Source organism: Natribaculum luteum (assembly GCF_023008545.1).
GTDB lineage: Archaea > Halobacteriota > Halobacteria > Halobacteriales > Natrialbaceae > Natribaculum > Natribaculum luteum.
This window is the reverse complement of sequence record NZ_CP095397.1, coordinates 1,571,714-1,687,056: the sequence shown is the minus strand read 5'-3', so window position 1 is coordinate 1,687,056 and position 115,343 is coordinate 1,571,714. Positions and strand designations below refer to the sequence as shown.

At 65.3% G+C, this 115,343-nt stretch carries 103 protein-coding genes and 2 pseudogenes (2 of these 105 running past the window's edge); 55 read left to right on the top strand and 50 right to left on the bottom strand.

Annotated elements, in window-relative coordinates; translation table 11 throughout:
- Window positions 1–677, bottom strand: the 5' portion of a protein-coding gene (locus tag MU558_RS08645; RefSeq protein ID WP_246974334.1) for a digeranylgeranylglycerophospholipid reductase. The gene continues 553 nt to the left of window position 1, outside the view; the window shows 677 of its 1,230 coding nt (coding positions 1–677); the start codon lies at window positions 675–677; its stop codon lies beyond the left edge, outside the window.
- A 182-nt stretch (window positions 678–859) separates the two neighbouring features.
- Between MU558_RS08645 and MU558_RS08640 the strand changes: the two genes are divergently transcribed.
- The 4 genes from MU558_RS08640 (at window position 860) to MU558_RS08625 (ending at window position 5,557) form a co-directional block, all read left to right on the top strand.
- A complete protein-coding gene (locus MU558_RS08640; protein WP_246974331.1) occupies window positions 860–2,677 on the top strand; it encodes a formate/nitrite transporter family protein in 1,818 nt (605 codons plus the stop codon).
- Window positions 2,678–2,742: 65 nt separating this feature from the next.
- Window positions 2,743–4,524 (top strand): excinuclease ABC subunit C, encoded by a 1,782-nt coding sequence (locus MU558_RS08635; protein ID WP_246974328.1) that lies wholly within the window; start codon window positions 2,743–2,745, stop codon window positions 4,522–4,524.
- Between the two features lie 96 nt (window positions 4,525–4,620).
- The gene (locus MU558_RS08630) at window positions 4,621–4,917 is read left to right on the top strand and encodes an SUI1 family translation initiation factor (protein WP_246974325.1); all 297 of its coding nucleotides are present in this window, start codon (window positions 4,621–4,623) and stop codon (window positions 4,915–4,917) included.
- Window positions 4,918–5,074: 157 nt separating this feature from the next.
- The gene (locus MU558_RS08625; protein WP_246974902.1) at window positions 5,075–5,557 is read left to right on the top strand and encodes a GNAT family N-acetyltransferase; all 483 of its coding nucleotides are present in this window, start codon (window positions 5,075–5,077) and stop codon (window positions 5,555–5,557) included.
- Between the two features lie 106 nt (window positions 5,558–5,663).
- Here the strand turns inward: MU558_RS08625 and priL are convergent, their stop codons facing one another.
- Window positions 5,664–6,743 carry a DNA primase regulatory subunit PriL gene (priL, locus tag MU558_RS08620; RefSeq protein ID WP_246974320.1) on the bottom strand — a complete coding sequence of 360 codons (1,080 nt, stop codon included), beginning with the start codon at window positions 6,741–6,743 and terminating at the stop codon, window positions 5,664–5,666.
- A 168-nt stretch (window positions 6,744–6,911) separates the two neighbouring features.
- On the opposite strand from priL, the gene MU558_RS08615 reads away from it, so the two are divergent.
- On the top strand, window positions 6,912–7,772 hold the full coding sequence (locus tag MU558_RS08615; RefSeq protein WP_246974318.1) for an alpha/beta fold hydrolase: 861 nt from the start codon (window positions 6,912–6,914) through the stop codon (window positions 7,770–7,772).
- Between the two features lie 20 nt (window positions 7,773–7,792).
- On the top strand, window positions 7,793–9,103 hold the full coding sequence (locus MU558_RS08610; RefSeq protein WP_246974316.1) for an MFS transporter: 1,311 nt from the start codon (window positions 7,793–7,795) through the stop codon (window positions 9,101–9,103).
- A 74-nt stretch (window positions 9,104–9,177) separates the two neighbouring features.
- Here the strand turns inward: MU558_RS08610 and MU558_RS08605 are convergent, their stop codons facing one another.
- On the bottom strand, window positions 9,178–9,921 hold the full coding sequence (locus tag MU558_RS08605) for a DNA polymerase sliding clamp (RefSeq protein ID WP_246974899.1): 744 nt from the start codon (window positions 9,919–9,921) through the stop codon (window positions 9,178–9,180).
- A gap of 145 nt (window positions 9,922–10,066) precedes the next feature.
- Here MU558_RS08605 and MU558_RS08600 point away from each other — a divergent pair, with 145 nt between their 5' ends.
- Window positions 10,067–10,846: a 23S rRNA (uridine(2552)-2'-O)-methyltransferase gene (locus MU558_RS08600; protein WP_246974314.1), complete on the top strand. Its 780-nt coding sequence runs from the start codon at window positions 10,067–10,069 to the stop codon at window positions 10,844–10,846.
- Between the two features lie 151 nt (window positions 10,847–10,997).
- On the opposite strand, the gene MU558_RS08595 is transcribed toward MU558_RS08600, so the two are convergent.
- Both MU558_RS08595 and MU558_RS08590 read right to left on the bottom strand, forming a co-directional pair.
- On the bottom strand, window positions 10,998–11,174 hold the full coding sequence (locus tag MU558_RS08595) for a ribbon-helix-helix protein, CopG family (RefSeq protein ID WP_246974310.1): 177 nt from the start codon (window positions 11,172–11,174) through the stop codon (window positions 10,998–11,000).
- Window positions 11,175–11,365: 191 nt separating this feature from the next.
- Window positions 11,366–13,693: a twin-arginine translocase subunit TatC gene (locus MU558_RS08590; RefSeq protein WP_246974299.1), complete on the bottom strand. Its 2,328-nt coding sequence runs from the start codon at window positions 13,691–13,693 to the stop codon at window positions 11,366–11,368.
- Between the two features lie 140 nt (window positions 13,694–13,833).
- Between MU558_RS08590 and tatC the strand changes: the two genes are divergently transcribed.
- On the top strand, window positions 13,834–14,907 hold the full coding sequence (gene tatC, locus MU558_RS08585; protein ID WP_246974297.1) for a twin-arginine translocase subunit TatC: 1,074 nt from the start codon (window positions 13,834–13,836) through the stop codon (window positions 14,905–14,907).
- Window positions 14,908–15,017: 110 nt separating this feature from the next.
- On the opposite strand, the gene MU558_RS08580 is transcribed toward tatC, so the two are convergent.
- Window positions 15,018–15,398 carry a hypothetical protein gene (locus tag MU558_RS08580; protein ID WP_246974294.1) on the bottom strand — a complete coding sequence of 127 codons (381 nt, stop codon included), beginning with the start codon at window positions 15,396–15,398 and terminating at the stop codon, window positions 15,018–15,020.
- Between the two features lie 158 nt (window positions 15,399–15,556).
- On the bottom strand, window positions 15,557–16,420 hold the full coding sequence (gene larE / locus MU558_RS08575) for an ATP-dependent sacrificial sulfur transferase LarE (RefSeq protein WP_246974291.1): 864 nt from the start codon (window positions 16,418–16,420) through the stop codon (window positions 15,557–15,559).
- Window positions 16,421–16,545: 125 nt separating this feature from the next.
- Between larE and MU558_RS08570 the strand changes: the two genes are divergently transcribed.
- Together MU558_RS08570 and MU558_RS08565 are read left to right on the top strand one after the other, a co-directional pair.
- On the top strand, window positions 16,546–17,103 hold the full coding sequence (locus MU558_RS08570; RefSeq protein WP_246974281.1) for a DUF6789 family protein: 558 nt from the start codon (window positions 16,546–16,548) through the stop codon (window positions 17,101–17,103).
- 224 nt (window positions 17,104–17,327) lie between these two features.
- Complete coding sequence (locus MU558_RS08565; RefSeq protein WP_246974278.1) at window positions 17,328–17,669, top strand: hypothetical protein; 342 nt, start codon at window positions 17,328–17,330, stop codon at window positions 17,667–17,669.
- Between the two features lie 130 nt (window positions 17,670–17,799).
- Here the strand turns inward: MU558_RS08565 and MU558_RS08560 are convergent, their stop codons facing one another.
- The 5 genes from MU558_RS08560 to MU558_RS08540 all read right to left on the bottom strand — a co-directional run bounded on the left by MU558_RS08560 (window position 17,800) and on the right by MU558_RS08540 (window position 21,456).
- Window positions 17,800–18,015 carry a DUF8149 family protein gene (locus MU558_RS08560; RefSeq protein WP_246974276.1) on the bottom strand — a complete coding sequence of 72 codons (216 nt, stop codon included), beginning with the start codon at window positions 18,013–18,015 and terminating at the stop codon, window positions 17,800–17,802.
- 76 nt (window positions 18,016–18,091) lie between these two features.
- Window positions 18,092–18,295: a hypothetical protein gene (locus MU558_RS08555; protein ID WP_246974274.1), complete on the bottom strand. Its 204-nt coding sequence runs from the start codon at window positions 18,293–18,295 to the stop codon at window positions 18,092–18,094.
- An 83-nt stretch (window positions 18,296–18,378) separates the two neighbouring features.
- On the bottom strand, window positions 18,379–19,140 hold the full coding sequence (locus MU558_RS08550) for a DUF7260 family protein (RefSeq protein WP_246974271.1): 762 nt from the start codon (window positions 19,138–19,140) through the stop codon (window positions 18,379–18,381).
- 133 nt (window positions 19,141–19,273) lie between these two features.
- A complete protein-coding gene (locus tag MU558_RS08545; protein ID WP_246974269.1) occupies window positions 19,274–20,887 on the bottom strand; it encodes a SagB/ThcOx family dehydrogenase in 1,614 nt (537 codons plus the stop codon).
- Window positions 20,888–20,928: 41 nt separating this feature from the next.
- Entirely contained in the window at window positions 20,929–21,456 is a 528-nt protein-coding gene (locus tag MU558_RS08540; protein ID WP_246974267.1) for a DUF192 domain-containing protein, read from the bottom strand.
- Between the two features lie 136 nt (window positions 21,457–21,592).
- Between MU558_RS08540 and MU558_RS08535 the strand changes: the two genes are divergently transcribed.
- The 4 genes from MU558_RS08535 (at window position 21,593) to MU558_RS08520 (ending at window position 28,230) form a co-directional block, all read left to right on the top strand.
- Window positions 21,593–23,578 (top strand): MutS-related protein, encoded by a 1,986-nt coding sequence (locus MU558_RS08535; protein ID WP_246974265.1) that lies wholly within the window; start codon window positions 21,593–21,595, stop codon window positions 23,576–23,578.
- A gap of 231 nt (window positions 23,579–23,809) precedes the next feature.
- Complete coding sequence (locus tag MU558_RS08530; RefSeq protein ID WP_246974264.1) at window positions 23,810–24,469, top strand: helix-turn-helix domain-containing protein; 660 nt, start codon at window positions 23,810–23,812, stop codon at window positions 24,467–24,469.
- 317 nt (window positions 24,470–24,786) lie between these two features.
- Window positions 24,787–26,430: a twin-arginine translocation signal domain-containing protein gene (locus MU558_RS08525; protein WP_246974262.1), complete on the top strand. Its 1,644-nt coding sequence runs from the start codon at window positions 24,787–24,789 to the stop codon at window positions 26,428–26,430.
- A 177-nt stretch (window positions 26,431–26,607) separates the two neighbouring features.
- The gene (locus tag MU558_RS08520; RefSeq protein WP_246974260.1) at window positions 26,608–28,230 is read left to right on the top strand and encodes a flippase; all 1,623 of its coding nucleotides are present in this window, start codon (window positions 26,608–26,610) and stop codon (window positions 28,228–28,230) included.
- 94 nt (window positions 28,231–28,324) lie between these two features.
- Here MU558_RS08520 and MU558_RS08515 read toward each other — a convergent pair whose 3' ends face one another.
- The gene (locus MU558_RS08515; RefSeq protein ID WP_246974258.1) at window positions 28,325–28,582 is read right to left on the bottom strand and encodes a DUF1269 domain-containing protein; all 258 of its coding nucleotides are present in this window, start codon (window positions 28,580–28,582) and stop codon (window positions 28,325–28,327) included.
- Between the two features lie 207 nt (window positions 28,583–28,789).
- Window positions 28,790–30,004 (bottom strand): AI-2E family transporter, encoded by a 1,215-nt coding sequence (locus MU558_RS08510; RefSeq protein ID WP_246974255.1) that lies wholly within the window; start codon window positions 30,002–30,004, stop codon window positions 28,790–28,792.
- A gap of 241 nt (window positions 30,005–30,245) precedes the next feature.
- Between MU558_RS08510 and MU558_RS08505 the strand changes: the two genes are divergently transcribed.
- Entirely contained in the window at window positions 30,246–30,650 is a 405-nt protein-coding gene (locus tag MU558_RS08505; RefSeq protein ID WP_246974252.1) for a DUF5518 domain-containing protein, read from the top strand.
- A 48-nt stretch (window positions 30,651–30,698) separates the two neighbouring features.
- A pseudogene (locus MU558_RS08500) lies at window positions 30,699–30,923 on the top strand (IS6 family transposase); the annotation flags it as partial.
- A 203-nt stretch (window positions 30,924–31,126) separates the two neighbouring features.
- Here the strand turns inward: MU558_RS08500 and MU558_RS08495 are convergent.
- A complete protein-coding gene (locus MU558_RS08495; protein WP_246974249.1) occupies window positions 31,127–32,386 on the bottom strand; it encodes a polysaccharide deacetylase family protein in 1,260 nt (419 codons plus the stop codon).
- Window positions 32,387–32,647: 261 nt separating this feature from the next.
- Here MU558_RS08495 and MU558_RS08490 point away from each other — a divergent pair, with 261 nt between their 5' ends.
- Together MU558_RS08490 and MU558_RS08485 are read left to right on the top strand one after the other, a co-directional pair.
- Window positions 32,648–34,144: a hypothetical protein gene (locus MU558_RS08490; protein WP_377070922.1), complete on the top strand. Its 1,497-nt coding sequence runs from the start codon at window positions 32,648–32,650 to the stop codon at window positions 34,142–34,144.
- 71 nt (window positions 34,145–34,215) lie between these two features.
- Window positions 34,216–35,184, top strand: a complete 969-nt coding sequence (locus MU558_RS08485; protein WP_246974247.1) for a glycosyltransferase family 2 protein — start codon at window positions 34,216–34,218, stop codon at window positions 35,182–35,184.
- Between the two features lie 40 nt (window positions 35,185–35,224).
- Here MU558_RS08485 and MU558_RS08480 read toward each other — a convergent pair whose 3' ends face one another.
- Window positions 35,225–36,529 carry a polysaccharide deacetylase family protein gene (locus MU558_RS08480; protein ID WP_246974244.1) on the bottom strand — a complete coding sequence of 435 codons (1,305 nt, stop codon included), beginning with the start codon at window positions 36,527–36,529 and terminating at the stop codon, window positions 35,225–35,227.
- Window positions 36,530–36,805: 276 nt separating this feature from the next.
- Between MU558_RS08480 and MU558_RS08475 the strand changes: the two genes are divergently transcribed.
- Together MU558_RS08475 and MU558_RS08470 are read left to right on the top strand one after the other, a co-directional pair.
- On the top strand, window positions 36,806–38,527 hold the full coding sequence (locus MU558_RS08475; protein WP_246974240.1) for an asparagine synthetase B family protein: 1,722 nt from the start codon (window positions 36,806–36,808) through the stop codon (window positions 38,525–38,527).
- A gap of 117 nt (window positions 38,528–38,644) precedes the next feature.
- Window positions 38,645–39,199, top strand: a complete 555-nt coding sequence (locus MU558_RS08470; protein ID WP_246974237.1) for a DUF7344 domain-containing protein — start codon at window positions 38,645–38,647, stop codon at window positions 39,197–39,199.
- Between the two features lie 25 nt (window positions 39,200–39,224).
- On the opposite strand, the gene MU558_RS08465 is transcribed toward MU558_RS08470, so the two are convergent.
- On the bottom strand, window positions 39,225–39,803 hold the full coding sequence (locus MU558_RS08465; protein WP_246974234.1) for a DUF7344 domain-containing protein: 579 nt from the start codon (window positions 39,801–39,803) through the stop codon (window positions 39,225–39,227).
- 407 nt (window positions 39,804–40,210) lie between these two features.
- On the opposite strand from MU558_RS08465, the gene MU558_RS08460 reads away from it, so the two are divergent.
- A complete protein-coding gene (locus tag MU558_RS08460; protein ID WP_246974231.1) occupies window positions 40,211–41,191 on the top strand; it encodes a DUF1616 domain-containing protein in 981 nt (326 codons plus the stop codon).
- Window positions 41,192–41,767 (top strand): metal-dependent hydrolase, encoded by a 576-nt coding sequence (locus MU558_RS08455; protein WP_246974229.1) that lies wholly within the window; start codon window positions 41,192–41,194, stop codon window positions 41,765–41,767.
- 717 nt (window positions 41,768–42,484) lie between these two features.
- On the opposite strand, the gene MU558_RS08450 is transcribed toward MU558_RS08455, so the two are convergent.
- Genes MU558_RS08450 through MU558_RS08430 form a run of 5 tightly spaced genes read right to left on the bottom strand, consistent with a single transcriptional unit; the run spans window position 42,485 to window position 48,922 of the window.
- Complete coding sequence (locus MU558_RS08450) at window positions 42,485–44,458, bottom strand: glycosyltransferase family protein (protein ID WP_246974226.1); 1,974 nt, start codon at window positions 44,456–44,458, stop codon at window positions 42,485–42,487.
- Window positions 44,448–45,416, bottom strand: coding sequence for a glycosyltransferase family 4 protein (locus tag MU558_RS08445; RefSeq protein WP_246974223.1), 969 nt, complete (start codon window positions 45,414–45,416; stop codon window positions 44,448–44,450). The genes MU558_RS08450 and MU558_RS08445 overlap by 11 nt, the downstream gene beginning before the upstream one ends.
- 4 nt (window positions 45,417–45,420) lie before the next feature.
- The gene (locus MU558_RS08440; protein WP_246974220.1) at window positions 45,421–46,491 is read right to left on the bottom strand and encodes a DUF354 domain-containing protein; all 1,071 of its coding nucleotides are present in this window, start codon (window positions 46,489–46,491) and stop codon (window positions 45,421–45,423) included.
- On the bottom strand, window positions 46,491–47,525 hold the full coding sequence (locus tag MU558_RS08435) for a glycosyltransferase family 2 protein (RefSeq protein WP_246974211.1): 1,035 nt from the start codon (window positions 47,523–47,525) through the stop codon (window positions 46,491–46,493). Before MU558_RS08435 ends, MU558_RS08440 begins: the two co-directional genes overlap by 1 nt.
- Window positions 47,525–48,922 carry a nucleotide sugar dehydrogenase gene (locus MU558_RS08430; RefSeq protein WP_246974202.1) on the bottom strand — a complete coding sequence of 466 codons (1,398 nt, stop codon included), beginning with the start codon at window positions 48,920–48,922 and terminating at the stop codon, window positions 47,525–47,527. Before MU558_RS08430 ends, MU558_RS08435 begins: the two co-directional genes overlap by 1 nt.
- A gap of 366 nt (window positions 48,923–49,288) precedes the next feature.
- Here MU558_RS08430 and MU558_RS08425 point away from each other — a divergent pair, with 366 nt between their 5' ends.
- From MU558_RS08425 to uvrB, 6 genes are all read left to right on the top strand, one after another.
- Window positions 49,289–49,924: a helix-turn-helix transcriptional regulator gene (locus tag MU558_RS08425; RefSeq protein ID WP_246974192.1), complete on the top strand. Its 636-nt coding sequence runs from the start codon at window positions 49,289–49,291 to the stop codon at window positions 49,922–49,924.
- Window positions 49,925–50,579: 655 nt separating this feature from the next.
- A complete protein-coding gene (gene glmS, locus MU558_RS08420) occupies window positions 50,580–52,388 on the top strand; it encodes a glutamine--fructose-6-phosphate transaminase (isomerizing) (RefSeq protein ID WP_246974190.1) in 1,809 nt (602 codons plus the stop codon).
- A gap of 690 nt (window positions 52,389–53,078) precedes the next feature.
- On the top strand, window positions 53,079–53,915 hold the full coding sequence (locus MU558_RS08415) for a hypothetical protein (protein ID WP_246974187.1): 837 nt from the start codon (window positions 53,079–53,081) through the stop codon (window positions 53,913–53,915).
- Between the two features lie 240 nt (window positions 53,916–54,155).
- The gene (locus tag MU558_RS08410) at window positions 54,156–55,286 is read left to right on the top strand and encodes an ORC1-type DNA replication protein (protein ID WP_246974185.1); all 1,131 of its coding nucleotides are present in this window, start codon (window positions 54,156–54,158) and stop codon (window positions 55,284–55,286) included.
- A gap of 709 nt (window positions 55,287–55,995) precedes the next feature.
- Entirely contained in the window at window positions 55,996–56,724 is a 729-nt protein-coding gene (locus MU558_RS08405; protein ID WP_246974893.1) for a DUF4397 domain-containing protein, read from the top strand.
- A 201-nt stretch (window positions 56,725–56,925) separates the two neighbouring features.
- The gene (uvrB, locus tag MU558_RS08400) at window positions 56,926–58,980 is read left to right on the top strand and encodes an excinuclease ABC subunit UvrB (protein WP_246974181.1); all 2,055 of its coding nucleotides are present in this window, start codon (window positions 56,926–56,928) and stop codon (window positions 58,978–58,980) included.
- Window positions 58,981–59,089: 109 nt separating this feature from the next.
- Here uvrB and MU558_RS08395 read toward each other — a convergent pair whose 3' ends face one another.
- Entirely contained in the window at window positions 59,090–59,335 is a 246-nt protein-coding gene (locus tag MU558_RS08395; protein ID WP_246974171.1) for a DUF7472 family protein, read from the bottom strand.
- A 181-nt stretch (window positions 59,336–59,516) separates the two neighbouring features.
- Between MU558_RS08395 and MU558_RS08390 the strand changes: the two genes are divergently transcribed.
- Complete coding sequence (locus MU558_RS08390; RefSeq protein WP_246974165.1) at window positions 59,517–60,149, top strand: SWIM zinc finger family protein; 633 nt, start codon at window positions 59,517–59,519, stop codon at window positions 60,147–60,149.
- Window positions 60,150–60,263: 114 nt separating this feature from the next.
- Window positions 60,264–62,036, top strand: coding sequence for an acyl-CoA dehydrogenase family protein (locus MU558_RS08385; RefSeq protein WP_246974163.1), 1,773 nt, complete (start codon window positions 60,264–60,266; stop codon window positions 62,034–62,036).
- Here MU558_RS08385 and MU558_RS08380 read toward each other — a convergent pair.
- From MU558_RS08380 to MU558_RS08355, 6 genes are all read right to left on the bottom strand, one after another.
- Window positions 62,033–63,370, bottom strand: coding sequence for a cytochrome P450 (locus MU558_RS08380; RefSeq protein ID WP_246974161.1), 1,338 nt, complete (start codon window positions 63,368–63,370; stop codon window positions 62,033–62,035). The genes MU558_RS08385 and MU558_RS08380 overlap by 4 nt on opposite strands.
- 138 nt (window positions 63,371–63,508) lie before the next feature.
- Window positions 63,509–64,030 (bottom strand): Holliday junction resolvase Hjc, encoded by a 522-nt coding sequence (hjc, locus tag MU558_RS08375; protein ID WP_246974159.1) that lies wholly within the window; start codon window positions 64,028–64,030, stop codon window positions 63,509–63,511.
- A gap of 69 nt (window positions 64,031–64,099) precedes the next feature.
- A complete protein-coding gene (locus MU558_RS08370; protein WP_246974157.1) occupies window positions 64,100–64,897 on the bottom strand; it encodes a CPBP family intramembrane glutamic endopeptidase in 798 nt (265 codons plus the stop codon).
- A gap of 126 nt (window positions 64,898–65,023) precedes the next feature.
- Window positions 65,024–66,307, bottom strand: a complete 1,284-nt coding sequence (locus tag MU558_RS08365; protein WP_246974155.1) for an adenosylhomocysteinase — start codon at window positions 66,305–66,307, stop codon at window positions 65,024–65,026.
- Window positions 66,308–66,657: 350 nt separating this feature from the next.
- Window positions 66,658–67,764 carry a collagen-like protein gene (locus MU558_RS08360; RefSeq protein ID WP_246974152.1) on the bottom strand — a complete coding sequence of 369 codons (1,107 nt, stop codon included), beginning with the start codon at window positions 67,762–67,764 and terminating at the stop codon, window positions 66,658–66,660.
- Window positions 67,765–67,895: 131 nt separating this feature from the next.
- Window positions 67,896–69,188, bottom strand: a complete 1,293-nt coding sequence (locus MU558_RS08355) for an amidohydrolase (protein ID WP_246974149.1) — start codon at window positions 69,186–69,188, stop codon at window positions 67,896–67,898.
- A gap of 296 nt (window positions 69,189–69,484) precedes the next feature.
- Between MU558_RS08355 and MU558_RS08350 the strand changes: the two genes are divergently transcribed.
- Entirely contained in the window at window positions 69,485–70,645 is a 1,161-nt protein-coding gene (locus tag MU558_RS08350; RefSeq protein WP_246974146.1) for a DUF4382 domain-containing protein, read from the top strand.
- A 133-nt stretch (window positions 70,646–70,778) separates the two neighbouring features.
- Here MU558_RS08350 and MU558_RS08345 read toward each other — a convergent pair whose 3' ends face one another.
- Window positions 70,779–73,439, bottom strand: a complete 2,661-nt coding sequence (locus tag MU558_RS08345; protein WP_246974144.1) for a heavy metal translocating P-type ATPase — start codon at window positions 73,437–73,439, stop codon at window positions 70,779–70,781.
- A 330-nt stretch (window positions 73,440–73,769) separates the two neighbouring features.
- Here MU558_RS08345 and MU558_RS08340 point away from each other — a divergent pair, with 330 nt between their 5' ends.
- Window positions 73,770–74,441 carry an AIM24 family protein gene (locus MU558_RS08340; RefSeq protein ID WP_246974142.1) on the top strand — a complete coding sequence of 224 codons (672 nt, stop codon included), beginning with the start codon at window positions 73,770–73,772 and terminating at the stop codon, window positions 74,439–74,441.
- Between the two features lie 89 nt (window positions 74,442–74,530).
- Entirely contained in the window at window positions 74,531–75,385 is an 855-nt protein-coding gene (hisG, locus tag MU558_RS08335) for an ATP phosphoribosyltransferase (protein ID WP_246974140.1), read from the top strand.
- A 35-nt stretch (window positions 75,386–75,420) separates the two neighbouring features.
- On the opposite strand, the gene MU558_RS08330 is transcribed toward hisG, so the two are convergent.
- Window positions 75,421–75,804 (bottom strand): DUF7473 family protein, encoded by a 384-nt coding sequence (locus MU558_RS08330; RefSeq protein WP_246974138.1) that lies wholly within the window; start codon window positions 75,802–75,804, stop codon window positions 75,421–75,423.
- A 102-nt stretch (window positions 75,805–75,906) separates the two neighbouring features.
- Window positions 75,907–76,467 (bottom strand): TATA-box-binding protein, encoded by a 561-nt coding sequence (locus MU558_RS08325; RefSeq protein WP_006671604.1) that lies wholly within the window; start codon window positions 76,465–76,467, stop codon window positions 75,907–75,909.
- 189 nt (window positions 76,468–76,656) lie between these two features.
- Between MU558_RS08325 and MU558_RS08320 the strand changes: the two genes are divergently transcribed.
- Window positions 76,657–77,718, top strand: a complete 1,062-nt coding sequence (locus MU558_RS08320; RefSeq protein ID WP_246974136.1) for a methyltransferase domain-containing protein — start codon at window positions 76,657–76,659, stop codon at window positions 77,716–77,718.
- A gap of 16 nt (window positions 77,719–77,734) precedes the next feature.
- Here the strand turns inward: MU558_RS08320 and MU558_RS08315 are convergent, their stop codons facing one another.
- From MU558_RS08315 to MU558_RS08305, 3 genes are all read right to left on the bottom strand, one after another.
- Window positions 77,735–78,172: an acyl-CoA thioesterase gene (locus MU558_RS08315; protein WP_246974128.1), complete on the bottom strand. Its 438-nt coding sequence runs from the start codon at window positions 78,170–78,172 to the stop codon at window positions 77,735–77,737.
- Between the two features lie 101 nt (window positions 78,173–78,273).
- Entirely contained in the window at window positions 78,274–79,275 is a 1,002-nt protein-coding gene (locus MU558_RS08310; protein WP_246974890.1) for an AAA family ATPase, read from the bottom strand.
- Between the two features lie 148 nt (window positions 79,276–79,423).
- On the bottom strand, window positions 79,424–80,206 hold the full coding sequence (locus MU558_RS08305; protein WP_246974126.1) for a DUF7282 domain-containing protein: 783 nt from the start codon (window positions 80,204–80,206) through the stop codon (window positions 79,424–79,426).
- A gap of 193 nt (window positions 80,207–80,399) precedes the next feature.
- Here MU558_RS08305 and rnz point away from each other — a divergent pair, with 193 nt between their 5' ends.
- Both rnz and MU558_RS08295 read left to right on the top strand, forming a co-directional pair.
- On the top strand, window positions 80,400–81,332 hold the full coding sequence (gene rnz, locus MU558_RS08300; RefSeq protein WP_246974123.1) for a ribonuclease Z: 933 nt from the start codon (window positions 80,400–80,402) through the stop codon (window positions 81,330–81,332).
- Between the two features lie 87 nt (window positions 81,333–81,419).
- Window positions 81,420–83,393, top strand: coding sequence for a DUF460 domain-containing protein (locus tag MU558_RS08295; protein ID WP_246974120.1), 1,974 nt, complete (start codon window positions 81,420–81,422; stop codon window positions 83,391–83,393).
- Window positions 83,394–83,416: 23 nt separating this feature from the next.
- Here MU558_RS08295 and MU558_RS08290 read toward each other — a convergent pair whose 3' ends face one another.
- Both MU558_RS08290 and MU558_RS08285 read right to left on the bottom strand, forming a co-directional pair.
- Window positions 83,417–83,674, bottom strand: coding sequence for a DUF8015 family protein (locus tag MU558_RS08290; RefSeq protein WP_246974117.1), 258 nt, complete (start codon window positions 83,672–83,674; stop codon window positions 83,417–83,419).
- A 78-nt stretch (window positions 83,675–83,752) separates the two neighbouring features.
- Complete coding sequence (locus MU558_RS08285; protein ID WP_246974115.1) at window positions 83,753–83,932, bottom strand: DUF7470 family protein; 180 nt, start codon at window positions 83,930–83,932, stop codon at window positions 83,753–83,755.
- Window positions 83,933–84,104: 172 nt separating this feature from the next.
- Between MU558_RS08285 and eif1A the strand changes: the two genes are divergently transcribed.
- The 3 genes from eif1A (at window position 84,105) to MU558_RS08270 (ending at window position 85,621) form a co-directional block, all read left to right on the top strand.
- Window positions 84,105–84,392, top strand: coding sequence for a translation initiation factor eIF-1A (gene eif1A, locus MU558_RS08280; RefSeq protein WP_246974113.1), 288 nt, complete (start codon window positions 84,105–84,107; stop codon window positions 84,390–84,392).
- Window positions 84,393–84,489: 97 nt separating this feature from the next.
- The gene (locus MU558_RS08275; protein ID WP_246971134.1) at window positions 84,490–84,942 is read left to right on the top strand and encodes a helix-turn-helix domain-containing protein; all 453 of its coding nucleotides are present in this window, start codon (window positions 84,490–84,492) and stop codon (window positions 84,940–84,942) included.
- On the top strand, window positions 84,923–85,621 hold the full coding sequence (locus MU558_RS08270) for an IS630 family transposase (RefSeq protein ID WP_322987048.1): 699 nt from the start codon (window positions 84,923–84,925) through the stop codon (window positions 85,619–85,621). Before MU558_RS08275 ends, MU558_RS08270 begins: the two co-directional genes overlap by 20 nt.
- Here MU558_RS08270 and MU558_RS08265 read toward each other — a convergent pair whose 3' ends face one another.
- Window positions 85,622–86,794, bottom strand: coding sequence for a transposase (locus MU558_RS08265; RefSeq protein WP_246974110.1), 1,173 nt, complete (start codon window positions 86,792–86,794; stop codon window positions 85,622–85,624). It abuts the gene before it with no gap.
- Between the two features lie 2 nt (window positions 86,795–86,796).
- Window positions 86,797–87,186, bottom strand: coding sequence for an IS200/IS605 family transposase (tnpA, locus tag MU558_RS08260; RefSeq protein WP_246974107.1), 390 nt, complete (start codon window positions 87,184–87,186; stop codon window positions 86,797–86,799).
- Window positions 87,187–87,351: 165 nt separating this feature from the next.
- On the opposite strand from tnpA, the gene MU558_RS08255 reads away from it, so the two are divergent.
- Complete coding sequence (locus MU558_RS08255) at window positions 87,352–88,776, top strand: IS4 family transposase (RefSeq protein ID WP_092930581.1); 1,425 nt, start codon at window positions 87,352–87,354, stop codon at window positions 88,774–88,776.
- 341 nt (window positions 88,777–89,117) lie between these two features.
- Here MU558_RS08255 and mdh read toward each other — a convergent pair whose 3' ends face one another.
- The gene (gene mdh, locus MU558_RS08250; RefSeq protein WP_246974105.1) at window positions 89,118–90,035 is read right to left on the bottom strand and encodes a malate dehydrogenase; all 918 of its coding nucleotides are present in this window, start codon (window positions 90,033–90,035) and stop codon (window positions 89,118–89,120) included.
- A 177-nt stretch (window positions 90,036–90,212) separates the two neighbouring features.
- On the opposite strand from mdh, the gene MU558_RS08245 reads away from it, so the two are divergent.
- Genes MU558_RS08245 through MU558_RS08235 form a run of 3 tightly spaced genes read left to right on the top strand, consistent with a single transcriptional unit; the run spans window position 90,213 to window position 91,900 of the window.
- On the top strand, window positions 90,213–90,656 hold the full coding sequence (locus tag MU558_RS08245) for a TIGR00725 family protein (RefSeq protein ID WP_246974103.1): 444 nt from the start codon (window positions 90,213–90,215) through the stop codon (window positions 90,654–90,656).
- A gap of 60 nt (window positions 90,657–90,716) precedes the next feature.
- A complete protein-coding gene (locus MU558_RS08240) occupies window positions 90,717–91,169 on the top strand; it encodes a DUF8147 domain-containing protein (protein ID WP_246974101.1) in 453 nt (150 codons plus the stop codon).
- A 59-nt stretch (window positions 91,170–91,228) separates the two neighbouring features.
- Window positions 91,229–91,900 carry an Sjogren's syndrome/scleroderma autoantigen 1 family protein gene (locus tag MU558_RS08235; RefSeq protein ID WP_246974098.1) on the top strand — a complete coding sequence of 224 codons (672 nt, stop codon included), beginning with the start codon at window positions 91,229–91,231 and terminating at the stop codon, window positions 91,898–91,900.
- 12 nt (window positions 91,901–91,912) lie between these two features.
- Here MU558_RS08235 and MU558_RS08230 read toward each other — a convergent pair whose 3' ends face one another.
- Window positions 91,913–94,354 (bottom strand): DEAD/DEAH box helicase, encoded by a 2,442-nt coding sequence (locus MU558_RS08230; protein WP_246974096.1) that lies wholly within the window; start codon window positions 94,352–94,354, stop codon window positions 91,913–91,915.
- Window positions 94,355–94,492: 138 nt separating this feature from the next.
- Here MU558_RS08230 and MU558_RS08225 point away from each other — a divergent pair, with 138 nt between their 5' ends.
- Window positions 94,493–95,401, top strand: coding sequence for an AEC family transporter (locus MU558_RS08225; protein ID WP_246974884.1), 909 nt, complete (start codon window positions 94,493–94,495; stop codon window positions 95,399–95,401).
- A gap of 34 nt (window positions 95,402–95,435) precedes the next feature.
- Here the strand turns inward: MU558_RS08225 and MU558_RS08220 are convergent, their stop codons facing one another.
- The 4 genes and pseudogenes from MU558_RS08220 to MU558_RS08205 form a co-directional block, all read right to left on the bottom strand.
- On the bottom strand, window positions 95,436–96,026 hold the full coding sequence (locus MU558_RS08220; RefSeq protein WP_246974094.1) for a diacylglycerol/polyprenol kinase family protein: 591 nt from the start codon (window positions 96,024–96,026) through the stop codon (window positions 95,436–95,438).
- On the bottom strand, window positions 96,026–97,780 hold the full coding sequence (gene glyS / locus MU558_RS08215; RefSeq protein ID WP_246974092.1) for a glycine--tRNA ligase: 1,755 nt from the start codon (window positions 97,778–97,780) through the stop codon (window positions 96,026–96,028). Before glyS ends, MU558_RS08220 begins: the two co-directional genes overlap by 1 nt.
- Before the next feature lie 186 nt (window positions 97,781–97,966).
- Window positions 97,967–98,218: pseudogene (locus MU558_RS08210) on the bottom strand (hypothetical protein); the annotation flags it as partial.
- A 195-nt stretch (window positions 98,219–98,413) separates the two neighbouring features.
- Window positions 98,414–99,556, bottom strand: a complete 1,143-nt coding sequence (locus MU558_RS08205; RefSeq protein WP_246974090.1) for a thiolase family protein — start codon at window positions 99,554–99,556, stop codon at window positions 98,414–98,416.
- A 29-nt stretch (window positions 99,557–99,585) separates the two neighbouring features.
- Between MU558_RS08205 and MU558_RS23160 the strand changes: the two genes are divergently transcribed.
- The 3 genes from MU558_RS23160 (at window position 99,586) to MU558_RS08195 (ending at window position 102,441) form a co-directional block, all read left to right on the top strand.
- Entirely contained in the window at window positions 99,586–99,711 is a 126-nt protein-coding gene (locus MU558_RS23160; RefSeq protein WP_265781579.1) for a hypothetical protein, read from the top strand.
- Window positions 99,712–99,754: 43 nt separating this feature from the next.
- The gene (locus MU558_RS08200) at window positions 99,755–101,686 is read left to right on the top strand and encodes a beta-propeller domain-containing protein (protein ID WP_246974087.1); all 1,932 of its coding nucleotides are present in this window, start codon (window positions 99,755–99,757) and stop codon (window positions 101,684–101,686) included.
- 77 nt (window positions 101,687–101,763) lie between these two features.
- On the top strand, window positions 101,764–102,441 hold the full coding sequence (locus MU558_RS08195) for a DUF5806 family protein (RefSeq protein ID WP_246974084.1): 678 nt from the start codon (window positions 101,764–101,766) through the stop codon (window positions 102,439–102,441).
- Between the two features lie 83 nt (window positions 102,442–102,524).
- On the opposite strand, the gene MU558_RS08190 is transcribed toward MU558_RS08195, so the two are convergent.
- Window positions 102,525–103,070: a DUF7529 family protein gene (locus MU558_RS08190; RefSeq protein WP_246974079.1), complete on the bottom strand. Its 546-nt coding sequence runs from the start codon at window positions 103,068–103,070 to the stop codon at window positions 102,525–102,527.
- Window positions 103,071–103,159: 89 nt separating this feature from the next.
- On the opposite strand from MU558_RS08190, the gene MU558_RS23315 reads away from it, so the two are divergent.
- The 5 genes from MU558_RS23315 (at window position 103,160) to MU558_RS08160 (ending at window position 109,829) form a co-directional block, all read left to right on the top strand.
- The gene (locus tag MU558_RS23315) at window positions 103,160–105,622 is read left to right on the top strand and encodes an ABC transporter ATP-binding protein (protein ID WP_345781510.1); all 2,463 of its coding nucleotides are present in this window, start codon (window positions 103,160–103,162) and stop codon (window positions 105,620–105,622) included.
- 138 nt (window positions 105,623–105,760) lie between these two features.
- The gene (locus MU558_RS08175) at window positions 105,761–107,440 is read left to right on the top strand and encodes an ABC transporter substrate-binding protein (RefSeq protein ID WP_246974076.1); all 1,680 of its coding nucleotides are present in this window, start codon (window positions 105,761–105,763) and stop codon (window positions 107,438–107,440) included.
- A gap of 59 nt (window positions 107,441–107,499) precedes the next feature.
- A complete protein-coding gene (locus MU558_RS08170) occupies window positions 107,500–108,513 on the top strand; it encodes an ABC transporter permease (protein WP_246974074.1) in 1,014 nt (337 codons plus the stop codon).
- Window positions 108,510–109,472 (top strand): ABC transporter permease, encoded by a 963-nt coding sequence (locus tag MU558_RS08165; protein WP_246974072.1) that lies wholly within the window; start codon window positions 108,510–108,512, stop codon window positions 109,470–109,472. Before MU558_RS08170 ends, MU558_RS08165 begins: the two co-directional genes overlap by 4 nt.
- Before the next feature lie 3 nt (window positions 109,473–109,475).
- Window positions 109,476–109,829 (top strand): DUF7268 family protein, encoded by a 354-nt coding sequence (locus tag MU558_RS08160; protein WP_246974070.1) that lies wholly within the window; start codon window positions 109,476–109,478, stop codon window positions 109,827–109,829.
- Between the two features lie 25 nt (window positions 109,830–109,854).
- Here MU558_RS08160 and MU558_RS08155 read toward each other — a convergent pair whose 3' ends face one another.
- Window positions 109,855–110,316 carry a DUF7529 family protein gene (locus tag MU558_RS08155; RefSeq protein WP_246974060.1) on the bottom strand — a complete coding sequence of 154 codons (462 nt, stop codon included), beginning with the start codon at window positions 110,314–110,316 and terminating at the stop codon, window positions 109,855–109,857.
- 72 nt (window positions 110,317–110,388) lie between these two features.
- Window positions 110,389–111,096, bottom strand: a complete 708-nt coding sequence (locus tag MU558_RS08150) for a lipoyl protein ligase domain-containing protein (protein ID WP_246974057.1) — start codon at window positions 111,094–111,096, stop codon at window positions 110,389–110,391.
- 137 nt (window positions 111,097–111,233) lie between these two features.
- Between MU558_RS08150 and MU558_RS08145 the strand changes: the two genes are divergently transcribed.
- On the top strand, window positions 111,234–112,091 hold the full coding sequence (locus tag MU558_RS08145; RefSeq protein ID WP_246974053.1) for a DUF8155 domain-containing protein: 858 nt from the start codon (window positions 111,234–111,236) through the stop codon (window positions 112,089–112,091).
- A gap of 16 nt (window positions 112,092–112,107) precedes the next feature.
- Here MU558_RS08145 and MU558_RS08140 read toward each other — a convergent pair whose 3' ends face one another.
- Window positions 112,108–113,526, bottom strand: a complete 1,419-nt coding sequence (locus tag MU558_RS08140; protein WP_246974050.1) for a serpin family protein — start codon at window positions 113,524–113,526, stop codon at window positions 112,108–112,110.
- 166 nt (window positions 113,527–113,692) lie between these two features.
- On the opposite strand from MU558_RS08140, the gene MU558_RS08135 reads away from it, so the two are divergent.
- Complete coding sequence (locus MU558_RS08135) at window positions 113,693–114,151, top strand: PaaI family thioesterase (RefSeq protein ID WP_246974047.1); 459 nt, start codon at window positions 113,693–113,695, stop codon at window positions 114,149–114,151.
- A gap of 29 nt (window positions 114,152–114,180) precedes the next feature.
- On the opposite strand, the gene MU558_RS08130 is transcribed toward MU558_RS08135, so the two are convergent.
- Window positions 114,181–114,753: a cysteine hydrolase family protein gene (locus MU558_RS08130; RefSeq protein WP_246974044.1), complete on the bottom strand. Its 573-nt coding sequence runs from the start codon at window positions 114,751–114,753 to the stop codon at window positions 114,181–114,183.
- Window positions 114,754–114,844: 91 nt separating this feature from the next.
- Here MU558_RS08130 and MU558_RS08125 point away from each other — a divergent pair, with 91 nt between their 5' ends.
- On the top strand, window positions 114,845–115,343 hold the beginning of the coding sequence (locus MU558_RS08125) for an Hvo_1808 family surface protein (protein WP_246974041.1). Its footprint extends 1,139 nt past the window's final position; the window shows 499 of its 1,638 coding nt (coding positions 1–499); the start codon lies at window positions 114,845–114,847; its stop codon lies off the right edge, out of view.

Genomic DNA, 115,343 nt, shown 5'->3' with positions numbered 1-115,343 from the left:
TTCTGGATGTAGCAGACGCCGACTTTCGCCGTGTCGTCGCCAGTGTGGAAGATCCAGGAGTAGCCGCCGGGCGCGAGGTCGTGGTCCAGTCGAAGCATCATCGCGTCCGTCAGGTCCGCATACCCCTGCTGGTCGACCGTCACCCCCTCGAGTTCGTACTCGAGACCGATCGCCTGTTTCTCGCGTGTCAGGTCACTCACGCCGAGGGCTTTCGCGAGCGGGGCGGCCGGACCGGTCGCGTCGATGACGACGTCGGCGTAGACCTCTTCGGACCCGTCGTACTGCACTCCGACGAGATCGCCGCCTTCCATCACGGGACTCGAGACGCGGGCATCGAACCGGTACTCGGCACCGTGTTTCCGGCCCTCCTCGACCAGGAAGTTCTTGAAGTCGGCGAACTCGAGGACGGCACCGGCCTGCTCCTGGACGAAGTACTCGTTGGGAGATTCGATCACGACGCTGTCGGTGAAGTTCATCACGACGTCGTCCGGAATCCCGAAGGCAGCCATCATCGATGGGAACGTCCCGGCAGTCGACTTGTTGCTCTGACGTGGGAACTCGTCTTCCGGCTCTGTCTCTAGGACGGCGACGTCGTAGCCCCTCGCAGCAAGATCGCGTGCACACTGTGCGCCGGCGGGGCCGGCACCAGCGATGACCACGTCAAAACTGTCGCGCATAAATTGTGATACGTCGTGACCGTTATGAAGCTTGCTGAGTCGTCCAGCGCTGACCGTCACGTCGTCGACATCGTCCGGTCTTTCGGAACTGCCGTCGCCTCGAGCAGGCGGCCGACTCCCCGTACGACCGACGTGACGACGAGATGCCAAACGATTAGTCATCCTAGAGACTAGCGGCGACGATGGACGACTCTGACCGGCAAGATCCGGAGGAGACGGTACGCGAAGCGGTCGAACGGTCGAGAAGCGGTGCGCCGGCAGTCGGCGCGGTCGTCCGCGACCGCTTCTCGTCCGACGAGGTGTTCCAGCGGATCGTGGCGGCCGCCGACGAGGAGATCACCTCGGGGAGTCGCGAACTGTTCTTCAGCGGCCTCGCGGCCGGCTTCGCGATCACGATCACGGTCTTGCTGTACGTCTCGATGGAGGCGTCGACGAACGGTGACCCGGTGTTGAGCGCCCTGCTGTATCCGCTCGGGTTCATCTACATCATCATCGGTGGCTACCAGCTGTACACGGAAAATACGCTCCCACCCGTCGCGCTCACCCTGGAGCGACTGGCCAGTATTCCGGCGTTGCTTCGCAACTGGACGGTCGTGCTGGCCGGAAACTTCGTCGGTGGTGCCGCCGGAGCGGCCGCCCTCGCGTGGGGCGGCGTGTTCTCCCCGGACGCAGCGGCGGTCGCGATCGAGGTCGCCGAGAAGGGGGTCGCGACGGACGGCTGGACGCTGTTTTTCAAGGCCGCGTTCGCCGGCCTGATCGTCGCGAGCGTGGTCTGGGTCGATTACGCCGCTCGAGACACCATCTCGCGGCTCGTGGTCGTCTACCTCGCTTTCCTCGCGATCCCGCTTGGGGGGCTGTTCCACGTCGTCGTCTCTTTCTCGGAGATGCTGTACCTCGTCTTCCAGACCGACTTCTCGTTTGTCACCGGACTGACGGGCTTTGTCCTGCCAGTGTTACTCGGGAACACCATCGGCGGCGTCTTGCTCCTGACGGTCGTCAACTACTTTCAGACCACGGAACGTCGACTCGAGTCCGCCCGGTTCGGGGGGACGGAGCGACAGCTCTCGATCCGCGAGTGGCTGTTCGGCGGGCTGGTTGGCCGGTCCTACGTGCCGTTGATCGATACCGCCGAGATGCCCGCAACTGACGGCGAGCAGTATCGCATTCTGGTCCCGATCGCGAATCCGCGAACCGAATCGCACCTGGTCGACCTCGCCTGCACGCTCGCGACGGGGAGAGACGACGCCGTCGTCCACGTCGTCCACATCGTCCAGGTGCCAGACCGGATGTCTCGTGGGTACGGCGTCGGTCAGAGCACGCAGATCGTCGCCGAGTCCGACGAACTGCTCGAGACAGCCCGCGAGATGGCGAACGCACACGGCGTCGAGTGTGAGACCTCGACCGTTGTCTCTCACCGCTCGTTCGAGGAGATCTTCGACGTCGCCGAACGCAAGCGCGCGGATCTCGTGGTGCTCAGCTGGGACGACGACCGACTGTGGGCTGCCGGGCGAACCGACCGCTCGTTGAGCGACCTGGCCCGCCACCTTCCATCCGACTTCCTCGTGCTCAACGACGGCGAACTCGACGTCTCGCGGATCCTCCTGCCGACCGCGTGCGACGGGCACTCGGAGCTGAGCGCCGAGGTCGGACGGGCGCTGCGCTCGAGCGTCGGTGCCGAAATCACGCTCTTGCACGTCGTCGACGACCCCGACGAGCGCGAGGAAGCCGAAGTCGCCCTCGCCGACTGGGCCGACGAGTACGGCTTCGACGACGGCGTCGACCGCGTGGTCGACACCTCCGGCGACGTCGAGGGGGCGATCGCCCGCGAGGCGGCCGATCACAGCATGATCCTGATCGGGGCGACCGAGCGGGGGCTGCTCTCGCGACTCGCGACCGAGTCGCTGCACCTCGACGTCGTCAACGAGGTCGACTGCCCGGTGTTGCTCGCCGAGCGCGAGACGGATCGGAGCCTTCGCGAGCGGCTCCTGGGCCGACCGTAGGCGACGCAGCAACGCACGGTCCGCCGACGTCAGGCTGAAATCCGTCGGGTGGCTATGGGCTGGCGATGAACGCCGACGCGGTGCGCGAGCGCGCGGGCGGACTGCCGCGAGAGCCGGGGGTCTACCAGTTTCGAGCCGAAGGGACGACCCTCTACGTCGGCAAGGCGGTCGACCTCCGCTCGCGAGTGCGCTCGTACGCCGACCCGCGAAGCGCGCGCATTCGCCGGATGGTCGAGCGCGCAGACGACCTCGAGATCGCCGTCACCGACACCGAGACGCAGGCGCTGTTGCTCGAGGCGAATCTGATAAAGCGCCACCAGCCCCGGTACAACGTCCGGCTAAAAGACGACAAGTCGTACCCGATGGTCCAGCTCACGGACCACGACGCGCCGCGGATCGAGATTACTCGCGATCCGGACGGCGAGACGCGGAGCGCCTCGAATACGAGCGGTGGAACCGCGAGCGAGGCCGCGACGGTCTACGGCCCGTTCACGAACAAAGGACGGGTCGAGACGATCGTGAAAGCCCTCCGTGAGATCTACGGCGTCCGTGGCTGTTCAGACCACAAGTACGCCGGTCGCGATCGGCCGTGTCTCGACTACGAGATGGGGCTGTGTACCGCGCCCTGTACCGGCGAGATCGACCCCGAGAGCTACCGCGAGGACGTCGAGAGCGTCCGGCGGTTCTTCGAGGGTGAGACGGGCATCCTCGCGGACCCGCTGCGCCGGGAGATGGAGGCCGCAGCACAGGATCGAAACTTCGAACGCGCCGCGAACCGCCGGGATCGACTCGAGGCTGTCGAGGCCTTCCACGGTGAGGGCGGCGAGGCGGTCCAGTCGCGAAGCGACGAACGGACCGTCGACGTCCTCGGTGTGGCGATCGAAGGCGACGAGGCGACGGTCGCCCGCCTGCGGGCCGAGGACGGCAAACTCGTCGAACGCGACCGCCACGGCCTCGGCGCGCCCGCCGGCGAGAACGAGGGTGTCCCCGCGGTGCTCGCGGCGTTCGTCGTGCAGTACTACGCCGAACGCGACCTCCCCGACGCCCTCTTGCTTCCCGAACGCCACGACGACGAGGAGCTCGCGGCCTGGCTCGAGGCCGAAGGCGTCGCCGTCCGGGTGCCCGGTGCGGGTCGGGAGGCGAAACTCGTCGACCTCGCGCTGAAGAACGCCCGGCGGAACGTCGGTCGTCGCGACGAGTGTGGGATGTTGGCTGACGCCCTCGGACTCGAAACCGTCCGGCGGATCGAGGGCTTCGACGTGAGCCACGCCCAGGGGAAATCGGCGGTCGGGAGCGACGTCGCCTTCGTCGACGGCAGCGCCGAGAAAGGCGACTACCGACGGAAGAAACTGACCGACCAGAACGACGACTACGACAACATGCGCGCCCTGCTCGAGTGGCGCGCGCGCCGCGCCGTCGAGGGCCGCGACGACCGACCCGACCCCGATCTGCTGTTGATCGACGGCGGCGAGGGGCAACTCGAGGCGGCCCGGGAGGCCCTCGCGGACGTCGGCTGGGACGTCCCGGCCGTCGCGCTCGCGAAGGCCGAAGAGCGCGTGATCGCCCCCGACCGCGAGTACGCCTGGCCGAGCGACGCGCCGCACCTGCACCTCCTGCAACGCGCTCGAGACGAGGCCCACCGCTTTGCGGTCCAGTACCACCAGACGGTCCGCGACGAGGTGAAGACGGTCTTAGACGACGTGCCCGGGATCGGGCCCGAAACGCGAAAGCGACTGCTCGGTCGCTTCGGCAGCGTCGAGAACGTCCGCGAGGCGAGCCTCGAGGACCTCCAGAGCGTCGCGGGCGTCGGGGAGAAGACGGCTCGAACCGTCAAGGATCGGCTGTAGCAGAGCCGCTCGTCCCGAAAGACCGACAACCGATAGATGTTATCAAACCACCAACGGTTGGATAGGGCTTTGCTCTTGCAGCACCTCTGTTAGCACGTGTCCAACGACGACCCACTCGACGACCTGCTCGACGAACTCGACAGTCACGGCGACCTCGAGACCGCAGAACAGATCCTGTCGATCCGCACGGAGACGCGGCGGTACGGAAAGCCGGTGACGATAGTCGAGGGCTTCGACCTCCCGAAAGCCGAGATCGAGTCGGTCGCCTCGGAGCTGAAATCATCGATTGGGACCGGCGGAACGGTCGACGAGGGACGGATCGAACTCCAGGGCGACCACCGCGACAGGGTTCCGGACCTGCTGCGCAAACGCGGGTTCGAAGTCAGGGAGTGACCGACGGCTGACCCCACCTCGGTTCCCCCAGCCTCGGTGCCCCCACCCGGTCGTGGGCGCCGGAACTGGCAGACAGCCGGCGGTGTGACGGTCGAATCGTCCCCCTCGAGTCGGTACCATAACTTTGTCAACCGGCCCCGTAGCACACGCTATGAGTATCGAGATCAGACCGGCCACCACAGCCGACCGCGAGGCGATCCGCGAGGTCGCCCGCGAGGCCTGGCACGACACTTACGACGAACTCGACGAGGAGACGATCGACGAGACCGTCGACGAGTGGTACGCCGACGACGAACTCGAGCGTGCCCTCTCGGAACCCGGGACTGCCGTGCTCGTCGCCGAGAGCGACGACGAGGTCGTCGGCTTCACCCACGGCGTCGTCCAGGGAGACGAGGGCGACGTCTTGCGGATGTACGTCCGTCCCGACAACCAGCGAGCGGGGATCGGCACCGCCCTCCACGAGCGCCTGCGCGAGGACCTGGAAGACTTCAATATGGAGCGGATGCGAGCGATCGACCTCGCGTCGAACGACGGCGGCCGCGCCTTCTACGAGGAACTGGGGTTCGAAGCGAGCGGCGAGGGAACGGTCGAGATCGGCGACGAAGAACGAACGGAGGTGGTGTACACACTGGACCTGTAGGCATACTGCCGGACAACAGTCACTGACCGCTCGATCGCGTCTCACGGCCCGTCGACGCTGGCGATAGCCGTTCGAGTGCGATCGATGTGTGACTCTGTCAGTAGTATCAGTCCGCCTCGGCTTCCCCGTCGGCCCGCGCCTCGCGCCAGTCCTCGAGGTCGTCGTCGTCGGTGTCGTCGATGCGCCGCTCGTAGTAGGCCATCGGGTGGGCGATCCGCTCACAGAGATCGTCCTTGTTGACGCAGTCGCCGTAGGACTGCATCGTCGCACACGACGGCGGCGAGTACTCCGTCGGCGACGTCTCCCCGCTTATGTGGTCGGTCTGGTAGCGGGTCATTTCCTCGCCAAAGGAGGAGTTGACCCGGTAGAGTTCGACGATCTCGTCCGTGCTCATTCCGATGCTCGTGAGAAACGACGTGATCGCGAATCGGGAGTGGTGGGGCAGATGTTCGCCCTTCTGGATGTCGTCGAGCAGGGCCTTCATACAGGGTGGGAACAACTCGGGGACGACCGTGTCGATCTCGCGAGTGAGGTCGAGATCCGAGAGGACCTCCCGGACCGCAGCGGCCTCGGACTCGAGTGCGCTCGCGATCGCGTCGGGAACGTCGAACGGCAACCCTTCTTCGACGCGCTCGCGGACGGCCTCCCGGCAGAGCGTCAGCAGTTCGGCCTCCGAGACGGGCACCTCGCCGTCCGCCAGTGCCCGGTTGACGAGTCGCCACTCGTCGCCCCACAGGTCCGCCGCCAGCGGCAGGTACGCACCGACGTCGATCCGGTAGCCCTCGCCCGTCTCGGAGACCGCGCCCTCGAGGTCGAACTCGGCCAGCAGGGTCTCGAGGTCGACGCCGGTGTTCTCGACGCTCTTGAGTTCGGTCGTGTCCTCGAAATCGGCGGTGAACCGATCGTAGGCCGTCGCGGCCTCCGCACGGGCGTACTTGCGGACGAGGACCGGCTGGTCGACGAGCGAGACGAGGACCCGCGCGACGGGGTAAGAGAGTAACTCGGTGCGGACGTCCCGGCGCGGTTCGCCCGTCTCCCCCTCCTCGACGGCGGCGACAACCCGTTCGCGGGCGCGGTCGACGACTGCGTCGTCGGTCTCGACGACCGTCGCGAGGTCGACCGCCTCCGTCGCCACCGACTCGCGGGCAGCCTGGAGGAACGGGTATCGGGCGTGCAGTCGCTGCATCGATCCTAGGATTTCGCTCGGACGGGTTAAACGCGATGATTGTCGGTCGCTCCGGAAAATAGACGGGATCGACAGCCACGCGGACATCGATCGGCCGACGACCGCCAGCCGCGAGCGGTTCCCGTCGCAACGGGCGATTTCAAGAACCCCCGACACGTCAGTCGAGATATGCCACGGGCGACCAGAGACGGCGTGTCGATCTACTACGAGCGCGACGAGTCCGACGGCGACCCGGTCGTCTTCGTCCAGGGGCTGGGCTACGGGCGCTGGATGTGGCGCTGGCAGCGTGAGGCCGTCGACGACGAGTACGACGTCGTCGCACCCGACAACCGGGGAACTGGCCGCTCGGACGACGGCCTGAACGTCGTCGTCCGCAAACTCCCCGGACGGCTCCGCAGGCTCGTCCTCGCCACGCTCGCCGGCTACTCGATCGAGGGGCTCGCCGCCGACCTCGAGACCATCCTCGCCGACGCCGGCGTCTTCGACGCCCACGTCGTGGGCGCGAGCATGGGCGGGATGATCGCCCAGCAGTACGCCCTCGAGTACGATCGAGCGAAGACGCTGACGCTGTGTTGTACGAACCACGGCGGCCCTGACGCGGTACCGGTCCCCGACGAGACCCAGGAACAGATCTTCGACGTTCCAGCGGGGGCGAACGAACGCGAGACGCTCCGTCACCGGATGCGACCCGCGTTCACCGAGCGGTTCACGAACCGGAACCCGCACCTGATGGACCGGATCATCGAGTGGCGACTCGAGCAGGACGCAGACGATCCGGCTCGGGAGGCACAGGCTGTTGCAGTGGCCGACTTCGACGTCAGCGAGCGGCTCCGGCGCATTCGCGTGCCGACACTCGTGCTCCACGGGACCGACGACCGCGTCGTCCCCGTCGAGAACGGGCGGTTACTCCACGAGAAGCTTCCGGACAGCCGCCTCGAGACGTTCGCGGGTGGGTCGCACCTGTTCTTCATCGAGCAGGCAGACCGGGTCAACGAGACGTTCCGCTCGTTTCTCGACGAACACGCGTGACTCGCGGGTGAGCGCAACCGATGTCGACGCCCAGGGCGGGAACAGCGACGGTCGGCCGTCCGCGGCGAGCGGTCGCGACGGTCGTGCTCGTCGTCTTCGTCGACCTGCTGGGCTTTGGCGTCATCATCCCGATCCTGCCCTACTACGTACGGAGTTTCGGCGTCAGCGACGTCTACATCGGATTGCTCGCGGCGTCGTACTCGCTCATGCAGTTCGTCTTCGCGCCGCTGCTCGGTCGCCTGTCGGACCGTCACGGCCGACGGCCGGTGATCATGCTGTCGCTCACGGGCAGCGCTGTCGCGTGGACAGTCTTCGGCCTGGCGAGTGCGGTCTGGATGTTGTTCGTCTCGCGACTGCTCGCAGGGGCGATGGGCGGCAACATCGCCGCCGCACAGGCGTACGTCGCGGACGTCACGCCGGAAGCACGCCGCGCGGAGTCGCTCGGCCTCGTCGGCGCGGCCTTCGGTCTGGGGTTCGTCTTCGGGCCCGCGATCGGCGGCTTCTTCGCCAGCGATACCGTCGTCACGACCGCCGACGGTCTGTTGCCCGACGTCGTTCCGACGACGCGGTTCTCGGTGCCGAGTTTCGCCGCTGCCGCGCTCTCGCTTTGCAGTTTCGGGCTCGCAGCGACGTTCCTCGAGGAACCCGACCGGGTTCGGTCGCGGGGCCCGCGCGAGACGGTCGTCGGCCAGTTCGCGACCGCGCTGGGCGACGACCGACTCCGGGGACTCGTCGTCGCCTTCTTCCTGCTCTCGCTTGCGTTCTCCGGCGTCCAGGTGATGTTCATCCCGTTCGTCGCCGACGCCTACGGCTACGACGCGAGCCAGGCGGCGTTGCTCCTGACGTACGTCGGCGTCTGGGGCGTCTTCGTCCAGGGCGTGCTCGTCGGCAGGCTCACGCGGCGCGTGCCGATTCCGTGGATCGCCCTCGGGGGAAGCGTCGCCCTCACCGCGGCGCTCGCGCTGTTGCCGTTCTCGCCGCTCGTCGGTGACCTTCTCCCGATCAGACCCGTCTCGTTTCTGACGCCGCCGCTTCTCGTCTTGCTGCTCGCGCTTCCGCTGCTCTCGCTCGGCAACGGCCTGTTGAGCGTCGGCCTCACGACGCTCGTCTCGACGGCGGCCAGCGCGGAGACCCAGGGACGGGCGTTCGGCGTCACCCAGGGTGCGGGCAGTCTCGGTCGCACCGTCGGTCCGCCGATCATGGCGGCGCTGTACGCGGCGGCCGTCTACTGGTCGCCGTTCGTCGTCGGCGCGCTGTTGGTCCTGCCCGTCTTCGCGATTCTCGTCGGAATGATCCGCCGTGCCGCCGTCGCGACGGTCTCGAGTCGGTAATCGGAACTGAGGGTTCGAAACGAACGCGACAGCAGAACGTCGAAAAGAGAGGATCGTCCGACCGAATCGAGCGATCAGTCGCTCTGGATCCGCGGAGCGAGCATGTACGTGACCTGGCCCTGGCCCTCGGCGAAGCCGAAGTGCATCTTGATCGGGAACTCCTCGCCGAGTTCAAGCGTGACCTCGGTATCCGAGGGGATGGCCTTGTTCATGTCCTTCAGGTAGTCGAGGCTGAAAAGCGAGTGAGCGGGACCGACCTGCAGCGAGATCAGGTCCGCCTCGGTGAGTTCGAGGTGGACGTCGTCGGTGTCGCCTTCCGCGTCGACGTAGAAGTACTCCTCGGTGTCGTCGACGCCGAGGGCGATGTGGTCGGAGACCATGTCGGCGGCTTTCACCGACCGGTTGACGTCCTTCCCCTCGAGGACGACCTCTGCGGGCAGATCGAGGTCCGGAATGTCCGGTTCCTGTCGGATCGAGTCCGGATCGATGAGCGCGAGCGTGTACTCGAGACCGTCGATCTGGATCTGCAGCTTGCGGGTCTCTTCGTCGAGTTCGAGCTGGATGAGCTGGCCCGATTCCGCCATGCCGGCGATGTCCTCGAGTCGGGAGAGGTCGACGCCGATGAGCCCGCCGTCGGCCTCGTAGGATTCGAAGGCAGCCGCGTCGAGCGAGAGGTCGACCATCCCGACGTTCGCGGGGTCGACGGCGCGAATGGCGAGGCCCTCTTCCTCGAGGTGGATCTTGCACTCGTCGACCAGCACGCTGACGGAATCGAGCGCACTGGAGAGCGTTTCCGCGCTCACGATGGCCTTGAACATATGGATCGGGATACGAACGGTCGGCATAAAAAGCCACCCTTTACGGAGAGTCATGAGAAGACACCGCTCTCGATGTCGCCCGGTCTGCGCTGTCGGTCGACGAACGACACGCGTATCCGACTCGACCGGCTACTCGAGACACCGAATGAGCCGAAAGGACCACTACTACAACAAGGCCAAACAGGAGGGGTACCGCTCCCGGGCGGCCTACAAACTGAAGCAACTCGACGACCTCGAGAACGTCGTCTCTCGTGGCGACACCGTCGTCGACCTCGGGGCCGCCCCCGGCGGGTGGCTCCAGGTCGCCGCCGAGAAGGTCGGTCCACAGGGGAAAGTGATCGGTGTCGACCTCCAGCGGATCAAGCCACTCCCCGAGCACGACGACCGGGTCGAGACGATCCGCGGCGACATGACCCAGGAACGGACCAGGGATCGCGTCGTCGACGCCGCGGGCGGCGAGGTCGACTGCGTCGTCTCGGACATGGCCCCGAACATGTCCGGCGAGTACTCCCTCGACCAGGCCCGGTCGCTGCACCTCGCCCGCCAGGCCTTCGAGACCGCACTCGAGTTACTCGACAGCGACGGCGACTTCGTCGTGAAGGTCTTCGAGGGGCCAGACGTCGACGACTTCCGGGCGGACGTCGAAGAGGAGTTCCAGTACGTCCGCGCGACCAGTCCGAAAGCCTCGCGCCAGGAGTCGTCCGAAATCTACCTCATCGGCAAGGGCCGACTCACCGCGCCCGTCCAGGAGGGCGACGAACTCGAGGTCGAGATCGTCGACGTCGGGAGCGAAGGCGACGGCATCGCCTCGGTCGACGGCTTCCGGCTGTTCGTGCCGGCGACCGAGGAAGGCGACGTCGTGACCGTCCGCGTCGAGGACGTCAAGCCGAACTTCGGGTTCGCCCAGCGGCTCGACCGATCGTAGGCGCTTCTGCCGGACGGCAATCTGATTCTGCCGGAGGGGCTCATACTGCCGGACAAAAGTCAATAAACACTCGATCGCGTCTCACGGCTCGTCGCCGCTGGCGACAGCCGTTCGAGTGCAATCGATATGTGAATCGTTTTGTCCAGTAGTATCACTCCTCCTCGTCGAGGCGACCGTGACGGTCGTCGATCTCGTCTAACATGTCGAGCGTCTTTCTGATCGAGGCGCGGATCGCGTCACTTCTGTTGACGAACTTGCCGTCGTCACCGACGTGGTCGTCCAGGTCGTCGAGCAGTTCCTGTGGAATTTCGACGCTAATCTTTGGCATGGTCGGTTCGTTCGCATGCAGCGTCGTTAAGCCGTCGGTCCATACCACGTCGAGACGGTACAATCGAGCGACGGAGGCGACCGTCCTCGCGCCTCGAGTCTCGAAGCCTCGTAACGATAGCTGTGAGCCGTTACCGCCGCAACCGCGACCCGTCGTGCGGTTGCGTCGGTACCCAGTCACAGCCGTCGTTATCACTCTGCGACGGACCCTGCGTCCGAGTCGGGCTCGGGTTCGGCGCTGCTGCCGCCACCGCCGCCAAAGAGCCGACCGCCGCCGGTGAGCACGTAGAGGACGACGAGTCCGATAAGGTACGCGACGGCGATCGGGAGCGCGAAGACGAGCATCGTCAGGACGCCTTTCGGGCTGGCAAACGCCGCGACGACGAAGATGGCGAGGACGACGGGCCGCCACCGCTCGAGCATCGACCGGTAGGAGACGATGCCGCCGACGTGGAACAGCGCCATCGTGACGACGATGTTCATGAGGAAGCCGATGCCGACGGTGGTGAAGATCACGAGCCAGAAGAAGCTCTTGATCTGGTAGGAGACGACCATCCCGTTGCTGATCGCGTCGGAGACCAGATACGAGATGACCGCCGGTGCGATCCAGAAGAAGCCGAGGTACGTGCCGACGGCGAAGCCGGCGAGCAACGAGCCACCCCAGACGACGAACGTGCGACGGTCGCCGTAAACGAGTCCGCGCTCTTTGGCGGCGGGCCATGCGTAGTACAGCACCATCGGTAACACGGCGACGACGGCGGCGAGCGTGCTCACCTTCACCTCGAAGATCAGCACCTCGACCGGGTGGAGCGCGATGACGATGTCGAGCTGGTCGATGAGCTGGTCGAGGGTCATCGCCGCGGGATCGATGTCGTTGCGGACGGCCACCTCGTCGAGGACGCTATCGGGGACCCGGTCGAGGAACAATATGAGGATCGATCCCAGTCCGCCGGAGTACAGCCAGAAGAACGTCCCCCCCATGACGACCATGAACAGGCCCACGAGGCGGAACATCTTCGACGTGAGGCTGTTGAAGATGAACGCGAGGTCGTAGGCGTAGCCACCGATGTCCTCCTCGGTCGTCTCGTCTTCGGTGAACGGGTCGATCATCCCGGCGGCGGTACTCGAGAGTAGACTTTCCTCCTCTTCGTCCGCCGCATCGGCCGCCGGGGACCCGCCCGCGGAGGCCGCACGCTCACTGTCCTCGTCGCCGTCGGTCTGGCCCTGGAGCGTGTCGAACCGGTCGAGGATCGCCTGGGCTTTCTCCCGGTCGTCGTCGTACATCGCCTGCCGGGCGTGTTCTAGGGCCTGCTCTTCGCTCATCTCGAGGAAGACCTGCGGCGGGGCGACCCGGATGCCGTCGGCGTCGAGGACGTCGAGGTCGATCTCGGCCGGATCGCCGGTGCGAATCGCGGCCTCGCGGGGATAGACCGGCTGCTGGAGGACCCGAATGGTGTAGGCGAGCAAGACGAGAAAGCCAACACCCAGCGCGAAGAGGAGGCCGGCCGCGAGGTCACCGAGCAGCCCGTACTGGGCGGAGAGCGCCTCGAAGGTCGTCGGACCGCCGGGCCGGAGGAACTCGGGAAGGACGGGGTAGAGGTCGTCCTCGAGGAGGTCGAAGCCGCCCTGGTTGACGAAGGCCGACGCGGCGGCGAACGTGACGCCGACGGCGGCGGCGAACTGGAGGATGCGCCGTTTCACGAACGCGGTTCCCCGGCCGGCAGACTGGGCGGCACCGCGACGGCGCATATCGGTCACCAGTTTCGCGAGGCCGAGACTGAAGACGTAGAGGATGGCCATCGGCATCGCCCACATGACCTGCGTGAACGGATCCGGTGGGGAAAACAGCGCGCCGAAGATGGCGATAGCGACGAACGCGTGGCGCCACTTGTCACGGAACACCTCGTAGGGGACGATCTCGGTGTACGAGAGTGCACCCATGAAAAGTGGCAGCTGAGCGGCAAGGCCGAAGGAGATCGTAAGGAGAGCGATAAATTCGGTAAACTCCGTGATACCGTAGCTGGGCTTGACGCCGGCACTGACGGCGTTACCCGCGAGGAAGTCGAACGCGTACGGGAAGAAGATCACGTAGGCGTAGATGACGCCGCTCCAGAATAGCGTAAACGAGGTCAGGACGAATCCGATCGTGTACCGTCTCGAGATCGGCACGACGCTCTCGACGCCGCGACGGCGAAGCGCATCTCGGGAGTAGTACAGTAGCACGGGAATCGCGGCGACGATGCCGAAGAAGAGTCCGATCTTCGCCTGTAAGAGGATTACCTCGAACGGCGTCCGGGTGATGATGTCGGTCGAATCGGCGACGTGTGCCGACATCTCGGCTTTTGCCGTCGACTCGAGAAACTGCCAGATCCAGTACCGCAGGAGGTAAAACGAGGCGATAAAGCCCGCGACGAAGACGATGAACACCTTCTGGAGGTGTTGCTGTGCGCTCGAGAGTATCGCTCCGAGCGTCTCCCGGCCGCTGTTTATGGTCCGGGCGGTATCCTCGTCGATGCTCATTGAGTGTCCGTGGATAGCTTACATCCAGTTATCAACCTTTCGAGTAGATATCGCAGCCGGATTCACGTCGTCGCCGTGGCGCTCCAGAAGTGGTCACAAGAAAAAGGCCTATAACCGACGGCCTATCTATCTCTCGATAGATGACGGACGAGTCGGACGACCCGGGCGTCGACGAACCCGAAGAGCAGCGGGAGTCGACCGACCGGGATTCGCGCGACGACGACTCGACCGACGAACCTATCGACGAGGAATCGTCCAGTCACGAGTCGGGAGACGAGCCGAACGAGACGTCTGACTCGGAGACGACCGACGACGACGAGGCGACGGACGGACTCGAGTCGTCCGGAGCGACTGGCGAGCGCCGCGAGGCGAAGACGGACGGCGAAGGTATCGTCGACGACCTGCCGGAGCGCGACCGTAACGAGCCCGCCTACCCAGAGCCCGACGACGACATCGGCGGCATCGAAGCCCCGCCGGACGACGAGGAGATGCCGCTTGCGGATCACATCGAGGAGATGATCCTTCGCCTCGCCGTCGTCATCCTGGTCGGTTCGGCCGCGACCGCAATCGGTCTGCTGTGGGCCTCGGACGCGATCGAGTTGATCTGGCAGAACGTCTTTCCCGGCCCGAGCGAGGATATATCACGGCCACACGTCTACCAGCCGCTCGAGCTGTGGCTGACCCGGATCAAGGTCGCCTCACTGCTGGGAATCATGGCCGCCTTGCCGATGTTCGTCTACCAGACGTACCTGTTCATGCGACCCGGTCTGTACCCACACGAACGCAGGTACTACCTCGCGGCTGTCCCGACCAGCGTCGTGCTGGCGGCGATCGGGATGCTGTTCTCGTTTTTCCTCGTCCTGCCGGTTCTGTTCCGGTACTTCACGTACTACGCCGGCGAGGGTGCCGGCGACGCCTACAGCGTCGGGATCGCCTACGCGCTGGGCGAGACGTTTAACCTGATCATCACGCTCACCGGCTTTCTCGCGATCGTCTTCCAGATTCCGCTGTTCATCATGCTCGCGATCATGATGGGCGTGACGACCCGTCGGTGGCTCGCCGAGAAACGACTCTACTTCTGGGCGGCCTTCGCCGGGCTATCGTTCATGTTCACCGTGGACCCGACGATGATGGCTCCGGTGCTCGTCGCCGTCGCCATGATCCTGCTGTTCGAGGGGACGCTGTTCCTCCTGAAGTGGACCGGCCACGAGTGAGCGCGAGCGTCGTCGGACAGCGGGGATTCATACGGACCGCTGTACGTCCATCCCGCAGCGACCGCGTCCCGCTGGGCGACCGCTGCGGAAACGAGGGACAGCAGACCGTCTCAGTCGGTGACGATGCCGTCGTACGCGGACGACGGAGCGACGCGTTCCGTGGCGTACTCGACGGCCGCTTCGGTGTTCGCGGCCCCCTCGTAGCGGCCGTCGAACACCGACATGAACTCCCGGGCGAGGCGTTTACAACTCTCGCAGGTCGTGACGGTCCTGACGACGGTTCGCTCCTCGAGTTCGAGGCCGGGATAGATCGTCACGGAGAGTTCGTACCCCGGCCGTTCGGTCACCTCGAGTGTCGCTGGAGCGACGCGAAGCGACACGTCGCCGGTATCGTGGACGTACCGCAGGAATCGCCGGGGAGTGGCGTTGGGCGTCGGACGGGAAGCGTCTGCTCGATCACGAGACCACGCTGCTGGAAGGTCGTCAGTCATCGATAGCAGGTACCACGCCACAGTATAGAAATAGGAGTTATTTCGACAATATTGTCCACCGATACCGAGAATGCGTTTCGAATCGTCCACTACTAGAGAGTTTCTGATTTCGTTCGCCCATAATCGGCCGGGGGGTGGCGTCGAGAACTGGACGGGCGTCAGGCGTCGTCGGCAGTCGGGTACGTCGCCTCGAAGACGTCCTCGACGACCGGCGACTCGTCGGGGCTGACGCTGCCGGTGCGGTAGCCGTGGAGGTCGAGCGTGACGTGGTCGAAACCGAGGTCGTCGAGCGCGTCCCGGACCGTCTCGACGAACTCTACCTCGAGTGCGCGCTCGAGTTCGTCGGGTGCGACTTCGATGCGCGCGAGGCCGTCGTGGTCTCGCACGCGGAACTGCTCGAACCCCCACTGTCGGAGCAGGTTCTCGGCGCGTTCGACTCGAGTGAGTCGGTCCTCGGTCACCGCAAGTCCCGTCGGAATGCGCGAGGAGAGGCAGGCCATCGAGGGTTTGTCCGCGACCGAGAGGTCGTACCGGTCGGCGATCTCGCGCACCTCGTCTTTCGTGATCCCGTGGTCGAGAAGCGGCGAGTAGACCTCGAGTTCCTCGACCGCCTGGAGGCCAGGTCGGTGGCCCTCGTCCGGATCGTCGGCGTTGGTGCCATCACAGACCGTCCCGATCCCGAGGTCGCGGGCGGTCTCGAACATCCGACCCAGTCGCATCGTCCGGCAGTGGTAACACCGATCGTCGCCGTTCTCGACGAACGCCGGACTGTCGAGTTCGGAGAACTCGACGACCTCGTGGCGAACGCCGATCTCTTCGGCCACCCTCCTCGCGTCCTCGAGTTCGGCCGCAGGCAGCGTCTCGCTTTTCGCAGTGCAGGCGACGGCGTCGTCGCCGAGGGCGTCCACCGCGAGTGCGGCGACGACGCTCGAGTCGACGCCGCCGGAGAAGGCGACGAGAACGCCATCGTGGCTCGCGAGGTCGGTCCGGGCCGCCTCGAGTTTCTCCTCGACCGTGGTCATGGACCCGTGTTCGAAGCGAACGGGCAAAAGCGCGTTGTCGTCGGTCGCGACGATCCTTAAGTACGCCCGTCAGGTCCAGCGTCGGCAGTTACAGTGCCGGCGCTCGTGGAATCGAACGGTCTCTGATGTACAGTCGACTACAGCGGTCGCGAGGGGACGACCACGACGACGACACGACGGACGCGAAGGCCTCGAGAGGTAGCCACGTCGTCGCCGCCGTCGGTCGCGGACTCCAGGCCGGGCTGGTCGCGACGCTCATCATGACCGCCTTTCGACTCCCGATCATGCGCTCGCTGCCGCCGTCGGCGAACTTCTGGGCGCACTACGTCAGCGGCGGTGATCCCGACGAGCACCCGATCGCCGGCCTCGTCTTGCACCTGCTGTACGGGACGACCGCCGGGGCGGTCTTCGGCGGCCTCTTCGCCTTGCTCTCCGCCGAACGGTCGATCGAACCGGAACAGCGCGGGCTCGTCTGGGGGTCGGTATACGGGCTGGCCCTGTCCGCGTTCGGTTCGCAGTTCATGCTCGAGAAACTGCTCGACGTTCGGCTCGAGGCGGACGAACTCGCGCTGTTTCACGCCGGCCATCTCGTCTACGGCCTCGCGCTCGGCGCGTGGGTCGGCTCGCGCACAGAGGGCGTCGAGGATCCGGACACCGAGTACGAGTATCGGGACGGAAATTGATCGAACGGCCGTTGCCGGGCGGAGCCGCTGTGACGGTTCCCGGTCGTCTCCTACGGTCTGCTGTGACGATTTGCCGGTGCAACCGCGACTGTCCGACAGTTGCACCGGAACTGACGGACAGTAGTCCGTATCGAGGCGTGGTCTGCACTCGAGATCCCATTCCTCAAAACGTGGCTGCAGCGGCAGGGAGCAGATCGAACTCGATCGCCGACCGAGCACCGACCGTGACTGACTACGAACTGCACGAACCCGACTTCTCGGAGACGACCACCGACGAGTGGGAAGAGCCACAGCTCGAGGAGTTCGAGACCGACGACCTGGGTGAGGTCGCCGCCCACTTCCTGCTCTCGTCGTCGGGATTTCCGCCGGAGAACTTCACCGACCTGAAACTTCCCGTCGTCGAGCCAAGCGGCGAGTTGAACAGGAACGCCTTGCAGACGGCCAAAAGCGGCGGCCACGGCGTCGGCGCAGTCGAGGACCTCGACGAGGAGCGCCAGGAGGGCGTCGAGAATCTGATCGATCGGCTGGCGAACGAACAGTTCGAAGACGCCGATTTCGGCGAGTGATACCACCGGACAACGGTCGGTACACACCTGATCGCGACTCGACGTCCGTCGCCACTGACGACAGCGTCTCACGTGCTGTCAGCGTGTGACCCGTTCTGTCCAGCAGTCTGACGGCCCGCCGGCCGGTGGGTTACTCGAGCAAGCCCATGTCGCTCGCGGCCAGGTCAGCTACGCGGTCTGCGACGTCGGGGTCGACTTTGGCGACCGTCTCTCCGTCGTGGAGGCGCTCGTTGTGGTTCTCGAGTCGGTCGGCGACGTCCGAAAGCGGGATCCTCGCTGTCGTCTCACACGCCGGACAGACGATCGGGACGCGTGGACTCTCGTCGTCGTCGTTTCGTGTCGTCATTTCCCGAATCTCTCGCAGCGACCGTCAAAAACGTCCCGTTCGCTCGAGATGACGTCTTGCCGACGGGACGACCCGATCAGCGAGCGCCGCGGAGCAGTTTGACGACGCCCTGTGCAGCCATGCCGAGCACCGCCCACTTCCAGGCGAGGACGGCGACGCCAAGCAGTGCGACCGCCCTGGCGTTGTGCCCGCGATCGAGCGCCCGTTTTGCCTCGACGACGACCGACGCCACCGTCAGCGAGCGCGTCGCCTTCGAGCCGAGAAATCGTTTGAGTACCATATCCGTCCTAGCACGGCCGACGGGATAACGACCGCGCTGGAGTGAGCAAGTTGCACCCGACGAGAGGTGGCCGTCGGCGACGACTACGTCGTCACGAACAGCGAGCGATCGATCTGCGCCAGCGTCCGATCGATCAGCCGGCCGACGTCCGCAATCGACGAGAGCAGCGGGTACGTACTCGGACACTCGTCGTAGAGGTACTGCCCGAAATCCTCGAGGTCGATCAGTCCAGTTTGGTACTTGCGACGGAGGGCGTCCTGACGTCGTGCGGCGAGGTCGTCACACCGCGTTTGGAGCCGCTGGAGCCGTTCTCGCGTCAGGCGGAGGGCGTTGAACTCCAGGCGATCCAGCGGCTGGTTCAAAAGCGACGCCAGCTCGTCGAGCAGCTCCGAGAGTTCCCGCTCGGCCCGTTCTATGGCGGCGGCCTCGTCGTCGAGCAGTTCGAGCAGTGATTCCCGGACGCTGACGGCCTGGCGGGCAGCGTCGACGAGCGATCGTTTGAGCGACGGGTGTAACTGCGACCCCTTCGTGATCGCCGCCGCGAGTTCCTCGCCGAGTTCGCCAGCCAGATGTTCGGCGTAGGGCTCGTCGTACACATCGTGGTAGTGTGGGACACACATCACCGTCTCGGTGTAGGCGTCGCGGACGCGTTCGAGTCCGGTCCGGTGTCGAGGCGCGAGCGGTGCCGGTCCGGCAGGTCCGGATCGAGACTGGTTCGGCTCGAGCGCCCGGACTCGCTCGAGGAACTGCTCGAACGCGTGTCGCTCGTCCTCGAGTTGCCGACGCTCTCGCCGAAGGGCTTGCTGTGCCGCCTGGAGAGTATCGGTAGAGACGACGGATGACACGACAGTATCACCACGCCGTGCGGTCGTCTTAAAAGTATTCGTTTTCTTATATATTGTGATACGTGGGGGTCTGACGACGATGTGCGACTATATAGACGGCTCCGTTCCCGGTCCGACCACGCCGAGGCTGCCGTCACGTCACGTTGGCTGGCCGGCCCATCGTATATAGAAACATCGGGGTCCGAGCGAACGCATCGCGGTCGAACTGGGACGACGGTTGCGACGCCGACGTCCGGTCTACCTGTGATGCGAAAAAGTCCGTGACGGCATCGTCGTAGAACGTCAGGCCCGTCCCACCGAGCGTCCGGTGGGCGTAGGTCGCGAGGTAGAGCCGGCCCGCCGTCAGCGCCGCCTCGAGCTGGGCGACCCGGTAGCCGCGATCGCCGAACGCGTCGACGACCGACTCGAGGTCGGTCAGGAAGTAGACGCAGACGGCCGCGTCGGCACCGAGGCGCTGGTCGAGCGCGAGGTGGCCTGCCTCCTGGCGAAACTCGTCCCGGCCCAGGAGCTCGAGTTCGCCCTCGGCAGGGTGGTACCGGTAGGCCCCCGACTCGAGGCCCGAGACGGCGTTGACGACGAGGTAGGGTTCGGCGAACGAGAGCGGCGGGTCGTCCTCGCGCCTGACGTCCATCGGAACGCCGCGGACGGCCCGATCGAGCACCGTCGACAGTTTGCGGAAACTGATCGGCTCGCGCCGGTACTCGCGACAGGAGCCGCGACGGCGGATCGTCGCGTGGAGCGGCCGACTCGAGGCCGTCTCGTGGTCGACCGGGTCGAGGGGAATCCGCTCGCCGTCGTCTCCCCCGCGGGTCCCGATCGACTCCGCCGGCCGGTCGGTTCGCCATCGATCCGCCGACCGGCCGTCCGCGAGCACGCTCGCCGACCACGCCTCGTGGATCAGCGGGAACGTCTTCTCGTTCGGCGAGAGGGGTGCCGTTCGCGGATCGATCGGCGCGACCGACGGCGGGTCGGGTACGCCGCTCCCGGCCCCGATCGCGACGAGTTCGAGGGGTGCTTCCCGTTCGGGGTCGATCCCCAGCAGGTCGACGACAGGAGCGTCGGCGAAGCCGGTCACGACCTCGGCGCGCAGGTCGAGCGCGTGGGCGACGGCGAGCAGGTTCGCCAGAATCGTCCCGGAGTCCCAGAAGGCGTGGCGATAGGTTCGCTCCCGGTACTTCCAGGCGTTTCGCCACCACGTCGAGGTCGCGACGATCGACAGCGGGGCCGCGGCGACGCCGTCGTGTGCGCTCGCGTCGGCGAGCACGCCGCGGTAATCGCCCTCCCGGAGCACGTCGAGCGAGAGGGTACGGGGATCGAAGTGGTAGACGCCGGCCTCGAGGTCGACACCCTCGGCGACCGTCTCGTCCTCGAGGTCACCACAGACGACGTAGAGGTCGACGTGGTAGAGCGCGCCCGTCGCCGATGCGGCACGGAACAGGCGAGTGCCGCCGCGGACGTCGATCCGTTTCGTGATTCCGGCTGCGTAGTAACAGAGGGTCGCGAGCGTCTCGCGATCGGGAACGACCGTCGGGTCGCCGTCGGGGGCCGGTTCGGCGACCGCGGTCAGCGCGGACTGCTGGGGCGGTCGAACCGACTCGGACAGCGAGCGCGTCGAGAGCGCTTCGTAGACCTTGTACGGTGTCGGCTTGTTGTCGAAGTCCAGTCGGTGTCCGCTCGTGCGCACGCTCTGTGGGGAGTGTTTCGTCCGCTCGTGGTACTCGAGCGCACCGACCTCTGGTGGGGCCATAGCCCGGATTACGACGGCGATCCCGAAAAAGGAAGACGGGGTCAGCGATCGCGGAGGTCGTCGTGGAAGACGATCTCCGCCCCGGCGTCGACGCCCGTTCGATTGGCGAATCCCCGCTCGAGTTCGACGACGTACTGAGCGGGCCCGTCGCTTTCGTAGCTCTCGAGATCCGCTGTCGAGGTATTGGGTTCTGGCTCCGCGTGTTCGACGTTCAGCACCGTCCCGTTGGGCGCGACGAAGATCATGTCGAGCGGGACGTACGTGTTTTTCATCCAGAACGACCGGTCGTCGGCGTCGTCGTAGACGAACACCATACCGTGGTCGTCGGGCAGCGACTCGCGGTACATCAGCCCCCGCGTGCGCTCCTCGCTCGTGTCGGCGACCTCGAGGGAGACGGTGGCGTTGCCCTCGTCGGTGACGAACGTGGCGGTGGCGTTCTCGTCGGTCGAGTTGGTGACGTCCGCCGCGCCGTCGGTATCGTTCGGCGGGTCGTCGCCGACGATTGGCTGACTACAGCCGGCGAGCGCGACAGAGAGTACGAGCACGAGCGTGAACGCGGACGGTCGCATTCGCCAACGGATACGTGCTTCGGCGTGAAAAAACGCCACTCCGGGACTCATCGCCTGCGAGGGAGACAGCTGCCGACCGGCGACCGTCCACGTTCGGGCGGGAGTTTTTTCTCGTCTCGGTGGAATACGCCGGTCGATGGACCTCGAGTCGATTCCGGGCGTCGGCGAGAAGACCGCGAGCGCGCTCGCCGAACTCGACGACCCCGAGCGTGCGCTACGGACCGGCGATGTGGCCACGCTCGCGCGGGCACCGGGCATCACGCAGGGACGCGCCGCGCGCATCGCCCGCGGGGCGATCCGCCGCGAGCACGACGACCCTGGCGGCTTCCTCGCGACCGACCGTGCACGCGAAATCTACCGGACCCTCCTCTCGTCGCTCCAGGACCGAACCGTCACCAGCTACGCCGCCCAGCGACTGGAGACCATCTATCCGAGTTGCCGACGCTCGCGCATCGAGGAGGTCCAGGCGTTCGCTCGCGAGGCCGTGACCCGCGACCCCGACCCCGAGGTGCTCGAGGCCCTCGCCGACGTCAGGCCGCTCGACGACGCGGGCGACGTCCGGGTCCGCGACCGGTGTCTGGCGACGACCGACGCCGAACGGTACAGCGAGGCCCGCGAGGCGATCCCGGAGCTTTCGGTCGAGGTGGTCGAGGACGCACGCGACCTCGCCGAACTCGCGCGAGGGTACGCGACCGTGATCGCACTCGACGAGTCGTTCGCCGGCGTCGACGTCGAGGGCGACGTCCAGGTCCGCCCGGACGCCCTCGAGGACCCCGCCGAGGTCGTCCCCGAGCGGGCGCTCGCCTTCTTCGCGCGCAACCGCGACACCTTGCGAGCAGCGATCGCAGTCCACCGCAGGGCGGGACTGGAGTCCGACTGCGACCTCGACGCGCTCGAGGACGGCCTCGAGCGACTCGCCGCGGACGGTACCGTCGCCGGCGACGACGAACTCGATCGGTTGACCGTCGCCGTCGACGACCTCGACGCGGCCGCCAGCGCGGCCGAGAGCGTCGCGAACGACCGCCTTCGCGAGGCCATTCGCGAGCAGGACGTCACCATCGAGGGGTCGGACCTCCTCTCGCTGGTCGAACGCGGGGCAGGCGTCGACTCGCTGCTCTCGCGAGAACTCGCCGACGAGTACGCCGCCGCGGTCGAGAGCGCACGCGAGCACCTCGTCGACGCGCTCGATCTCGATGCCGGCGAGGCGGAGATCGCCCGCCGGGCGTTCGGCGACGAGCCGACCTTTCCCGTCGAACGCGACGAGAACGCCATCTCGCGGCTGCGCGAGGAGCTGACGGCGGCGAAAGAGCGCCGGGCCGCCAGACTCAAGCGCGAACTGGCCGGCGACCTCGCGGCACAGCGAGAGGGAGCGACGCGACTCGTCAGAGACGCCCTCGAACTCGACGTCGAGTACGCGATCGCACGGTTCGCCCGGGACTTCGAGTGTACGATGCCGACGTTCGTCGACGCGGACGCTGAGGTCGGGTTCGCGATCGACGGCGGCCGCTCGCCACTGCTCGACGAGCCGCTCGAGGCGATCGATCCGGTCGACTACGCGGTCTCGGGCGTCGCCCTGCTGTCGGGTGTCAACAGCGGCGGGAAGACCTCGACGCTCGACCTCGTGGCGAGCGTCGTCGTCCTGGCCCACATGGGGCTGCCCGTTCCTGCGGCGGACGTCAGGCTGCGACGGTTCGACGACCTTCACTATCACGCCAAGAGCCAGGGGACGCTCGACGCTGGCGCGTTCGAGTCGACCGTCAGGGAGTTCGCCGACCTCGCCGACGGCGGCGACGGCAGCCTCGTGCTGGTCGACGAACTCGAGAGCATCACCGAACCGGGAGCGTCGGCGAAGATCATTGCCGGCATTCTCGAGGCGCTCGAGGAAAAGAGCGCGACGGCAGTGTTCGTCTCGCACCTGGCCGGCGAGATCCGCGAGATGGCCGACTTCGACGTGACCGTCGACGGGATCGAAGCCGTCGGTCTCGTCGACGGCGAACTCGAGGTGAACCGCTCGCCGGTCAAAGATCACCTCGCACGGTCGACGCCGGAGTTGATCGTCGAAAAACTGGCGAGAAAACGCGACAGCAGGTTCTACGGGAAGCTACTGGAGAAGTTCGAGTAGGCGATCGACTCGGGGCGGTCGTGGCCACACCGGACAGTCGCCGGGGGCGACAGTCGTCTCTCACAGTCACCACCGGGTGGGTCTTTTCGTTACGGTCACGACTCGCTGCTCGATTCGACTGAGAGCGGGCCTGACACTCAGTTTCAGCCAGCACAACAGTCAAACGAGACATTAACGGCCCGATAAGTATGTCCGCTCGAGGCCGATGGCCCGTAGCAGGGGACCTGGTCGATGGGATTTGTCGCAGAAGTACAACTCGTCTCCGAAGACCTCGCGCTAGTGCCGACGATCGAGGCCGGACCGGACGTGACGATCAGGCACGAGTACGAGACGGCCAGTGACGGGCGGTTGCTCTTCGTCTCCGTGTTCGGAGACGAGTGTTCGGCTGTCGAGTCGGCGATGGTGGCGGATCACACGGTTTCTGATCCGACTCGCGTCGCGACCTTCGCCAACCGGGCCGTCTATCGGGTGGTGGTCGACACCGACCTCGAACTCGTTCCGCCGTGTTGCAGCGAGCAGGGGCTGTTCGTCCTCGAGAGGACGAGCAACGGTCGCGGGTGGCTCGCCCGGATACACGTGCCGACCCGCGACGTCCTCTCTTCGTTTCGGAAGTACTGTCGCGAACACGGGATCTCGTTTCGCGTCACGCAGCTGCGCGAGTCGACGGCGACCGACGACGACACGTACATCTTGACCGATCGCCAGCGCCAGATCCTCTCGCTGGCGTACTACGCTGGCTACTACGACATCCCGAGACGCGTCTCACAGGGTGACCTGGCGGACCAACTCGACGTGTCGACATCCGCCGTCTCCCAGCGACTCAGGCGTGCCGTCTCGAGTCTCATCGCGACCACGCTCGAGCACGACCACACCCGCTCGGATCCCGACTGATTCTCCGAGGGCGGCATCGCGACAGTTTTCGTTCATCTATCGTTTCGTGAGCGATCGAAATACTGTCAGCTATTCGAGAGTATTCGAACATTCTAAATATATTTGTATTCTACCCGATACAGTTTCAGACGACTGCCACCGCCACGTGTGAGTCGATATTCACGATACAGTGGCGAGTTATTTCGATATTGATCACTCACTCGATCGTCCCAGAGAAACAACTATCAAAAGTTCGTTAATTCGTTCACTTTTAAAGACTGGATATCCGAATCCATAGATATTGAACCCAAACGTGACTTTACTGAAAGTGACTCTCTATGGGGAAACAACGAGACGTACCGACGTCGAACGCGGGTGATCGACCCGTGGACTTCGATAGCTGTCGTGGACGAACACAGGGGGACGATTCTGACACCGAAGTATCCTCGCGGCGAACGTTCTTGCAGACCGTAGCTGCCGCGGGAGCAGCCGGAGCGACTTTCGCGTCGACCGCGAGTGGCGCGTCCGGGCCGTACTCGGAGTACTACGACGAGTACGAGAACGTCGTCGACGTCGTCGAGGCCGGAGCCGACGACACCGGCGGCGAATCAATCACACCGACTCTCGAGCGATATCGCACCGACGACACGCTGTTCGTATTCCCGGAGGGGCGATACTACATGGACGAGCAGTTCCGATTTACGGGCTTCGAGAACGTCGGGTTCGTCGGCGACGGCGCGACGCTGGTTCCGGCGAACTACTACGACTTCGACGGCCCCCAGTACCGGCTGTTCCGTCTGGGCGTCTCCTACAGCCCCGGCCGGCGTCTCCGGTTCGAGGGATTCGACGTCGACCAGACCGCCTCGAACACGGGCATTCGCGTGATCGAGGCGTACGCCTCCCAGCGACTCGAGGTTCGCGACGTGAACATCTACGGCCAGCACGACAGTGGCACCTGGGGACCGGGGATGTTCAACGTCACCGACCCCGACGGCCAGGGCATCGTCGAACGATTTCGCGCACCGGACGGCGGCGAGTGGGTGGACAACACGCCGAGCGCCGGCGACCGCTGGCGAGGGCCGATCGGAATCGAGGCGAATCAGAACCGGGGCCGACTCACGTTTCACCACTGCGTGCTCGGTGCGTTCCCGAACAACGGCCTGTACGCGGCACACGGCGACGGGACGATCGTCGTTCACGGCGGCCTGTACGAGAACAGCAACGGCGCGAACGTCCGCGTCGGCGGGTCGAACAGCCAGATAAGGTGGCCGACGGTTCGCGTCGACAGCACGCGTCCGTTAGATCAGTCCCAGCGCGGGATCCGTATCGAGAACGGGCACGGTATCCGCGTCCACGGTGCCGCGATCACGGTCTCGTCGCCGGACCCGACGAGCCACGCGCTGTCGGTGATGAACACCTGCGAGAGCGCACGGATCGAGAACACGCGAATCGAGATGGCAGGGGACGACGTCAACCACGGAATCGTGATTTCGCCGCTGGCGGGCGAGACGGTCGTAACCGACACCGAGATCGAACACAACACGGCCGGCGGCCACCCGTTCTGGATTCGAGAGAGCGACAAACAGGATCGAGTGCTCGCAGAGTACGTCACGATCTCCGGCGAGGCGGGGGACGGCGGCGGCTTCCGCGACGGAATTCGCTGTGAGCGAGACAACTGCCGGTTCAACGTCGTGGACGTCACCCAGCGTGGCCCCGGTAGCATCGACCGAAACGCGATGGTCAACACGGGTTCGAACACCGTCGTCTATCGCGGAACCTACCGGGCGGACCAGTATCCCTACGTCGAACTCGGCTCCGACACGGTCGTCCGCGACGCGGATCTCGAGTCCTATCAGAGTGGCCGCGAAGCCGTCTGTCTCTACACCTCCGCTTCGAATCCGGCGTTCAAGAAGAACCGACTCATCAACGGAATCAGAGACTACGGCGCCAGCGGGGTCACGACCTGGGCCAACACGTACTGAGCCGTCGCGACGCCCGGCCGGGGACGCGTATGCACTAATTCGTCGTCTCGAGCCGTTTAACGCCTCTATAATAACGTTCCAGGATACGGTAGTCTCCGGTACTGTGTGTACGTCGGACGTCGCTCGAGTGGCGACAGCGAAGCCCGCCGATCGTCGCCGATCCTTGAAGGTGGACCCGTGAACCGGAGCATTGCCAGCGGCATCCTCTCGGTCGTCGGCGGAAAGGTCGTCATCCTCGTGGTGACCGCACTGACGACACCGCTTCTGTACCGTCTCCTGGGTGCGTCGCGGTTCGGGGAGTACTCGTTTCTCCTCTCCGTGTTCGCACTCTACATGATCTTCGTCAGTTCGGGGATCACCGACGGCGTCCGAAAGTTCCTCGCCGAAGATCGGCCGATCGCGAACTGGAGCGAACTCGTCGTCGGCTTCTACTTCCGGCTGGCGATCCTCACGTCGGTCGTCGGTGCCGCCCTCCTCGTTGTCGCCGCTCGAGGCAGGATCGTCGAACTCGCCTTCGGCCCCGGATTCGCGACGTACTTTCACGTCCTCGCGGTGCTCGTGCTCGCTGCGCAGTTTCGCAGCTACGCCCGCAAGACGCTCATGGGCTTCGGACTCGAGCGGTACTCGGAACCGTTGCAGATTCTCGACACCGTCGCGTTCGTCGCCCTCGCGATCCCGCTCGTGGCGCTCGGACATGGTGTGATCGGCGCGCTCGCCGGTCGGGTACTGGCCAGTGCGCTCGTCGCCGTCGTCGGCCTCGCGCTGGTCCACCGCCAGGTCTCGCTCCGGTGTATCTTCAGCCGGCCGCCCTCGAGGTTTCCCAGCCGGACGATGCTTACGTTCAACTCGATGAGCGTCGTCCTCGTGTTGCTCCTGACGTCGCTGTACCACGTCGACATCATCATGCTCCAGCGGTTCAGAGAAAGCGCCCAGGTCGGCCACTACCGGGCGGCGCTGACGCTCGCGGAGTTCCTCTGGTTCGTCCCGCTGGCGCTCCAGACGGTGTACGTCCACTCGACCTCGGAGCTGTGGTCGCAGAACCGCCACCGGCAGATCTCCGAACTCGCCTCCCGGACGACGCGGTACACGTTCTTGCTGACGGCCGTCATGGCCGTCGGACTCGCCGCGCTGGCGGACGTTGCGGTCCCGATCTACTTCGGTCCGGACGCCACGCCGGCGATCGAACCGCTGCTGTTGTTGTTACCTGGCGCGCTCGGCTTCGCGCTCGCGCGGCCGATCCTGGCCGTCGCACAGGGGAAAGGGACGCTCCGCTACCCGGTCGTTGCGACCGGTCTGGCGGCGGTGATCAACGTCGCGCTCAACGCCCTGTTGATCCCTCGCTACGGAATGCACGGCGCGGCCGTCGCGACCAGCGTCGGCTACGGCTCGATGTTCGTCTTCCACTGTCTGAGCGCCCGGCTGGTCGGGTTCAGGCCGCTCGTCGGGGCGCGAATCGGACAGGCGACGCTGGCGACCGGCCTCTCGTCGATCCCGATCTTCGCCATGGCGACGAACATCACGAAGCCGTGGCTTGCGCTCGTCGTCGTCCCGCCGGCGGGCTTCGTGATCTTCGTGTTCTGTGCGCTGCTCACCGGCGCGCTCGGACTCGGCGAACTCCGCGAGGTGCTGGCGGCGTTTCCCGGTCCCGTCGAAGCGCCAGCGTCTCCGCACCGCCAGCCGACGAACGACCGACTCGGGTTTACGGTCGGCGACTGGTTCCAGACGCTGCTGCTCGTCGTCGGAATGGTGTTGCTCGTCTCGGGAGCCATCGTCGCGCTGTTCCGGACGGGTGCCGTCTAGAATCCATCGATACTATCGGAATTGCGTGATCGTCGTGTCGCCTGTGCGAGACTGGACCCCTGGACGCCTCCAAACGACCGCTCGTTTCCAGGATTCACGTGGTCACTTCCTCCGCGACGAAGTGTCCGCGGAGTTTGTCTTCGTCCTCCGGTGAGAGGTGCGTCTCGAGGAGTTCGGGGTCGTACGGCTCGAGTTTCTCGATGACGCGGTCCCGCTGGACGTCACTCACGAGTATGAACAGCGCGGACTCACCAGAGTCGATCGTCTCGCCGACTTCCTTGATGAACGAATCGTCGATACCGATATCGGCGAACGTCCCACCTAGCACGCCGGATACTGCGCCAACCGCCATTCCCAGCACAGGTACGAGGAAGATCAGCCCGATGAGCAGGCCCAGAGCCCACCGCCGAGGGCACCCGTACCGACGAGGTTCTGTGCCTCAACACCCTTTTGGGCTGAGTAGCCACCCACTCTCGCTCGGGCGAACGGCTGGTCCCCTACGAGTGGCTAGATTCGACTGAAACCGGATTCTGAGTCGTGGTCCATCAGTGGCAGAACCTCACACCGTCGGGTCATCCTCGGGTCCGAGGTCAGAACGGCCTGTATCGGGCGGCTGTTCGTCCTGCTGGTCGGCCACGCTATCGGAGAACTCGTCGAGCGTGTGCTCGGACTCGACGTCAGCGCGCTCGTGCTCTTGATTGGCCAAGACCGGGAGGATCATCCGGATGAACGTCACGATAAACAGCATCAGGAACGGGCCGAGGAAGATCCCCGACCAGCCGAACAGCGGCGGCCCGAACAGGTACGCGAACATGACGAGTCCGGTGTTGAGCAGTCGTCCTGAGAGGTACGGCCGGATGTACGTCCGGATGAGGTTGTCGAACGCGACGATCATGACCGCGAGGAACGCAAGCGGGAACCAGATGAGACGCGGATCGACGGTGACTGCCTGGACGGCGAGGATCGCAGCGACCGTGAGATAGACGATCGACCGGCCCACGAGCGGGACGAGCGTAAAGAGGCCAGTGACGACGGCGAACAGTACTACCGAGGGGATCGTCAGATCCCCTGGCGCAGTGAAGTTGAACACCGCGTAGATGACCGCCGAGAGGATGATGACCGCGAAGATCGTCATCGTGTAGCCGAAATAAATCGAACCCAGTCCCCGATCGACGGCCGACAGGTACGCCGATGCGAGGCTGTCCTCGCCGAACACGTTCGATTCGAACCAGGCGGCGATGTTTCGGTCGCTTGTCAGCAGGAAGAACGCGATCAACAGCGAGATGAACGCGTTGAACAGCACTGCGCCGATCGCACCGACGACGCCGCCGAACGTGCCCAGAAGGTTCTGGACCGACGGATCCTGGATCAGCACCAGCGTCGTGTCGTATACCTCCGTCGGCGTATTCGGGAGGTTCGGGATCGAGACCGGTAACTGCGCGACGACTCTGTCGACCGGTATGTCCGAGACCGTCGCCACGAGTTGCCCGAGCGCCACGAGCAAGATCGCGCCGGCTAACACGATGATCGGGACGATAATGAGAAGCAGTGTCAGGGCCGCGACGAGCGTCGGTGAGGCGATACGCCGCTCGAGTCGTCGAGTGATGGGCCGCGCGACGTAGTAAATGAACAGCCCGAAGATGAGCCACGGGAGATACTGGTTGACGACGAGTCCGAGCACAGCCAGTAACACAGCTCCCAGAACCCACCAGCCGAGGTGTTCGTGTGCCGACCAGACGCGAACGTTCTGTACTGGAGAGTCTGTTTCACCCATGTGAGATAACACCACAGTAGGTGTCTTAACGAAAGTCCATTTTCGGGCAGAATTACCAAAAAACGGGCATCCAGGTACCGGGTACCGACGCGGTCGCACGTGGGGGATTCCGTTGAAACCGTTGTGGAAGCGGTCTCTATCGATGGCTGACGACGGCGACGAGACACAGTCAGCGGGATCGTACTATCCGTATCCCCTGAAACGGGGTTTATTTCCGTTGACAGCATTGTGCCAGTCGACCATGAACATCAACTGGACAGCGATCCTAACTGGATTCGTCGTGAGCCTCGCGTTAGGGTTCATCAGCGGCCTCGTCTACGTCGGATCGGAGGCCTCGATCGTGCTACTGTACTGGGGAGGAATCGGGTTACTCGGTGGCCTCACCGCCGGATACCTCGCTGGCGGGACAGTGGGTTCCGGGGCGGTCCACGGCGGTATCGCGACCGTCTTCGGGTCGCTGGTCTTGTTAGCCATCACGACGTTGACGGCCCTGTTATTTGCGGGGCTCGTCGCGTCGTTCAGTGTACTCGTCCTCGGGTTACTCCTGCTCGCGTTCTACGCCATCCCAGGTGCGCTGGGCGGGGCGATCGGCTCGTGGGCGAAACACCGCCGGGCCGCTCCGGAGCAGACGGGCACCCGGGCCTGAGCGATCGCTGGCAGTACCAGTAGCGACCTCCCGATTTTGAGCGATTTCGCGAGACTCCTGCGCAGAGAAGCCTCGAAACGCGAGATCGACGAGACAGCGTTTCTCGGCGGTGCTTGCGGCTGTCTGGCTGCCATCGCTCGCCACGACTCGAGTGGTCAGCACGACTACAGCGACCGAAATCATGTCGAAAAGCGGTTTCAGACCGTTTCACTGCGCCACGATCGACCGACCCGAGCGCTCAATGGCCAAACACCAGCCGAGGAGGTTCTGAACGATAGACAGCGCCGAAAGTACCCAGGTCAGTACCAGTCGAGCAGTGAGAGCCGCTACTAACATCACTGACACCTACAACGCCGATCGTCAGTTCGCACACGAACTGCGTAGCCGTTTTACGCCGGGGTCGACGTGAAAGCCGTCGGTCGGGCCGCTCGGGACCACGTGCCCGTCAAAACGAGCGTCACCGCTTCGGACGGGGGCTACCGCTCGAGGAGGTCGGTCGCGGTGACGACCTCGACGTCCTGTGTGTCGACGTGCTCGAGCAGGTCGCGGAACGCACGCTCGCTGATGCCGTCGTCGCCGACGTACTCGAAGCGAAGCACCGCGAGTTGCTTGTACTGGGCGGCGTACTCGACGAAGCGCTTCGCCTCGTCAGCGCTGCCGGAGAACGTGCCGAGGTTGTGCGGGTCGGTGGCGGGTAGCCCGTTCGGACCGCCGCCGTATCGGAACGCCTGCTCGTGGTACTCCCGGACGAGATCCATCGAGTCGGGCCCGAGGACGTTCTTCGGCGTGACGAAGTGCTTCGCGCCGTCTTCGAAGCCGCGGTTCTCGAGGTAGGTCTTCGTGCGTCTGATCAGCCCCTCCTGCTCCTCGGGCGAAAAGTCGTCGAAGAACTGTGCGCCGGTCCGCGGACGTGCCGCCATGTCCCAGCCGGCATCGTCGAGTTCGGACATCGCGTCGATCGTGAGCCGGCCGTCGTTACCGACAGCCTCCGGAATAATCGCCTCGACGCCGGCGTAGTCGTACTCCTGCATAACGTCGAAGGCGACCTCGTGGTGTGACTCGAGCGTGCTGTCGAACACCAACATTACGGCACCCGTCTCGGGGCGGTCCACCGCGCGCAGGTCGTCGATCGCACAGTCGATCGAGCCGCCGTCGTCGCCACGACGCCGGGCGACCAGACGGATCTCGCGGACGTCGGAGAGGTCGGGCTGGGTGTCGACACGGTTGACGCCGAAGTCGACGCGAACCCAGCGGTCGGTCGGTCCCGTGAGAGTCCGGCGCATCCCGAGGGCGTTTCGCGAGTTCGGAGCGAGCAACTCGAGCGTGAGATCGAGTTGCTGGCGGCCGGTGTACCGGACGGCAAGCGAGAGGTTCTTCCCGCTGAGGTCCAGTCCGTCCGACACCGTCGTGTAGACGCCGACGTACTCGGTTGCGTCGTCGGCCGTCAGGTGGGCGGACTGGGAGCCGGCGTAGGGGTCGTCGTCTGTCGCGGCGAGGTCGCCTTTGTCGACCATCGTCACCCACTGCTCGAGGTCTTCGAAGTCCGCGATGGATTCGCCAGGCAGGTGAGAGAGTTCGCTCCCCGAGTTCGACGTTCCAGTGGGTGGCGTTTCGTTCGCCGACGGGTCGTCGTTCGCGCTGCCCGAGCCGTTCAGGCTAGAGACGCAGCCAGCGAGCGACAGCGTACTCATCGTACCGACGGTGGTTACGAACGATCGGCGGGTTCGGTTCGTCATGGGTGAGGCAGACGAACCGCCCGCCCTTTCTTATACGCCTCTTAGCACGGTTCGGTTTCGTCGCCGCTCGAGGTCGACATTCGGGGTCCGTGGCCGGCTTAATACGTTGATAAGTGAGAACGTGGTGCCGGACGGGATCGGATCGTCCCCGCCACGAAACGGAGTCCGCGTACCGTTGGCAACGGTGATCGTACCGTGGCTAATTCGTAACGCCGAGTTATCAGTGATATAAGTAACGGTGTCAAAAGCAACCGAAAGCGTGTGACCAGAGAACAAATACCTGACCGACGATTCGGTCGACGACGGTATCTCACGAGCGCCGCCGCTGGGATCGGTGCTGTGCTCTCGTTTGCCGGGTCGGCCACCGCCTGGAACGTCGAGGATCAGTACCGGACGGTCGTCGACGTCGTCGAGGCGGGTGCAGACGACAGCGGAGCGGAGTCGATCACACCCGTGGTTCGAGAGCGGGCCAGCGACGACACCTTGCTTCGATTTCCACCGGGACGGTACTATGTCGACGAGCAGTTCCGACTGACGGACTTCGAGAACGTCGGGTTCGTCGGTGACGACGCGACGCTGGTTCCGGCGGCGTACGAGGATTTCGAGGGACCGCAGTACCGGCTGTTCCGGCTCGGTACCAGCTACGCACCCGGACGGGACCTTCGCTTCGAGGGGTTCCGCGTCGACCAGACCGCGCCGAACACGGGGATTCGCGTCCTCGACGCAGTCGTCACGGACGGCCTCGTCGTGAAGGACGTCTACATCCACGGCGTCCACGACAGCGGCACGTGGGGACCAGGACGGTTCGACGTCGTCGACGCCAGTGGACACGGCCTCGTCGAACGGTTCCGGGCCTTCGACGGCGGCTGTCACGTCGACGAGACGCCCAACGCCGGGAATATGTGGCGCGGGCCGACGGGGATCAGCGTGGACGAACACCACCGCGGAACGATCGTCTTCGCAGACTGCGTCCTGGGCGGTTTTCCGGACAACGGCCTGTACGTCTCGAGCGAGACCGGCCGAACCGTCGTCGACGGCGGCTGGTTCGAAAACAGCACCACCGGATCGATCCGCCTCGGTGGACGAAGGGGAACGATCCGGAACGTGACGGGCGTCGTCGACAGCAACCCGGATCGACTGGTGCGTCAACACCCCATCCGTCTCGACTCCGGCAGGATCGACGTCGAGAACGTCGACCTCCGGCTGCCACGGCCCAACGGCGACGCGATCAGGGTGATGAACGACGTCGACGAGGCGTCGATCGCAGACTCGAGTATCGCGATCGGTCCCGTTCCGAGTTCGGGAATTCGGATCGACCCCGCAGCGGGACCGACGTACGTCGAGGACGTGGACGTCGCGATCGACGGGAGTGCCAACGCGATTCGGATCCTCGGTCGCGACGCCGGGACCGTCGGCGTCCAGGACGTACGGATCACCGGCGACGCGGGCGGGTCGCCGATGCGTCACGCGATCTACTGCGAACGGAACGGCTGTCAGTTCCGAGGGCTCTCCGTCGACCAGCCGGGGGCGGGGAAACGCCGCGGCATCGAACTCCGCGGCAACGACGCGTTCCTGTACGACAGCACGCTCGAGACGAGCGACGTCCCGATCGTCGTCAACGGTGCGGACGACGTCTGGATCGAAGACTGCACCGCGCGCTCGTACGACGGCGACCGGTCGATTCGCATCACCGCCGACTCTGGAACCGTTCGACTCAAGGACGACACGTTCCCCGGCGGCGTCAGCGACGCCCGCTGACGGACGTCCTCGTGGTGTGGAGCGACTTATCGAATCGATAATAATGGGACGGGAGGCCGAAGCGCCGGCAAATGCCACGCGTCAGTGTGATCATCCCGACGTACAACAGAGCAACGACGCTCCCCCGCGCGGTCGACAGCGCACTCGAGCAGACGGTCGACGATCTCGAGGTGGTCGTCGTCGACGACGGGTCGACCGACGAGACGGCGTCGGTGCTCGCCGGCTACGACGACCCGCGCGTTCGCGTCGTCACACACGAGACGAATCGAGGGGCGAACGTCGCCAGGAACACCGGCATCGAACACGCCCGCGGCGAGTACGTCGCCTTCCTCGACTCCGACGACGAGTGGCGTCCCACGAAACTCGAGCGGCAACTCGCGGTCCTCGACCGTCGTTCGAGCGAGTGGGTCGCAGCCTACTGTGACTTCACGATCGACGTCACCGGGACGACCGGTCGGTTCCAGCAGCTCGTGGCTGGCGTCCTCTCCCGTGCGGACGACGAGACGACGCGGGAAGGCGGCGACGAACTGGTCGGCGAGATCCTTGCGGACAACGTCCACCCTGGAGCCGGATCGACGCTCCTCGTCCGACGAGACGTCGTCCGAGAGGTCGGCGGCTTCGACGAGACGCTCGATCGGTTCCAGGATCCGGAGTTCGTCCTCCGGATCCTCGAGGAGGGGAACCTCGCGTACGTCGACGAACCGCTGGTCGTGCGCGAGGAGACGGGCAGTCCGCCGGCGGACGTCGTCAGGGCGGCCGACGAACAGTACCTGTCGACGTACGAGGACACCGTCGACCGACTCGAGGCGGCGGGCTACGAGATCCACTCGAGTCACGAACTCGTCCTCGCGAAACACTACCTCGCCGAGGGACGGCTCCTCCGCGGGGCGTGGCACCTCCGGAAGGCGGCGGTTCCACCCCGACACTACCCTGGCCTGCTCTGGGCCGCCGGCACCGGCGTTCGTCGCCGGCCGATTCCGGTCGTCGCGGTCGCCGCGCTCGTGCTCGCGGTCGTCGGCTGGTACGGCCGTCAGTCGTGACGAATCGATAATAGAAACCGAGAAACGACCTCTGTCGACGCTACTGGCCGTTCGTTCGCAGCTGCCAGAGGTCGCCCAGCGTGATCACCTCGAGGTCGTCGCCTTTCCCGTCGATGTGCTCGAGTAACTGTCCGTACTCCTCTTTGGACATCGTGTTCTCCTCGTCGAACGCGTGGAAGTTCAGGATCGTACAGTTGTTGTGCTCGGCGGCACGATCGACACACCGCTTCGAGATGTCGAGGTCCCAGCCGATCGTCCGCGGGAGCACCAGCGGATCGAAGCCGTAGACGCCCGTCGTGTTGACGTCGCCGGACTGGTTGAACCCGCCACAGTCGTGGTACCTGTCGGTGTACTCGAGGCTGGTCTTGTCGAAACTGTTGTGCGGATAGACGATGTAATCGGCTCCCTCGAACCCGTTGTCGATGAACCACTGTTTGTCGCGTCGGAGTCGCGGTTCGATCTCCGCTTCGTCGTACCGGTGGATCGGCTCGTGAGTGCCGTGGACGACGATTTCGTCGCCGGAGTCCTGGCGTTCCTGGAGTTCCTGGACAGTCATGTACCTGCCGCCGGTGGTGCCGTCGCTCGTGGTGTCGGGAATCGGAGCCTGGATCGCGGGAACGCCGTACTCGTCGTGCATCGGCGCGGCGTCGTCGTAGTAGTCCCGTCGGCCGTCGTCCCAGGAGAGCACGACGTACCCTTTGTCGGGTTTCGCGTGCGTCCGCAGGTCGTCGACCCACACCTCCGCCTCCGGTCCGGTGTTGAGGACGACCAGTTCCATCCGCTCCAGGTCGCCCATCTCGGTCGGGACCGGGGTCGTCTCGAACACGCCGGGATTCGTTCGGAACCAGCCGACGTCCGGCGTCCGGTACGTGATCTGTCGGAGCTGGTAGATGGTATGGCTGCCGTAGGCGTCCACGAGCCGGAGGTAGACGGCCACATTCCCGGGCGTCGTCGTCCGCATCGCAAACGAGAAGTCGCGATCGGCGAGGTCCTCGTCGAGTTCGCGCTCGACGACGATGTTCTGGTCGCCGGTGGCACTCAGTCTGAAACTCTGCGAGCCGTCGAAGATGACCTCGGTGTCGGGTTCGCCCGACCCCTGGACGACGGACCACGCCGACAGGTCTTCGAAGTCCTCGAAGGACTCGCCGGGTTGGCTGTAGGTCTCGCGGCTCAGCGACTCCGTCTCGAGCGACGGAACGCCACCGGACGTCGATTCATTCGGATCGCCACCCGGCGAGTCGTCGCTCGAGGCGAGACCCAGCTGGTCGGTACAGCCGGCGATCCCCGCGATCGCGGCAGAACTCGACAGTGCGAGAAACCGTCTTCGCGTCGATGGTCGTGTCATTGATCGCTCGAGGCTACCGACACCGAACCCATTATTATGGGTCCGATAGCGGTGCGTTCGCGCGCGGTTTATCACGACGCTAAGGCATCGTGGGTCGAAGCCGACGAGGGCTGCAGCCGCCGTCGCGATCGAACTCTGTCGTGGCCGATCGCTTAGCGGATCCATAGTTAATGGCGACGCTGGCCGACGAGCTACCAGTCCAGTCTGCAGTAGCGTGTCGGCGAGCGATCGGACCCGATCGACTGGCCTGCGCTACTCCGGAGGTGACATTCGAGGATGAACAAGGAACTCTTCGGCGTGTTTGGTGGTATCGAGACGTTCGAGCAGCACAGAGCCACAGGCGAGTTCGACGAGGTCGTCGCCGGGACGAGCGTGACCGTCGGCATCCGCGACTCCGGTCTCGGGACCCCCGGCTGGAGTGCGAGCTACGCGGGCGAGAACTGTCTGTGTGTCATCTGGGGCGAAGCGTACGCACCCGACGGCGAATCGAACGTCGCCCGCTGGCTCGTCGAACGGTACGCCGTCGACGGCGCCGCGGCACTCTCGGAACTCGACGGCTCGTACCTGGTTGTCCTCGAGTGCGACGGCGAGGCGCTCGTCGCCACCGACCCGATTCGATCCAGGGAGTGCTTTTACACCGACGACCCGGGCGTTCGCGTCTTCGGCAGCGATTCGGCGGCGGTCGCACGCACCGTCGACGAACCGACGCTTCGACGTGACGCCGTCCTCGAGTTTCTCCACCTGGGGGTCACGCTCGGCGAGAAGACGAGCCTCGAGCAACTCGACCGGCTCCCGCTCGACAGCTACCTGACCGCGAGGTCGGTCGAACCTCTCGAGCGGTTCGTCTACGATGCTCGGCAGTTCGACTACGTCGACGAACTCGCGACGCGACTCCGCCGTGCGCTCCGTCGGCGCTCACAGTTGCCGGGTCGAAAGGGGCTGCTCCTCTCGGCGGGGTACGACTCGCGGACGCTCCTTTCGGAGATTTCAGAAATCGAACGCTGTTACACTATCGGGTCGACCGCCGCACAGGAGGTGCAAAGCGCGAAACGGATCGCGAACCAGTACGGGGCGACACACACGGCGTTTCCACCCGACGAACGGTACCTGCTTGCCGACGAGACGAAAGTCCGCCACTCCCACGGCATCAAGGAGTCGCTTCACGTCCACCACGCGGGCTACACGGACGAGATGGACGTCGACACGATGTACCACGGGCTGCTCTGTGACACGTTCTTCCGCGGTCACTTCACCGCACAGGACGGGATTGACGTCCTCGGAAAGCGGATCCCGTTCGAGCGGCTGGATCCCGACCCGGAGCCGGTCGACGTGCTGCTCGAGCGCTTCGGCTACGACCGGGACGCAAGCGCCGCACTCGCCGAGAAGACGTCGTTCGACGTCGATCCAGACGCGTTCGTCAGAGACGCCGTCCGATCGGCGTTCGGCGACGCGCTAGTCCGGTCGGACACGATCCAGAACGCGATCAACTGCTGTGGAATCGCCAACCAGCCGTCCATGCCGTTTCACAACCACCTGGCGGACAACTACTTCGCCTCGTTTCTGGTAACGGACACCGAGTTGCTCGACTGGCATCTCACGACGCCGCCGGAGTACCGGACGACGGAGACGTTCCTGCAGGCGTGTGAGCGACTCGACGACGACCTCTTGCGACAGCGCCCGCCCGACCGGCCACACGACTCGCTACTGTTGAACGAGGTAGAACGGTTCGTTCGGCGGAAAACACCGTTTCTCACCTCGTTCGAGCCACCGTGGCCCGACCGCGAGACGCTCTTCGATCGGTACGAACTCGACCGGAAACTTCTGGCAGACCTCGATGACGTTCACGACCTTCCCGCCAGACACAAGTTACGACTGACCGACCTCCTCGGCTGGGTCGACGGCTGGTCAGGACGGGGCGATCGAGTATCGGCGTGGCTGCTCGCTTCGGGGTCACCGACCGTCCCGTCGTCTGCGAATCGGAGGCATCTTCTGGAGTGACGCTCGTCGAGTTCGGGGCGGGCGAGCGACCGCCGAACTGCAAAAAACAGTTCACGACAGTTCTAGGTAGTCATTAGCGAACGAAAATTTATAACCAACAAACGGATTGCACGTAATATGCGTCTGACGCCGTTTCGAACGTACTCGTCGTCGCCTGCCCGCGACGAGTCGACGACGTGCGCTGACACGCCTCTCGACGGGGAGAGGTCGAGTGAGGCGCCAGCAACTGGGATGAAGGTGGATGGGGTCGGCTACGACGCGTCTTCGGCCGAAAACAGGGTCGAAAGGGACGTTGACGTGGTCGCGACGCTCGACGAACTCGAGACGCCAGTAACCGTCGACGAGATCGCCGATCGGCTCGTCTCGAATGAATCAAACAACATCGAGACCTGGGGTGACGTCCACGAGCGGCTCTACCAGGTTGAACTACCCGCGCTCGACGAGGCAGGCGTCGTCACGTTCGATACAGAACAGGGGACTATCGACGCGCCGAGCGACGAGGGGATTCTCGAGGCGGTACGATCCAACACGTCGGTCAAACGAGCCGCACTCGCGGCCGTGTCGCTCGGATTTCTGTCCATTCCGCTTTTCGTACAGCTACCGTCGCTCGCGAGCATGCTGAGCGTGTCGTTCGCTGCAGTCGGACTCGTCGAGTACGTTCGAATCCGGTAATCGTCGGGGCAGACTCGAACGGCCACTACTTTCTTGCGTGTCGGCCGGCGGTCAGCAGCGTGAACATCAGGAGGATGAGTGCGCTCAGACCGATCCCGGACATAATCGAGAAGATCGGAAGCTCCAGGACGGCTCCAAGGAGCATGATCGCCCCCGTGCCGGCGGCGCCGATGTAGTAGTCGTCCCACTCGTGGTGCTGGCGTTCGTCGTCGGTCGACGGGTCGTCGTTCACATCGGGATCGAGGTACGGGTCGAGCTGGTCGGCGAGTGGCTTCCGTTCGACGATCCCCCGACTCTTCTGGTACTCGATTATCCCCGCCTTATCCAGTTTCGGGAGATGGGACTGGTACAGCGGGATGTACACGCGCTGGCGTTGATCGGAAGAGAGCGCTTCGACGGTCGTATCGTGTTCCCACGCGGCGACCTGCTCTGCGACGTCGCGCATCCGGACGGGATCCTCAGTGTCCTGGAGGTACCGCAAGACGTTTCGCCGACGCTCGTTCTGGAGAATGTGGAAGATCTGGTCTGTGGATAGTTCGCACTCGTCGGCGTCAGTCTCAGTCTGCGAGTCGCCATCTGCTGCACCGATTTGTTTCGTGCTCATTGTCCCTATTCGCCCATTTCAGAAGAGGGTATTAAATGACTGAAATCGTCCATCGGTGAACGATACACTTTCACCGATTTTAGAATTACAAGTCACGTTTCACACTGTTGTATCATTTTTATTCCCTGGTAGCAGACTGAAAGATCCTCGATATCGACAGAATTACTCGAGAGATTGAATTACACACAATGATGTTAGTGACACAATATGAATTGACGATTTACGAAGATTCTACGCAGAAGAACGGTTCGAACGTACGAAAAATACTTATACTAGATAGGGTCAATCGCGGCCTCGAACCGGTCGACAGGAGGAGAAATTTCCTGGTAGGGAGTAATAGAAAGAAGTCCCTCGAGTGGGGGTTATACGACCGATAATAAAACGCCGAGTGGCCCACCGTCTACGGGATGAGCGACAAAGACTGGTGGTTCGTCGACCTCGCAGCCGTCGTCGCGATCACCGGAGGCCTCGCGTTCGGACTCCTCTCCGGCGTCGAAGGTGTCGGTCGAATCGCGCTGTCGATACCGCTCGTTCTCTTCTTGCCGGGCTACGCGCTCGTCGCAGTGTTGTTTCCAGACGAAGCAGACAGCGAGTACCGACCGTTCGACGACGAGAAGACCGGGCTGCGAAATCCGCTGCTGGTCGACGGCGGACTCGACGCCGTCGAGCGATTCATCCTGTCGATCGTCCTCAGCGTCGCCCTCGTCCCGGCGATTGCCCTCTTTACGACCGTGACCCCCGGGGGTATCGCGCTTCGTTCGGTACTCGTCGGGATCGCGCTGACGACGATCGTACTCACGCTGGTCGCGATCGTCGCCCGGTACGGCTGTCCGCCAGAACGGCGGTTCTCGATCGCACTGTCGCCGCCGTTTTTCTTCCGGGATGTCTCGAGTCCGTACGAGTCGACGTCGACGAGACGGTACAACGTCGCGATCGCGGTCAGCCTGCTGTTGTTGCTCGCCAGTGTGGGCTTTGCGATCGCGAATCCACCGCCACACGACGGGTTCACCGAGTTCAACGTCGAAACGGCGAACGTAACCGGCGAAACGGAAACGATGTACGACGACTCGTATACCGTCGGCAACGCCCAGAACCTGACCGTCTCGATCACGAACCAGGAACACCGGGAGACGACCTACACGACCGTCGTGGTGCTCCAGCGCGTGAGCTACGACGACGGCGTCACGGTCCACGAGGAAGACCACCTCGCTACGGAACCGGTGACCGTCGCAGACGGCGCGACACGCGAGCAGACGCTCGAGGTGACGCCGACGATGGCGGGCGATGACCTCCGGTTGGTGGTTCTGCTGTACGAGGGAGAACCGCCTGCAGAGCCGTCCGAGGAGAACGCCTACCGCGCTCTGCACCTTCCAATCGAGGTCGCGTAGATGTGGCCGTGGGAACACCTCGCGTTCGGCTACGTCCTGTACTCCCTGCACGCGAACGCGATCCGGCGAGAGCGACCGTCGGGTCGTGAGACGATCGTCGTCGCAGTCGCCTCGCAGCTACCCGACCTCGTCGACAAACCCCTCGCCTGGGCGGTCGGGTTCGTCGAGACCGGCTACGCGCTCGGACACTCGATCTTCATCGCTCCGATCGTCTGTCTCGCGGCCGCCGCACTCGCCACCCGTCGAGGTGAGCAGTCGCTCGGAGGTGCGTTCACCGTCGGCTACCTCTCGCACGTCGCTGGCGACGTGCTCAACCCGTTCTTCCTCGGGCGAGGCCTCGAGGTGCGCGTACTGCTCTGGCCGATAGCGTCGCCGCCGGCGGACGCACACGGCGGCTTCCTCGAGCACGTGCTCGTCTACCTCGCACGACACGTGGCGTACCTCACGGCGGAGGGACTGACGCCGTATCTCGCGTTCCAGCTCGGTCTCGCCGTCGCCGTCGCATTGCTGTGGCTGTACGACGGTGCGCCGGTCGCGTCCGACCTCTGGCGGTGGCTGGCCCGTCGGGCGCGATAGGCCGCCGCCATCGGGAAGTGACCCTACTGGTCACGGCAAGAGTCTCCAGGACGGACCGACGCCAAAGACCCGGTCACCGCCGCATTCGTCGATCGCTACCGACGACGTGGCGGGAGAACGCATCCTCGGTTTCGTGGCGATCCGCCGTTCGCTTTTCGTACCCGTCGTACAGGGACGCCTGCCAGGGTTCGCGGCGGGCATATTCGACGCAGACACGACGTCGGTCTGTCGAGAACGTGACCGACCGGTCGGTAATCGTCGGTAGACGCTGGTCGGAGACGACGGACGATGCCGAGGACGACGAGAGCGAGCGGCTCTCTGCCCTGCCACCGGCGGCGCGACGAATCGACGAGCGGCTCGAGCCTCGAGCACGCTTACACGAAGTACAGGAGAAAGCCCACGGCTTTCGGTGGCGATCCGTACGCTCACGGCGATCGGAGAGACGCAGTCGCGCGTCTTCACCCCGTCGAGGACGAAAGGCCGGTCGTTTCGGCGGCCGTCGACGACGCCACGAACGGCGTCGTGGAATCGGTCGAGGTGCCACGGCGGTCGTCACGTCGCTCGGCGAGTGCGTCGACTCGAGATGGACAGAAGGTGTCGGCATGCCACCGTCGTCGAAGGTGACACGGAGGGCACGCGCACCCGTCTATGGCAAAGCCGTGGCTCCCGCGTTGCAGTGCGTTGCAGTACTGCGAGAACGGTGTGGGGACAGGCAGGTCAGGCGGACGTCGAGGTGACGCACATCGCCACGTCGCCGTTGGTGTAGACGCTAGCCTGTGACGGTCGACAGAGTCGATCCCGTGGGACGTCTCGAATCTGCCCGTAGCCGTTTGCGTCGACGAAGTACGTCGCGTCTGTCGACTGTTTCGTCCGGTAGACGACGTACTCGTGGTCTGCGGGTTCGCCGTCGACGATCGTCGCCGTGTCGGCCGGATACGCGTGCGTGCGGCTGATCATCGTCTTGTACGGGTGGTCCGTGTAGAGGACCTGGTCTGGGCGGATCTCCTGGCCGCTCGGCGATCCGGTCATCTCGCCGATCGTCTGGGCTGCGGCGAGTTCGGGTTCGTCGTAGGCGAGTTGCTCGTGGTGATCCGGGAAGACCGGGTTGTCGACGTTGCTCTCCGGTGCCAGTATCATCGCGCCCGGGTAGACGAGCGCGAGGAGCACCAGCACGACGACGAACACCGACGAGAGGTCTCGCGTGAGCGTCCGGATGCCGACCGCACCGAGGATAGCCATCGGCGCGTAGAGGAACGCGAACCACCGCGTCGGGATGAAGTTTCGGATCCCGAACATCGGCAGTCCGAGGACGAAGACGAGCATGATGGCGGCCGCGAGCAGGAGCGTGAACACCGACTGCTCGGCACGTCGCCTGTGGACGACGTACAGACAGCCGGCGAACGTGGCCCCGAGCAGGATCAGGAAGCCGAGCACCTCGACGTGGGCGACGACCTGATCCAGCAGCGTCGGTGCGGCGGCCTCGCCGCCACCGCCGCTCGAGGCGCTGGGACTGGCGAGGTTCAGGAAGCCGGCGCTGTCGGCGAGCGTCTCGCCGAGCCAGCTGAGCACCGTCGCCAGGAACGACTCCCGCCGGTACGGCGTCAGCGACCAGACGAAGATCGTCAGCCCGACGTTGAAGATGACGAGGCCGACGAGGTTGACCGGCTTCTTCGCGCGGAAGACGCTCGTGTCGAGGCGAGTCAGCCCGAACGGACCGATCACGAAGACGAGCTGGGCGAGGAAGGCGGCCAGCAACAACACGAGCATGATGAACGTCGACACCTGATGGGTGAGGATGACGGCGACGCTCAGCAGGATTAAAAGCGAGAAGTCGCGCACGGTGTACTCGATTCGCATGACCCGGATCAGCGCGTACAGCATGGCGAGGAAGAACACGAGTCCCAGGCTCGTGGGAATGAGGTGGATGCCCCACAGCGAGACGTAACTCGCGACGGCGTAGAACGCGGCAGCGAGCGTCGCCCACCGCGCGGGAATCAGCAGGTTCGTCGTCGTGTAGACCAGCAGGATCGACAGCGGCATCACGACGCCGACCGAGAGGTACAGCGCGCTCTTCAGCGAGACGCCGTACAGCAGCGTCGACGCTACGACGAGCAGGTGGTAGAACGGCGACGCGTAGTGTTTGTCCTCGGAGATCGCACCGAGAGAGCCCGACTCGTAGATCGCGTGGGCGAGGTCCGTGACGTGCGTCCACCCGTCGATGCCGACGAGGCCCGGCGTCGCGTACAGCGCGGTGTACCGGAAGACGAACGCGAACAGAACCAGTTGCAACAGCACCACCCCGCGGTTGAAGTCCCGATCGCTCGTAAAGAGGATCTGGACGAACACGAGCGTTCCGACGACGCTCGCGAGGCCGAAAAAGAGGTGCGTCCGCTCACCCTGGAGGGTGGTCGCGACGACCATCGTCGCGAGGCCGACGATCGCGACACTCGGCAGCGACATCGCCGCTCGCCGGGACAGCGTCGGGAGCTCCAGCGAGCGCTGATCGTAGTGGGCGGCGAGGAGGTACAGGACGCACGCCCCCCCGAGGACGATCGGAATCGTCTCGATGTAGATCTGGGAGGCGACAAACCGCAGCGGGAACAGCAGGACAGCGAGCGCGAGCCCGGCGATCGCTGCGGCGGTGTCGAGCCGGATCGGCCGGATCCCCGCGAGCGGCCGACTAAACGCCACGGCTTACCCCCTCCTGGACGGGCGTCGGCCGACCGTTCTCGTCGCCGAGCACCCGCTGATAGACCTCGAGCAGTTGGTCGCCCATCGCCTCGAGACCGAGTGCGTCGACCGCCTCGCGGCCGTTCGATCGGCCGCCGTCTTCGAGGACGTCCTCGAGGGCGGCGGCCAGTTCGTCGTCGCTCGTGGCGACGGCGCAGTTGTCGACGTCGCCGATCGTCTCGCGGACGAAGCCGACGTCGGTCGAGACGACCGGCAGGTTGCACGCGGCAGCCTCCTTGACGACCATCGGCCCGGCCTCGCGCTCGGAGGAGACGAGGAGGACGTCGCTGGCGTTCATGTAGTAGGGGACCTCCTCGTGTGGAACGCCGTTGACCGCCCGCAGGTCGACGTCGACGTCGGCGTGCTCGACGATCCGTCTGGCCCGCGGGAAGTCCTTCTCGGACCGCGAGGGATCGTAGGGAAAGAGTGCGATCGGTCGGTCGCGCTCCCAGCCGACGCGTTCGCGCGCCTGCTCTCTCGGGATCGGCCGGAACAGCTCCGTGTCGACGCCAAACGGGATCAACGCGTGGTCGACCTCGAGTACGTCCGACATCGCCGGACTCGGGACGACGACGGCGTCCGCGAACCGCGCGCCGTACCGGCTGATCGTCCGGAGCCAGCCCAGCTGGCTCATCAGGTCCGTCCCCCACAGCGTCACCACCACCGGTCTCGTCGGCTGGGCGAGCGCGAAGGGTGCGACGAGCCCGTAGTTCGCGTGGACGATGTCGTACTCCCCCGTTCGGACCTTCGAGAGGATCTTCGGGTAAAAGCGCAGGTAGTCGGCCGGCGTCCGGGGCGACTCGGCACTGTACTCGCCGGGCACGCCGACGACGGTACACTCGACGCCGCGGTCCTCGAGGACCGACACCTGCTGCTCGAAGAACGACCTCGTCGAAGTGATGAGTTGGAGTACCTTCATGGCGTCAACTCGGATTCGCCGTCAGCGACGCCCGGTCCAGACTCCCGTCACGGGGAGCAGTTTCGACCTCGCGGACGACGACGTCCGTCACGTCGACCGTCTCCGCGAGGACGCGGTCGCGTCGGCGCTCCCACGTCGTCGGGTCGTCGGCTTCGAGGATCGAGACCGCCTTCTCGAGGCCCGCCTGGTGTCGGTCGTCGCCGTGGAAGTTGAACAGAAGCCCGTACCGTTCCTCGAGTTCGGTCGTGTACCCGAGCGACAGCGAGTTCACGTAGACCGCGGGCGTCCCGAGCAGCGCCGCTTCGGCCGCCGTGGTCGCCCCCTCGCCGACGACGACGTCCGCGTAGTAGAGCAGGTCGTGCATTCGATCCGGCGACGTCGCGAGCCGGTGGTCCTCGAGGTCTGGCGGCAGGTCGATCTCGGAGGTGAACAGGACGTGTGCGCCCGCCTCCTCGAGGCAAGCGACGACGTCCCGGGGGTCGTCGAACCCGCCCTGCCCGACGTCGTGTGAGGAATCCCAGCTGCTGAATCGCGCCACCGCGAGCGTGTCCTCCGGCTCGAGTCCGACCGCCTCGAGGACGCTCGGATCGGGGTCGAACCGATTCGGGTGCAGGTAGGCGAGTTCGTGATAGCCCGGATACCGGACCTGCTTCGAGCCGACGTCGCCGCGGTAGCACGCCGGCGTACAGACGACGTCCGCGAACGGGTACGCCAGTTTCTTGATGAGCGTCGCGTGTTCGGTGTCGTAGAAGACGACGCTCTTCGCGTCGAGCGCCGCCGCGACGTGTGCCGCCGCGACGCCGCCGATGGCCGTGATCACGTCCGGATCGATCCGTCGGGCCCGGCGGAGCAGTCGCGTCTCGTAGGTCGCCTGGACCGCCGCGAGCGAGAGCAGCGAGTTCGACCCGCCCGCCAGCACCTCGTGGTCGATGCCGTAACACTCGAGCAGGTCGACCGTGACCTCGTTTTCGCGCGCGAAGACGTACACCTCGTGGCCCCGCGCTTCCAGTTCGGACACGGCGTGTTTGAAGAAGTGGACGTGTCCGGGGTGCTGGATGGTGACGACGACGCGCATCACCGACGCACCTCCAGGGTCGCGTTTTTTCGCGCGTCGAGCGCCACGGCCACGACGAGGATCGCGACGCTCGCGAGGAGCCCGACCGCGCCGCCGGCCAGTCGCCACGCCGTCGACCCGGTGGTGGTCGAGTCCGTGGCGGCGAGGACGCCGGACGCCCCGAGGGTCGCGACGCCGGCGATTCCCGCCACGTAACACAGCATGGCGGGGCGAGCACCGCCGGATAGGGTCTGGGCTTTCAGCCGCCGGAGGAAGCCTCGAAGCAGCGTCAGCGACGTCGCCGGGACGAACGTTCGATACCTGATCGTACTCTCCTCGTCGTGGTACACCGCCGGCATCGACACGTCGGCCACCCGCATGCCGGCGACGTTCAGCCGGACAAGGAGGTCGTTGGGGTAGTCGTGATCGTCCGGCAGCGACTCGACGTCGACCGCAGCGAGCGCCTCGTGTGAGATCGCCGTGTAGCCGTTCTGGGGGTCCTGCAGTCCCCAGTAGCCGCTGGCGATCTTCGTGATCTGGGTCAACAGCCAGTTGCCGAACAGCCGGAACGGCGGCATCTCCCTGCGGTCGTCCCGGTCTGCCAGCCGATTTCCCTTCGTGTAATCCGCCTCGCCCTCGACGATCGGATCGAGCAAGCGCGAGAGCTGGTCGGGGTCCATCTGGCCGTCCGCGTCCATGGTGGCGACGACGTCGACGCCGTCCTCGCGCGCGCGAACATATCCAGTTCGAAGCGCACCGCCGGCACCGACGTTCTCCGCGTGGCGGATCGGGACGATCTCCGGGCCCGCGGGCACGCCACCGTCGGCGATCGAGGGGGTCAATCGGTCGTCCACGACCGCCGTCAGCTCGGTCTCGTCGGCGTCAGCGTCGGCAGTCGCGTACGACTGGATGATCTCCCAGGTGCCGTCGCTCGAGCAGTCGTCGACGGCATATACCCGATCGACGAACGCGGGCATCGTCGACAGCACCTCGCCGACGTGCGCTCGCTCGTTGTACGCCGGAACGACGACGCCGATGGTGTGTCCGCGATACATTACAGCCTCCGGTAGACGAGTCCTTCGCTCGTCGCGTCCTCCGGCTCGAGCGCGCCGGTCACGTCGACCAACGCGGGGTCGTCGTTGAGTTGCTCGGCCACGGAACCGAGATCCAGCTCGAGGAACCGCTCGTGTGGCGTCGCCAGCACGACGGCGTCGAACCCCGAAAACGAGAGCGACTCCTGGACGTCGACGCCGAACGATTCGCGGATTGCGTCGGGGTCGCCGTGGGGATCGTAGCCCACGACGTCGACGTCGAACTCCCGGAGGTAGGTGACGACGTCGGCGACTTTCGAGCTACGGATGTCCGCCACGTCCGGTTTGTACGTCAGCCCGAGGAGCAAAACGCGACTCTCCCGCAACGTCTTGTGACAGTGGTTGAGCGACTTGATCGTCAGCTCGGCGACGCGCTCGGGCATCGACTCGTTCACCTGCCGACTCGTCAGCAGCAACTCGGGGACGAACCCCTCGCGTCTCGAGCGGTGGACGAGGAAGTACGGATCGACCGGAATGCAGTGACCGCCGACGAGCCCCGGTCGATAGTCGTGGAAGTTCCACTTCGTGCCCGCCGCCTCGAGCACCTCGTGGGTGTCGACCCCCATGCGTTCGAGGGCCGTCGACAGTTCGTTCACCAGCGCGATGTTGACGTCGCGCTGGACGTTCTCGACGACCTTGCACGCCTCGGCGGCCTCGATCGAGGAGGCGCGGTAGACGCCAGCGTCGACGACCGACTCGTACAGCGCGGCGACGTCCTCGAGTACCTCCTCGTTCTGTCCGCTGACGACCTTGACGACGTCCTCGAGGCCGTGCTCCGAGTCGCCCGGCGTAGCCCGCTCGGGAGAGTAGCCGACGAAGAAATCCTCGCCCACACGGAGCCCCGACGCGCGCTCGAGCGTCGGAACCAGGACCTCTCGCGTCGCTCCCGGATAGACGGTCGACTCGAGGACGACCGTCGTCCCGGGTTGCATGTGCGAGCCGACGGTGGCGGCGGCGCTCTCGACGTAGTCGAGGTTCGGCCGCTCCTCGTCGTCGATCGGCGTCGGAACGGCGATGGCGACGTACTCGGCGTCACAGATTTCCGTCGCGTCTGCCGTGTAGGCGACGTTGTCCTGCTGGATCGCCTCGTCCGTGAGGTCGCCGGTCGTATCGATCCCCTCCTGGAGAGTCTCGATCTTCGACTCGTCGACGTCGTATCCGATCACGCGGTAGTCCGCCCGGGCGAACCCCACCGTAAGCGGGAGCCCGACGTATCCGAGTCCGACGACACAGACTGTCGCCTCTCGAGCGTGCTGGACGCTCGAGTGCTGGATCGTGACACCGCGCTCGGCTGGGCGTCCTGCGTGGTCACTCTCTCCGTTCTCCCTCTGTCGCTCGGTGTCGCTTATTGTCGGGGTCATAGATGCTACGTGCGCTGGTCCGCCACGCCGCACCGACCGGGTGCGCTGGCGGCCGATACTGCCAGTCCCGAAACGACGGGACGAGCCTCGAACCGAGCAAGCAGCCACGAGCGGTTTATTATAAAGCTGGTAAGCAGTTGCAGCCCGACTCGTTGCGAGAGCGGAACGATTCGTTCGACGTCACGCCAAGTTTCTCCGAGAAAAGACGGCCGGTTTCGACCGAGTGAGCGCTTAACTGCTCACTAAGCGGTTGCTGTACCGATTCATAATGAAGTCCCCGGGGGGACGACTCACGATGCGGCCGAGACGCGACGACGTCGCCACGACGTCCAGTTCCGCGTCGGTCGCACCCGAACGGAGACAACTATGGTGAACAGAACCCAGACCGCGATCGACGTCTCGTCCGCACCGGTGCTCGAAGCGGCAGCGACCGGTACGGTCTCGATGCAGTGCTCGTCGGCGGGCGCGTGTGCGCTCGCGTCGCCGTCGCCGCTTTCCGTGGCCGGCGAGTACGCGAACGGACCGTTGCTCTGGTCGCTCCCACTGCGCGTTACGGCGGTCTGGGAGCTGGGGCTGATCGTGATTTTGCTCCTGACGACCGGCGTTCTCGTCGCGAGTCGCCTGGCGGACGCGGCGGCGGATCGAAAGACGAACGTCGCCGACCTCTCGCTGTCGGGCGAGTCACCGTCGAACGACGACGCGACCCACGAGAGACACAGCTACGAGAACCTCATCTCCTCGAGCACGCCGCCGGAACTACTGAGCGACAGAGGCCGCGTCGTCCGGATACTCGTCGAGAACGGCGGCCGAGTTCGGCAACGACAGATCGTCGAGGAAACCGGCTGGTCGAAGTCGAAAGTCAGTCGCCTGCTCTCGAAGATGCAAAACGCCGGACAGATCGAGAAGGTCTCCGTCGGGCGGGAGAACGTGGTCGTCTTCCCCGACGAACGATCGACGGCGGAGGCCCGGTCGACGGACATACTGTCGGACAACAGACAGTGACCGGGTAGCCGGCGAGAACGCGATCACCTCCGTCCGTGACCGGGTGCACGCGAGCCTGTGTGCCGCGTGACGCATCTTCCTGCTCACAGATCCAGTTCGCGTGGCTCGTCGTCTCGCTCCCGGTCACACGATCGAGTCGGCTGCGATCGACGAGATCGCCGATGGGAGTGCGACGGTCGACCACGGTTCGTCGACCACCCGCCTGGCAGACGAACTCGCTCGAGGAGGTGCTTAATATCCGTCTAAGACCGTCTCGGTGTGGCGAAGCGTCCGACGAGCGCAAGACGAGAGGCGGCCCGTCGATGGCCGAAATCTTCCGGGTGGCCGGCTCGATTTCGTCTGGGTTTTGGGCGTTTTCGTCGACGTTCGTCGCCAACTCGTCCGGGTCCGTACTCGAGTTCCCACGACGACGACGCGTTTCGTCCGTGATCGACGTCTTACCCGCTCTATAGTAATAGTCTGTGTCGACGACGTGAGCAACAAGCACCCGAACCGCCCGACGGTGGGCGACACGCGGGTAGTACTCGACTATGACACGGCACAGCACTGAAACGCAGGACGTTGTATCGAATCGGCCGGCTGCGACGGCCGCAGACGCGGTTCGACCCGTCGCTGATCGTTCCCCGATCGCGGTTCGAACGGAGGTGAACGACTGATGTGCGGGATCATCGCACGTATCGGACGTGGCGACGCGGCAGACACGCTGTTGTCCGGCCTCGAGAACCTCGAGTATCGAGGATACGACTCCGCAGGGATCGCCGTCCAGAACGGTTCGGGCGTGAAGGTCCACAAGTGTTCGGGCGAGGTCTCCGAGCTCAAAGCCGACCTGCCGAAGGCCCCGAGCGGAAACATGGGGATCGGCCACACCCGCTGGAGCACGCACGGCCCGCCGACAGACGAGAACGCCCACCCGCACACGGACACTGCGGGTGACGTCGCCGTCGTCCACAACGGCGTCATCGAGAACTACGAGGTACTCAAAGCCGAGCTCCAGTCGAGGGGTCACGAGTTCGAAAGCGACACCGACACGGAGGTCATCCCGCACCTGATCGACGAGTACCGGGAGACGGCCGCCACCACCGAAGCGGCCGTTCGGCAGGCGGTGGCCACCCTCGAGGGGAGCTACGCTATCGCCGCTATCGTCGACGGAGAAGAGGCGGTCTACGCGGCGCGACAGGGATCGCCACTCGTCCTCGGGATCGACGCCGACGAGTGGTACCTCGCGAGCGACGTCCCGGCGTTCCTCGATCACACCGACGAGGTGATCTACCTCGAGGACGGCGACGTCGTCGTTCTCGAGCCCGACGCCTACCGGATCACCGACCGGGACGGCAACCCCGTCACGCGGTCGGTCGACACTGTCGACTGGGACCCCGAGGACGCGGGGAAAGGCGAGTACGACCACTACATGCGAAAGGAGATCGACAGCCAGCCGTCGGCGCTCTCGAACACGATCGAGGGACGCATCGAAGACGGCGAGGTCGCCCTCGAGGGGCTGCCGGCCGGCACGTTCGCCGACGTCGAGACCGTCCAGTTCGTCGCCTGCGGAACGTCGTACCACGCCGCCATGTACGGCGAGCAGTTGCTGAAAGCCGCGGGCGTACACGCACAGGTGATCCGCGCGAGCGAGTACGACTCGATGGCGGGGCCGGTCGACGAGACGACGCTCGCCGTCGCCGTCACCCAGAGCGGCGAGACCGCCGACACGCTCGACGCCATCCGGACGGCGAGCGGTCGCGGGGCTCGCACGCTTGCGGTGACGAACGTCGTCGGGTCGACGGCCGCCCGCGAGGCCGACGACGCGGTGTACATCCGCGCCGGCCCCGAGGTCGGCGTTGCAGCGACGAAGACCTACTCCTCGCAGGCGGTCACGCTCGCGTTGCTCACCCAGCGTCTCGCAGCGGACGTTTCCGGCGGGGCGACTCTCGAGGACGTCGAGACGATGCTCGCAACACTCGAGGACCTGCCGGACCACGTCGAGGAAGTCCTCGAGGCCAGTCGCGCCGAGACGCTGGCCCGCGAGTTCCTCGATAGCAGATCGTACTTCTTCATCGGCCACGGCCTCGGCTACTCGGTCGCACTCGAGGGCGCGCTGAAGTTCAAGGAGATCACCTACGAGCACGCCGAAGGCTTCGCCTCCGGGGAGCTCAAACACGGCCCCCTGGCGCTCGTAACCGACGAGACGCCGATCTTCGCCGTCTTCACCGGCCACGACGACGGCAAGACGAAGACGAACGCCATCGAAGCCCAGGCTCGTGGTGCACCCGTCGTCGCCGTCTGTCCCGACGACCACCCGGCGGTCGAAGTGGCCGACGCCCACCTGTCGATTCCGGAGACGCACCCCGTGTGGGCAGGGCTGCTGGCGAACGTCCAGCTTCAGCTCGTCTCCTACCACGCGGCCGACCTGCTCGGGCGGCCGATCGACAAGCCGCGCAACCTCGCGAAAAGCGTCACCGTCGAGTGACGCGAGCGGTCGACGACCGTCTCACAGGCGACTGCAGCGACTCGACTGCTCGGATGAGTGGATCGGGTAGGATGAGATGGGGTGGAGACGTCCACGCAGAGCAACGTCGCGGATCCGCGAGCGCTCGGTTAGCCGGCGACACGGCTACACCGGACTTATCGGAGGGGGAACCGGGAGACTGCGGACGACCGTTGCGGTCGCCGAAACGACCGCGAAACGGTTTCGGTCGTCGCTCGAGCGGCTGTCGTGATCCGCCCGACCAGAGTCGGGTGGACGTCGGCGTCCGACCACCCATCGACGAGGGGTGTGCGCCAGCCCTGGAGAGACGGGGCGAACGCGACTATTTCGCTCGTTCGAGCGATATCACCGGGTAGAACGGATTTAACAGCCGTATAATGATACGCCGGATCAGCTAACGAGAGACCGTGATACGAATGGCTGTCTCGACGCGAGCGTCGACAGTCGAACGCAGTCGCGTTCGAGCCCCTGGCCCGTTGGAGGCCGCCGAGCCGTCGCACGCGCTCGCGATCGCGAACGTGACAGCCGGACGGTCGTCACGACTGGCGAACGAACCATCCCCCTCGAGCGATTCGGTGACCCGATCGCTCGCCGTGGACCGTCACGGGGTGTCCTCGAGGGCACACGCCGGGGAGGGAGAGAGAGCAAACGGAGACCAACGGATCAAGTAACATGCCTCGCCACAGACACGGACAGACGACGGAGACCCGCTCGATCAGGATCGGCGTCCAGCTCCTGCTGGTCGTCATCGGCGTCCTGTTTCTCGCGGCTGGCGTCGCGCTATCGCTCGGCACGCCAGACGTCGGTGGCACCGTCGGCGACGCGATCGGAGCGTTCGGTGACGGCGGTGTCGACGACGGTGCTGGCGGGATCGACGATTCCGGCGACGACGATAACAGTGAGACGACCGACGACGGCGGTAGCGACGACGGCAGTGCCGACGGCGGTAGCAGCGACGAGAGCGACGGCGGCGGGGATAGTGACGGTGGCGGCGGAGACGATACGAACGGTGGTGACGACGACACCGACGACGGTACTGGAGACGGCGACGGCGGTACTGGAGACGGCGACGAGAACGATGGAACCGCGGAATCTAATGACGGAAGCAGCGACGACAGTAGCGACGACGATAGCACCGACGGCGGAGACGGAGGTGACGTAGACGACGGTTCCGATAGCACGGACGACGGCGATACCACCAACAGCACCGACGATAGCGACGACGGTACCACCAACACTACTGACGACGGCGATACCACCAACAGCACCGACGATAGCGACGGCGATACCACCAACAGCACCGACGACAGCGATACCACCAACAGCACCGACGACAGCGATACCACCAACAGCACCGACGACAGCGATACCACCAACAGCACCGACGACAGCGATACCACCAACAGCACCGACGACAGCGATACCACCAACAGCACCGACGACAGCGACGACAGCATATTGGACCTGTTCGCCGACAGTGAAGACAACAGCACCGACGATAGCAACTGATACGGACCGCTGTACGTCCGTACCGCAGCGACCGCGTCCCGTCGGGCGGTCACTGCGGAAAAGAGGGACAGCAGACCGTATGAAAGGTCGCGAACGGCTCGATCAAAACACCGTATTTTCGGCGCCCGTCCACGAGAACGCGCTATCGCCTCGAGGCGAGCGGCCGCATTTCCCGTCGTGTCCACGATCGGGCCGAAACCTACCGAATGCTTAAGCCGTTGGGCGAGCGTGGTGAAAGTAATGCCTGGCGACCCCGACGAGGGGATGTTGTCGTGGGACGAGTCAGTGTTCAGAAACGAGCACGTCTTCGAAATCGACTACGTTCCCGAGACGTTCAAGCACCGCGAGGCGCAGATGCAGAGCCTCAGCTACGCACTGCGTCCGGCGGTCCGGGGTTCTCGTCCCCTGAACGTCATGGTTCGCGGGCCGCCCGGAACCGGCAAGACGACCGCCATCCAGAAGCTGTTCGACGAAGTCGGCGCACAGACCCGCGACGTTCGTACCATCCGCGTCAACTGTCAGGTCAACGCCACCCGCTACTCGGTCTTCTCGAGACTGTTCGAGGGAACGTTCGACTACGAACCCCCGTCGTCGGGCATCTCGTTCAAGAAGCTGTTCAGCCAGATCGCCGAAAAGCTCGTCGAGGAAGACCGGGTCCTCGTCGTCGCGCTCGACGACGTCAACTACCTCTTCTACGAGAACGAGGCCTCCGACACCCTCTACTCGCTGCTTCGCGCCCACGAGGAACACCCCGGCGCGAAGATCGGCGTCATCGTCGTCTCCTCGGATCCCACGCTCGAGGTGATCGACGAACTCGACTCGCGCGTCCAGAGTGTCTTTCGGCCCGAAGACGTCTACTTTCCCGTCTACGACGAACCCGAGATCGTCGACATCCTCGACGAACGCGTCGTGCGTGGCTTTCACGACGGCGTCATCTCGAGGGAGGGTCTCGAGTACGTCGCCGAGCTGACCGCCGAGAGCGGCGATCTGCGGGTCGGCATCGACCTGTTGCGTCGGGCCGGCCTGAACGCCGAGATGCGCGCGAGCCGCGTCGTCGAGCGCCAGGACGTCGAGAAAGCCTACGAGACCTCGAAGTACGTCAACCTCTCGCGGAGTCTCTCGAGTCTAAGCGAGAACGAACGCGAACTCGTCCGGGTCATCGCCGAACACGACGGCGAGCAGGCCGGCGAGGTCTACGAGGCGTTCCACGAGGAGACGGGTCTTGGCTACACCCGCTACTCGGAAATCGTCAACAAGCTCGATCAGCTCGGCCTGATCGAAGCCGAGTACGCCGAGATCGAGGGTCGAGGTCGGTCGCGATCGCTCACGCTCTCCTACGAGAAAGACGCCGTCCTCGAGCGCCTCGAATGAGCCAGTCCCGACTCGAGGCTCGCCACACCGGTGACAATTGTTAACCAGTCGCTCTCCCGACGACGACTCGTAGGCGGGCTCTACCGCTCCTGTGTTACGGTTCGTACGGGTTCGCCGGGAACCCGATCGCTCGTGAAGCGATCGATCGGGGCCCGGAGCCGATTCTGGCCGGCCGTGACCGTGTCGCCTCGTGTGATTTCGTCGAACTCGCAGGCGGTCTCATACTGCCGGACAAAACGGTTCAGACATCGATCGCACTCGAGACGCTGTCGTCGCTGACGACAGCCGTCGAGACGCGATCGAGTATTCACTGACTGTTGTCCGGTAGTATCAAGGAGGGTATCGCGTACATCGCCATCGACGATTCCACGGCGTCCTCGAGATCGCTGCTGGCTTGCTGGAGGCCCTGTGTCATATCGAGCTACCGACCACGGACCCTATAACTGCTGGCCGGCAGCGGCAACGTTCGACCGCCGTCCGCCCGGAAAGAGACTCGTACGCGGGACTACGCCTACCCGCAGTGGGTCGGGGCCTACTATCGCGTGACGATTCATGTAGGGACCGTCTTCAGAACACGGATGATTTGTACCCCGTGACTTCGGTCAGAAATACCAGACCGACACGTGAGACTGACTGGCCCCTTTTTCAAGTTGCGGTCTGCCTTCTCGACCGTATCATGCACGTATCACGACGTACTGCGATGAAAGCCATGGGCGCTGTCGGTGGATTGACTGCGGCAAGCGGCGTTGCGATGGCCGTCGGCGAACACCCGGACGACGAGCGGTCGAAAACCGACGAGGAATCGACGAGCGACGAGAAAAAAGCCGACGTCCCGGGTGCGGCCGTTCGCGTCGCACACTTCTCCCCGGACGCGCCGAACGTCGACGTATACGTCGACGGCGACCAGGTTCTCTCGGACGTCGCCTACGGCGACGTTTCTCCGTACCTCGAGATCGAACCGGGCACCTACACGGTCAAGATCACGGCGGCCGGTGACCCCGGCACCGTCGCGTTCGAGGGCGACGTCACGCTGGAGGCCGCCTTCTACACCATCGCGGCCATCGGCGAACTGGGCGCGAGCTCGTTCGAGCCGCTCGTCCTGTTCGACGCCGGCTCGGCGCTCGCTCGAGTGATTCACGCGGTGCCTGACGCACCCGCAGTCGACATCTACGTGGAAGACGAACTCCTCTTCGAGAACCTGTCGTTCGGCGAATCGACCGACTACGCCGCCCTTCCCGCGGGTACGTTCACCGTTTCGGTCCGTCCGACCGGGGATCCGGAGACGACGATTGCCTCGTTCGAAGCCACGCGTGAGATCGGGGTCGCTTACTCCGCGTACGCGATCGGCTACGTCGAGCCACCCGCGGGCGCGGCGGATCGAGAATTCACCGTGAAACGAGTGGAAGACGGACCGATGGACGAGAAAACGAAAAAATAGGATTCGAATCGCCTTCGGATACGGTTCGAGTCGCACCGTTCATAGAGTACCGCCGACAGCCACCGGGACTCGGTAGCCGTCGACGTACGGGCCCGACCGACCGTTCCCGACTCGCGGAGTGACGTTCTGGCGGTGGACGAGAGTTCTGGGTCCGACCCGATATGCGTGTGGGTAAAGTGCCTCGACTCCCTGTATCGGACAATGAGCGAGAGTCGAGGCCCCCTCCAGCCGGACCGTCCAGACGTCGACCGACCGTTCGCGGTCGACGCCCCGTTCGATCCCGCGGGCGATCAGCCCGAGGCGATCGAGGAGCTAGCCGGGGGGTTCCGATCGGGGATGGACAAACAGACCTTACTCGGCGTGACCGGGTCGGGAAAGACGAACACCGTCTCGTGGCTGATCGAGGAGGTCCAGAAGCCGACGCTGGTGATCGCCCACAACAAGACGCTGGCGGCGCAACTGTACGAGGAGTTTCGGAACCTCTTCCCGGAGAACGCCGTCGAGTACTTCGTCTCCTACTACGACTACTACCAGCCCGAAGCCTACGTCGAGCAGACCGACACCTACATCGACAAGGACGCCTCGATCAACGACGAGATCGACCGCCTGCGTCACTCCGCGACCCGGTCGCTGCTCACGCGCGAGGACGTCATCGTCGTCGCCTCCGTCTCGGCGATCTACGGCCTCGGTGACCCGCGCAACTACGTCGACATGTCCCTGCGACTCGAGGTCGGCGAGGAGATCGGTCGCGACGACCTGCTCGCCCAGCTCGTCGACCTGAACTACGAACGCAACGACGTCGACTTCACGCAGGGGACCTTCCGCGTGCGCGGCGATACGATCGAGATCTACCCGATGTACGGCCGCTACGCCGTCCGCGTCGAGTTGTGGGGCGACGAGATCGACCGCATGGTCAAGGTCGACCCCCTCGAGGGCGAGGTCGTGAGTGAAGAGCCGGCCGTCCTCGTCCACCCGGCAGAACACTACTCGATCCCCGAGTCGCGACTCGAGCGGGCGATGGACGAGATTCGCGAGGACCTCGATTCCCGGATCTCGTACTTCGAGCGCCAGGGCGACCTCGTCGCCGCCCAGCGCATCGAGGAGCGGACGGCGTTCGACCTCGAGATGATGCAGGAGACGGGCTACTGTTCGGGCATCGAGAACTACTCGGTGTACCTCTCGGATCGCGAGTCGGGCGACGCCCCCTACACGCTGCTCGATTACTTCCCGGAGGACTTCCTGACGGTCGTCGACGAGTCCCACGTGACGCTACCCCAGATCCGCGGCCAGTACGCCGGCGACAAGTCCCGCAAGGACTCGCTGGTCGAGAACGGCTTTCGCCTGCCGACGGCCTACGACAACCGGCCGCTGACCTTCGAGGAGTTCGAGGAGAAGACGGGGCAGACGCTGTACGTCTCGGCGACACCCGGCGACTACGAGGGCGAGCACAGCGACCAGGTCGTCGAGCAGATCGTTCGGCCGACCCACCTCGTCGACCCGAAGGTCGACGTCTCGCCCGCGACGGGACAGGTAGAGGACCTCATGGACCGCATCGACGAGCGAATCGACCGCGACGAGCGGACCCTCGTGACGACGCTGACAAAGCGGATGGCCGAGGACTTGACCGAGTACCTGGAGGAAGCCGGGGTCGCCGTCGAGTACATGCACGACGAGACCGACACGCTAGAGCGCCACGAGATCATCCGCTCGCTCCGGCTGGGCGAGATCGACGTACTCGTCGGCATCAACCTGCTCCGGGAGGGACTCGACATCCCCGAGGTCTCGCTGGTGGCGATCCTGGACGCCGATCAGGAAGGCTTTCTCCGCTCGGAGACGACGCTCGTCCAGACGATGGGGCGGGCGGCACGCAACGTCAACGGCGAGGTCGTCCTCTACGCCGACGACCCCTCGTCGGCGATGGAGTCGGCTATCGAGGAGACCCAGCGCCGTCGCCGGATTCAACAGGAGTACAACGAGGAACACGGCTTCGAACCGACGACGATCGAGAAGGACGTCGGCGAGACGAACCTGCCCGGCAGCAAGACGGACACGTCGAACGTTTCGGGAAAGGACCTCGCGGACGCGGACGAGGCCGCACGGTACGTCGCGGAACTCGAAGAGCGGATGCAGGAGGCGGCGAACAACCTCGAGTTCGAACTCGCCGCGGACATTCGCGATCGAATCCGCGAGATAAACGAGGAGTTCGACCTCGAGCGCGACGACGAGGGGATCGCACCGCCGGCCGAGGAGTTCTGATACCGACGGACGACACGGGTCACTCGAGTGTGTGCTGACCGTCGTCCGACAGGAGGAACGAAGTCGAGTCGCGACGACGTGCGACGAGTGAACGAGTACCGGAGAGAATTCAGGCCGTATTCTGGCCGTCCGACGCACCGCCGGAATCGTTCAGCACGAACGCGAGGACGACGCCGACCAGCGTCATCAGGACGACGAATCCCACGATCGCGCCGATGAGCATCTCTCCGCCGGTTTCGGAGAGCGTGCCTCCCTCACCGCCGTAGTTGACTCCGATCCCGATCATGGTGCCGATCATCAGAAAGACGGCAGTGACGGCGACGACGATTTCGATGATTTGCTCCCGCTCGACCATTATCTGTCGGATTTCGTCGGCCGCGACAAAAGCGCTTCGAAGGGGAGCCGAAACCAGTTGGTAGCCGCTGGTCGACGAGACGCTGACCAGTGGCACGCAGGCGCGAGATTTACCCGTCTCGAGCCCCTATCCGGTTCGAATAGCCGATCGAACGCCCATCGAAGATACCACGACGCAACTCATGAACACACAAGCGTCACCGAAAGCCTCGCTCCCCCTCCCGGCAGACGAACGCCTCGAGGGACGGTCACGCCGTGCCAGAACGGAACCGATGTCGGTGCTCGCGCTCGGAGATGGCCTCTACGAGGTCGACTCGAGCAGCGGCAACACCTACCTCGTCGACATGCTGGCGGGTCGGTGTACCTGTCCGGATCACGTCTTCCGGAACGTCCGCTGCAAGCACGTACGCCGCGTCGCCATGGAGATCACCGAAGGGCGCGTCCCGCCGCCAGGGAAAGTCGCCGTCGAGTGCGTCGACTGCGACGCGGTTCTCTTCGTCGACGAGGACGCCACGGGGCCGTTCTACTGCGACGTCCACACGCTCTATCCGGGCGATACGGTCCGCGACCGCGAGACCGGCGACCGACTGACCGTTGTCGACGTCTCGGACCTGCGGGCCGACCACGTCCGGATCAGGGACGCAGGAAGTACGGTCGCGGAGTACGGAACGAACGAGAACTACGATGCCGACGTGCCAGTGGTCGGAGCGGTCTACCCCCACGCCCGCGTCGCACCCAACGGCCCCGTCCCCGAGTCGCTCAAGGTGTACGTCTTCCCGCGGACGCGCCTCCGGAAGCTGACGCCGCAGGACTGACCGAGACGTCTGTTTCAGCGGCCGTCGGCGAGAACAGAGGAAACGCTCGACAACTGACCACCTATTCATTGGCAGACAATTTATCGTCCCGCCCGAGATAGTGACGCGGTAGCAATGGACGCTGGACTCGAGTACGAACGGTTCGAGGAGGGACGACGCGTCAACTACTGGGAGCTCGATCGAACGCTCCAGCGCGAGGTCCGGCGGACGTACGACGACGACGCCTGCAAGTGGGGCGAGTCCCGCCTTAGCGAGTTCGGCGACCTCGTCGGCCACACCGTCGCGGACAACGCCGATTACGTCGACGAACACGGCCTGGAACTCGAGACGTACGACGAACGCGGCGAGGTGCAAAACCGGGTGCGCTATCCCGCCGAACAGCGCGAGAACGAGCGACTCGTCTACGAGTCAGGGATCGTCGCCGACGTCTTTCACGCCCCGCCGGGCCGGGAAGCGCCGATGCCGCTCACCCACAACCTGGCGATGCAGTACCTGCTGTGTTACGCCGACGTCGGCCTCGACTGCCCGGTCGCGATGACCGCGGGCGCAGCGCTCGTCCTGGAGCGGTTCGACGACGGCGAACTCGAGGAGTACTTCGATCGGCTCACCACCCGCGAGTACGACGACCTCGTCGAGGGGGCGATGTTTCTCACCGAGAAGCAAGGCGGCAGCGACGTCGGCGCGACGGAGACGCGGGCGACGTACGACGAGGACGAGGGCTGCTGGCGACTGGAGGGCGAAAAGTGGTTCTGTAGCAACGTCGACGCCGAGGGGACGCTCGCGCTCGCCCGAACCGAGGGGGCACCCGACGGAACGGCGGGGTTATCGCTGTTTCTGGTCCCCCACACCACCGCCGAGGGCGAACTCAACGATCAGCTCTACCGACGTCTCAAGGATAAACTCGGGACGATCTCGGTCCCGACGGGCGAAGTCGAGTTCCGCGGCGCGGAGGCGTTCCTCGTCGGTGACGAGCAGGCGGGATTCAAGCAGATGGCCGAGATGCTCAACTTCGAGCGGCTCTCGAACGCGGCGGGATCGTGCGGCCTCGTCGGACGGGCGCTGCTCGAGAGCAAGATTCACGCAGCAAACCGCGAGACGTTCGGGAAGACGCTCGACGAGCACCCGCTGATGCGTGCCGACCTCGTGGACATGGCCGTCGACCACGAGGCGGCGACGGCGTTTACGTTCGAGACGGCGCGGCTGTTCGCGGAACGCGAGACGAGACGGCGGAACGGCGAAGACGCCGACGACGTCTATCGACTGCTTCGGACGCTCGTCCCGATCGCGAAAGCCCGCACCGGCCGGATGGCCGTCGACGCCGCCTCCTACGCGATGGAGATCAAAGGCGGCGACGGCTACGTGAACGACTTCGTCACCAACCGCCTGCTGCGGGACGCGCAGGTGCTGCCCATCTGGGAGGGCCCCGAGAACGTCCTCTCGCTCGACGTGTTACGGGCACTCGAGCGCGAGGAGTCTCACGAGCCGCTGCTCGAGACGATCGAACGGCGACTCGAGGGCGTCACTCACTCGGTGCTCGAGGAGACGGCCGCGACGGTCGAGTCGGCATATCGCGACCTCGCGGGAGCGCTGGCGACGCTCGCCAGCGAGGACGCGGCGTACGCACAGCTCTCGGCGAAGCGACTCGCACGCTACATCTTCGACGTCTTCGCCGCCACGCTGTTGCTCGAGGAAGCCCAGACCGCCCTCGAAGCGGGCGACGGCCGGATGGCACTCGTGGCGAGGCGGTTCGTCGACCGGGAACTCCGAGCGCAAGAGGCGAGGGGGATCCCGAGCGGCGATCGCTTCCCGCTCGAGCACTTCGACGCCGTCGTCCGCTACGCGCCGGTCGATCCGGAGACCCTCGAGACGACGGCGACCGCCGACTAGTCGCCCTCGCGGCGTTCGATCCGCATCTCCATGCCGTCTTCGGGGTGGGCCGTCAGCGAGCCGCGCAACTCGATGGGGCCGTCGTCGACTCGCCGGAGTCGGTATCGCTGGGCGACGGTCGACGCGACGATCGGAGCCTCGAGCATCGCAAAGCCCTTGCCGATGCAGCTTCGCGGGCCGGCACCGAACGGGAAGTAGGCGTACGTCGGATGGGACGGGGCGCGCCACCGATCGGGGTCGAACGTCTCGGGATCGTCGAAGTACCGCGGGTCGCGGTGGGTCGCCCACTGCGAGAGCAAGACGAGCGAGTCGGCCGGGATGCGATACCCCGACAGGTCGACGTCCCGGTCGACACGGCGGAACATCGCGTACACCGGCGGATACAGCCGCATCGACTCCTGGATGGCGTTTCGTAGCTCCGGGAGTTTGCGAACGTCCGCCGCAGTCGGCGTGTCGCCCTCGAGGACGGCGTCGACTTCCTCGTGGACACGCCGTTCGACGTCGGGGTGGTCGGACAGCAACGCGAACGTGTAGGTGAGCACGAGCGCCGTGGTGTCGTGGCCGGCCAGCAGCATCGTCACCAGTTCGTCGCGGATCCCCTGCTCGTCGATCGCCCCGGCGTCGTTCGCCCGCAGGAGTCGCGCCAGCAGGTCCTCGGCGTCTTCGTCGATGCCGCGTCGTTTCCGGGCCGCGACGAGGTCGTCGACGACTTCCTCGAGGCGGTCGATCGATCGCGAGAACCGCTGGCTCTCGGGCGTCGGCAGCCAGTCGGGCGTCAGCGCCCGCCGCGGATCCGGCTCGAACCGGCGGCCGATCGGCTCGAGCAGGTGGCCGACCAGTCGGGCGGTGCCGGGGGAGAGGTCGACGCCGAACATCGCGTCGACGATGATCTCGAGAGTGGTGCGGGTCATCTCCCACTCGACGTTCCGGACCTGGCCGTCCTGCCAGCGATCGACCATCGCCGTCGCCCGCTCGGCCATCGTCGGCGCGAGGCCGGTGATGCGATCCGGTGCGAACGCCGGGCCCGCGAGGTCCCGCCGTTCGCGCCACGTGTCGCCCTCGCTCAACAGCATCCCCTCGCCGAGCAGTTCGCCGAGGGCGTCGGTCTGAAACTTCGGTTTCGAGAAGGCGTCTTCCTCGCTGACGAGCACGCGTTCGACGGCGTCCGGCGAGGTGAGCAGGTGAGTCCGGTACGGGCCCAGGTCGAACGCCGCGACGTCGCCGTAGGCGCGACGAACGTCCGAGAGGAACCCGAACGGGTCGCGGGCGTACCGTGGTAACACGCCGACGATCGGTGCGCCGTTCGGTCCGGGTGGTACTGGCCGGGAACTCATCGGGAATGAGTTGGTCCGAGCGGAAAAGAACGTTCCCCCGACGCTAGTCACTGATCTCGTAACGGCTGTCGTGAGTCGTACCGAGGCACCCGCGAACCGTCGTGCGGTTGCCTCGGGAACCAGTCACGATAGACGGTATCAGGACTCGAGCATCGCCGCGGCTTCCTCGACCGACAGTTCGCCCTGCTCGACGGCGGTCAGCACGCGCAACACGTCGGGGTCGTGGTCGGGTCGCTGCTCGCCGAGTTCGTCGAGGGTGACCTTCGTCGACTCGCCGACGAACTCCGGAAAGTCAGTGCCGTCGGCGAGGGCCGTCTCCTTTTTGACGCGGTAGTTTCCGCCGTCGGTGACGTGGAGGTCGCCGGGGTGAAAGAAGTACCAGTCCTCGCGGTCGAACCGTACGCCGATCCGGGGCTTCGCACCGAAGTTCTGTGCGAAGTAGATGAGCGCCTCGACCTCCTCGCCGGTGAGGTAGATCGGCTTTCCGGCGCTCGATTTGGCCTCGATCGCGTAGAAGACGTCGCCGTCGCCGGCCAGTACGTCGGGCAGTTCGCGTTCCGTCGCAGAGCCGCTTGCGGGGGCACGCATCACAGCGAAGCCCGCGTCGTCGAGTTTGTTGACGAGTTCGCGCTCGCGCCGGTCGCCCTTGGCGCTTGACATTCTGTCGGAGCGTTGCCGTCGCGTCGTGATAAGTCAGGCGATGCGATGGACCGACGCGGCCGAGTCGGTCTACGCTGGGAGCAGCGCCATCGCCGTCTCGAGTTCCTCGGGGCCGTACTCGAGGGCGATGTAGAGGAGACCGAACTGGAAGGCGTTGAACGCGGCGTGAGCGGCGATGGGGACGACGAGGTTGTCGGTCTTCGCGTAGAGGTAACCGAAGATGACCGAGCCGCCGAAGACGACGGCCAGCGAGACCGCGAGTTCGGCCGGCGCAGCGGCGGTGCCGTCGGCGGCGACCCCGAACGAGGGGATGTGGATGAGTGCGAAGATGAGGCTCGTGACGACGACCGCGCCCATCTTGCTGAACGCATCGTAGAGGCGCTTCTGGACGACGTTCCGGAAGAGAAACTCCTCGGCGGGAGCGTTGAGCAGGAAGACGATCACGATGAGGATCAACACCATCGTCGGGTCGTCGCCGACGAACTCGACGACCTGGTTCTGCGAGGCCGGCAGGTCGAGCACCTGCGTGACGATCCCGACGAGGAAGATGAAACCGATGCTGCCGGCGACGCCCGCGAGGACGTAGAGCCATCCCCGCCGCGTCGGGAACCGCAAGTCGAGGTACGACCAGCCGCGTCCGGTCACCGCCAGGTACAGCCCGCCGGCGACGAAAAAGCCCGTGAAGTTGAGCGTGAAGAAGGCGATCACCGCCTCGCGCGTCGCAGCTGCAGGCGAGGTGGCGATCGACGGATCGACCAGGAGAGCGGGAATCGTCAGGAGTTGCGCGGCGAGGAATCCGGCGGCAGTCAGGAGGGCGGCCACGACCACCGACCGGACGCGTCCGTCCGTACGCGATAGCGTTTCCATGGACGATCGTACGGGAACGGGCTCCTTGTGCGTTCCTCTCCCGGAAGCGTGGCGAAGACGAGCCGGTCGGTCGGTTGGCAATCCAGGAAACCGACTACTGAACACCGGTTCGCGTCCGAATTCGCACTACGTTCCGTGGTCCCACGAGCCCATATACTCGCGCTGGACGTCGGTCAGCGCGTCGTACTCGACACCTTCGGCCTCGAGTTTGATCTCGGCGATCTCCCGGTCGAGTTCGTCGGGGACGTCGTGGACGCCGGGGTCGTACTCGTCGCCGTTCTCCAGTAGTTCGCGGACGCAGACAGCCTGGATACCGAAGCTCTGGTCCATCACCTCGACGGGGTGGCCGAGCGAGACTGGCGCGGCGAGGTTGACGAGTCGGCCCTCGGCGATGACGTTCAGCCGACGGCCGTCCGCGAGTTCGTAGGCCTCGACGCCGTCGCGGGCCTCGTAGCGATCCACGGCGAGGTCGTCGAGCGCCTCGAGGTCGATCTCGATGTCGAAGTGGCCGGCGTTGGCGAGCAAGACGCCGTCTTGCATCTTCTCGAAGTGCTCCTCGACGATGACGTCGCGGTTACCCGTCGTCGTGAGGAAGACGTCGCCGACTTCGGCCGCTTCTGACATGGGCATCACGTCGTAGCCTTCCATGTGGGCCTCGAGCGCGCGGCGGGGCTCGACCTCGGTAACGATGACGTTCGCGTTCTGGCCCGCTGCCTTCTTCGCGACGCCCTTGCCACAGTAGCCGTAGCCGGCGACGACGACGTTCTTGCCGGCCCACGAGAGGTTCGTGGTCATGGCGATCGACGCCAGCGAGGACTCGCCGGTGCCGTGGACGTTGTCGAACAGCCGCTTCATCGGCGTGTCGTTGACCGCGAAGACGGGGTACTCGAGCGCGCCGTCGGCGTCCATCGCGCGCAGGCGGTGGACGCCCGTCGTCGTCTCCTCCGCGCCGCCGACGATGGAGTCGATGAGTTCGGGGTACTCCTCGTGGATCAGGGCGACGAGGTCCATCCCGTCGTCGACCGTGATCGTGGGTTCGTGCGCGACCACGGCGTGGATGGCGTCGTAGTACTCCTCGTCGTCGACGCCCCGTTTGGCGTAGCTCGTGATCGACTCGTGGGCGTCGAGCGCTGCCGAGACGTCGTCGTGGGTCGACAGCGGGTTACAGCCCGTGACGGCGACCTCCGCGCCACCCTCGGCGAGCGTCTCGACCAGGATCGCCGTCTTCGCCTCGACGTGCATCGCCATCCCGATCCGCTCGCCCTCGAGTGGCTGCTCGGCCTCGAACTCCTCGCGGACGCGCTCGAGGATGGGCATGTGCTGGGCCGCCCAGTCCATCTTGCGCCGGCCCTCCGCTCGAGCGGCGTCGACGTCGTCTAGCTGCTCGCTGATCGACGGATACTCGGTCATGACTCGAGGGAAGGCGAGCGCGCCCAAAACCCTACCGAAGTACTCGAGATGCCGTCAGCGCGACGAAGCGGATTCGACGAACGAACCACACCTGCAGGTCGACGGAACGTGGCGGTGACCGAAGAGAATCCGGCCGAGATGGCGACCGGGAACCCCTGGCGGTTCCGATCGCGGTCGGCCGGAATCGGTCGGTGGACAGGGGAGTCGACGACGCCGTCAGGCGTGTCGGCCAGGGATTACTGGGAGCGTGTGCCGATCGACGGTGTCGGGTGCCTCTGTGCTACGTGTGTCGATCGGACGATGTGTGACGTCGGTCGATGTGTGACCTCGGTCGAGTTCCGATGGTCAGGTCAGTTCTCGCTTTCGTCGTCAGCGTCGTCCGCGTCGTCTTCGTCTGCGTCGTCTTCCTCCGCGTCATCTGCGTCGTCCGCTTCGTCCGCGTCCGCATCGTCACCTGAACCGGCCTGGGCCGGCGGTCCCCGTCTGTCGTCCTCGTCGTCTTTCTCGACGTCGTCGCTGCCGGGGCCGGCGTGGGCCGGCGGGCCCCGCTTCTCGTCTTCGTCGCCATTTCCGACGTCGTCACCGCCGGGACCGGCATGAGCCGGCGGGCCTCGCTTCTCGTCTTCGTCGCCGTCTTCGACGTCGTTACCGGGGCCAGCGTGAGCCGGCGGGCCAGCGTGGGCCGGCGCGTTACCGGGGTTGTTCTTGACGACGAACGAGGCGACCTGAGAACCGATGCCGCCTGCGGTCTCGCTCGGATCGAGGGTCGCCACGAAGCTGCTGACAGCCTGGCTGAAGGTGGCGCTCTCCTCGAGGATCCGGTCTTCGACCGACAGGAGCGTGACCTCGGTCGTCACCGATTCGTTCTCGTCGGTCGCCGTAATCGAGACGGCGACCGTCTCGTTGGGCGTCGGCAGTTCCACCGTCCCGTTCTCGTCGGTCGCGTACTCGCCTGCGCCCGCGTATGTCGCGTTCTCGTCGACGGTGTCGACGGTGACGGTCGCGTTCTCGGCCGGGCTGTCGTTCGCCTCGACCGCGACGGACACGACCTCGTCTTGCTCGACGTCGACCGACAGCTCGGTCTCTTCCTCGGGTTCTGCGGTCTCGAGAGTCACCTTCTCTGACGACGAGGCGTTGTCGTACGTCGCTTCGACCGAGACGTCGACCGTCTCGTTGGGCGTCGGCAGTTCGACCGTCCCGTTCTCGTCGGTCGCGTACTCGCCTTCGCCCGCGTAGGTCGCGTTCTCGTCGACGGTATTCACGTTCACCGTCGCGTTCTCGACTGTACTACCGTTTGCCGTGACCGTGACGGTCACGTCCTCCTCCTGGGAGACGTCGATCGACAGTTCGTCGGCTGTCGACGAGTCTCCCTCCGCGGCCACCGTTCCCAGCGGCGCGAGGACGGAGAGTACCATGACGGCGACCAGCGCCGCCACGATAGTTCGATTTCGATTCATTACGATCGAGACATTCAGGAAGAACGGAATAAACCCCGACGGCAGTTCGACCCGTTCGCGATCGATGATAACGACAGCAGAATCGTTTTGAGCGTTTATCGACGTATCTGAACGTTCAACGAGACTGACGGTCAGCTGTCGGCTCGAGCGATCAGCGCCTCGGCGTGCTCGGTCGCCCGCTCGCGGACCGCCGTCTCGTCTACGGTCAGGACCTCGCGGTCACGCATCAGGACCTGCCCGTCACAGACGGTGTGGCGGACGTCCGCCGCCGCCGCAGCGTAAACCAGGTGACTGACGAGGTCGTGTGGCGGTGTCAGGTGGGGCTTCTCGAGGTCGATCACTGCCAGGTCCGCGGGTGCACCTTCCTCGAGACGACCGGTCTCGAGGCCGATCGCCGCCGCGCTGTCGCTCGTCAGCATCTCGACGACGGCCTCGGCGGGCACCGCGCTGGCGTCGTCGGCCGCGAGTTTCCCGATCATGGCGGCGTCGCGAGCCTCGTCGAGCATCGAGAGGTCGTTGTTCGAGGCCGGCCCGTCGGTTCCGAGGCCGACCGTGACGCCCGCCTCACGCAGGCGCTCGACGGGTGCCATACCGCTGGCGAGTTTCATGTTCGAGGCTGGGCAGTGGATCACGCTCGCGCCGCTCTCGGCGAGCAGGCCGATCTCCGACTCGTCGACGTGGACGCCGTGGGCGATGAAGTCCTCGGACTCGAGCAGACCGTGCTCGGCGGCGTAGGCGAGCGGACGGACGCCGTGTTCCTCGACGATGGGCGTCACCTCGCCGCGCGTCTCGTTGGCGTGAAAGTGGAGCGGAACGCCGAGGTCGCGGGCCTCGGGGACGAACTCCTCGAAGTACTGTCCGGCGACGGTCGTCAGCGAGTGGGGCATAAAGGCCGCCGAGATCCGGCCGTCGGCCATGCCGTCGATTTCTTCGGCGACGGCGAGTCCCTCCCGGGCGTCCTCGCGGGCCGCTTGCTCGTCCTTGCCGACGGAGATGACCCCGTGGCCGAGACGCGCGCGCAGCCCCGCCTCCTCGACGACCTCGGCCATCGTCGGTACGAAGAAGTACATGTCCGCGAAGGCCGTCGTCCCGGACTTGATCAACTCGAGGGCACCGAGTTCGGTTCCGACGCGGACGTCCTCGGCCGTGAGTTCGCCCTCGGCGGGCCAGATGTCCTCGCGAAGCCACGCCTCGAGGGGTTTATCGTCGGCGTAGCCTCGTAGCAGCGACATCGCGACGTGGCTGTGGCCGTTGACGAACCCCGGCGTGACGAGCGAGTTCGAGGCGTCGAGTACGTCGTCGCCAGCGAGGTCCTCGCCGACCTCGAGGATCTCGCCGGTGTCCTGATCGACCAGTACGTCCGCACGCTCGACGCGCAGGTCGGATGTGAGGACCTGTCCGCCGGTGATCGACAGCGTGGTCATGACTCGAGATTTCTCGTCGGGAATCGTCAATCTGCCGTCTGCGGTCGACGTCACAGTCGGCAGGGTACGTCTCCAGTCGCCCGACGCGTTACACGTGGATACCAGTTCACGTCTCGGCCGAGTCCGGACGTTCACCCCCTGGGGGACGCTCGAGGACACGTCGCCAGCGAAAGAGTTACTAATCAAGTACTCGAGGTATAAACCGTTTAATCACGGTACTGCAGCCGATCTGAACGTTCTAAAATCGATATGAATAGTCACCACCGTTATTCAGGATGTGACGACTGTCGTCGCGTATGGATCGAAACGCAATCCAGTTGCTTGTCGTCGCCACGCTCGTCGCCGTCGCCGGCTGTGCCGGTGGCGTCGGCGGGGAGTTCGGTGGCGATCCGGCGACCGACGACTCGACTGACCCAGTCGACAGTACCGGTGCAATCGACGGAGACAGTGGAACGGCTACGTTCTACGTCAGCGACGAACCGAACCAGATCGACGACTTCGAGCACCTCAACGTGACGGTGACGAAAGTCGGATTCAAGAAAACTGGTGACGTGGCCGACGAGCGTACGGACGCGAACGAAACCGGCGGTGAGTCCGAAGCAGAGTCCAAGAACGAGACCGACGAAGAGCCCGAGGGAGAACCCGAAAACGAGACAGACGGTGAGTCCGAGGGAGAACCCGAAAACGAGACAGACGGTGAGTCCGAGGGAGAACCCGAAAACGAGACAGACGGTGAGTCCGAGGGAGAACCCGAAAACGAGACAGACGGTGAGTCCGAGGGAGAACCCGAAAACGAGACAGACGGTGAGTCCGAGGGAGAACCCGAAAACGAGACAGACGGTGAGTCCGAGGGAGAACCCGAAAACGAGACCAGAGAGGCGAGCGGAGCGGAAGAATCCGGTGAACCGGGTGAATCCGACGAATCCGACGGCGCTGCAGACGAACGCTGGATCGAGTACGACGTCGACGAGAAGACCGTCGACCTCACCGAACTCAAAGGCGCGAACGCGACCGCGCTCGACGAGTTCGAGCTGCCGGAAGGCGAGTACGAGACGGTCTTCATCTACGTGAGCGACACCGAAGGAATCCTGACCGACGGCACCGAGACGAACGTGAAACTCCCGAGCCAGAAGCTAAAGCTCCACACGGCGTTCACCGTCGGGGCTGGCGACGAAATCGACTTCGTGTACGACATCGCCCCCCACAAGGCCGGAAAGAGCGGGAAGTACATCCTCAAGCCGGTGATCAGCGAGAGCGGGACGGGCGACGAAGTCGAGATCCACGACGTCGACGCCGAGGACCGTGCCGGCGGTGAGAAACCGTCCGACCGCGACAAAAGCGAGAACCCTGAAGACGCGAAGGCCGACGACGAAGACGAAGACGAGAACGCCGAAACCAACGGCGACAGTCCCGAGGCGACCAACGAGACCGGCGCCGACGACGAAGCGCCAGCGTAGGCGTACGACGACGGCGAGCACATTGACACGGCCGCCGAAATTGTCCATTTTATCGACGCTCGGTCACCGCGAATAGACACATCTGACCGAAATCGGACCCGTCAACAGCACGCCGACGATCCGGCAGGCGGCCTCAGCCGCGGATCCACTCGAGCGGCTTCAACACCGCCGGCCGGTAGTCCGCGTGCGGGTCGTACTTCGCGAACGCCAGGCTGTTCGACATCACGCTCACGCTCGAGGTGGCCATCGCCAGTCCCGCCAGCGCTGGGTTGAGCAGGCCGAGCGAGGCGATCGGGACCAGCGTCGTGTTGTAGACGAGCGCCCAGAAGAGATTCTGGCGAACCTTCGCGATCGTCGCCTCGGAGATGCGGACGGCCTTGAGCACGTCGGCGGGATCGTCACGCATCAGCGTCACGTCGGCGGACTCGATGGCGACGTCCGTCCCGGAGCCGATGGCGACGCCGATGGCCGCGGCCGTCAGCGCGGGCGCGTCGTTGACGCCGTCGCCGACCATCATGACGTGCGAGCCGTCTTCCTGCAGCGACTCGACGTGGTCGGCCTTGTCCTCCGGCAGAACCTCGGCGCGGACGTTCTCGACGTCGATGCCGACCTCTCGAGCGACCGCGCGGGCGGTGCGCTCGTTGTCGCCGGTGAGCATCACGACCTCGACGCCGCGGTCGCGAAGCGCCGCGACGGTCTCTTTGGCGCTCTCGCGGACCTCGTCGGCCACCGCGAGCACGCCGACGAGCTCGCCGTCGACTGCGACTGGCATCGCCGTCTTGCCCTCACGCTCGAGTCGCTCGAGGGCGTCCTCGGCGGGGTCGGGGTCGACTCCCTCGTCGGCGAGCAGTTTCCGGCGGCCGATCAGGACCGTGCCGTGGTCGGTCTCGGCCCGGATGCCGTGGCCGGGAACGTTCTCGAACTCGCTGACCTCGCCGTAGTCGATCCCCCGTTCTTCGGCACCCTCGACGATCGCACGAGCGATGGGGTGTTCGGAGCCCGACTCGGCCGCGGCCGCCGCACTGAGGACGACCGACTCGAACGACTCCCGTTCGCCGACGAGGACGCCGCCGTCCGTACTGGGACGGCCGCCGTCGGTCGCCGCGTCCGGTTCGATCGTCACGACGTCGGTCAGAGTCATCTCGCCGTGGGTCAGGGTCCCGGTCTTGTCGAAGACGACGGTGTCGACGCCCCGGACCTTCTCTAAGACGTCGCCGCCTTTGAACAGGACGCCGTTCGTGGCCGCCAGGGTCGACCCGACCATCGTCGCGGCGGGCGTCGCCAGTCCGAGTGCGCAGGGACAGGCGATCAGCAGGGCAGAGGCGAGGACGATCACCGAGAACTCGAGGACGGGGACGCCCGCCTCCGAGCCGGCGGGGAGCGCTACCTCGGGGCCGCCGCCGACCATTCCCCAGGTCGGGAACGAGTCGACGAATGCCGCGAGCGACTCGGGGAACGCAAACCACAGCAGCGCCCAGACGATCGCATTGACGATCACTGCGGGGACGAAGTAGGCGCTGACCCTGTCGACGAGCCGCTGGATGTCGGGCTGGCGGGACTGGGCTTCCTTCACCCGTTCGACGATCTGCTGGATCGCCGTCTCGGAGCCGACTTTCGTCGCCTCGACGAAGAGTCGGCCGTTCTTGTTGACGGTCGCGCCGACGACCTCGTCACCCTCGCCTTTCTCGACCGGGACCGACTCGCCGGTGAGCATCGACTCGTCGACCGCGCTCTGGCCCTCGACGACGACGCCGTCGGTCGGGATCTTCTCGCCCGGTCGGACCTTGAGGACGTCGCCGACCTCGACCTCATCGAGGGGAACCTGTCGCTCCTCACCACGGGCGGCTTTGCCGTCCGCTCGAGTCCCCTCCGGGGCCTCCCACTCGACGACGGTCGCCTCGTCGGCCTCCATCTCGAGGAGTTCTCGCAAGGCGTTGCCGGCCCGGGCTTTCGAACGGACCTCGAGCCAGTTGCCGAGCGTGATAAACCAGAGGATGAAGGCAACGGCCTCGAAGTACAGCCCCTCGCTGGAGATCTGTCCGAGCAGGACGGCCGTACTGTAGACGTAGCCCACGGAGGTCCCCATCGCGACCAGCGTGTCCATGTTCGCCTGTCGATTGTTGACGAGCGCCCGGTAGGCACCGACGAGGAACTCCCTGCCGAGCGTCGCCATCAGCACCGTCGCGATGGCAAACTCGAGCCACCCGAGGTCGACACCGAGGACGGTCTCGGGCAGCGCGACGAGGTCGAACATCGCCAGCATGATCGGCACGAACGGCAACGTGAGCAGGCCGCCGCCGATCACGAGTCGGCGCTGACGGCGGAGTTCGCCCTCGATCGCCCGCTCACGCTCGGAGCCGTCGTCGTCGCCCTCCTCGCGGACGGGTTCGTAGCCGGCCCGCTCGATCGCGTCGTAGATCGCCTCGAGCGAGGCGTCAGCGGGGTTGTACTCGACTCTGGCCTCGTCGGCAGCGAAGTTCACGTCGGCGCGAACGACGCCGGGCAGGTCCGCGACGGCCTCGCCCACCGTCTCCGAACAGGTCGCACACGACATCCCCATGACGGTGATCGTCCGCGTCTCGGAGGCCGCTTCGTACCCCGCCTCCTCGATCGTCTCGTAGATCTCCTCGAGGGAGGTCTCCGTCGGGTCGTACTCGACTGTCCCCTCGTCGGTCGCGTAGTTGGCACTCGCCGAGGCGACGCCCTCGAGGTCGTCGAGGGCGTCCTCGACGGTCCCCGAACACGTCGCACACGACATCCCCGTGATCTCGAGGTGTGCCCGTCTCTGTTCCATACGGGTAGATAAGGACTGGCTATTCAAGCGGTTTGTGCGTTACAAACCAGGATTGACCCACAGTATATTTTCGAAACAAAGTCGCAGGGAGTCAGTGGTCGAAGAATCGAAGGTAAATCGGGGGTCAGACGAACAACAATTGTTATTCATTCACACGACCCCGACGGCTCATACCGCCGGCTGTGGCCGTGTTCCGGCGCACGTTTGTCGTTAGCAAACGCGAGCGAGGTCGAACGACGGCAACAGCCGGGCGGCGAGAACCGGTAGTGTTTTCCAAACGTCGCAGTAACGAGAATGTCGAGTCGATTTCGGTCACGACTCGAGAGACACATGGAACTCGAAGAATTCGCCGCGGCCAACGCGCCCGAGGACGGCACCGAGCGGTTTCAACTGGAAAGCAGCAAGCTCCTCGACGTCGATCTCGACGGTTCTGCGATGCTGAAAGCCGGGTCGATGGTCGCGTACACGGGCGACGTGACGTTTACCGGCAAAGGATCCGCGGAAGGAGGGATCACCGGCTTCCTCAAAGAGAAGGCGACGGGCGAGGGGACGCCGGTGATGGAAGCCGAAGGGACCGGTCACGTCTACGTCGCAGACCAGGGAAAGGAGATCCAGGTGCTCGATCTGGATCCAGGACAGCGACTCTCGGTCAACGGCAACGACGTCCTCGCGTTCGAGGCGCAAATCGACTACGAGATCGGGACCGTCGGGAGTCTCGGCGCGACCATGTCCGGCGGACTGACGAACGTCTTCCTCGAGGGCCCCGGCAGCGTCGCGATCACGACCCACGGCGACCCGCTCGTCCTGACGCCGCCGGTCAAGACCGACCCGGACGCGACGGTCGCCTGGAGCGGGTCGCTGTCGCCGAGTGCGAGCGTCAACCGGAACCTCTCGGACATGATCGGACAGTCCTCCGACGAGCGCTACCAGCTCGAGTTCACGGGGACCGACGGGTTCGTCATCGTTCAGCCGTACGAGGAGACACAGCCCCAGTCGCAGTAACCGCTCTGCGAGCAGGTTGACGCCGGTCGCCAGCGACACGGGAGAGCACGATGGAAAGACAGTTCCCACCGCCGGCCCAATAGCGCCACATGCGAATCGCCGTCCCCAACAAGGGCCGCCTGCACGAGCCGACGATCGACCTTCTAGAGCGGGCGGGGCTTCATCTCGAGAACGGAGCCGACCGCAAACTCTACGCCGAGACCGTCGATCCCGACGTCACCGTCCTCTTTGCCCGTGCGGCCGACATCCCCGAGTACGTCGCCGACGGGGCAGCCGACGTCGGCGTGACGGGCTACGACCAGGTCCAGGAGGCCGCAGTCGACGGCGTCGTCGACCTGCTCGACCTCGAGTTCGGCCGCTGTCGGCTCGTCCTCGCCGCGCCGGAAGACGGCGACATCGAGTCGGTCGCGGACCTGGCGGGCAAGACCGTCGCGACGGAGTTTCCGACCGTCACTCGCGAGTTCTTCGCCGAGCGGGGCATCGAGCCCGACGTCGTGGAGGTCACCGGCGCGACCGAACTCACGCCGCACGTCGAGATGGCCGACGCCATCGTCGACATCACGAGTACGGGCACGACGCTCGCGGTCAATCGCCTGGCGATCGTCGAGGAGGTGCTCTCGAGTTCGGTTCGACTGATCGCCCGCGAGGACGTCGTCGACGACCCGAAAGTCGAGGAGATCCGAACGGCGCTCTCGTCGGTGCTCGCCGCCGACGGGAAACGCTACCTGATGATGAACGTCCCCGAGGACCGACTCGAGGAGGTCCGCGAGGTCATCCCGGGACTCGGCGGACCGACGATCATGGACATCGCAAACGGCGGGAGCGAGAAGGTCGCCGTCCACGCCGTCGTCGACGAGCGGGACGTCTTCGAGACGATCACCGAGGTCAAAAACTGCGGCGCGAGCGACATCTTGGTGACGGAGATCGAACGGCTCGTCGAGTGATCGGCCGTCGGCGTCAGTTCTCGACGAGGACAGACCTACACCGGTGCGGTCCCGAGCAGTCGCACGAAGTTGAAGATCGTGAGCCCGACGAGCACCGCGACGGTGTAGTAGACGACAGTGACGAGCAGCGTGATTCGATAGCTCAGGTCGTAGACGACGCGAATCGCGACGTACGCGACGGCGAACGTCACGGGGATGACGACCACGGGCCCCCACTGCTGGAGCAGGATCGACACGAGACCGAGCGCCGGCGCGACGGTGAACGCCTGTCTCACCCCGACGTCGCCGAGAACGTACCGTGCAGCGATGTGTAGCGTCACGCCGTAGAACAGCGTCGAGACGAGAAACGTTCCCAGATACGCGATCGGGCCACCAGTAGCTGGATCCAGCGCCTCGGGTGCGACCTGTGCGACGACCATGCCGGAGGTTCAGAGTCCGCCGATTTGTGCCTGCCGAAAGCGATCCGCCAGATGTCGTGGGTAACGTCGACGCGCGAGACCGACGCGAACGACGACGGAGCGTTACTCGAGCAGTCCGAGGTCCTCGAGTCGCGAGACGATCTTGTCGACGGCGTGTTCGGCGTCTTCGGGCTTCTTGCCGCCGGTGATGACGAGTTTGCCCGAGCCAAAGAGCAGGGCCACCACTTCGGGTTCGTCGAGGCGATAAACGAGGCCGGGGAACTGCTCGGGTTCGTACTCGATGTTCTCCAGGCCGAGCCCGATGGCGATCGCGTTCAGGTTGAGGTTCCGTCCCAGGTCCGCCGACGTGACGATGTTCTGGACGACGATCTCGGGGTCCTCGTTGACCTGAATCTGGAGTTCGCGCAGCTTGTCGAAGACGATGCGCAGGCTCTCGTGGACGTCGTCGGTGCTTTTCGCGCCGGTACAGACGATCTTGCCCGAGCGGAAGATCAGTGCTGCCGACTTGGGGTTTTGCGTACGGTAGACGAGACCGGGGAACTGTTCGGGGTCGTAGTCGGCCCCCTCGAGGTCCATCGCGACGCTCTGGAGATCGAGTTCCTGTCCGATGCCGGTCGACGCCACCACGTTTTCGATGTTGATGGTATCCTTCGGATCCGTCATTCGTCGTTTAAAAAGACGTATTTAAGGTTTATAAAGGTTGGTACCACCACCTGATCTGTCCGGTATGTCGACGTATCGACCCACAGGCGTCCGTTCACGCGATTTTCGGAGTTACGGTCGGCGACGACGTCGCCGGCGAGCCCCGTCGAAAGCGGTAGGCTCATACCTCGCGCGCGGCCAGAAGACGACGTGTACCTGCTCGAGCTCGGCGGCGAGGATGACGCGTTCGCAGCCTGTGAAGCCCGGAGCGGTGCGGCCGACGTCCGCCGGATCGCGCCCGGGCTCGCCGTCGCCACGGCGATCGTTCCCGGGCGAATCCGCGGTCTCGCCTACACCCACCGCGTGAGCGACCTCGTCGGGCGCACCGACGCCGACGTCGCGAGCGCGACGGCGCTGCTCGAGGCGGCCACGATCGACCGCACGGGAACCGTCGCCGTCCGCGCGACGGACGTCCACGGCTCGAGCGGCGTGAGCACGACCGAAGCCGAGCGCGCCCTCGGGAACGTGCTCGTCGACCGGGGCTTCGAGGTCGACCTCGAAGAGCCCGACCACGTCCTGCGGGCGGCGTTCTCGGAGGGGCGACTCGAGGACGGGGACGACCTGGTGACGGTCGACGACGAATCCCGCGGCGAGCGCGTCTCGGTCTGTGCGCTGGGCTGGCTCGAAGCCGAGAGCGTCCGGGACTTCGGGACGCGAAAACCGACGGACAAACCCTTCTTCCAGCCCGGCAGCATGGACCCGCTGCTCGCACGCGCCGTCGCGAACGTTGCCGGCGCACGCCCCGGTCGGACGATTCTCGACCCGATGTGTGGTACCGGTGGTGTCCTCGTCGAGGCCGGCCTCGTCGGCGCTGACGTGATCGGCACCGACGCACAGGCGAAGATGGTCCGGGGCGCTCGAGAGAACCTCGCACACTACCTCGCGGGCGCGTCGCCCACGGACGCGGACGTCCCCGCCGGCGAGTGGCACGTCGGCCGTGGCGACGCGACCCGGCTACCCATCCGGGACGACGCGGCCGACGGCGTCGTCTTCGACGCCCCCTACGGCCGCCAGTCGAAGATCGCCACGCACCGACTCGAGGACCTCGTCTCGGGGGCGCTCTCGGAGGCCCACCGGGTCGCCTCGCGTGCCGTCGTCGTCGCGGATCGACCGTGGGTCGACGAGGCACGTGACGCGGGCTGGGAGATCGACGCCGCGTTCGAACGACGGGTCCACCGGTCGCTGACGCGGTACGTGCTCGTCCTCGAGTGAAACTGTCGGCTGTGCGTTACGCCGTGGTCTCGAGCGCCCGGTCGCGAAGCCGCTCGCCCTCGTCGGTCTCGACCGAGAGGTCGGGAACGGATGTCGGCCGCCCGTCGTCGTCGACTGCGACGAACGTAAACGACGAACTGGTGGTTTCCTCGAGGTCGCCGCTTCGGGGGTCCTCGCGCCAGGCCCGGAGCGCGACGTGGACGCTCGTGGTCCCTGCGTCGTAGACGTACGCCTCGACGAGCGCCGTCTCGCCGACGGGAATCGGCCGTTTGAAGTCGAGTTCGTTCACCCGTGCGGTGACGCAGGTCTCGCCGGCAAAGCGCATCGCAGCCATCGCCCCGACCTCGTCGAGCCACTTCATCAGGTTTCCGCCGTGGAGCGTCTCGAGGTTGTTCGCGTGGTTCGGCTGGACGCGGAATCGATTCCGGATGCGCGTCTCGAGTAGCGTCGGCATAGTCGGAAGTTAGCCCAGAGCAAGATAACTGTGGTCAGACGACTCCGGTCGGAGCTGGCGATCGATTCGGCCGGATCGGGACCCAGTCACAACAGACGTTATCACTCTCGGCCGAGTTCGGCGAGGAGATGCGAGACGTGAACCCGGTCGCTCGTCCCCTCGGTCATCTCGAACTCGACGTCCGCCGCCAGCCGGTGGACGCGAGCGAGTTTGGCACCCTGGTAGCGCGACCGGGCGACGTCGATGATCACCTCGAGGACTTCCTCGCCGTCGAGTCCCTCGTCGACGAGCAGGTCGTCCAAGGTCTTGCGGGCGTCCGTAAAGTCGCCGGCCTCGGCGTCCGCGAGCATCGACTCGACTTCCTCGTCGAGTCCGACCGCACCGAGGGTCTCGTAGGCCGCGCTCATCGTAATCTCGCCTTCCTCTTCGGCGGTCGTCTGGGCGGCGAGGATCGCCTGCCTGAGGTTGCCGTCGGCGTAGCCGGCGACGAACTCGAGGCCGTCGGGGTCGTAGGCGACGTCCTCGGCCTCGACGATCCGCTCTAAGACGGCGACGGTCTCCTCACTCGTGGGTGCGCGCATCGAGACGGGGAAACACCGCGAGCGGATCGGCGGGATGAGCTTCGTGGGCTGGCGGGTCGCGACGATAAACTGCGTCGTCCGGTGGTGTTGCTCCATGATCCGGCGCAGCGCCTGCTGGAAGTCCTCGCGGACGTCCTCGGCGTTGTCGAGCAGGATCGTCTTGTAGTTGCCCGAGACGGGGGCGTAGCTCGCAGACTCCTTCAGGACGTGGTTGATCATGTCGCGTTTCGAGAGGCTGGACTTGCCGACGAGGAAGTGCTCGAAGCGGGGATCGTTCTTGATCTCCGTTTTCGTCCGGCCGAAGAAGTCGGCGACGTTGATCTCGATCAGGTCGTTGTCGGGATCCGCGTGTGCCTCCCTGGCCAGCGCGCGCGCCGCGGCCGTCTTCCCGCTTCCCGGCGGTCCCTGCAGGACGAGGTTGATCGGCTCCTCGACGGCTCGCTGTAGGTACTCGCGAGCGTCGTCCTGTGGCAACTCGTCGAGATCGGGCGCATGCGTCTCGGTCCACAGCGGCGCGTCCATCGACCGCCAGTAGGGACGGGACGGGTAAGAATCGGTCGATTGTCCGATCCCGGTCATCTCGGCTGCGGCGGTCTCGACGTCGACGATCCCCGCCGCGGAAAGCGAGGTCACGGTCGGCCGGAAGACTCGATGGCCGTGGGATCGGGGATCACTCGTCGACGACCTCGAGATCGCCCAGTTCGCCGTGATCGGTCGTGTACACCCCGTAGGTGTGGTTGCCGGGTTCGACGCCGACGACGTCGACCTCGAAGGTGACGTCGGTTGTCTCGTCGGCCGCGAGGTCGAGGACCCGTCGCTCGAGGACTTCGCCATCGATCCGGAACTCGACGTGCTGGCGGGTATCGAACGCGTTGGGGTTGCGGATAGTCGCCTCGACCGTGATCGTCTCGTTGCTCCCGACCGACGACGGTGCGTCGACGGACTCGACGAGGAACGACGTGTTCGCGGTGCCGTCGGCCGCCCGTTCCGTGGCAGTGACCGTCGCCGTGTCGCTTACGGGGTAGCCGTCCTCGAGGTAGGGTCTGTCTTCCTCGCCGTCGGTCTCCTCGTAGGCGAACGTCTCGTTGTTCGTCGTATCCCGGTGGACGACCGCCGTGAGCTGGCCGAGCATCTCGGTGTCGTCGCGCTGATCGACGGTGACGTTCTCGTGGTCGCCATCCTCGAGGTAGTCGGAGACACCGACGATCGTGTCGGATCCATCTTTGACGACGACGAAGCCGCCGTCGGACAGCGATACGTTGTTGATCGTCACGTTGGTCCCGTCACCGCTCTGGTCCGAGAACTCGATCGATGCGTCGTAGTCTTTGGCGACTTCCGAGCCGAAGATCGCGGGTGCCTGACCGACGATCGCGCCCGCAGCGAGGACGACCGCGACCGCGATCAGGATCGCGAGGATCCGTTTGACCGTGCCGAACGTCGATGTCGTGTTCATCTGTCGGAAGACGAGGTAGTCTCGAGCGATACCTACGGGACGGCCGACCTAAAACGCTCCCACCGTTGCACCCGCAAGCCGACCATTCGGCCGACTAGTTGGTAACTACAACAGTTCAGCGGTGGAGTACGGATCGAATGGACGGCCGTCGGTATCGAAGCCGGTTTAGCCACGGCGAACGGAGACGTTGCCGATGCCACTGCGCGTGACGTTTCTGGGGACCAGCGGGGCCGTTCCGACGACCGAACGGAACCCGATCTCGATCTTCGTCGCTCGAGAGGGAGACGAGCTGTTGTTCGACGCGGGCGAGGGAACCCAGCGACAGATGATGCGCTTCGGGACCGGCTTTTCGGTCTCGCACCTGTTCGTCACGCACCACCACGGCGATCACGTCCTCGGGATTCCCGGGTTGATGCAGACGTGGGACTTCAACGACCGCGAGGAACCGCTCGCGATCCACACCCCGAAGGGAACCCGACGACAGATGAAGTCGCTCGTCTACACCCTCGGCAATCGGCCGTCGTTTCCCGTCAGGATCAACGAGGTCGGCCCCGGCGACGTCGCCTACCGCGCCGACGAGTACGAGGTGCGCGTCTTCGAGGCCGACCACGACACCCGCGCGGTCGGTTACGCCCTCGTCGAAGACGAGCGCAAGGGTCGGTTCGACCGCGAACGCGCCGAAGAACTCGGCGTCCCCGTCGGCCCGAAGTTCTCGAAACTCCACGAAGGCGAGTCGGTCGAACTCGAGGACGGCACCGTCGTCCAGCCGGAGCAGGTCGTGGGCGACTCCCGGCCCGGCCGGAGCGTCGTCTACACCGGCGACACGCGCCCGACCGCCGCCACCGTCGACGTCGTCGACGAACCAGACCTGCTGATCCACGACGCCACCTTCACCGACGACCGGACCGACCGGGCGGCCGAGACCGCCCACTCGACGGCCCGCCAGGCTGCACGGATCGCGGCCGAGACGGGGGCGAGACGGCTCGCGCTGGTCCAGATCTCCTCGCGGTACGCCGGCGACGTCTCCGACCACGTCACACAGGCCAGGGACGTCTTCCACGGCGAGGCGTTCGTCCCCGACGACGGCGACGCACTCGAGATTCCGTACCCGGACGCCGAGGAGTAACGCAGCCCTGCGAGTCGCCACGACCGGGCCGCCCGGCGGGCTGGAACCCGCGTCGGATTTATACGCGACTCGGCCCTATACCGATCCGTGAGCACGCGAACGAGTGCGTTGGACGCGGTCGTCTTCGGTGTCGACGTCCAGAGCGGTGACGTGCGCGGGGACGCGCCGTCCTACGCACTGGTCGTCTACGACGGCGACGACGTGGAACGTGACGTCGTCTCCCACCGGAAACTCCGCCGACTGATCGACGACGAGCAGCCGGCGATCGTCGCGACGGACAACATGTACGAGCTCGCGGCCGACAAAGACCAGCTCGTCCACTTTCTCGGCACGCTCCCCTCGGAGACGAAGCTGGTCCAGGTGACTGGAGCCGAACAACCCGAACCGCTCTCTCGAGTCGCCAAACGCCACGGCATCCCCTACGCCAAAAAGCCGATGCGGGAAGCCGAGGCGGCCGCCAGACTCGCCGCCCACAACGTCGGCCACGAGGTGTCGGCGTTTACCGACACGACCGAGGTGAAAGTCTCGCGGGGCCGCTCGACCGGCAAAGGCGGCTGGAGCGAGGATCGGTACACCCGCCGCATCCACGGGGCCGTCAAGCGCCGGGCCCGCGAGGTCGAGTCGGAACTCGAGGCGGCAAACCTCGAGTACGAGAAGGAGGTCCGGGAGAGCTACGGCGGCTACGCCAACGCGGTCTTTACGGTCGAAGCGCGTCCGTCTGACATTCCGGTCTCGCGGGAACGATCCGGCGACGTCAGAGTCGAGATCGAGCGGCTGCGCCGGGACGGCATCGAGTTCCGCCCGCTCGTGAAGCGACGCGATCACGTCATCGTCGGGATCGACCCGGGGACGACGACCGCCGTCGCCATCGTCGACCTCGACGGCACCGTCCTCGACGTCTGGAGTTCGCGCACGAGCGACACCGCCGACGTGACCGAGTGGATCGTCGAGCGCGGCCAGCCGGTGATCGTCGCCGCGGACGTGACGCCGATGCCCGAGACGGTCGAGAAGTTCCGCCGGAGCTTCGACGCCGCGGGCTGGACGCCCACCCGCGACCTGCCGATCGACGAGAAACAGCATCGCACGCGCGAGCACCCCTACGACGACGACCACCAGCGTGACGCGATGGCGGCGGCGCTGTCGGCGTTCGACGACCACGAAGACCAGTTCGAGCGCATCGCCCGCAAACTCCCGCCGGGCATCGACCGCGGCGAGGTGATCGCCCGCGTCGTCAGCGACGAGGAGAGCGTCGAGGCCGTCCTCCGGGACCTCACCGACGAGGACGAACCCGAAGAGGACGAACCCGACCACCAGCCGCGAGAACTCACCGCGGAGGAAAAACGCATCCGCGACCTGAAACGACAGGTCGAGCGCCTCCAGTCACACGTCGGGACGCTCGAGGACCGACTCGAGGACCGCGACGAGCGGATCGACGACCTCGAGGCCGAACTCGCGGCGGTCAGAAGCGAAGAGCGCCGGGAGATCAGGAAAGAACGCGAGGTGAGCCGCCTCGAGCGGCGCGCGAACCGCCTCGAGCGCGAGCGCGACGAGGCCCGCGAGGAGGTCGAAGCGCTCGAGAAAAAGGTCGAGCGGATGAAGGCACTCTGGAAGCTCGACCACTCGAACTTCAGCGACATCTCGGCGAAAAAGGAGGGACTGGTGCCGGTGAAAGTCGTCGAGAAGTTCACCAAGGGCGCGATCCGGACGGCAGACGAGCAGTACGGCATCGCCGCGGGTGACGTGGTCTACCTGCCCGACGCCAGCGGTGCCGGGCGGTCGACGGCCGAACTCCTCGCGAGTTTCGAACCGCGCGTGATCCTCAAAGAGGGCGGTCTCTCGGAGATCGCCGACGAGATCCTCTTCGAGCGTGAGGTGCCTGTCGGGCCGGCCGGCGACGTCGCCATGCAGGAGGTCGACGAGCTCGCTGTCGCCCGCGAGGACGACGTCGAAGCGGTCATCGACGACTGGCACGAGCGGGCCAGAGAGCGACAGAAACAGCAGAAAGCCGCGATGGTCGACCGACTCATCAGCGAACACCGGGCGGGCGACAACGAGGCCTGATCAGGAAACGGTCCCAACCGGTATTACTCGACCGACGACTCGAGCGGCGACAGCACCTGTGGCACCTCCTCGAGTTCGACCTCGTCGGTGAGGTCGTCGGTCTGGTCGATCGGACCGTTGACGAACAGCGCGTGGCCGACGAACGCGGCCGCGACGAGGCCGAGGGCAGGCACCGCCACGGCGGACGTGATCGACGTCACCATCCCGATGAGTGCGCCAGCGGCGAGGCTCACAGCGATGCAGATCAGTACGAGATCGTAGTACTGCAACGAGTAGGCCATGCGTTCGATACGAACTCGACCGTGAAAACCGTTCGGAGCGCGCCGGGTGACAGTCTCGCCAGGCGACCGGAGGAGAGATCAGGCCATCCCCCAGGCCCTGAGCATCCCCGAGACGAGGGCCTTCACGACGAGTCCGAGGCCGCCGAGGACGAGCGCGATTCCGGCGGCGATCTGCAGACTCTCGAGGGCGACGAGCACGATACCGACCAGGACGATCACGATTCCGATAATTCCGACCGGACCGAGGTTCCTGAGCATGGACCGGTCTGGACGGGCGAGGGAGATAAACGCCGTGGTTCGATACTGCCGGACGGCGAACCCCCTCGAGTAGACGTGACCGGCCGGAAACCTCCGGGCGAATCGATCGCCGGCGGGCGAAACGCCACACCATCAATAAAGTGTTAAACGCCTCGAACCCCAACCACGGTCCATGAGTGACGACGAGGGCGGTCGCAAGAACCTCCGAATGCCAGACGACGACGAGGTCTTCGCGATCGTCACGAACATGCTGGGGGCAAACCGCGTCAAAGTACGATGTGCCGACGGGAAAGAGCGCACCGCGCGCATTCCCGGCAAGATGCAAAAACGCATCTGGATCCGCGAAGACGACGTCGTCCTCGTCGAACCCTGGGACTGGCAAGACGAGAAGGCGGACATCACGTGGCGCTACGAGAAAAGCGAGGCCGACCAGCTCCGCCGCGAAGGGCACATCCAGTGACTTCTCCCACGACTAAACAGGTCGTGGGCTTCCCTCACTGAGTACCGTCCCAATCGTGGACAGCTAGGTTATCTCCTCTGGGCGCGTACCTACAGGAATGAGCCGGAAGAAGTACATCGTCGATCTCTCAGACGAAGAACGCACTGAACTCGAAGAGTTCGTTACGAAGGGCACACACCGGGCAGAAGCAATCAACCGCGCAAGGATCCTCCTGAAGGCTGATGACGGGCTCACAGATGAGGCCATCTGTGAGCACGTCGGGTGTTCGGTTGGGACACCCCATCGGACCCGCAAAGCGTACTCCGAGCGAGGGATTGCGGCGATTCATCGCCGCAAACCCGACAGAGACTACACGCCGAAGCTTGACGGTCGTGCTGAAGCACATCTCGTTGCTCTCGCCTGTTCAGACCCACCAGAAGGCCGAACGCGCTGGACGTATGCGCTTCTCGCAGACCGCCTTGTCACGCTTGAGGAGATCGAGTTCGACTCGATCTCCGAGGAAACCGTCCGACAGCGGCTAAAAAAACGACCTGAAGCCACACCGCTCTGAGTACTGGCTTATTCCGCCCAAAGAGAACGCAGAGTTCGTCTATCGGATGGAAACGATCCTTTCGCTCTACGAAGAACCGTACGACGAGGCCCGTCCAGTCATCTGTTTCGACGAGTCCAGCAAAGCACTTCGAAAACACGTCCGCGACCCGCTCCCGGCGTCACCGGGAGCGGTCGCTCGCACAGATCACCACTACGAACGTAATGGGAAACGAAGGCTTCACCTGGCGACTGAACCGTTGACTGGCTGGTGCCGCTTCCATGTGACTGAACGACGGCGGACCTGTGAATGGATCGACTGTATGCAGGCGATTGCCGACGACTACCCGGATGCAGACCGCATCCGGGTAGTCTTGGACAATCTCAGCACACACAATCCGGCCGCCTTCTATCGGTTCTTCCCGCCCGTGAAAGCACGCGAGTATCTCGATCGGTTCGAGTTCTACTACACGCCCACGCACGGAAGTTGGCTGAATATGGCCGAACTCGTCTGGAGCACGCTCCAGACCCAGTGCCTCAACCGCCGAATTCCGGACGCAGCGACGCTCCAGTCGGAGGTCGCTGCGTGGGAAGCTGAGCGCAATGAGTTGGATGTCACGGTCAACTGGCAATTCACAAACGAGGACGCTCGAACGAAACTACACCGCCTCTATCCGACTGTCGAGGAGGCTGAGGACTAGTCACTTGACGCTTGGGAAGGTACTGAGGGTTAGGCCCACGTCGTCTGGGGAGTTCGCAGGTTCCATCTCACCGGTGGTTCCTTCGAGTACGACCTGCGTTTCGGGCTGAGCCACAACAGCCCCCACCGTCGATAGCGGACTCTGAATGTTCTTACCGACGGCTCGTTTGCCGATGTTCGTCGCACCATTCTTGTCGCCGTTGTCGTCCAGTCCACAGTCGTGGCACTCGACACGCCCCTGCACTTCCCGCGATGTGTTCTGCGACCCACACCGCCAACACGTCACAGACGTGTCGTACTCGTTCACGGGGAGGCACTCTCGCCCGTCGAGATGGGCTTTGTACGTGAGGATGTTCGCCATCTTCGCGTATGGCATCTTGTGGGTCTTGTCGTTCACGTACCGACCCTTGTCGTTGTCGAAGCGCAACCCAGTCATCTCACCGAACACGATGACAGCGTTGCGCTCCCGAGCGCGAGCGACGAGTTCGGTCGCCACTTGGTGCAGTTCGTGTTCGACCGTTCTGGATTCCTTGTCCCCGAGGCGTTCGATGACCTGCGCTCCCGAACGCACCTTCGCCTTCCCGATGCTCTTGCGGAGTTGCTTGTAGTGTTCACGGACGCGACGGACTTCCGCTCCGTGGAACTGCATGTTTCGGTCGGCGATGAACGTGCTGACGGCTATCCACTTCGCACCCATATCGACGGCGAGAACGTCATCGTATTCGTCTGCGACGGCCACAGACCGCTTGCAGACGAGGTGAACGTACCACTCGCCGTCCCAGTGGACGAGTTCCGAGTCGCGGATGTACTCGTCTTCGAGGAGGTGCGTGTCCTTCTCGGGGATGCGGACGGGTACCCAGATGCTATCCCCGCGTTCCTTCTCGGGATTGTAGACGGGGAGTTTGAACCACCACGACGAGAGAACTGTGTCCTCGTCGTGTTCGATGGTGATGCAGTCGTTGCGGAGAACGACAGGTTGCTCGGTGTCCTCTCGCGGGTTCTTGTTCGACCGGACTTTGCCCGCCTGTTGTTTGGTGGCGGAGTAGAGGTTCGCTTTGTCGTCACCGTGAACGGCATCTTGGAACGCGCCGTACTCGCGTTCGACGAGTCGGGCTTTACGTTCGGTGAGCGAGTGGAGTTTGACCCGTACCGTGGTGGTGACTTCTCGATGCATCGTTATCGTCCGGTCTGTGCTTCGATGTACTCCTCGATGGTCTGACTCGACACCTCTCCTGCCGAGGAGACGAAGTACGAGCGTGTCCACAGCGAGGGGAGGCCGAAGTCGAACTCGTCGCGGAGATTCCGCGAAGTGTAGCCCTTGACCTGCTGGATGATTTTGTTCGGGGCAAGTTTCGGGTCGCCAGTGATGAACAGGTGTACGTGGTCGGGCTGGATTGCCAGTCGGAGAATGTCGAGGTCGAGTTCGTCGGCTTTCTCCTCGATGAGTTGTTCGAGGCGGTCGGCAACCTCGTCGGTCAGCACCGGCTTGCGGTACTTCGGGCACCACACGAAGTGGTAGTGGAGGTTGTGAACCGACGTTCGCTCTCGACTGTACCCGCGTGGCATACGAGTAGATAGAAGTCAATATATATTACATGTTATGAATCCATCAACACTCGGTCGGCTATCGAGGATGGTTTGTGTCGTGTGTGGGCGGATTCATCCCACGACTGAAGTCCTGTCTCTTACCCACAAGTTCTAACCCCGTAGCTGACGAATTGAGACGGGAAAATGGGACGGGGGTCACGGAGTTGGCAGCCTGATTTAGACGATGACGGAGAGTTGTGTGACATGGATGTATCAGGTTGGATTCGAACAGAGTTTCGCTCAGCTAATCTCGGAGACAAGCGCCTCACCGATCGACTGGTGCAACTTGGGGATGAACTCGGCAGTTCACCTGCCGAGTCCATCCCAACTGCCTGCGAAGACTGGGCCTCCACAAAGGCTACGTACCGATTTTGCGATAATGAGAATGTGGAACCAAACGAGATCCTCTCCGCTCACAAGCAAGCACAACGATCACGAGTGAGTCAGTTAGACGAACTCGTGATCGTCTCCGATACCACTGAACTTGTCTTTCCGAGACATCCATCCAAGGACGGACTCGGCGACATTGGTAACTCTGAGATGGACCTTGAGGGCGTCAAAGTCCACTCAACGATCGGCATTCATCCACAAACACATCGAATGACAGGGGTCCTCGATCAGCAGGCGCTGATCGAGGACCAACAGGCTGACAAAAAGTATGAGACAAACGGGAAATCAGAGCCAATTCCGTTGGAGAGTGAACAGGAGAAGTGGGCTCGTGGTGACAGGCAAGCCAGAAACTGGCTTGCCGACGATGTTCGCCCGTTGTTTGTTCATGATCGAGGAGCAGATGCATTCGCGTTCTATACAGACGTTGTCGAAGAGATAGAGAACGCTGGATTCATCGTTCGAGCCAACCAAAACCGACGGATTTGGACAGAAAACGATGAATCTGGGAAACTCTTTGACTGGAGCAGCGACCTTGCCGAGCAAGGTCGCAAAACGATCGAGATTCAACAGGCAAGTGGGCGAGAAGCCAGGACAGCAGAGCTGTCGATTGCAACGGGAACCTGTGAGTTGCGTGCGCCGCGGAATAATCCTGATCAAGACGGTTCAGTGGCAGTAAATGTCGTACGAGTCGATGAGATCGGTGAAACTGACGACCCGATTCAGTGGGTGTTACTCACCACTGAATCGGTCGAAGAGTTTAACGAGACGCTGACTGTCATCGACTATTATGGTCTTCGCTGGCGAATCGAAGACTGGCACAAAGTGCTGAAGAGTGGCTGTAACATCGAAGAACGGCAACTCCAGACTTGGGAACGAATGGAAGTCTTGCTAAGTCTGTACTCGGTGATTGCCTGGAAGGTCCTGGAGTTACGAGAGCTTGCTCGGGGAGAGACCTCGACTGCACCTGATGTCTTGTTGAGCGAAGCAGAGCGCGCAGTTCTGGAAACAAAATTTCCAGAACTGCAAGACCAGAACGGGAAAGCCTACGCTGTGAGTGTAGCGAAGCTTGGCGGGTATCTGGACCGCGGATCAGATCCTCCTCCAGGATGGGAAACGATGTGGAAAGGCCTCCAGAAGCTACGCATGTGGGCAGAAGGGTACGAACTCGGTGCTGAATGAGCGCCAACGGCGACTCATTCAGCGGACCTCAACGTGAATTCAGACTTCGTTCCAATTTTACAGACTGACCACTCCTCAGAAACGGTGAGCCAGTCCAGATAATGAAAACATCCCGACTAATTCTTTGATTTCAGACGCATCTACTTGATTTTTCTCGCTGGTGCTGAGTTATGGGTAAGAGACAGGACTGAAGTCGTGGCCTTTCTCCTCGATTTCGTGTAACGCGAGCGGCGTTTCCGCCGAGTCGAGACGACCGCGACGGCTCGAGCAAAGATTGCAGGGCCTGGTCCTGGTAGCGGATTGCGTACCGCGAAAATCGGCGAGCGACGGTGTCGGCCGGTTCAGGCGATCTTCTCGTACTGCTCGGAGAGTTTGTCTGCGGCCTCGCCGAGCTCGTTGCGCTCGAACTCGGTCAGGTCCCACTCGACGATCTCCTCGACGCCGTCTGTGCCGAGTTTGACAGGAACGCCGAGTCCGACGTCTTCGTGGCCGTACTCGCCCTCGAGTTTGACGCTCGCGGGCAGCACCTCGCCAGTGTCACGGAGGATAGCCTCGACCATGTGGCCGACGCCGGTCGCTGGTCCCCACTCTGTCGCACCTTTCTTCTCGATGACGTTCATCGCCGAGGTCTGCAGTTCCGAGAGGATCTCCTCTTTCTCCCCGTCGTCGAACTCGAGGTCCTGGCCGTCGACCCGCACTTTCGAGAAGACGGGGACCTGCGCGTCGCCGTGTTCGCCGAGGATCGTTGCCTGGACGTTCTGGACGGGCGCGTCGTAGCGCTGGGAGATGACGTACCGGAACCGGGCGGAGTCGAGTCGGCCGCCGAAGCCGATCACCTTCTCGCGTGCCCGGTCGCCCGACTCGTAGAGGTGACGGTTGAGCAGGTCGACGGGGTTGGAGGTCGTGATCGTGACGAAGTCGTCGTCGTTGTGCTCGGCGATCGAGGAGCCGATGTCCTCCATGATGGGCGCGTTGTCGCCCGCGAGGTCGATCCGCGTCTGCCCGGGCTGGCGCGGAATGCCGGCCGTGATGACGACGACGTCGGAACCCGCGGTGTCCTCGTAACCGCCCTGGCGGACGACGGTGTTCGAGTCGTACGCTGCTCCGTGGTTCACGTCCGCGGCCTGTCCGACTGTGTCGTCTTCCTTGTCCGGAATATCGACGAAGACGAGTTCGTCCGCGACCTCTCGCAGTGCGATGTTGTACCCTGCTGCGGCACCGACCGTCCCGGCTGCACCGATCACGCTAACTTTCGTCATACCAGGTGGGAGGTCAACCGGCGACGCGTTAAATCCGTCGGATCCCGCGATTTCGCACGAGGCAACGACACGTGTTTCGTCGCTCGTCGAACGCGCTCGAGACGGGGTACACCGATACCGGCAGGTACACCATACCGACTCGGTACGCTCATTGGGATCCGACGTGCTAACTCGAGTATGCGCGCGAGCGTCATCGGCGGCGGGACGATCACCGACGAGGAGACTCGAGTCGCGGAGGCGATCGGCCGAGAACTCGGACGGCGCGGACACACTGTCGTCTGTGGCGGTCTCGGCGGGACGATGGAGGCGGTCTGTCGCGGCGCGAACGCCGAAGGCGGCGAGACGATCGGCATCGTACCCGGCGAGGATCGGTCGGCCGCAAACGAGTTCGTCGACACGGCGATCGCGACCGGGATGGGCCACGCCAGAAACGCGCTGGTAGCACTGAACGGCGACGGCGTGATCGCCCTCTCGGGCGGCCCGGGGACGCTCTCTGAGATCGGGTTCGGACTCGTCTACGACCGACCCGTCGTCGGGATCGATACCCACGACGTCCCCGGCGTCGAGAGCGTCGAGACGCCGGCGGCGGCGGTGGACGCACTCGAGGCGGCCGACCGGTAGTCCGTCTCGGCGGCAGGGAGTCGAGTGCACACTTATCCGCCCGGAAGGCATATCTAGCGTATGAATAGTTCCGTCAAAACGCTGGTCACGGTCGCTGGAAGTATCGTCGGCGGACTCGTCGCGTTCGTCGCGATCACGGTGCTCGTGACCGAAGGGCTCGAGCCGTACGTCTGGCCGTCGCTGCTGGTCGGCCTGCCGGCCGGGGTCGTGGCGGGCGTCGCCGCGGCCGTGCTCACATTCCTCGGCGCGAACTACTACGAGGAACGCGGGACCGAGACAGGCGTCTCGCGGCGGACGGCCGTTCGCCTCCGGGCGGCGCTCGGAGCCATCGCGGGCTTCGTCGTCGGCGGCGGCGTCGGAACCGCCGCGTTCGCACTCTGGGGCGGCGGCCTCGCCGGCGGAATGTTGTTCGTCGGACTCCCCGCCGGCCTCGTCACCGCCGCGGTGGCCGGCCACGTCGCCGTCCGCTTCGGTGGACGCCGCGGCGAGACGAGGCAGGCAGTGCTTCAGTGACCGCCCCTGGGACTCGCTCCTTCGCAGCCTTTTCGACGTCGTAGTTCCTCTAGGTGAACATGAGCGACTTCGACAAGGAAGCCGAACGCGAGAAACTTCGCGAGAAGTACGAGCGCGACCAGGCCGACAGAGAAGCCACCCAGCGGATGAGCGACCTCCTGTTGAAGGGGGCGACGATGACGAACGTCCACTGTGACACCTGCGGCGACCCGCTGTTCAAGCAAAACGGACAGACGTTCTGTCCGTCCTGTCACGGAAGTCCGGAGGCCGTCCAGGGCACCGACCTCGAGAGCGACGCGACTGCAGCGGACGACTCGGTGGCCACGGCCGACGCCACCGAGTCGACGACGAACGTCGACGCCACCGAGCCAGCGACGAACGCCGACGCGACAGCGGCCGAACCCACCGACGCGGACGAACAGGCTACGACGGAGACGCGCTCGCGGGAAACGTCGACGTGGGAGGGCGTCCGAACACCGCCGTCGCAAGCGTCCGACTCGCGTGGTGCGGAGAGCAGTGCCGACGCCGTCGACCGTCGATCCGGCTCGAGTGACCGGCCCGCCACGACGCGGCGAGTCGACGGCGACCTCGAGGGCGGACGGGCCGCACTCGCGGCCGCACTCGAGCGCTTCGCCCGCGAGGCTGCCGAGACCGACGATCCACGGTACGCGAAAGAGTGCCTCGAGGCGGCCCGCGAGGCGAGCGAGGCGCTGGCGGCGCTCCGGCGCTGACTGTCGGTTGCGTCACCCGGCGTAGTCGCTTCCCACGACGTCGCGGATCCGTTCGGCCGTCACCTGCCCGACGCCGTCGGCTTCCATCAGCTCTTCCTCGGAGGCCGTCATCACCGCCTCGACGCTCCCGAACTCGGCGAGCAACGAGCGGGCGGTGACGGGGCCGATGTCGGCGATCGAGGAGACGACGTACTCCTGTTGCTCTCCCAGCGTCTTCGACTGCTTCTCGCCGTGGACCGAGACTGCCCGTCCGGCGGTGTCCTGTTCGCGGCCCGCGACGACCGCGAGCAGTTCGGTCGTGTCGGCCTCGCTCTCGGTTCGCAAGACGCTCGCGCCGAAGTCGACGGCGAGACTCGAGAGCGCGCCACGAACCGCGTTCGGGTGGACGTCCCGCTGCTCGTAGAGGCCCTCGCCCTCGACGACGACGATCGGACGCGAGTAGTGGCGGGCCATGTCGCCGACCTGCTCGAAGACGGATCGGTCGCCGCCGACCAGCGAGTCGACGAAGTCTGCGACGGATTTTCGTTCGACGGCGACGCGATCGGAGAGGACGTAGTCGCCGACCGCGAGCGTCTCGAGGCGAACCTCGATCTCGTCGCGCCTCGAGAGGTCGCGGGCGATGTCGGCGTCCATCTCGCGCTGGTCGGCAACGACCTCGATCGTCTCGCCCTCGCCGCTCGGCGCTGGCGTCTCGCCTTCGCTGGCGTCGGACTCGTCGGTGGCGTCGGCTCCATCGTCTGGATCGGCAGCAGCGTCGGCGAACTCCTGTAACCCGGGCTGACCTGGAACCCCCTCGCTTCCACTCGAGACCGTGCTTCCGTCCAGCGATTCGTCCCCGTCACCGTCTACTTTCGCCCCGCTCTCGAACGCGTCGAGCGACTGCTGGCTCGCGTCGAGTTCCGCCTCCAGGTCGTCGGCCATCCCTTTCAGGTCGCGCAGTTCGGACTCCATTTTCTTCTCGCGTCGTCGGGAGATCCAGAAGTACGCCTCGTCGCGGGTGTCGTCGGCCATCAGGACGACGACCCGCCCCTCCGACTGGCGGCCGGTCCGGCCCTTGCGCTGAATCGAGCGGATGGCGGTCGGGACGGGTTCGTAGAAGAGCACGAGGTCGACCTCCGGCACGTCCAGACCCTCCTCGGCGACCGACGTCGAGATCAGGACCTCGAACTCCCCCGCGCGGAAGTCGTCGAGGACCTCCTGTTGTTGTTTCTGGGTCATGCCGTCGCTCCCTTCCCGGTCGCCCTGGCCGACGAACCGTCTGGCGTCGAAGCTCTCGGAGAGAAAGTCCGTCAGCGCCTCGGCCGTATCCCGGGACTCGGTGAAGACGATCACGCGCTCGCCGCCCTCGAGGCCCAGGGTCTCGGCCAGCAGCATCCGCGTCTTGCGGTACTTGGGGTGGAGCTGGTCGAACGACTCCGCCCTGCGCATCGCCTCGCGGACGCGCGGGTCGGAGACGAGTCGCTGGCTCGCCTTCGACGCGCCCGAACTGCGAGCCTGGTTGCGCTGGCGGTCGAAGTACCGGCGAACGGCCTCGACGCTCTGGGTTTCGACCAGTGTCACGGCCTGGCGGAGCTTCATCACCTCCGCGTGGACGGACATCCCCTTGTACCCCTCCGACTGGTCGTTTTCGATCAGTTGCTGTAACTCGGCGCGCATCCGGTTGAGGTCCTTCTGGGACTGATCCGGCTGGGTCGACCGCGCGACGCCGAGTTCCTTGAGCTTCTCGAGACGGTCCGTGATCACCTCGTTCAACGCGTCGCGGATCTCGAGGACCTCCTCGGGGAGGTCGATGCGCTCCCACTCGACGTCGGTGTCGTGGGTGTACTCCGAGACGTCGGCGTCCTCCTCGGTCATCACTTCGACCTCGTGGATGCCGAGGTTCTCACAGACCTCGAGGATCGCTTCCTCGTCGCCGCCGGGCGAGGCGCTCATTCCCGTCACGAGCGGATCATCGGCGTCCGCGTGGTAGCGTTCGGCGATGTAGTTGTAGGCGTAGTCGCCGGTCGCGCGGTGGCACTCGTCGAACGTGCAGTGGGTCACGTCCACAAGCGAGATCCGGGAGCCGACGAGGTCGTTCTCGATCACCTGCGGCGTCGCCATCACGACCGTCGCCTCCGCCCACAGTTCGGCGCGGTCGTCGGGGCTAACGTCGCCGGTGAAGACGACGATCTCCTCGTCGGGGAGCTGGAGGGCCTCCCGGTAGAAGTCGGCGTGCTGGGAGACGAGCGGTTTCGTGGGGGCAAGCATCAGCGACTTGCCGCCGACCTCCTCGAGCCTGCGGGCGGTCACCAGCAGGCTCACCGTCGTCTTCCCCAGCCCCGTGGGGAGACAGACGAGCGTGTGGTCGTTCGCCGCCGTTCCCGCGAGTTTCAGCTGGTAGAGGCGTCTCTCGAGGAAGTCAGGCTCGAGCAGCGGATGCTCGATAGTGGGGACCTCCTCGTCCGTCGTAGCCATTTGCGGAGGATTCGAGAGCGCCGCGGTTAAGGGTTCTCGTACCGCGGTGAAAGTGAAAATCCTGCCGTATTCGAGGAGTTCACACACACCGCAATCGTGATCGAACGGCGTAAGAAGGCGAGTCGACTCGAGGGCAGTATGGAGGTCCTCGGTCGACTGCTGGCGCTGCTCGCCGTGTTGCTCGTCGGGACCGGTCTGCGGACGTCGGGCGTGCTCGACGAGCGGCGGACGGCCCAGTTGAACGCGACCACCTACTACGTCGCCCTCCCGGCACTCATCTTCGTCTCGACGTACGACCAGGCGATCGGCGAACTCCTCTCACCGGCGCTGATGGCGGGGATCCTGTTCGTCCTGCTCTCGACGGCGGGGGTCGCCCGACTCGTGCACGGAAATCGCTCGTCGGGACCGCGCCAGAGCGTGGCTATCGTCCAGTCGTACCACTCGAATCTCGGCTACCTCGGCCTGCCGCTGGTCGCCGCGACGTTCGACGCCGAGGTGACCGCGATCGCGAGCGTGATCCTCGGCGTCGGTTCGCTCGTTCAGGTGCCGCTGACGGTGCTGATTCTCGTCCTCGTAAACGACGCCAGCTCCCGGCTCGGACGCGAGCTTGGACGGCTCGCGACGAATCCCGTGTTGATCGCGCTGATCGCCGGTATCGTCGTCGGGACGGCAGGAATCACACCACCGTCGCCCGTCGTCACCGGCCTCGACGTCCTCGGGTCGTTCGCTCTGCCACTCGCGCTGCTCTGTGTCGGGGCCGCACTCGAGGTCGATCTCCCCGCAATCGACCTCGGCGCGGTCAGTTCCGTCGTCGCGCTCAAGATCGGCTGCATGCCGATCCTCGCGTGGACCGTCTTCTCGCTGCTCGGCGTCGACGGCGCGACGTTCACCGCCGCCGTCGTAATGTTCGGTACGCCGACTGCAGTCTCGACGTTCGTCTTCGCGAACGAACTCGGCGGTGACGCGGAGTTCGCGTCGCTGAACGTCTTCGCCAGCACGCTCGCGTCCATGGGGACGCTGTTCGTTCTGATCACACTCGTCGGCTAGACGTTCGCGTCGATCCGGTCGTCCGTGGTCGCGTTCATGCGGGGACGAACTCGAGTGCGACCCAGGCCAGCACGGCGGCGTAGATCGGGATCGTCAGGTTGTCGTCGATGATGTAGGTGCGAACCGAGAGCGTCACGCCGTCGGCGATCGTCGCACCGACTGCGGCGGCGACAGCGGCGACGGGGCGGTCGTAGAGAAACGGCAGGGCGATGACCGTCGAGACGACGAACATCGTGGCGAGCACCTTCGGGCTCTTGATCTGTCGTAGCCGATCGTCCGACAGCGCGCCGCTGATCGGATCGCCGAGCGAGAGCATCAACATTGCGGGGAGGGCGACGTGGGGATCGAAGATCACGACGACGATCGCCATGCTGGTCATGTACAGGCAGTAGCCCGCCGGGTTGTCCTGTTCGTACTCGCGGGTGAGCACGTCGTAGAGCCGCCAGTCGAGGCCGATCCGCAGCCGGATGAACTCGAGGACGAGCGTCCCGGTCGCGAGGACGACCATGAGTGCCTGGAACCGGACCCACGACAGCGGGAGCTCGAGGTAGTTCGCGAGCAAGTACAGCGCGACCAGACCGGACCCGCTCGCGTGGACCAGTCGGCGCTTGAGCTCGTCGGCCATTACTCGAGGTCGTCGAACGCGAGGTCGCCCGCCCGCAGCGCCGCGAGCGTCTCCGGAAGCTCGTCGATCGGCAGTCGCTTCTGGGCTGTCGAGTCGCGTTCGCGTACGGTGACGGCCTCGTCGTCGAGGCTCTCGTAGTCGACCGTCACGCAGAAGGGCGTACCGACCTCGTCCTGGCGGCGGTAGCGCCGGCCGATGTTGCCCGAGTCGTCGTAGGTGACCGACAGACCCTCGGCGCGCAACTCGGCGGCGATCGCCTGGGCTTCCCGCTCGAGGTCGTCGTCGCTTTGCAGCGGGAAGACGCCGACGAAGGTCGGAGCGACTTCGGGGTCGAGCTCGAGGTAGGTCCGCTCCTCGCCGTCGACCTCGTCCTCGCGGTAGGCGTGGTGGAGGACGGTGTAGACGAGCCGGTCGACACCGAAGGAGGGTTCGACGACGTTGGGGACGATGTGTTCGCCGGCGATCGTCTCCTCGTCGACGGAGAAGCCGCATCGTTCGACGGGAATCTCGTGGGTCTCGCCCTCGAGGTCGATCTCGACGGTGTCACCGTCAAACGCCGCGCGGTCGCGTTCGGCCAGTTCCTCGAGTTTCTCGACGACCGTGCCGGCGTCGCCGCCGAACTCCGGCCCGAGGTAGCTCATGTCGGGGTCGACGGTGGCGCGCTCGACGGTCTTCGGTTCGTCGTACTGCTTGAAGATCGTGAACCGTTCGTCGGAGTGGGCCTGGTGTTTCGAGAGGTCGTAGTTGCCACGGTGGGCGAAGCCGGCGATCTCGATCCAGTTGCCGTCGATCTCGCTTTCGGCGTCCCAGCAGTCGCTCGCGTAGTGGGCGCGCTCGCCCGAGAGGTGCTGGCGGAACCGGAACCGGTCCATGTCGACGCCGACCGACTCGTACCACTCCTGGGAGATGCCGAGGAAGTAGCCGATCCACGGGTCGGCGATCGTCCCGTCGTCGACGGCCTCGCCGATCGTCGTCTCGACGGTCGTGCCGTCGTCGGCCTGCTGCTCGCTCGCCGGATACAGCGTCACCGCGACGTCGGCGACGGCCGAGAGGTCGGGTTCGTCCTCCTCGGGGTCGAGGAACAACTCGAGTTCGGCCTGGGTGAACTCCCGCGTTCGAATAATGGAGCGCCGGGGACTGATCTCGTTGCGGTACGCGCGCCCGATCTGGGTGACGCCGAACGGCAGCTGGTTGCGGGCGTACTCCTTGAGCCGGGGGAACTCGACGAAGATGCCCTGAGCGGTCTCCGGGCGCATGTAGCCGGGCTGGGAGTCGCCGGGGCCGATGTTCGTCGCGAACATCAGGTTGAAGTTCTCGACGGCGACGCCCGCCAGCCCCGCACCACAGGAGGGACAGACGAGTTCGTACTCGGCGACGATCTCCTCGACCTCCGGGATCGGGAGGCTCTCTGCGTCCTCGTACTCGGTGTTGTCTTCGACGAGGTGGTCCGCGCGGTGGCTCTGGCCACAGTCGGGACACTCGATGAGCATGTCGTCGAAGCCCTCGAGGTGGCCCGAGGCCTCGAAGACCGGTTCGGGCATGATCGTCGGCGCGTCGATCTCCATGTGCCCCTCGCCGACGGCGTAGCGCTCGCGCCAGGCGTCCTCCAGGTTGCCCTTCAGCGCGGCACCCTGTGGTCCGAAGGTGTAGAAGCCGCCGACGCCGCCGTAGGCGCCCGCAGACTGGAAGAAGTAGCCGCGACGCTTGGCGAGTTCGACCAGCTTCTCGCTCGTGTTCGTCGGTTCGTCGCTCATCGTACCTCGACGGTGCTGTCGGGACTCGTTCGGCGGCCGTTCGACCGGCTCGACCGCTCGTCGGTCGACCGCTGCGAACGATGCTCGGCGATACTGATCATACGTACGCGTAACGTGAAACGCGGTATAAAAGTCACTTTCGTAGCGTGGCAGTCGGGCTCGAGTAAGTATTCGTCGCTACTCCTCGTCGTCGGCGCGCGACTCGTGGACGTTGTACGCACCACCGGCGTAGGGATCAGACTCCGCATCGTACGACAGTTCGCTGCGCTCGAAGAGGTACATGAAGAAGCCGAAGATCGGCACCAGCAGAACGATCGCGGCCCACTTTTCGGGCCTCATCCCGACTCTGCCCGCGTCGTAGTAGGTGAACACGGAGAGGCCGACGAGCCACGCGAGCGGAATCCCGACGATGACGAGCAACAGCAGTACGTCGTTCATGATGGTAGCTAGCACCCATCGGCCGTAAATCGACTGCCCGCTCGAGACGCGAATCGATGCGGGAACAGTCGAGCGTCTACTCGCCGTGGACCTCGAAGTCGATCGCCGCTCCCTGTCGCGACCACCTTTTGACTCGGTCAGCCGCGTCGCGGCTTCCCTCGCAAAATCTGGACCAAAACGCGAACGATCGGGCGTCTACTCGCCGTGGACTTCGAAGTCGATCGCCGCACCTTGTCCGAAGCCGACACAGAGCGTCGCCAGTCCGCGGCCGCCGCCGCGGTGGCGGAGTTCGTGGATCAGCGTCACGGGCAAGCGTGCGCCGGAGGCCCCGAGCGGGTGGCCGAGTGCGATCGCGCCGCCGTTGACGTTGAACTTCTCGGGGTCGACACCCAGCTCGTCTCGCGAGTAGACGGTCTGGCTCGCGAACGCCTCGTTCAACTCGACGAGGTCGTAGTCGTCGATCTCCCGGCCCGTGCGCTCGAGTAAGCCCCGCGTCGCCGGAACGGGACCGATCCCCATCACAGTGGGATCGACGCCGGCGACGTTGTTCGAGCCGACCTCGGCCATGATCTCGAGGTCGTGTTCCTCCGCGAACGCCTCGCTGGTCACGAGGACGGCGGCCGCGCCGTCGGATATCTGGGAGGCGTTGCCGGGCGTGACCGTCCCGTCGGACTTGAAGACGGTCGGCAGGCCGGCGAGCGTCTCGAGGTCGGTGTCGGGGCGGATGCCCTCGTCTTCCTCGACGAGTCCGTCGTCGGTCTCGATGGGGACGATCTGGTCGTCGAACCGGCCCTCCTCGGTCGCGGCGGCGGCGCGCTGGTGACTCTGCAGGGCGTACTCGTCCTGTTTCTCGCGGGAGACGTCGTACTCTTCGGCGACCTTCTCCGCGGTCATCCCCATCTGGAGTTCGGCGACGTTGTACTCCGCGGCGAGTTCCGGGTGGAGGTAGCCGGTGGCCTCGCCCATCGGGACGCGCGACATGTTCTCGACGCCGCCGGCGATGATGCACTCGCGCTGGCCGGCGCGGATCGCGTCGGAGGCGGAGATGATCGCCTGCATCGAGGAGGCACACCAGCGGTTGATCGTCGTCGCCGGCACGGACTCGCCCAGCTCCGACAGGAGCGCGATGACGCGAGCGAGGTTGTTCGACTGCTCGTCGCGCTGCTGGGCGACCCCCCACATGAGGTCGTCGACGTCCTCGCTCGAGAGGCCGGTCTCGGCGAGGATTTCGTCGATCAGCGGGATCGAGAGGTCCTCGCTGCGGACGTCGGCGAAGACACCGTCTTCTCTCCCCTGTGGCGTGCGAACCGCTTTCGCGATCACTGGCGTCTGTGTCATACACTCTCGAACGAACCTCACGAACTTAAATGGCGGTAGAACTGCAGGTGACGCGGACGGAGTTTACGGTGCTCTCGCGACCCGAAGGCGCTCGAGACGCGAGCCGTTCGTTCGACGCGAGACGGACGGCGGACGAGGGTGAAATGACTATTTGAGCTAGGGGTAGCGCCTTGATACTGGCTCTCGCACGTCAGTACGATGACGGACAATCGACAGCTCGCGGCGATCGCCCTCGTCGCCCTCGTCGTCGGCTCGACGGTGGGGTTCGCGTTCGCCGGCGGGTTCGACTCGCCGGTCGCCGCGGACGACCCCGAGAGTACGACGGCCTTCGACGACCCGACGATCGACCGATTCGACTCGAGAGAACAGTTCGCCGCCTACCTTCGCGACTCCCGTTCCTCGGGCGGGATGGCCACGTTCCAGACGCCGGACGTCGCGATCGAGACCGACGACGCCGCCGTCGAAGAGGAGATGGCCGAAGGCGACCGGGCGACGACGACTGCCGACGGTGACGCCGCGGCCAGTAGTAGCGGCGGTGGCGCAGACAGGTACGCCGAGACGAACGTCCAAGAGGCGGCCCTCGACGAACCGGACGTACTCAAGACCGACGGCGAGACGATCTACTACGCCGATCGGCGACACCGCCGAACGCTCGGCTCGACGGCCGTCGTCGACGCGTCTGAGCCGGCCAATCCGTCGGTAATCGGTGAGATCAACACGGGCGGAGAGCTGTTGCTCGCCGACGACACGCTCGTCGTCTTCAAACGGTCGGCGATCTACGGCTACGACGTGACAGACCGGTCCGACCCCGAGCGGACCTGGACCACCGCGATCGACGGCCACGTCGAGGCCGCGCGCCTCTACGACGGCGACGTCTATCTCGTCGTCGCGGACCGCGTCTCGCCGGACGATCCCTGTCCGATCGAGCCAGCCGGCGACGACGGTCCCGAGGTCGCGTGCACCGACGTCCACTACCCGACCGAGCAAAACGACGCGAACACGGTCTACACGACGATGCGTGTCGATCCCGAAAGCGGCGAGGTCGAGGACGCGGTCAGCTTCCTCGGCTCCTCGCGGACGACGGCGACCTACGTCTCCGAGAACGCGGTCTACCTCACGTACGCCGACGCACCCTCGCGTGCCGATCTCCGCCTCGAGTTCCTGCTCTCCGACGGCCGCGCTCACCTGGACGACGAGGCGATCGACCGCCTCGAGCAACTGCGCTCGTACGACCTCTCGGAGGCGGCGACGCGCGCCGAGATCCGGGCGGTTCTCGACGACTGGCGCGCCGGCCTCGAGCGCAGCGAACGCCGGACTGCAGAGCGCGACCTCGAGGAGGCCTGGGAGTCGTACGCGACCGAGAACCTGCGCCAGTTCAGCCGGACTGGCGTCGTCGAGGTCGGCATCGACGGCGACCTGGCGGTCGACGCCGCCGGTTCCGTCCCCGGAACGCCGCTGAACCAGTGGTCGATGGACGAACACGACGGCCACCTCCGCATCGCGACGACGGTGCGTGCGCCGGGCGTCGACGCCGAGAACGACCTCTACGTCCTCGACGACGACCTCGAAACCGTCGGCTCCGTGACGGGCATGGGCGTCGACGAACGCATCTACTCGGTGCGCTACGAGGGCGAGACGGCCTACGTCGTCACGTTCCGTCAGATCGACCCCTTCCACGTGATCGACGTCTCCGACCCCGAGAATCCGCAACTCGAGGGCGAACTCAAGCTGCCGGGCTTCTCGACGTACATGCACCCGCTCGGCGACGACCGCGTGCTCGGCATCGGCGAGGAAGACGGACAGGTGAAAGCCGTCACGTTCGACGTCGCCGACCCCGAGAATCCGGTGGTCGAAGACGACCTCGTCCTCGACGACCGGTGGTCTGCGATCCGGGAGTCACACAACGCCTTCCTCATCGACGAGCGCCACGGCGTGTTCTTCCTCCCCGGCAGCGAGGGTGGACACGTCGTCGCCTACGAGGACGGCCTCGAGCGAGTGACGACCGTCGAGACGAACGGCCCCGCGATGCGGGCGACCTACCTCGACGACTACCTCTACGTCTTCGGCGAGGACGAACTCGTGGTCGTCGACGAGACGACCTGGGAGGAGGAGACGTACCTCGAGCTGTAGTCGACGCTCGAGCAGAACGGCAAACGTCGTCTCCGCCGAGGACAACCCTTATTCGGTCGGTTTCGTAATACGTTCCTATGGACGAGAACGCGGCACGGGAACGGGAGACGGTCGACGACGGTGACGACACGCCGGACGACGATGGGACCGACGCGGCGAGCGAGTCGGCGACGACTGCGAACGCAGATGGCGACGACGGGCCGATGCCGGGCGTCCCCGACCCCGACGCGGTCGACGCAGACGACGAGGTCCCGGCGGACGTCCAGAAGTACGCCCGCTTCCAGAAGATGGATGGCGCACAGTACGAGCGGGTCAACGAGTTCCTCCGGGATCGAACGTACGTCACGGCCCGCGAGTGGGCCATCGCCCGGCTCTGTTCCGACTTCCGGACCGAGACCGGCGTCGAGATGACCAAGATCGGGGAGAACCTGCCGGAACTCGTCCCCTTCATGACCGACACCTACACCCCCCAGGCGGTCAACCAGGCCCGGGCGAGCTTCGAGGAGAAAGTCCGGAAAGCCGGCGCGACGTTTCTCTACGGCGCGATGTGCGATTTCTTCACCGCCGAGGAACTCGACGACGTGATGTACGAGGCCACCGAGGTCGCGAAGTTCTTACTCGAGGTCGAGGGCGTCGACCTCTCCGTCGAAGAAGAACTCGAGGCCGAAGAGCGCATCTCGACGGTGATGCGAGAGGTTCGGGAGGCGAGCAAGGAACTGCGTGAGGAAGGCGAGGAAGCCGATCTCGAGAGCTGAACGCTCGTACCGACGGTTGTGAGTCACCTCCGACGCAACCGCACGACGGTTCGCGGTTGCATCCACAGTCACGACCGACAGTCTCAGTTCTCGCCGAAGAACGTCTCCGGCTCCCGGTGTGAGAACGCGATCACGCGACGACGCGAGAGCGGACGGACGTGCGTCTCGAGTTCGCCGCGCTCGTCGGCCAGCCGCGAGAGGGTCGCCACGTCCGAGGGCTGGTAGTACAGCGGGACGAGCACGGCCTGCCGGGTCGACTCGTCGAGTTCGACGACGAGCGAGAACGCGCTCGCATCGCCGTCGCCCCGGTAGAGTTCGTAGCGCGTGACTTCGAAGCCAGCGTCGACGAGGCCCGCCAGGTCCTCGAACTCGTCGTCGGGGACGACCACGTCGAAGCCGACGCGCTCGAGGTCGTCCTCGTCCGTCGGCCGTTCGTCGCGACCCTCGTCCCCGCCAGTCGACCCGTCGAAGCGGCGGTCCTGGGGGCCCGGCTGTGGCGTCACGTCTCCCGGGTGGAGTTGAAGCACCGACCACCCCTCGTCGCGATACTGGTCGGCAGTCGCCTCGACGTCGTCGACGAACGCCTCCCACTGCTCGAGAACGGCGTCCGGCAGTCCCGCGCTGTTCATGTCCAGTCAGGGACGTGCGAGTGTCAAAAGCATTCCTCTCACGGGTGGAAAATAAAGATATTAGTTCACAGACCACATTCACGGCTGTAGTGACGTCCTTACTCTCTCTTTCGAACCTGCAGACCCACTTCCGGACGGATCGCGGAACGGTCAAGGCGGTCGACGGGATCGACCTGACGATCCGGGAAGGGGAAACGGTCGGACTGGTCGGCGAGTCGGGCAGTGGCAAGAGCGTGACTGCCCTCTCGGCGATGCAACTGGTCGACGATCCCGGCGAGATCGTCGGTGGGTCGGTCGAGTTCCACGACGCCGCCCTCGCCGACCGGCTCATGGAGTCGTATTCGGATCGCGCCGCCGAGTTCGTGGACGTCGACGCGGGACGGGTCGACCTGACGGCGGCACCCGAACCGGCGATGCGGGAGATCCGCGGCAGCGAGATGAGCATGATCTTCCAGGATCCGATGACGTCGCTCAACCCGGCCGTGACCGTCGGCGAGCAGGTCGCCGAGAGCCTGCTGTTGCACCAGTACGACCGCCAGCGGTCGGACAACTGGTTGAACGCGGTTCGCGAGGTCGCGCCGTCGATCGGCCGCGACGACGTCGAGGAGGAAGCCCTGGCCGAGGCCGTCGACATTCTGGAGCAGGTCGGCATCCCCGAAGCCGAGTCCCGGATCGACCAGTACCCCCACGAGTTCTCCGGCGGGATGCGCCAGCGCGTGCTCATCGCCATCGCGCTGGCCTGTCGGCCGCGCTTGCTCATCGCTGACGAGCCGACGACGGCACTCGACGTGACCATCCAGGCGCAGATCCTCGACCTCGTAAACGAGTTGCAAGACGAGCTGGGGATGTCCGTGCTATTTATCACTCACGACCTCGGCGTCGTCGCCGAGACCTGCGACCGGGTCGCCGTGATGTACGCCGGCGAGATCGTCGAGGAGGGACCGGTCGAGGAGATTTTCGAGAATCCCTCGCACCCGTACACCTACGCGCTCCTCGAGTCGATCCCCACCGAGGACAAGGAGCGACTCACGCCGATCGAGGGGAACGTCCCCGACCTGATCGACCTGCCGGAAGGGTGTCACTTCGCCGATCGGTGCCCGTGGGCCGAACCGGCGTGTCGCGCCGAGGTACCCGACCGCCAGCACGGTCCGGAGGGCGTCGACCACCACGCGAAGTGCATCCACGAGGAGTTCGACGAGCAGGTCTACGCGGACGAACACGACGGAATCGCCGCGAGGACCGAGGCGAGTTTCGACGAGACGCTCGTCTCCGTCGAGGGGATGAAAAAGCACTTCTCGCAGGCCGAAGGCGTCCTCGATCGCTGGCTCGGCGACGAGCAGCGCCACGTCAAGGCCGTCGACGGTGTGAGCTTCGACATCTACGAGGGCGAGACGCTGGGACTGGTCGGCGAGTCCGGGTGTGGGAAGTCGACGACGGGACGGACGATCCTGCGGCTCCTCGAGCCGACGGACGGAACCGTCGTCTTCTCGGGGACGGACCTCGCCGACCTCGACGACGACGCGTTGCGGGAGCGACGAAAGGACATACAGATGATCTTCCAGGATCCGATGTCGTCGCTCGACCCCCGCATGACGGTCGCCCAGACCATCGCCGAGCCCCTGAAGGTCCACGGGCTGCCCGAATCCGAGGCGGGCGACGACCGCTCCCAGCGCGAACGCCGCCAGGAGCGGGTCGACGAACTGCTCGAGGCCGTCGGACTCGACGTCTCCCAGCGGAGTCGCTACCCCCACGAGATGTCCGGCGGCCAGCGCCAGCGCGTCGGCATCGCGCGGGCGCTCGCGGTCGACCCCGACTTCATCGTCGCCGACGAACCCGTCTCGGCGCTGGACGTCTCCGTGCAGGCACAGATCATCAACCTGCTCGAGGACCTCCAGGAGGAGTTCGATCTCACCTACCTCTTTATCGCCCACGACCTCTCGGTGGTCCGGCACATCTCCGATCGCGTCGCCGTGATGTACCTCGGCGAGGTCGTCGAGATCGCCGAGACCGACGAACTGTTCGACGATCCCAGACACCCCTACACCCGGGCGTTGCTCTCGTCGGTTCCCGAACCCGACCCGAGTGCGGACGGGGACCGGATCATCCTCGAGGGCGACGTTCCGAGTCCGATCGACCCGCCATCTGGCTGTCGGTTCCGGACCCGCTGTCCGAAGGTCATCCCGCCGGCGGATCTCGACGTCGACCAGGCGGCCTACCGCGAGGTGATGAACTTCCGGGACCGAGTCGAGGACGGGAATCTCGCCCTCGAGAGTTACGCTCACGGCGAGGAGTCCACCGAACCCGCCGACGTCGAGGCGGTCGCCGACGGCGGCGAACCGAACGGGGCTGCCGTCGTCGACAGGTTCTTCGACGAACCGCTGCCGGCCGACGTCGAGGCGACGATCAGCGAGGCGGTCGACCTCCTGCTGGCCGATCAGTGGGACGACGCGGCCACCCTGCTTCGCGAGGAGTTCGAGTCGGTCTGTGAACGTGAGCAGCCCTCGCTCGAGGAAGACGTTCACCCCGCCGCTTGCCATCTAGACAATATTTGACGGGAGAGAGGACAGGTAGCGATCGGACTTCTCGAGGGTGTAACCGGACGTTCTTCCCGACGATGACCGGCGTGTACTGCGGTTTCGAGCGAGGTCGATCCGATACTATTATAATGTCACTACTACACTTGTGAGTGTATGTCACAGGAACCTACAGTAGATCGTCGGTCCGTTCTGAAGGCGGCCGGTGGTGCTGCAGCGACGATGGCCGTCGCGGGATGTCTGGGCGGCGACGACAGCGACGACGGCGGGAGCAGCGATGGGCTCCTCGTGTACGGCCGCGGGGCGGACTCGGCGACGCTCGACCCGCAGGCGACCAGTTCCGGCGAGGACGCGAAGGTCATCAACCAGGTGTACGATCGGCTCGTCCACTTCGAAGCCGGCGAGTCCACCCTGGTCGCGGGTCTCGCCGAGGATTACGGCCTCGAAGAGACCACGACCACGCTCACGCTTCGCGAGGGCGTGACGTTCAGCAACGGCGACGAACTCACGGCCGAGGACTTCATCGCCACGTACCGCCGATTCGTCGACGAGGAGTACGACTACTTCATCGGAACGGGAGACGAGGAAGAGGACGGAGCGACCCAGTCGTTCTACGGTCCGTACCTCTTTGGTCCGGTCGAGTCCGTCGAGGCGACCGGCGACTACGAACTCGAGATCGAACTCGGGAAGCGCTACGCGCCGTTCCTCCGTTCGCTCGCCGTGTTCGCGATGGCCGTGTTGCCGAAAAGCGAGATCGAGAACGACCACGACTTCGGAACCGATCCGATCGGCACCGGCCCGTTCACGTTCGACACCTGGGAAACCGGCAACCAGCGCATCCGGCTGTCGCCGAACGAGGAGTACTGGGGTGAGACACCCACGGTCGACGAACTGGTCTTCGAGGCGATCGGCGAGAACTCCTCGCGCGCCCAGGCACTCGGCAACGGCGAGGTGGACATCATCGACGGCGTCGGTGCCGCCCAGTCGGACGTCATCGAGGGCTACGACAACGCCGCCCTCGAGCGCACCCCTGGGATGACCATCGGCTACATGGCGTTCAACATGGACCGCGTCGAGGAGTTCCGTGACAGGCGGGTCCGTCAGGCGATCAGCCACGCGATCGACACCCAGGCGATCGTCGAGAACATCTACCGCGGCCTGGCGATCCAGTCCAGTCAGCCGCTGCCCCCGACGGTGATGGGCCACAACGAGGACCTCGACCCCTACGAGTACGACACCGATCGGGCCCAGGAACTGCTCGACGAGGCCGACCTCGGAGACGGCTTCTCGTTCGAGCTCGCGACGATGACGAACCCGCGGCCGTACTTCGCCTCGCCGGTCCAGACGGCAGAGACGGTTCGCTCGAACCTCGCCGACGTCGGTATCGACGTCGAGATCAACGAACAGTCCACGTGGGACGCGTATCTCGATTACACCGCGGAAGGGAGACACGACGCCTGTTTCCTCGGCTGGATCTCCGACAACGCCGACCCGGACAACTTCTACAGTCCGCTGCTCCACCCCGGCGTCGCCGTCGAGGACGTCCCGGACGGCCAGGACTGGGTGAGCTTCGACGCCGAAGGATACAACGACGGCAGTCGATCGGCATGGGCGAACACCGAGTTCATGGAACTCGTCACCGACGCCCAGCAGACCTACGACGAGGCCGAGCGCGAGGAGATGTACCTCGAGGCCGCCGACATCGTCCACGAGGAAGCGCCGTGGGTCTTCATGACCCACACGGAAGAGCTCCGCGGGGTACACGAACGCGTCGACGGCTACGTCATCGAGGCGATCGGCGGCCCGTTCCTCAACCTCGTCGAGCTCGGGGAGTAACGGTCGAACCGAGCAACTGCTAGTTCAGTATGAACGTACGTAACGACGACAGGTAGCACATGATTAGTAAGCGATTTCTGCTCAAGCGGCTGCTCTTGCTCGTTCCGGTCGTGCTGGGAGTGGCCACGGTCGTCTTCGCCATCCTCCATCTGTCGCCGGGGAATCCGGCCCGGACGATCGCCGGACAGCGCGCCTCCGAGGAGTTCGTCCGCCAGATCGAGAACGACCTCGGACTGAACGATCCGATCTACGTCCAGTACGGGCGATTCCTCTGGAACGCAATCCAGCTCGACTTCGGTAACTCCTACGTCATTCGCAGGGGAACGCCCGTGACCGACGTGTTGCGCTATCGGTTCCCGGTCACCCTCGAGTTGGCCATCTACGGACAGCTCGCGGGGATCGTCTTCGGGATCCCGCTTGGCATTTTAAGCGCCGTCAAACAGGACTCCGTGACGGATCACCTGACCCGAATCGGCGCGCTCACCGGGATCAGCATCCCGATCTTCTGGAGCGGGCCGCTGCTCATCCTGGTGTTCGCAACGGTGCTCGACGTGCTCCCGACCAGCGGGCGCATCTCGAGTAATTACTCGATCGATGCGGTGACCGGGCTGATCACCGTCGACGCGCTGCTGTCCGGAAACCTCGACGCCTTCCTCTCTGCCGTCCAGCACATGCTGTTGCCCTCGCTGGTGATCGGCGTCTACTCGATGGCGCTGATCTCCCGGATGATGCGCTCGTCGATGCTCGAGGTGATCCGCCAGGACTACATGCGGACCGCCCGCGCGAAAGGCCAGGGGGCGAAGATCACGGTCATGAAACACGGCTTCCGGAACGCACTGATTCCGGTGGTCACCATCATCGGCATCCAGTTTGGCTCCCTGCTCGGCGGGGCCGTCCTCACGGAGACGGTGTTCAATATCACGGGCATCGGTATCCTGCTCGTCGACGCGATCAGTGTCGGCGACTACCCGCTCGTCCAGGGGACCGTCCTGCTGTTTGCGTTCCTGTTTACGCTGGTGAACCTGGGCGTCGACGTCACTTACTCGATACTCGATCCGAGGATTGACCAATGAGCTCCGAAACTACCTCTCAACGAACAGACCAGTACCGCCGAGGGTTCTTCGAGCGACTCCGCCAGTCGCCGTTTCTCTCCGAGCTGCTGTCGAACCGCCTCGCCCTCCTCGGACTGGGGATCATCCTGCTGATCGTCGTCGTCGCGGTGCAGGCGCGACTGTTCCTCGACCTCGAGGCGATCACGGCCACCCAGCTCGGGACGAACCCGTCGATGGAGGGGCCATGTGGCGAACGCAGCGCGATCGCGGCGATCCAGTCTGCCGGTTCCTGTGCACACCCGATGGGGACCGACATCCAGGGACGGGACATCTTCGACCGCGTTCGTTACGGCGCGTGGCTGGCGCTGAAGTACGGGACGATCACGGTCGCCGCGTCGACCGCACTCGGCGTCGGCCTCGGGACCATCGCGGCCTACTACGGCGGCTGGATCGACAACCTCATCATGCGGACGATGGACGTCCTGCTGGCGTTTCCCAGCCTGCTGCTCGCGCTCGCGCTCGTAGCCATCTTCGGTGCCGGCCTCTGGAAGGCCGTCATCGCGCTCACGCTCGTCTACACGCCGCGGTTCGCCCGTGTCGTTCGCGGTGCCGCGTTGAAGGTACTCGAGGACGAGTACATCGAGGCGACGGTCTCGCTCGGCGCACGCGACAGGCGCGTCATCCTCAGACACGTCCTGCCGAACGCCATCGCGCCGATCACCGTCCAGAGTACGCTGAACTACGGGCTGGCGATCATCGACATCGCCGCGCTCTCGTTTCTCGGCTTCGGGGCGACCGCTGGCACGCCCTCCTGGGGGCTGATGCTCTCGAACGGCGTCGAACAGGGGCTGTTGTCAGGCCACTGGTGGTGGTCGTTCTTCCCCGGCCTGTTGCTCGCGCTCACCGTGCTCGGGTTCAACCTGCTGGGTGACGGGATGCGCGACGCGCTCGATCCGCGGATGCGCGAGGCCGTCGACTGATCGATGGACGCAGACGGCCCCGCAGGCGCCGAATCGCCGCATCCCCCGCTCTCTCGACTCGGTGCGATGTTCGCCGTAGGTGCGGTCGCCGGCGCAGTGACGGTCGTCGCGCTCGCGGTCGGAACCGACGCCGACGCGAGCGCACGGGTGTTCTCGCTCGGCGCGCTGGTCTTCGGTGCCGCGTTGCTCGGCTGGTCGACCGCCGTCCTGGCCGGGCGCGGCCTCGAGGCCGCACACCGACACCTCGAGACCGGCAGCGACTGGACGGAAGCGAAGTCCCGCCGGGCAATGTTGTTGCTCTGTGCGTTCGGCCTGGGCGGGATGGTCGGTGTCTCGATCGCGACCGCGATCGCGTGACCGATCGCGACCGGTCGGCCACCGGTCAGTCCGGGAAAAACAACGACGGATCGTCGTGCGAGAACGTCACCCAGTTCTCGAGCGAGGAGGGCCGAACGTGAACGAGGAGGTCGTCCACCTCGAGCGGCGACGCGACCTGCGAAAGGGAGTACTGCATCGGAACGACGACCGCAGTCTGGGTCCGTTCGTCGAGTTCGATCGCGACGACGGCAGCGGTGTCGTCGGCGATCCGGCGGTAGACCTCCGCCGCCTCGAACGACGCGGCCTCGCGTTCGACGACCGCCTCGAGGTCGTCGTACTCGTCGTCGGAAACGAAGACGACGAGGCCGATCCGATCGTCGTCCGCGGCGAGCGAGACGTCGCTCGGCTGGACGGTGAGGACTTCCCACCCCTCCTCGCGGTATTCCGTCGCGAACGCTTCCGCATCCGCGAGCAGGTCGTCCCACAGTTCGGTGTCGGGACCGTCTTCCAGAGGGTCGTCGGTCATCGACTCCCTCCCGATCGTCCGTGCATGCTCGAGTCGGGGACGGTCGGCGGGAAAAATCTTGTCCTCCCTCCGTCAGGATCGGTCGTCGACGGCCACGCGTTCGGCGACCCGTTGCCGCCCGCCGACGAGAGCGTCCTCGAGCGCCTCGCGGACGCGGTCGGCGTCGGACGGCCCGCCCGCAGCCGCGACGCTGCCGACCGAGTCCGGGTCGAACGGCACCGCGAGCGCGTCGTAGACCGCCTCGAGGACGTCGACGAGTTCCCGGTCGTCGACGATCAGAATGCCGGAGGCGACTGCGGCATCGCTGCGGACGCGCTGGGCGATGCCGACGAGTTTGCCTGCGGCCACGCCTCCGGCCTGCAGCGAGTGGGTTCCGGGACAGAACGAGTCTGCGGGTTCGCCGCGCTCGAGTGCGACGCCCAGGTCCTCGAGTGCGAACTCGACGTCGCTCGTCAGTCGCTCGTATCGCTCGTCGGTGCCGCGCCGGAAGTCGGCGACTGGTTCCGCGCGGGCGAACGCCAGCGTCGTCGCCCCGTCGTAGGCGACCGCTCGACCGCCGACGCTGCGCTCGACCGGCGGAAACCCGCGCTCGCGGGCGACGTCCTGTGCGCGGCCGTACCCCTCGAGGCAGGCGTCGCGACGGCCGAAGGCGACCTGGCGGTGGGGCATCCAGACGCGAATCGCGGGGTCGCCGGCCGCGGCGACGTCGAGCAGTCGCTCGCTGACCTCGCGGTCGGCGTCGATCGTTCCGGCCCGACCCCGGAAGACGCGTGCGGGCATGGCAGGCGGTTGGAGCCGACGGACCAAATACTGCCGGATACCACGGTTCACACACCGATCGCACGCGAGACGCGATCGGGCAGTCACGGACCGGTATCCGGGAGTATAAACGTCCTCGCAACCGACCAGCGACATCGATGGCCGTCACGCTCGGCGAGGAGATTCTGGGACAGTACGAACGGTTCACGCTGTACAACTCGCCGTATTCCGCTCACGACGAGGGGCGAGCGGTCGACCTCTATCCCGGAACGCCGACCGACGGACGGACGACCGCGGCCCCGAGCCCCGTCGCCGGGACCGTCCTCGAGACGAAGACGGTCCGTGCGCCGCCGAAGCCGTACGCACCGGCACACGACCACCTGATCGTACTCGAGTGTTCGGAACCCGCGTCCGTCGCGGGGCTGACCGCCCGCATCCTCCACGTCGACCCCACAGTCGAGGCGGGCGACCGGATCGAACGGGGTCAGCGACTCGGCACGCTCGTCCGCGCCGGCTTCTTCGCCCCGTGGGTCGACAACCACCTCCACGTCGGCTTCCGCCGACCGGAACAGAACCCCTACCGGGCGTCGGGGTCGCTTCCCATCGACCCCGGCGTCGCGGTGCGTCCGCTCGAGTGGGACGGAACGGGGACGGTCGTCGCGACCGGCGAGACCTACGCGGCTCTCGACGCGCCGGTCCACCCGAATCCAGGCACCGAGTTCGTCGGCGTCCGCGCGGACGGCGGCGGCGTCCTCGACGGCGGCCTCCCGCACTACGACGGCGGCGGGCTGCTCGACGGGACGGACGGACCGGTTTCGCTGAACGGCGACCGACTCGGCGTCGCCAGCGACCGGACCGTCACGTGGGACGACGTGACCGTGACGGTCGACGGCGAGCCGATCACCGGGCTGTCCTTGTTCTGCGCTCGAGACGCCGACTTCGGGGCGAAGCTGATCTGTCCGGATCGGCCGCTCGAGGTCGGCCAGCGGGTGCGGGTTCGCCTCGAGTCGGCGTGACGAGTCGCGTGGGCCGTCAGTTCTCCTGTAACGTCGCCCCGTCGACGACCCGACCGACGAACAGCGGCGTCTCGGTCGGTCGATCCCGGATATAGAAGAGGAACGGTCGGTCGACGGTCATCTCGACGTGCTCCATCGGCGCGCTGTCCTCCATGGCGACGGCCGTCGCTGCCGCCGCCTCGGTGCCGCGTTCGTCGACCTCGACGAAGCTCTGGTGGATAATTTCGCTCACGAACAGGTCGCCGTCGTCGGTCATCCCGCTGAAGTCCGCACCGGGACCGAACGCCCGCTCCATGCCGAGTCGCCGCATGACCTCGACGAGGCTGAAATTCGACTCGACGCCGAACTTCGGGAGGGCGAGGTCGACCTCCGGAACCGACGTCTCTCCGAGCATCGTCGCCAGCCGGTCGACGGTAAACGTCGCCTCGAACTCCTCGAACTCGCCGTCCGCCGGCAGCACGATCACCATGCTGGTGTCGTCGTTGACGTACGGGAGTTCGACCAGCTGGTGGCCGTCGACCTCGGCGTAGGGCACCTCGATCGACTGGTGCATCGTCTCGACGTCCGTCTGCTGGCCGTCGAGACCGGTGAACGTCCGGGGTTCGGTCTCGTCCTCGGCGAAGGGGTACTTCCAGCGTGCGACGAAGTAGATCGCGTTCGTCAGGACGAGCTTGGTCGAGGCGTCGATCGAGTTCTGTGGGAGCAGGTCCTCGATCCGATCGTTCGTCTGTGCTTCGACCCACTCGTTGATCTGCCGGCGCGCCTCGTCGGGACCCCCCGAGAAATCAACCAGTTGCATCCCCGCGCCGTAGTAGGCCTCGAGCAGGTCGAGGAAGTCCTCGCGGAACGGGTACCCGTCCTGACCCCACAGGGAGTTGGCGGTCGTAAACTGGAACGCGGGGCCGTCGTCGCCCTCCTGGTCGTCACTCGCGGACGCCGTCCGCTCGCCATTCGAGGCACCACGCGCTTCGCCGTCCTCGTTACGGCGGGCGAACTCCGCCTCGAGTGCACCGAAGGCGGGGTGGAGGTCGCCGTCCTCGAGTTCGTACCGCAGTGCGTCGGCCATCTCCGCGGCCGTCTCGCCGCGTGCGCCGGCGTAGGTCATCGCGAGCGCCACGGAGACGCTGTACGGGGAGAAAAAGAGGTTCTCGTCGGGACTGTCGGCTCGCAACTCCTCGAGCAAGTCCAGCGAAAACGCGACGTTGCCGCGGACCTGCGTGGCGAGTGCGTCGTCGCCGATCTCGGGGTCGGTCACGAGTTCGAGTTGGGGGAACTCGGGGGCGTCGTACTCGCCGAAGCCGTCACCGGTTCCGTTTCCGTTCCCGTTCTCGTTCGGCTCGTCTTCCGTTCTGTCGGGATCGTCGCCGAGACAACCAGCAGCGCCGGCCAGCAACGCACCAGTCAGCGCCAGGACGGTTCGTCTGTCAGTCGACATACGCGAACGTCGTCGAATCGAAATAAACGCTTTCTGTAGAGTGAAACGCGCGCTTTAGCGTGGGGTCAGCACGTCTCTCACCCGCCGGCCAGCCGAGTAAACGCCAGTCAACGGGCGAGACGCGGCAAGCGACGCACACAAACCGCTGGCTCGCAGACAGGCGAACATGACAGACGAGTTCGACGGACTCGAGACGTTCCTCCAGGAGTACATCGACGACTACCACGAGTTCCTCTCGTGGCTCGGCGCGACCGTCGACGACGTCGACCAGGGGACGATGACGATGACGGTCCCCTACGACGAGAAGCTCACCAACGTCCGACCGACGGCAGACGGCACGCCGGACATCCACGGCGGGGTCGCCGCGACGCTCGTCGACACCGTCGGCGGCCTGGCGCTGCGGACCGAACTCGAGGAGCCGTTCGCCGCCGGCGTCGCGACGATCAACCTGAACGTCAACTACCTGCGTCCGGCCACGGGCGACCTCACCGCGACGGCGACCGTGATTCGTGCGGGCTCGAGCGTCGGCGTGAGCGAGGTCGTCGTCGAGAGTCCGACGCCCGACGACGGGCCGAAGGAGGTGGCGATCGGACAGGGCGCGTATCGGTTGTTCCGCGAGGATTGAGTACGTCAGTTCCAGCGCAACCGACGTTGTCAGACGAACTCGAGGTCGTCGCTCTCGACGACTTCGCCGAACAGGAAGTCGGCGTGCTCTAGGGCGTACTCGTGGTGGTCGTCTTCGATCGCGCCGATACAGTCGTGGACCAGAAGCGGCCGGAAGTCCCGCAGGCCGGCGCTGCCGGCGGTGTGGAGCACGCAGACGTTCGCGAGCGTGCCACAGAGCACGAGGTTCTTGATACCGCGGGCGTTCAGCCACCCCTCGAGTTCGGTCTCGTGGAACGCGTCGTAGGTGTGTTTCTCGACGATCAGGTCGGCCTCCTCGTCGGGGAGTTCCTCGACGATCTCGGCCTCCCACGAGCCCTCGAGGACGTGCTCGCCCCAGCGGTCGAACTCGTCGTAGTAGTGGGTGTCCTCGAACTGCTCGGGCGGGTGGACGTCGCGCGTGTAGACGATCGTCGCGCCGGCATCCTGGGCCCGCTCGACGAGTTCGGCGATCGGTTCGATGACCGCCTCGCTGCCAGGGGCGTACAGCGAGCCGTCGGGGTGGCAGAAGCCGTTTTGCATGTCGACGACGACGACGGCGGTGGTGTCTGGCTCGAGTTGCATACGCGATCCTACGAACGCTGTTCCCAAAACGTCCCCGACGACCGGGGCGTTTTTCAGGTTCGCTTTCTAACCAGTTACCATCGATCCGCCAATGAAGGCAACCCGCGCGTTCGTCCTCGTCGCAGTCGTCGTGTTGTCGACGATCACGGCCCCGGCGGCAGCGGCGGGGTCCGCCGCAACCTCCACCTCCACGTCCGTCGAGGCGACCCAGCCGTCGACCGCGACGCCCCTTCCGCAGGTCGAAACCGGTACTGACGAACCGACGACCAATGGAACGATCGGTTACGTCGAAGGCTACTGGTACAACGACTCGCTGCCCGCCGACGACCGCGACGACGGCGTCCTCGAGGAAGACGAACTCGAGGCGGTCGTCTACCGCGCGATGGCCCGCGTCGAGGTCATCCGCGAGAAGCCGTTCCAGGAGGCGGTGTCGGTCGACGTCATCACTCGCGAGGAGTTCGAAGCGGAGAACGGCGACATGTTCGGCGAGTTCGAAGACGACGAACGGCTCTATCACAACGTCCGATTCGAGTCGCTGTTCATGGTCGACCGCGACACCGACGCGGTCGAGGAGTACAAGGCGATGTACG

Coding starts and splice junctions, on each gene's coding strand:
- MU558_RS08640 (WP_246974331.1), top strand. CDS start 860: ATGGACGACTCTGACCGGCAAGATCCGGAGGAGACGGTACGCGAAGCG.
- MU558_RS08635 (WP_246974328.1), top strand. CDS start 2,743: ATGAACGCCGACGCGGTGCGCGAGCGCGCGGGCGGACTGCCGCGAGAG.
- priL (WP_246974320.1), bottom strand. CDS start 6,743: ATGCAGCGACTGCACGCCCGATACCCGTTCCTCCAGGCTGCCCGCGAG.
- MU558_RS08615 (WP_246974318.1), top strand. CDS start 6,912: ATGCCACGGGCGACCAGAGACGGCGTGTCGATCTACTACGAGCGCGAC.
- MU558_RS08610 (WP_246974316.1), top strand. CDS start 7,793: ATGTCGACGCCCAGGGCGGGAACAGCGACGGTCGGCCGTCCGCGGCGA.
- MU558_RS08605 (WP_246974899.1), bottom strand. CDS start 9,921: ATGTTCAAGGCCATCGTGAGCGCGGAAACGCTCTCCAGTGCGCTCGAT.
- MU558_RS08600 (WP_246974314.1), top strand. CDS start 10,067: ATGAGCCGAAAGGACCACTACTACAACAAGGCCAAACAGGAGGGGTAC.
- MU558_RS08595 (WP_246974310.1), bottom strand. CDS start 11,174: ATGCCAAAGATTAGCGTCGAAATTCCACAGGAACTGCTCGACGACCTG.
- MU558_RS08590 (WP_246974299.1), bottom strand. CDS start 13,693: ATGAGCATCGACGAGGATACCGCCCGGACCATAAACAGCGGCCGGGAG.
- tatC (WP_246974297.1), top strand. CDS start 13,834: ATGACGGACGAGTCGGACGACCCGGGCGTCGACGAACCCGAAGAGCAG.
- MU558_RS08580 (WP_246974294.1), bottom strand. CDS start 15,398: ATGACTGACGACCTTCCAGCAGCGTGGTCTCGTGATCGAGCAGACGCT.
- larE (WP_246974291.1), bottom strand. CDS start 16,420: ATGACCACGGTCGAGGAGAAACTCGAGGCGGCCCGGACCGACCTCGCG.
- MU558_RS08570 (WP_246974281.1), top strand. CDS start 16,546: ATGTACAGTCGACTACAGCGGTCGCGAGGGGACGACCACGACGACGAC.
- MU558_RS08560 (WP_246974276.1), bottom strand. CDS start 18,015: ATGACGACACGAAACGACGACGACGAGAGTCCACGCGTCCCGATCGTC.
- MU558_RS08555 (WP_246974274.1), bottom strand. CDS start 18,295: ATGGTACTCAAACGATTTCTCGGCTCGAAGGCGACGCGCTCGCTGACG.
- MU558_RS08545 (WP_246974269.1), bottom strand. CDS start 20,887: ATGGCCCCACCAGAGGTCGGTGCGCTCGAGTACCACGAGCGGACGAAA.
- MU558_RS08540 (WP_246974267.1), bottom strand. CDS start 21,456: ATGCGACCGTCCGCGTTCACGCTCGTGCTCGTACTCTCTGTCGCGCTC.
- MU558_RS08535 (WP_246974265.1), top strand. CDS start 21,593: ATGGACCTCGAGTCGATTCCGGGCGTCGGCGAGAAGACCGCGAGCGCG.
- MU558_RS08530 (WP_246974264.1), top strand. CDS start 23,810: ATGGGATTTGTCGCAGAAGTACAACTCGTCTCCGAAGACCTCGCGCTA.
- MU558_RS08525 (WP_246974262.1), top strand. CDS start 24,787: ATGGGGAAACAACGAGACGTACCGACGTCGAACGCGGGTGATCGACCC.
- MU558_RS08515 (WP_246974258.1), bottom strand. CDS start 28,582: ATGGCGGTTGGCGCAGTATCCGGCGTGCTAGGTGGGACGTTCGCCGAT.
- MU558_RS08510 (WP_246974255.1), bottom strand. CDS start 30,004: ATGGGTGAAACAGACTCTCCAGTACAGAACGTTCGCGTCTGGTCGGCA.
- MU558_RS08505 (WP_246974252.1), top strand. CDS start 30,246: ATGAACATCAACTGGACAGCGATCCTAACTGGATTCGTCGTGAGCCTC.
- MU558_RS08495 (WP_246974249.1), bottom strand. CDS start 32,386: ATGACGAACCGAACCCGCCGATCGTTCGTAACCACCGTCGGTACGATG.
- MU558_RS08485 (WP_246974247.1), top strand. CDS start 34,216: ATGCCACGCGTCAGTGTGATCATCCCGACGTACAACAGAGCAACGACG.
- MU558_RS08480 (WP_246974244.1), bottom strand. CDS start 36,529: ATGACACGACCATCGACGCGAAGACGGTTTCTCGCACTGTCGAGTTCT.
- MU558_RS08475 (WP_246974240.1), top strand. CDS start 36,806: ATGAACAAGGAACTCTTCGGCGTGTTTGGTGGTATCGAGACGTTCGAG.
- MU558_RS08470 (WP_246974237.1), top strand. CDS start 38,645: ATGCGTCTGACGCCGTTTCGAACGTACTCGTCGTCGCCTGCCCGCGAC.
- MU558_RS08465 (WP_246974234.1), bottom strand. CDS start 39,803: ATGAGCACGAAACAAATCGGTGCAGCAGATGGCGACTCGCAGACTGAG.
- MU558_RS08460 (WP_246974231.1), top strand. CDS start 40,211: ATGAGCGACAAAGACTGGTGGTTCGTCGACCTCGCAGCCGTCGTCGCG.
- MU558_RS08455 (WP_246974229.1), top strand. CDS start 41,192: ATGTGGCCGTGGGAACACCTCGCGTTCGGCTACGTCCTGTACTCCCTG.
- MU558_RS08445 (WP_246974223.1), bottom strand. CDS start 45,416: ATGAAGGTACTCCAACTCATCACTTCGACGAGGTCGTTCTTCGAGCAG.
- MU558_RS08440 (WP_246974220.1), bottom strand. CDS start 46,491: ATGCGCGTCGTCGTCACCATCCAGCACCCCGGACACGTCCACTTCTTC.
- MU558_RS08435 (WP_246974211.1), bottom strand. CDS start 47,525: ATGTATCGCGGACACACCATCGGCGTCGTCGTTCCGGCGTACAACGAG.
- MU558_RS08430 (WP_246974202.1), bottom strand. CDS start 48,922: ATGACCCCGACAATAAGCGACACCGAGCGACAGAGGGAGAACGGAGAG.
- MU558_RS08425 (WP_246974192.1), top strand. CDS start 49,289: ATGGTGAACAGAACCCAGACCGCGATCGACGTCTCGTCCGCACCGGTG.
- glmS (WP_246974190.1), top strand. CDS start 50,580: ATGTGCGGGATCATCGCACGTATCGGACGTGGCGACGCGGCAGACACG.
- MU558_RS08415 (WP_246974187.1), top strand. CDS start 53,079: ATGCCTCGCCACAGACACGGACAGACGACGGAGACCCGCTCGATCAGG.
- MU558_RS08410 (WP_246974185.1), top strand. CDS start 54,156: ATGCCTGGCGACCCCGACGAGGGGATGTTGTCGTGGGACGAGTCAGTG.
- MU558_RS08405 (WP_246974893.1), top strand. CDS start 55,996: ATGGGCGCTGTCGGTGGATTGACTGCGGCAAGCGGCGTTGCGATGGCC.
- uvrB (WP_246974181.1), top strand. CDS start 56,926: ATGAGCGAGAGTCGAGGCCCCCTCCAGCCGGACCGTCCAGACGTCGAC.
- MU558_RS08395 (WP_246974171.1), bottom strand. CDS start 59,335: ATGGTCGAGCGGGAGCAAATCATCGAAATCGTCGTCGCCGTCACTGCC.
- MU558_RS08390 (WP_246974165.1), top strand. CDS start 59,517: ATGAACACACAAGCGTCACCGAAAGCCTCGCTCCCCCTCCCGGCAGAC.
- MU558_RS08385 (WP_246974163.1), top strand. CDS start 60,264: ATGGACGCTGGACTCGAGTACGAACGGTTCGAGGAGGGACGACGCGTC.
- MU558_RS08380 (WP_246974161.1), bottom strand. CDS start 63,370: ATGAGTTCCCGGCCAGTACCACCCGGACCGAACGGCGCACCGATCGTC.
- hjc (WP_246974159.1), bottom strand. CDS start 64,030: ATGTCAAGCGCCAAGGGCGACCGGCGCGAGCGCGAACTCGTCAACAAA.
- MU558_RS08370 (WP_246974157.1), bottom strand. CDS start 64,897: ATGGAAACGCTATCGCGTACGGACGGACGCGTCCGGTCGGTGGTCGTG.
- MU558_RS08365 (WP_246974155.1), bottom strand. CDS start 66,307: ATGACCGAGTATCCGTCGATCAGCGAGCAGCTAGACGACGTCGACGCC.
- MU558_RS08360 (WP_246974152.1), bottom strand. CDS start 67,764: ATGAATCGAAATCGAACTATCGTGGCGGCGCTGGTCGCCGTCATGGTA.
- MU558_RS08355 (WP_246974149.1), bottom strand. CDS start 69,188: ATGACCACGCTGTCGATCACCGGCGGACAGGTCCTCACATCCGACCTG.
- MU558_RS08350 (WP_246974146.1), top strand. CDS start 69,485: ATGGATCGAAACGCAATCCAGTTGCTTGTCGTCGCCACGCTCGTCGCC.
- MU558_RS08345 (WP_246974144.1), bottom strand. CDS start 73,439: ATGGAACAGAGACGGGCACACCTCGAGATCACGGGGATGTCGTGTGCG.
- MU558_RS08340 (WP_246974142.1), top strand. CDS start 73,770: ATGGAACTCGAAGAATTCGCCGCGGCCAACGCGCCCGAGGACGGCACC.
- hisG (WP_246974140.1), top strand. CDS start 74,531: ATGCGAATCGCCGTCCCCAACAAGGGCCGCCTGCACGAGCCGACGATC.
- MU558_RS08330 (WP_246974138.1), bottom strand. CDS start 75,804: ATGGTCGTCGCACAGGTCGCACCCGAGGCGCTGGATCCAGCTACTGGT.
- MU558_RS08325 (WP_006671604.1), bottom strand. CDS start 76,467: ATGACGGATCCGAAGGATACCATCAACATCGAAAACGTGGTGGCGTCG.
- MU558_RS08315 (WP_246974128.1), bottom strand. CDS start 78,172: ATGCCGACGCTACTCGAGACGCGCATCCGGAATCGATTCCGCGTCCAG.
- MU558_RS08310 (WP_246974890.1), bottom strand. CDS start 79,275: ATGGACGCGCCGCTGTGGACCGAGACGCATGCGCCCGATCTCGACGAG.
- MU558_RS08305 (WP_246974126.1), bottom strand. CDS start 80,206: ATGAACACGACATCGACGTTCGGCACGGTCAAACGGATCCTCGCGATC.
- rnz (WP_246974123.1), top strand. CDS start 80,400: ATGCCACTGCGCGTGACGTTTCTGGGGACCAGCGGGGCCGTTCCGACG.
- MU558_RS08290 (WP_246974117.1), bottom strand. CDS start 83,674: ATGGCCTACTCGTTGCAGTACTACGATCTCGTACTGATCTGCATCGCT.
- MU558_RS08285 (WP_246974115.1), bottom strand. CDS start 83,932: ATGCTCAGGAACCTCGGTCCGGTCGGAATTATCGGAATCGTGATCGTC.
- eif1A (WP_246974113.1), top strand. CDS start 84,105: ATGAGTGACGACGAGGGCGGTCGCAAGAACCTCCGAATGCCAGACGAC.
- MU558_RS08275 (WP_246971134.1), top strand. CDS start 84,490: ATGAGCCGGAAGAAGTACATCGTCGATCTCTCAGACGAAGAACGCACT.
- MU558_RS08265 (WP_246974110.1), bottom strand. CDS start 86,794: ATGCATCGAGAAGTCACCACCACGGTACGGGTCAAACTCCACTCGCTC.
- tnpA (WP_246974107.1), bottom strand. CDS start 87,186: ATGCCACGCGGGTACAGTCGAGAGCGAACGTCGGTTCACAACCTCCAC.
- MU558_RS08255 (WP_092930581.1), top strand. CDS start 87,352: ATGGGACGGGGGTCACGGAGTTGGCAGCCTGATTTAGACGATGACGGA.
- mdh (WP_246974105.1), bottom strand. CDS start 90,035: ATGACGAAAGTTAGCGTGATCGGTGCAGCCGGGACGGTCGGTGCCGCA.
- MU558_RS08245 (WP_246974103.1), top strand. CDS start 90,213: ATGCGCGCGAGCGTCATCGGCGGCGGGACGATCACCGACGAGGAGACT.
- MU558_RS08240 (WP_246974101.1), top strand. CDS start 90,717: ATGAATAGTTCCGTCAAAACGCTGGTCACGGTCGCTGGAAGTATCGTC.
- MU558_RS08235 (WP_246974098.1), top strand. CDS start 91,229: ATGAGCGACTTCGACAAGGAAGCCGAACGCGAGAAACTTCGCGAGAAG.
- MU558_RS08230 (WP_246974096.1), bottom strand. CDS start 94,354: ATGGCTACGACGGACGAGGAGGTCCCCACTATCGAGCATCCGCTGCTC.
- MU558_RS08225 (WP_246974884.1), top strand. CDS start 94,493: ATGGAGGTCCTCGGTCGACTGCTGGCGCTGCTCGCCGTGTTGCTCGTC.
- MU558_RS08220 (WP_246974094.1), bottom strand. CDS start 96,026: ATGGCCGACGAGCTCAAGCGCCGACTGGTCCACGCGAGCGGGTCCGGT.
- glyS (WP_246974092.1), bottom strand. CDS start 97,780: ATGAGCGACGAACCGACGAACACGAGCGAGAAGCTGGTCGAACTCGCC.
- MU558_RS08205 (WP_246974090.1), bottom strand. CDS start 99,556: ATGACACAGACGCCAGTGATCGCGAAAGCGGTTCGCACGCCACAGGGG.
- MU558_RS23160 (WP_265781579.1), top strand. CDS start 99,586: ATGGCGGTAGAACTGCAGGTGACGCGGACGGAGTTTACGGTGCTCTCG.
- MU558_RS08200 (WP_246974087.1), top strand. CDS start 99,755: ATGACGGACAATCGACAGCTCGCGGCGATCGCCCTCGTCGCCCTCGTC.
- MU558_RS08195 (WP_246974084.1), top strand. CDS start 101,764: ATGGACGAGAACGCGGCACGGGAACGGGAGACGGTCGACGACGGTGAC.
- MU558_RS08190 (WP_246974079.1), bottom strand. CDS start 103,070: ATGAACAGCGCGGGACTGCCGGACGCCGTTCTCGAGCAGTGGGAGGCG.
- MU558_RS08175 (WP_246974076.1), top strand. CDS start 105,761: ATGTCACAGGAACCTACAGTAGATCGTCGGTCCGTTCTGAAGGCGGCC.
- MU558_RS08170 (WP_246974074.1), top strand. CDS start 107,500: ATGATTAGTAAGCGATTTCTGCTCAAGCGGCTGCTCTTGCTCGTTCCG.
- MU558_RS08165 (WP_246974072.1), top strand. CDS start 108,510: ATGAGCTCCGAAACTACCTCTCAACGAACAGACCAGTACCGCCGAGGG.
- MU558_RS08160 (WP_246974070.1), top strand. CDS start 109,476: ATGGACGCAGACGGCCCCGCAGGCGCCGAATCGCCGCATCCCCCGCTC.
- MU558_RS08155 (WP_246974060.1), bottom strand. CDS start 110,316: ATGACCGACGACCCTCTGGAAGACGGTCCCGACACCGAACTGTGGGAC.
- MU558_RS08150 (WP_246974057.1), bottom strand. CDS start 111,096: ATGCCCGCACGCGTCTTCCGGGGTCGGGCCGGAACGATCGACGCCGAC.
- MU558_RS08145 (WP_246974053.1), top strand. CDS start 111,234: ATGGCCGTCACGCTCGGCGAGGAGATTCTGGGACAGTACGAACGGTTC.
- MU558_RS08140 (WP_246974050.1), bottom strand. CDS start 113,526: ATGTCGACTGACAGACGAACCGTCCTGGCGCTGACTGGTGCGTTGCTG.
- MU558_RS08135 (WP_246974047.1), top strand. CDS start 113,693: ATGACAGACGAGTTCGACGGACTCGAGACGTTCCTCCAGGAGTACATC.
- MU558_RS08130 (WP_246974044.1), bottom strand. CDS start 114,753: ATGCAACTCGAGCCAGACACCACCGCCGTCGTCGTCGTCGACATGCAA.